General features: G+C 29.6%; 111 protein-coding genes and 7 tRNA genes (2 of these 118 running past the window's edge). 52 read left to right on the plus strand and 66 right to left on the minus strand.

Going from position 1 to position 115343, the window contains the following annotated elements; translation table 11 throughout:
• A protein-coding gene (locus OTK55_RS03865; protein ID WP_274870708.1) for an HAD family hydrolase crosses the window boundary here: on the plus strand, nucleotides 1-40 show its final stretch. The gene continues 746 nt to the left of window position 1, outside the view; the window shows 40 of its 786 coding nt (coding positions 747-786); its start codon lies off the left edge, out of view; the stop codon is at nucleotides 38-40.
• A 6-nt stretch (nucleotides 41-46) separates the two neighbouring features.
• Here the strand turns inward: OTK55_RS03865 and OTK55_RS03870 are convergent, their stop codons facing one another.
• Both OTK55_RS03870 and OTK55_RS03875 read right to left on the minus strand, forming a co-directional pair.
• A complete protein-coding gene (locus OTK55_RS03870; protein ID WP_274870709.1) occupies nucleotides 47-889 on the minus strand; it encodes an AAA family ATPase in 843 nt (280 codons plus the stop codon).
• A 10-nt stretch (nucleotides 890-899) separates the two neighbouring features.
• Nucleotides 900-1991, minus strand: a complete 1092-nt coding sequence (locus OTK55_RS03875; protein WP_274870710.1) for a DUF362 domain-containing protein — start codon at nucleotides 1989-1991, stop codon at nucleotides 900-902.
• A gap of 272 nt (nucleotides 1992-2263) precedes the next feature.
• On the opposite strand from OTK55_RS03875, the gene OTK55_RS03880 reads away from it, so the two are divergent.
• From OTK55_RS03880 to OTK55_RS03905, 6 genes are all read left to right on the plus strand, one after another.
• A complete protein-coding gene (locus OTK55_RS03880) occupies nucleotides 2264-2695 on the plus strand; it encodes a PadR family transcriptional regulator (RefSeq protein WP_274870711.1) in 432 nt (143 codons plus the stop codon).
• A complete protein-coding gene (locus tag OTK55_RS03885) occupies nucleotides 2696-3769 on the plus strand; it encodes an ATP-binding cassette domain-containing protein (RefSeq protein WP_274870713.1) in 1074 nt (357 codons plus the stop codon).
• Nucleotides 3759-4883, plus strand: coding sequence for an ABC transporter permease (locus tag OTK55_RS03890; RefSeq protein ID WP_274870714.1), 1125 nt, complete (start codon nucleotides 3759-3761; stop codon nucleotides 4881-4883). Before OTK55_RS03885 ends, OTK55_RS03890 begins: the two co-directional genes overlap by 11 nt.
• 14 nt (nucleotides 4884-4897) lie before the next feature.
• A complete protein-coding gene (locus OTK55_RS03895) occupies nucleotides 4898-6136 on the plus strand; it encodes a beta-alanine-activating enzyme beta-propeller domain-containing protein (RefSeq protein WP_274870715.1) in 1239 nt (412 codons plus the stop codon).
• 170 nt (nucleotides 6137-6306) lie between these two features.
• The gene (locus OTK55_RS03900; protein WP_274870716.1) at nucleotides 6307-6795 is read left to right on the plus strand and encodes a helix-turn-helix domain-containing protein; all 489 of its coding nucleotides are present in this window, start codon (nucleotides 6307-6309) and stop codon (nucleotides 6793-6795) included.
• A 176-nt stretch (nucleotides 6796-6971) separates the two neighbouring features.
• Nucleotides 6972-7622: a transposase gene (locus tag OTK55_RS03905; protein WP_274870718.1), complete on the plus strand. Its 651-nt coding sequence runs from the start codon at nucleotides 6972-6974 to the stop codon at nucleotides 7620-7622.
• A 136-nt stretch (nucleotides 7623-7758) separates the two neighbouring features.
• On the opposite strand, the gene albA is transcribed toward OTK55_RS03905, so the two are convergent.
• Together albA and OTK55_RS03915 are read right to left on the minus strand one after the other, a co-directional pair.
• Nucleotides 7759-8031 (minus strand): DNA-binding protein Alba, encoded by a 273-nt coding sequence (albA, locus tag OTK55_RS03910; RefSeq protein WP_274870719.1) that lies wholly within the window; start codon nucleotides 8029-8031, stop codon nucleotides 7759-7761.
• A 143-nt stretch (nucleotides 8032-8174) separates the two neighbouring features.
• Nucleotides 8175-9674 carry a 2-isopropylmalate synthase gene (locus tag OTK55_RS03915; RefSeq protein WP_274870720.1) on the minus strand — a complete coding sequence of 500 codons (1500 nt, stop codon included), beginning with the start codon at nucleotides 9672-9674 and terminating at the stop codon, nucleotides 8175-8177.
• 292 nt (nucleotides 9675-9966) lie between these two features.
• On the opposite strand from OTK55_RS03915, the gene polC reads away from it, so the two are divergent.
• Both polC and nrdD read left to right on the plus strand, forming a co-directional pair.
• Complete coding sequence (polC, locus tag OTK55_RS03920; protein WP_274870721.1) at nucleotides 9967-13320, plus strand: DNA polymerase II large subunit; 3354 nt, start codon at nucleotides 9967-9969, stop codon at nucleotides 13318-13320.
• 230 nt (nucleotides 13321-13550) lie between these two features.
• On the plus strand, nucleotides 13551-15863 hold the full coding sequence (nrdD, locus tag OTK55_RS03925) for an anaerobic ribonucleoside-triphosphate reductase (RefSeq protein ID WP_407652434.1): 2313 nt from the start codon (nucleotides 13551-13553) through the stop codon (nucleotides 15861-15863).
• 27 nt (nucleotides 15864-15890) lie between these two features.
• Here the strand turns inward: nrdD and OTK55_RS03930 are convergent, their stop codons facing one another.
• On the minus strand, nucleotides 15891-16709 hold the full coding sequence (locus OTK55_RS03930) for a heavy metal-binding domain-containing protein (RefSeq protein ID WP_274870723.1): 819 nt from the start codon (nucleotides 16707-16709) through the stop codon (nucleotides 15891-15893).
• Nucleotides 16710-16975: 266 nt separating this feature from the next.
• Between OTK55_RS03930 and OTK55_RS03935 the strand changes: the two genes are divergently transcribed.
• The 3 genes from OTK55_RS03935 (at nucleotide 16976) to OTK55_RS03945 (ending at nucleotide 21110) form a co-directional block, all read left to right on the plus strand.
• On the plus strand, nucleotides 16976-17905 hold the full coding sequence (locus tag OTK55_RS03935; protein ID WP_274870724.1) for a carbohydrate kinase family protein: 930 nt from the start codon (nucleotides 16976-16978) through the stop codon (nucleotides 17903-17905).
• A 505-nt stretch (nucleotides 17906-18410) separates the two neighbouring features.
• Nucleotides 18411-19715: a phosphomethylpyrimidine synthase gene (gene thiC / locus OTK55_RS03940; protein WP_274870725.1), complete on the plus strand. Its 1305-nt coding sequence runs from the start codon at nucleotides 18411-18413 to the stop codon at nucleotides 19713-19715.
• Nucleotides 19716-20132: 417 nt separating this feature from the next.
• Nucleotides 20133-21110: a transposase gene (locus OTK55_RS03945; protein ID WP_274870513.1), complete on the plus strand. Its 978-nt coding sequence runs from the start codon at nucleotides 20133-20135 to the stop codon at nucleotides 21108-21110.
• A 43-nt stretch (nucleotides 21111-21153) separates the two neighbouring features.
• On the opposite strand, the gene OTK55_RS03950 is transcribed toward OTK55_RS03945, so the two are convergent.
• On the minus strand, nucleotides 21154-21807 hold the full coding sequence (locus tag OTK55_RS03950; RefSeq protein WP_274870726.1) for a potassium channel family protein: 654 nt from the start codon (nucleotides 21805-21807) through the stop codon (nucleotides 21154-21156).
• Between the two features lie 381 nt (nucleotides 21808-22188).
• Between OTK55_RS03950 and lysS the strand changes: the two genes are divergently transcribed.
• Nucleotides 22189-23778 (plus strand): lysine--tRNA ligase, encoded by a 1590-nt coding sequence (gene lysS, locus OTK55_RS03955; RefSeq protein ID WP_274870727.1) that lies wholly within the window; start codon nucleotides 22189-22191, stop codon nucleotides 23776-23778.
• 38 nt (nucleotides 23779-23816) lie between these two features.
• On the opposite strand, the gene OTK55_RS03960 is transcribed toward lysS, so the two are convergent.
• Nucleotides 23817-24692, minus strand: coding sequence for a helix-turn-helix domain-containing protein (locus OTK55_RS03960; protein ID WP_274870729.1), 876 nt, complete (start codon nucleotides 24690-24692; stop codon nucleotides 23817-23819).
• Nucleotides 24693-24884: 192 nt separating this feature from the next.
• On the opposite strand from OTK55_RS03960, the gene hxlB reads away from it, so the two are divergent.
• Nucleotides 24885-25469: a 6-phospho-3-hexuloisomerase gene (gene hxlB, locus OTK55_RS03965; RefSeq protein WP_274870731.1), complete on the plus strand. Its 585-nt coding sequence runs from the start codon at nucleotides 24885-24887 to the stop codon at nucleotides 25467-25469.
• An 81-nt stretch (nucleotides 25470-25550) separates the two neighbouring features.
• Here the strand turns inward: hxlB and OTK55_RS03970 are convergent, their stop codons facing one another.
• From OTK55_RS03970 to OTK55_RS03995, 6 genes are read right to left on the minus strand one after another with little or no spacing between them, the layout of a single operon-like run.
• Nucleotides 25551-25832: a DUF2097 domain-containing protein gene (locus OTK55_RS03970; RefSeq protein WP_274870733.1), complete on the minus strand. Its 282-nt coding sequence runs from the start codon at nucleotides 25830-25832 to the stop codon at nucleotides 25551-25553.
• Nucleotides 25833-25842: 10 nt separating this feature from the next.
• Nucleotides 25843-26637, minus strand: a complete 795-nt coding sequence (locus OTK55_RS03975; protein WP_274870735.1) for a formylmethanofuran dehydrogenase subunit C — start codon at nucleotides 26635-26637, stop codon at nucleotides 25843-25845.
• A 6-nt stretch (nucleotides 26638-26643) separates the two neighbouring features.
• Nucleotides 26644-28368 carry a formylmethanofuran dehydrogenase subunit A gene (locus tag OTK55_RS03980; RefSeq protein WP_274870737.1) on the minus strand — a complete coding sequence of 575 codons (1725 nt, stop codon included), beginning with the start codon at nucleotides 28366-28368 and terminating at the stop codon, nucleotides 26644-26646.
• Entirely contained in the window at nucleotides 28369-29709 is a 1341-nt protein-coding gene (locus tag OTK55_RS03985; RefSeq protein WP_274870738.1) for a formylmethanofuran dehydrogenase subunit B, read from the minus strand.
• A 2-nt stretch (nucleotides 29710-29711) separates the two neighbouring features.
• Nucleotides 29712-30182: a molybdopterin dinucleotide binding domain-containing protein gene (locus tag OTK55_RS03990; protein ID WP_274870740.1), complete on the minus strand. Its 471-nt coding sequence runs from the start codon at nucleotides 30180-30182 to the stop codon at nucleotides 29712-29714.
• Nucleotides 30175-30408, minus strand: coding sequence for a 4Fe-4S dicluster domain-containing protein (locus OTK55_RS03995; RefSeq protein ID WP_274870741.1), 234 nt, complete (start codon nucleotides 30406-30408; stop codon nucleotides 30175-30177). The genes OTK55_RS03990 and OTK55_RS03995 overlap by 8 nt, the downstream gene beginning before the upstream one ends.
• Before the next feature lie 335 nt (nucleotides 30409-30743).
• Between OTK55_RS03995 and OTK55_RS04000 the strand changes: the two genes are divergently transcribed.
• Nucleotides 30744-31835, plus strand: coding sequence for a formate--phosphoribosylaminoimidazolecarboxamide ligase (locus OTK55_RS04000; RefSeq protein WP_274870742.1), 1092 nt, complete (start codon nucleotides 30744-30746; stop codon nucleotides 31833-31835).
• Between the two features lie 191 nt (nucleotides 31836-32026).
• Here OTK55_RS04000 and OTK55_RS04005 read toward each other — a convergent pair whose 3' ends face one another.
• From OTK55_RS04005 to OTK55_RS04030, 6 genes are all read right to left on the minus strand, one after another.
• On the minus strand, nucleotides 32027-32224 hold the full coding sequence (locus tag OTK55_RS04005; RefSeq protein WP_274870743.1) for a 4Fe-4S binding protein: 198 nt from the start codon (nucleotides 32222-32224) through the stop codon (nucleotides 32027-32029).
• Between the two features lie 30 nt (nucleotides 32225-32254).
• Complete coding sequence (locus OTK55_RS04010) at nucleotides 32255-32446, minus strand: 4Fe-4S binding protein (protein WP_274870744.1); 192 nt, start codon at nucleotides 32444-32446, stop codon at nucleotides 32255-32257.
• A 305-nt stretch (nucleotides 32447-32751) separates the two neighbouring features.
• Complete coding sequence (locus OTK55_RS04015) at nucleotides 32752-34416, minus strand: DUF128 domain-containing protein (RefSeq protein WP_274870745.1); 1665 nt, start codon at nucleotides 34414-34416, stop codon at nucleotides 32752-32754.
• A gap of 218 nt (nucleotides 34417-34634) precedes the next feature.
• Nucleotides 34635-35972, minus strand: coding sequence for a type I glutamate--ammonia ligase (gene glnA / locus OTK55_RS04020; protein ID WP_274870746.1), 1338 nt, complete (start codon nucleotides 35970-35972; stop codon nucleotides 34635-34637).
• Between the two features lie 612 nt (nucleotides 35973-36584).
• Nucleotides 36585-37319 (minus strand): HesA/MoeB/ThiF family protein, encoded by a 735-nt coding sequence (locus OTK55_RS04025; RefSeq protein WP_274870747.1) that lies wholly within the window; start codon nucleotides 37317-37319, stop codon nucleotides 36585-36587.
• A gap of 221 nt (nucleotides 37320-37540) precedes the next feature.
• Nucleotides 37541-37649, minus strand: a tRNA-Met gene (locus OTK55_RS04030).
• 177 nt (nucleotides 37650-37826) lie between these two features.
• On the opposite strand from OTK55_RS04030, the gene thiC (OTK55_RS04035) reads away from it, so the two are divergent.
• The 6 genes from thiC (OTK55_RS04035) (at nucleotide 37827) to OTK55_RS04060 (ending at nucleotide 44265) form a co-directional block, all read left to right on the plus strand.
• A complete protein-coding gene (gene thiC, locus OTK55_RS04035; protein WP_274870748.1) occupies nucleotides 37827-39113 on the plus strand; it encodes a phosphomethylpyrimidine synthase in 1287 nt (428 codons plus the stop codon).
• A gap of 117 nt (nucleotides 39114-39230) precedes the next feature.
• A complete protein-coding gene (locus OTK55_RS04040) occupies nucleotides 39231-39401 on the plus strand; it encodes a preprotein translocase subunit Sec61beta (protein ID WP_274870749.1) in 171 nt (56 codons plus the stop codon).
• A gap of 206 nt (nucleotides 39402-39607) precedes the next feature.
• Nucleotides 39608-41158, plus strand: coding sequence for a hypothetical protein (locus OTK55_RS04045; RefSeq protein ID WP_274870750.1), 1551 nt, complete (start codon nucleotides 39608-39610; stop codon nucleotides 41156-41158).
• Nucleotides 41159-41259: 101 nt separating this feature from the next.
• Nucleotides 41260-41664 (plus strand): DUF126 domain-containing protein, encoded by a 405-nt coding sequence (locus OTK55_RS04050; RefSeq protein WP_274870751.1) that lies wholly within the window; start codon nucleotides 41260-41262, stop codon nucleotides 41662-41664.
• A gap of 157 nt (nucleotides 41665-41821) precedes the next feature.
• Nucleotides 41822-42049, plus strand: a complete 228-nt coding sequence (locus OTK55_RS04055; RefSeq protein WP_274870752.1) for a heavy-metal-associated domain-containing protein — start codon at nucleotides 41822-41824, stop codon at nucleotides 42047-42049.
• A gap of 11 nt (nucleotides 42050-42060) precedes the next feature.
• The gene (locus OTK55_RS04060) at nucleotides 42061-44265 is read left to right on the plus strand and encodes a heavy metal translocating P-type ATPase (protein WP_274870753.1); all 2205 of its coding nucleotides are present in this window, start codon (nucleotides 42061-42063) and stop codon (nucleotides 44263-44265) included.
• 33 nt (nucleotides 44266-44298) lie between these two features.
• On the opposite strand, the gene truD is transcribed toward OTK55_RS04060, so the two are convergent.
• Nucleotides 44299-45549, minus strand: a complete 1251-nt coding sequence (gene truD, locus OTK55_RS04065) for a tRNA pseudouridine(13) synthase TruD (RefSeq protein WP_274870754.1) — start codon at nucleotides 45547-45549, stop codon at nucleotides 44299-44301.
• A gap of 87 nt (nucleotides 45550-45636) precedes the next feature.
• A complete protein-coding gene (locus tag OTK55_RS04070; RefSeq protein ID WP_274870755.1) occupies nucleotides 45637-46089 on the minus strand; it encodes a hypothetical protein in 453 nt (150 codons plus the stop codon).
• A 129-nt stretch (nucleotides 46090-46218) separates the two neighbouring features.
• Here OTK55_RS04070 and OTK55_RS04075 point away from each other — a divergent pair, with 129 nt between their 5' ends.
• A complete protein-coding gene (locus tag OTK55_RS04075; protein ID WP_274870756.1) occupies nucleotides 46219-47499 on the plus strand; it encodes a DUF1616 domain-containing protein in 1281 nt (426 codons plus the stop codon).
• 52 nt (nucleotides 47500-47551) lie between these two features.
• Here the strand turns inward: OTK55_RS04075 and OTK55_RS04080 are convergent, their stop codons facing one another.
• The 8 genes from OTK55_RS04080 to OTK55_RS04115 form a co-directional block, all read right to left on the minus strand.
• A complete protein-coding gene (locus OTK55_RS04080) occupies nucleotides 47552-48871 on the minus strand; it encodes a UDP-glucose dehydrogenase family protein (protein ID WP_274870757.1) in 1320 nt (439 codons plus the stop codon).
• A 31-nt stretch (nucleotides 48872-48902) separates the two neighbouring features.
• On the minus strand, nucleotides 48903-50492 hold the full coding sequence (locus tag OTK55_RS04085) for a hypothetical protein (protein WP_274870758.1): 1590 nt from the start codon (nucleotides 50490-50492) through the stop codon (nucleotides 48903-48905).
• Between the two features lie 44 nt (nucleotides 50493-50536).
• A complete protein-coding gene (locus OTK55_RS04090; RefSeq protein ID WP_274870759.1) occupies nucleotides 50537-51925 on the minus strand; it encodes an undecaprenyl-phosphate glucose phosphotransferase in 1389 nt (462 codons plus the stop codon).
• 87 nt (nucleotides 51926-52012) lie between these two features.
• Entirely contained in the window at nucleotides 52013-52870 is an 858-nt protein-coding gene (locus tag OTK55_RS04095) for a glycosyltransferase family 2 protein (protein WP_274870761.1), read from the minus strand.
• 12 nt (nucleotides 52871-52882) lie between these two features.
• Nucleotides 52883-53839 carry a glycosyltransferase family 2 protein gene (locus tag OTK55_RS04100; RefSeq protein ID WP_274870762.1) on the minus strand — a complete coding sequence of 319 codons (957 nt, stop codon included), beginning with the start codon at nucleotides 53837-53839 and terminating at the stop codon, nucleotides 52883-52885.
• Nucleotides 53840-53914: 75 nt separating this feature from the next.
• Nucleotides 53915-54658 (minus strand): ABC transporter ATP-binding protein, encoded by a 744-nt coding sequence (locus tag OTK55_RS04105; protein WP_274870764.1) that lies wholly within the window; start codon nucleotides 54656-54658, stop codon nucleotides 53915-53917.
• A gap of 30 nt (nucleotides 54659-54688) precedes the next feature.
• Entirely contained in the window at nucleotides 54689-55477 is a 789-nt protein-coding gene (locus OTK55_RS04110; RefSeq protein WP_274870766.1) for an ABC transporter permease, read from the minus strand.
• A 146-nt stretch (nucleotides 55478-55623) separates the two neighbouring features.
• Entirely contained in the window at nucleotides 55624-56742 is a 1119-nt protein-coding gene (locus OTK55_RS04115; RefSeq protein ID WP_274870768.1) for a glycosyltransferase family protein, read from the minus strand.
• Between the two features lie 155 nt (nucleotides 56743-56897).
• Here OTK55_RS04115 and OTK55_RS04120 point away from each other — a divergent pair, with 155 nt between their 5' ends.
• A complete protein-coding gene (locus OTK55_RS04120; protein ID WP_274870769.1) occupies nucleotides 56898-57611 on the plus strand; it encodes a DUF4012 domain-containing protein in 714 nt (237 codons plus the stop codon).
• Between the two features lie 61 nt (nucleotides 57612-57672).
• On the opposite strand, the gene OTK55_RS04125 is transcribed toward OTK55_RS04120, so the two are convergent.
• The 3 genes from OTK55_RS04125 to OTK55_RS04135 form a co-directional block, all read right to left on the minus strand.
• Nucleotides 57673-58950, minus strand: coding sequence for an amidohydrolase family protein (locus OTK55_RS04125; protein ID WP_274870770.1), 1278 nt, complete (start codon nucleotides 58948-58950; stop codon nucleotides 57673-57675).
• A 187-nt stretch (nucleotides 58951-59137) separates the two neighbouring features.
• Nucleotides 59138-59314, minus strand: a complete 177-nt coding sequence (locus OTK55_RS04130; RefSeq protein WP_274870771.1) for a hypothetical protein — start codon at nucleotides 59312-59314, stop codon at nucleotides 59138-59140.
• 351 nt (nucleotides 59315-59665) lie between these two features.
• The gene (locus tag OTK55_RS04135) at nucleotides 59666-59974 is read right to left on the minus strand and encodes a hypothetical protein (protein WP_274870772.1); all 309 of its coding nucleotides are present in this window, start codon (nucleotides 59972-59974) and stop codon (nucleotides 59666-59668) included.
• A gap of 365 nt (nucleotides 59975-60339) precedes the next feature.
• On the opposite strand from OTK55_RS04135, the gene OTK55_RS04140 reads away from it, so the two are divergent.
• From OTK55_RS04140 to OTK55_RS04155, 4 genes are all read left to right on the plus strand, one after another.
• Nucleotides 60340-61551, plus strand: a complete 1212-nt coding sequence (locus OTK55_RS04140; protein WP_274870773.1) for a hypothetical protein — start codon at nucleotides 60340-60342, stop codon at nucleotides 61549-61551.
• An 8-nt stretch (nucleotides 61552-61559) separates the two neighbouring features.
• Entirely contained in the window at nucleotides 61560-63236 is a 1677-nt protein-coding gene (locus OTK55_RS04145) for an ATP-dependent DNA ligase (protein WP_274870774.1), read from the plus strand.
• 33 nt (nucleotides 63237-63269) lie between these two features.
• Nucleotides 63270-63635, plus strand: a complete 366-nt coding sequence (locus OTK55_RS04150) for an exodeoxyribonuclease VII large subunit (RefSeq protein ID WP_274870776.1) — start codon at nucleotides 63270-63272, stop codon at nucleotides 63633-63635.
• 244 nt (nucleotides 63636-63879) lie between these two features.
• Entirely contained in the window at nucleotides 63880-64077 is a 198-nt protein-coding gene (locus tag OTK55_RS04155) for a histone family protein (protein WP_274870778.1), read from the plus strand.
• Between the two features lie 51 nt (nucleotides 64078-64128).
• Here OTK55_RS04155 and OTK55_RS04160 read toward each other — a convergent pair whose 3' ends face one another.
• Complete coding sequence (locus OTK55_RS04160) at nucleotides 64129-64899, minus strand: GumC domain-containing protein (RefSeq protein ID WP_274870779.1); 771 nt, start codon at nucleotides 64897-64899, stop codon at nucleotides 64129-64131.
• 918 nt (nucleotides 64900-65817) lie between these two features.
• On the opposite strand from OTK55_RS04160, the gene OTK55_RS04165 reads away from it, so the two are divergent.
• The 3 genes from OTK55_RS04165 to glmM all read left to right on the plus strand — a co-directional run bounded on the left by OTK55_RS04165 (nucleotide 65818) and on the right by glmM (nucleotide 70291).
• Nucleotides 65818-67350, plus strand: a complete 1533-nt coding sequence (locus OTK55_RS04165) for an ArnT family glycosyltransferase (protein ID WP_274870780.1) — start codon at nucleotides 65818-65820, stop codon at nucleotides 67348-67350.
• Nucleotides 67351-67362: 12 nt separating this feature from the next.
• Nucleotides 67363-68838: a hypothetical protein gene (locus OTK55_RS04170; protein WP_274870781.1), complete on the plus strand. Its 1476-nt coding sequence runs from the start codon at nucleotides 67363-67365 to the stop codon at nucleotides 68836-68838.
• Nucleotides 68839-68947: 109 nt separating this feature from the next.
• Nucleotides 68948-70291 carry a phosphoglucosamine mutase gene (glmM, locus tag OTK55_RS04175; protein ID WP_274870782.1) on the plus strand — a complete coding sequence of 448 codons (1344 nt, stop codon included), beginning with the start codon at nucleotides 68948-68950 and terminating at the stop codon, nucleotides 70289-70291.
• 47 nt (nucleotides 70292-70338) lie between these two features.
• Here the strand turns inward: glmM and OTK55_RS04180 are convergent, their stop codons facing one another.
• From OTK55_RS04180 to OTK55_RS04235, 12 genes are all read right to left on the minus strand, one after another.
• Nucleotides 70339-71046, minus strand: coding sequence for a 4Fe-4S double cluster binding domain-containing protein (locus tag OTK55_RS04180; RefSeq protein ID WP_274870783.1), 708 nt, complete (start codon nucleotides 71044-71046; stop codon nucleotides 70339-70341).
• Between the two features lie 52 nt (nucleotides 71047-71098).
• On the minus strand, nucleotides 71099-71350 hold the full coding sequence (locus OTK55_RS04185; RefSeq protein WP_274870784.1) for a hypothetical protein: 252 nt from the start codon (nucleotides 71348-71350) through the stop codon (nucleotides 71099-71101).
• A gap of 25 nt (nucleotides 71351-71375) precedes the next feature.
• Nucleotides 71376-71615, minus strand: coding sequence for a hypothetical protein (locus OTK55_RS04190; protein WP_274870785.1), 240 nt, complete (start codon nucleotides 71613-71615; stop codon nucleotides 71376-71378).
• Nucleotides 71616-72299: 684 nt separating this feature from the next.
• Nucleotides 72300-72941: a hypothetical protein gene (locus OTK55_RS04195; RefSeq protein ID WP_274870786.1), complete on the minus strand. Its 642-nt coding sequence runs from the start codon at nucleotides 72939-72941 to the stop codon at nucleotides 72300-72302.
• A 10-nt stretch (nucleotides 72942-72951) separates the two neighbouring features.
• Complete coding sequence (locus OTK55_RS04200; protein WP_274870788.1) at nucleotides 72952-73650, minus strand: hypothetical protein; 699 nt, start codon at nucleotides 73648-73650, stop codon at nucleotides 72952-72954.
• Between the two features lie 240 nt (nucleotides 73651-73890).
• Nucleotides 73891-74286: a hypothetical protein gene (locus OTK55_RS04205; protein ID WP_274870790.1), complete on the minus strand. Its 396-nt coding sequence runs from the start codon at nucleotides 74284-74286 to the stop codon at nucleotides 73891-73893.
• Between the two features lie 313 nt (nucleotides 74287-74599).
• Nucleotides 74600-74806 carry a hypothetical protein gene (locus tag OTK55_RS04210; RefSeq protein ID WP_274870791.1) on the minus strand — a complete coding sequence of 69 codons (207 nt, stop codon included), beginning with the start codon at nucleotides 74804-74806 and terminating at the stop codon, nucleotides 74600-74602.
• Between the two features lie 1306 nt (nucleotides 74807-76112).
• Nucleotides 76113-76328, minus strand: coding sequence for a hypothetical protein (locus tag OTK55_RS04215; protein WP_274870792.1), 216 nt, complete (start codon nucleotides 76326-76328; stop codon nucleotides 76113-76115).
• Nucleotides 76329-76744: 416 nt separating this feature from the next.
• Nucleotides 76745-77416 carry a DUF4013 domain-containing protein gene (locus OTK55_RS04220; protein ID WP_274870793.1) on the minus strand — a complete coding sequence of 224 codons (672 nt, stop codon included), beginning with the start codon at nucleotides 77414-77416 and terminating at the stop codon, nucleotides 76745-76747.
• Nucleotides 77406-77630 carry a helix-turn-helix transcriptional regulator gene (locus OTK55_RS04225; protein ID WP_274870794.1) on the minus strand — a complete coding sequence of 75 codons (225 nt, stop codon included), beginning with the start codon at nucleotides 77628-77630 and terminating at the stop codon, nucleotides 77406-77408. The genes OTK55_RS04220 and OTK55_RS04225 overlap by 11 nt, the downstream gene beginning before the upstream one ends.
• A 92-nt stretch (nucleotides 77631-77722) precedes the next feature.
• The gene (locus tag OTK55_RS04230) at nucleotides 77723-78454 is read right to left on the minus strand and encodes an ABC transporter permease (RefSeq protein ID WP_274870796.1); all 732 of its coding nucleotides are present in this window, start codon (nucleotides 78452-78454) and stop codon (nucleotides 77723-77725) included.
• A 20-nt stretch (nucleotides 78455-78474) separates the two neighbouring features.
• A complete protein-coding gene (locus OTK55_RS04235; protein ID WP_274870798.1) occupies nucleotides 78475-79395 on the minus strand; it encodes an ABC transporter ATP-binding protein in 921 nt (306 codons plus the stop codon).
• Nucleotides 79396-80229: 834 nt separating this feature from the next.
• On the opposite strand from OTK55_RS04235, the gene OTK55_RS04240 reads away from it, so the two are divergent.
• A complete protein-coding gene (locus OTK55_RS04240; protein ID WP_274870799.1) occupies nucleotides 80230-80796 on the plus strand; it encodes a helix-turn-helix domain-containing protein in 567 nt (188 codons plus the stop codon).
• Nucleotides 80797-80801: 5 nt separating this feature from the next.
• Nucleotides 80802-82475, plus strand: coding sequence for an AMP-binding protein (locus OTK55_RS04245; RefSeq protein WP_274870800.1), 1674 nt, complete (start codon nucleotides 80802-80804; stop codon nucleotides 82473-82475).
• An 11-nt stretch (nucleotides 82476-82486) separates the two neighbouring features.
• Here OTK55_RS04245 and OTK55_RS04250 read toward each other — a convergent pair whose 3' ends face one another.
• From OTK55_RS04250 to OTK55_RS04280, 7 genes are all read right to left on the minus strand, one after another.
• The gene (locus OTK55_RS04250; RefSeq protein ID WP_274870802.1) at nucleotides 82487-82828 is read right to left on the minus strand and encodes an ArsR/SmtB family transcription factor; all 342 of its coding nucleotides are present in this window, start codon (nucleotides 82826-82828) and stop codon (nucleotides 82487-82489) included.
• A 291-nt stretch (nucleotides 82829-83119) separates the two neighbouring features.
• Entirely contained in the window at nucleotides 83120-83410 is a 291-nt protein-coding gene (hisE, locus tag OTK55_RS04255; RefSeq protein WP_274871766.1) for a phosphoribosyl-ATP diphosphatase, read from the minus strand.
• Nucleotide 83411: 1 nt separating this feature from the next.
• Nucleotides 83412-84218, minus strand: coding sequence for a CBS domain-containing ParB/RepB/Spo0J family partition protein (locus OTK55_RS04260; protein ID WP_274871767.1), 807 nt, complete (start codon nucleotides 84216-84218; stop codon nucleotides 83412-83414).
• Nucleotides 84219-84265: 47 nt separating this feature from the next.
• Nucleotides 84266-85624: an Asp-tRNA(Asn)/Glu-tRNA(Gln) amidotransferase subunit GatB gene (gene gatB, locus OTK55_RS04265; RefSeq protein ID WP_274870803.1), complete on the minus strand. Its 1359-nt coding sequence runs from the start codon at nucleotides 85622-85624 to the stop codon at nucleotides 84266-84268.
• Between the two features lie 471 nt (nucleotides 85625-86095).
• Nucleotides 86096-86269, minus strand: coding sequence for a hypothetical protein (locus OTK55_RS04270; RefSeq protein WP_274870805.1), 174 nt, complete (start codon nucleotides 86267-86269; stop codon nucleotides 86096-86098).
• 122 nt (nucleotides 86270-86391) lie between these two features.
• Nucleotides 86392-86601, minus strand: coding sequence for a hypothetical protein (locus OTK55_RS04275; protein ID WP_274870806.1), 210 nt, complete (start codon nucleotides 86599-86601; stop codon nucleotides 86392-86394).
• A 376-nt stretch (nucleotides 86602-86977) separates the two neighbouring features.
• Nucleotides 86978-87988, minus strand: a complete 1011-nt coding sequence (locus tag OTK55_RS04280; RefSeq protein ID WP_274870809.1) for a radical SAM protein — start codon at nucleotides 87986-87988, stop codon at nucleotides 86978-86980.
• Between the two features lie 247 nt (nucleotides 87989-88235).
• On the opposite strand from OTK55_RS04280, the gene OTK55_RS04285 reads away from it, so the two are divergent.
• From OTK55_RS04285 to OTK55_RS04310, 6 genes are all read left to right on the plus strand, one after another.
• Nucleotides 88236-88308 (plus strand) — tRNA-Asn (locus OTK55_RS04285).
• Nucleotides 88309-88316: 8 nt separating this feature from the next.
• Nucleotides 88317-88390: transfer RNA gene (locus OTK55_RS04290), tRNA-Ile, on the plus strand.
• 26 nt (nucleotides 88391-88416) lie between these two features.
• Nucleotides 88417-88491: transfer RNA gene (locus OTK55_RS04295), tRNA-Glu, on the plus strand.
• Between the two features lie 106 nt (nucleotides 88492-88597).
• Nucleotides 88598-88681: transfer RNA gene (locus OTK55_RS04300), tRNA-Leu, on the plus strand.
• A gap of 30 nt (nucleotides 88682-88711) precedes the next feature.
• Nucleotides 88712-88786: transfer RNA gene (locus OTK55_RS04305), tRNA-His, on the plus strand.
• 42 nt (nucleotides 88787-88828) lie between these two features.
• Nucleotides 88829-88903, plus strand: a tRNA-Glu gene (locus OTK55_RS04310).
• A gap of 140 nt (nucleotides 88904-89043) precedes the next feature.
• On the opposite strand, the gene comE is transcribed toward OTK55_RS04310, so the two are convergent.
• From comE to OTK55_RS04355, 9 genes are all read right to left on the minus strand, one after another.
• Nucleotides 89044-89628 (minus strand): sulfopyruvate decarboxylase subunit beta, encoded by a 585-nt coding sequence (gene comE / locus OTK55_RS04315; RefSeq protein ID WP_274870810.1) that lies wholly within the window; start codon nucleotides 89626-89628, stop codon nucleotides 89044-89046.
• Complete coding sequence (comD, locus tag OTK55_RS04320; protein WP_274870811.1) at nucleotides 89628-90134, minus strand: sulfopyruvate decarboxylase subunit alpha; 507 nt, start codon at nucleotides 90132-90134, stop codon at nucleotides 89628-89630. The genes comE and comD overlap by 1 nt, the downstream gene beginning before the upstream one ends.
• A gap of 144 nt (nucleotides 90135-90278) precedes the next feature.
• Nucleotides 90279-91310, minus strand: coding sequence for an L-sulfolactate dehydrogenase (gene comC / locus OTK55_RS04325; RefSeq protein ID WP_274870813.1), 1032 nt, complete (start codon nucleotides 91308-91310; stop codon nucleotides 90279-90281).
• Nucleotides 91311-91355: 45 nt separating this feature from the next.
• Nucleotides 91356-92384 carry a phosphoribosylformylglycinamidine cyclo-ligase gene (gene purM, locus OTK55_RS04330; RefSeq protein WP_274870814.1) on the minus strand — a complete coding sequence of 343 codons (1029 nt, stop codon included), beginning with the start codon at nucleotides 92382-92384 and terminating at the stop codon, nucleotides 91356-91358.
• Between the two features lie 257 nt (nucleotides 92385-92641).
• A complete protein-coding gene (locus OTK55_RS04335; RefSeq protein ID WP_407652435.1) occupies nucleotides 92642-94540 on the minus strand; it encodes a beta-CASP ribonuclease aCPSF1 in 1899 nt (632 codons plus the stop codon).
• Between the two features lie 478 nt (nucleotides 94541-95018).
• Nucleotides 95019-95639, minus strand: coding sequence for an archaeal proteasome endopeptidase complex subunit beta (gene psmB / locus OTK55_RS04340; RefSeq protein WP_274870818.1), 621 nt, complete (start codon nucleotides 95637-95639; stop codon nucleotides 95019-95021).
• 330 nt (nucleotides 95640-95969) lie between these two features.
• Nucleotides 95970-96827, minus strand: a complete 858-nt coding sequence (locus OTK55_RS04345; RefSeq protein ID WP_274870820.1) for an Mrp/NBP35 family ATP-binding protein — start codon at nucleotides 96825-96827, stop codon at nucleotides 95970-95972.
• A gap of 252 nt (nucleotides 96828-97079) precedes the next feature.
• Complete coding sequence (locus OTK55_RS04350; protein ID WP_274870823.1) at nucleotides 97080-97988, minus strand: methanogenesis marker 7 protein; 909 nt, start codon at nucleotides 97986-97988, stop codon at nucleotides 97080-97082.
• Nucleotides 97973-98494 carry a hypothetical protein gene (locus OTK55_RS04355; protein ID WP_274870824.1) on the minus strand — a complete coding sequence of 174 codons (522 nt, stop codon included), beginning with the start codon at nucleotides 98492-98494 and terminating at the stop codon, nucleotides 97973-97975. The genes OTK55_RS04350 and OTK55_RS04355 overlap by 16 nt, the downstream gene beginning before the upstream one ends.
• 194 nt (nucleotides 98495-98688) lie before the next feature.
• Between OTK55_RS04355 and comB the strand changes: the two genes are divergently transcribed.
• The 3 genes from comB to OTK55_RS04370 are packed head-to-tail and all read left to right on the plus strand — an operon-like array spanning nucleotide 98689 to nucleotide 100957.
• A complete protein-coding gene (gene comB / locus OTK55_RS04360; RefSeq protein WP_274870825.1) occupies nucleotides 98689-99396 on the plus strand; it encodes a 2-phosphosulfolactate phosphatase in 708 nt (235 codons plus the stop codon).
• Nucleotides 99397-99421: 25 nt separating this feature from the next.
• Nucleotides 99422-100711 carry a TraB/GumN family protein gene (locus OTK55_RS04365; RefSeq protein ID WP_274870826.1) on the plus strand — a complete coding sequence of 430 codons (1290 nt, stop codon included), beginning with the start codon at nucleotides 99422-99424 and terminating at the stop codon, nucleotides 100709-100711.
• Nucleotides 100712-100741: 30 nt separating this feature from the next.
• Nucleotides 100742-100957, plus strand: coding sequence for a DUF1922 domain-containing protein (locus OTK55_RS04370; protein ID WP_274870828.1), 216 nt, complete (start codon nucleotides 100742-100744; stop codon nucleotides 100955-100957).
• On the opposite strand, the gene OTK55_RS04375 is transcribed toward OTK55_RS04370, so the two are convergent.
• Together OTK55_RS04375 and OTK55_RS04380 are read right to left on the minus strand one after the other, a co-directional pair.
• Nucleotides 100952-101815, minus strand: a complete 864-nt coding sequence (locus OTK55_RS04375) for a TIGR00269 family protein (RefSeq protein WP_274870829.1) — start codon at nucleotides 101813-101815, stop codon at nucleotides 100952-100954. The genes OTK55_RS04370 and OTK55_RS04375 overlap by 6 nt on opposite strands.
• Before the next feature lie 58 nt (nucleotides 101816-101873).
• Complete coding sequence (locus OTK55_RS04380; RefSeq protein WP_274870830.1) at nucleotides 101874-102968, minus strand: DegT/DnrJ/EryC1/StrS family aminotransferase; 1095 nt, start codon at nucleotides 102966-102968, stop codon at nucleotides 101874-101876.
• Nucleotides 102969-103293: 325 nt separating this feature from the next.
• Between OTK55_RS04380 and OTK55_RS04385 the strand changes: the two genes are divergently transcribed.
• A complete protein-coding gene (locus OTK55_RS04385) occupies nucleotides 103294-104466 on the plus strand; it encodes a tRNA (guanine(10)-N(2))-dimethyltransferase (RefSeq protein WP_274870831.1) in 1173 nt (390 codons plus the stop codon).
• Nucleotides 104467-104603: 137 nt separating this feature from the next.
• Here the strand turns inward: OTK55_RS04385 and OTK55_RS04390 are convergent, their stop codons facing one another.
• Nucleotides 104604-105296 (minus strand): hypothetical protein, encoded by a 693-nt coding sequence (locus OTK55_RS04390; RefSeq protein ID WP_274870832.1) that lies wholly within the window; start codon nucleotides 105294-105296, stop codon nucleotides 104604-104606.
• Between the two features lie 547 nt (nucleotides 105297-105843).
• Between OTK55_RS04390 and OTK55_RS04395 the strand changes: the two genes are divergently transcribed.
• From OTK55_RS04395 to cofG, 4 genes are all read left to right on the plus strand, one after another.
• Nucleotides 105844-106353 (plus strand): Lrp/AsnC family transcriptional regulator, encoded by a 510-nt coding sequence (locus tag OTK55_RS04395; RefSeq protein ID WP_274870833.1) that lies wholly within the window; start codon nucleotides 105844-105846, stop codon nucleotides 106351-106353.
• 228 nt (nucleotides 106354-106581) lie between these two features.
• Complete coding sequence (gene mptA, locus OTK55_RS04400) at nucleotides 106582-107529, plus strand: GTP cyclohydrolase MptA (RefSeq protein WP_274870834.1); 948 nt, start codon at nucleotides 106582-106584, stop codon at nucleotides 107527-107529.
• Nucleotides 107530-107535: 6 nt separating this feature from the next.
• Nucleotides 107536-107985 (plus strand): DUF2120 family protein, encoded by a 450-nt coding sequence (locus tag OTK55_RS04405; RefSeq protein ID WP_274870836.1) that lies wholly within the window; start codon nucleotides 107536-107538, stop codon nucleotides 107983-107985.
• 63 nt (nucleotides 107986-108048) lie between these two features.
• The gene (gene cofG / locus OTK55_RS04410) at nucleotides 108049-109140 is read left to right on the plus strand and encodes a 7,8-didemethyl-8-hydroxy-5-deazariboflavin synthase CofG (RefSeq protein ID WP_407652436.1); all 1092 of its coding nucleotides are present in this window, start codon (nucleotides 108049-108051) and stop codon (nucleotides 109138-109140) included.
• Here cofG and OTK55_RS04415 read toward each other — a convergent pair.
• Nucleotides 109133-109864: a class I SAM-dependent methyltransferase gene (locus OTK55_RS04415; protein WP_274870840.1), complete on the minus strand. Its 732-nt coding sequence runs from the start codon at nucleotides 109862-109864 to the stop codon at nucleotides 109133-109135. The two genes, cofG and OTK55_RS04415, sit on opposite strands and share 8 nt — an antisense overlap.
• A 14-nt stretch (nucleotides 109865-109878) precedes the next feature.
• Nucleotides 109879-111120 (minus strand): methyl coenzyme M reductase-arginine methyltransferase Mmp10, encoded by a 1242-nt coding sequence (mmp10, locus tag OTK55_RS04420; protein WP_274870842.1) that lies wholly within the window; start codon nucleotides 111118-111120, stop codon nucleotides 109879-109881.
• Between the two features lie 338 nt (nucleotides 111121-111458).
• Between mmp10 and mcrC the strand changes: the two genes are divergently transcribed.
• The 6 genes in view from mcrC to mtrA are tightly spaced (at most 17 nt apart) and all read left to right on the plus strand, a layout consistent with a single transcriptional unit that may run on beyond the window.
• A complete protein-coding gene (gene mcrC, locus OTK55_RS04425) occupies nucleotides 111459-112061 on the plus strand; it encodes a methyl-coenzyme M reductase I operon protein C (protein WP_274870843.1) in 603 nt (200 codons plus the stop codon).
• A 16-nt stretch (nucleotides 112062-112077) separates the two neighbouring features.
• Nucleotides 112078-112950: a tetrahydromethanopterin S-methyltransferase subunit E gene (gene mtrE / locus OTK55_RS04430; protein WP_274870844.1), complete on the plus strand. Its 873-nt coding sequence runs from the start codon at nucleotides 112078-112080 to the stop codon at nucleotides 112948-112950.
• A gap of 17 nt (nucleotides 112951-112967) precedes the next feature.
• Nucleotides 112968-113666: a tetrahydromethanopterin S-methyltransferase subunit D gene (gene mtrD / locus OTK55_RS04435; RefSeq protein ID WP_407652420.1), complete on the plus strand. Its 699-nt coding sequence runs from the start codon at nucleotides 112968-112970 to the stop codon at nucleotides 113664-113666.
• Nucleotides 113667-114455: a tetrahydromethanopterin S-methyltransferase subunit MtrC gene (gene mtrC / locus OTK55_RS04440; protein ID WP_274870845.1), complete on the plus strand. Its 789-nt coding sequence runs from the start codon at nucleotides 113667-113669 to the stop codon at nucleotides 114453-114455.
• Nucleotides 114455-114754, plus strand: coding sequence for a tetrahydromethanopterin S-methyltransferase subunit MtrB (gene mtrB / locus OTK55_RS04445; RefSeq protein WP_274870846.1), 300 nt, complete (start codon nucleotides 114455-114457; stop codon nucleotides 114752-114754). Before mtrC ends, mtrB begins: the two co-directional genes overlap by 1 nt.
• Before the next feature lie 17 nt (nucleotides 114755-114771).
• On the plus strand, nucleotides 114772-115343 hold the 5' portion of the coding sequence (mtrA, locus tag OTK55_RS04450; protein WP_407652421.1) for a tetrahydromethanopterin S-methyltransferase subunit A. 190 nt of this gene lie beyond the right edge of the window; only the first 572 of its 762 coding nucleotides appear in the window; its start codon is at nucleotides 114772-114774; the stop codon falls past the right edge of the window.

Raw genomic sequence — 115343 nt, forward strand, 5'->3', positions numbered from 1 at the left:
TTCTATCATTGAAGTAATTCATATATTAAAAGAAGATTAAGAGGAATTAAAGTTTATTAAGAACTTCATTGATAATTTTTTCTTTATCATCCTCATTTTTTGCAATAACATTCAACGTATTTTCAAGAGCCTCACGTGTCGGTGGGATTTCGTTTAATGCAATTAATGATCTAACCCAATCAACTGTTGCTCTTATGGATGGCTTTTTTGACAAATCTAACTTCCTTATTTTTTGTGTTTTTTCCACAACATCATTGATGAGGTTAGGTTCTGCTAACGGAACTCGTTTATTAATAATATTTACCTCACGATCATAATCTGGATAATCAATATATAAGTAAAGACATCTGTCCTTAGTTTCATCAAGTAATGTACGCTGTGCATTTGAAGTAAGTACAACTATTAAATCATTCTGTAAATCAAAGGTATCTAAATCATTTACAGTAATTTGTTGTTCTCCTAGAGCCTGTAATAGGAAGCTTTCTAGTTCTTCATCAGCTTTATCAATTTCATCTATTAACAGTACTGATGGTTTATCATTACTAAATGCGGTTAGTAATGGTCTTTGTATGAAGAATTCATCAGAAAATATTGTCATGTCTTCTTTATTCTCTCTAGCTAGTTCTAGATATAATAATTGTTTCTGATAATTCCACTCTCCTACAACTTGCTCAAAGGTAATTCCTTCATAGCATTGAATTCTAAAGAAATCTCTATCAAAACTATCTGCTATTGTTTTTGCTAGTTCTGTTTTACCGGTTCCTGGTGGTCCTTCTATGAGTATTGGTTTTTTTAGTTTAAATGCTAAAAATAATGTTGTATTAATTTGATCATTAGAGATATAATTATGTTCCTCTAATTTTTTGTTGATTTCGTCTATTTCTTTCATAGTATCCTCTTTATATTTTGATTAAGTTATATTTTTTACTTCCTAATCCTATTTCATCACCATAATCAAATTGGAAATAGGAGTCAATATTACGCCATAATCCCTTAAATTTATCTTTTTCAGGGTCATGATTATTTTTAAGCATTGAGTTTTCATTTCCTTCTTGTTTGTTTATCAAATCATAACTTGCCTGATCTATTGCTACAGGATTATAACTTGCCAGAATTCCTATGTCATCAACGATTGGATTCTGGTCATAGGAGTTACAATCACTGTCTGGATTAATGTTAAGTAAAATGTTTATGTATAATGTTTTGTCTTTTTTATTTTCTATTGCTCCATATGCGTATTCGGTCACTGCTTTCATGTATTCCTCTGATTTTATTTTGTTTAGTTTAATTGCATCTGTCGGACAGTCACTTATACAATTATTACATCCTATGCATTTATCATAGTCAATATGTGCAATTGAGTCGACTGTTATGGCTTCTTCCGGGCATAAGTCAATACATACATTACATGCTAGGCATGCTATTCTTGATATGAAGGGTGCTGCTAGTTTATGTTGTTCTATTTTACCATTTCTTGTTGCACACCCTGAACCTGTATTTTTTATTGCTCCACTATATCCGGTTAATGTATGCCCTGTTATGTGGGATATTACAATCATTGCATCACTGTCATATATTTCTTTTGCTACTTTGACTTTATCAAATACTGCTTTACTGATTTTTACTTCTATTTCATCGGCTGGTGTATTGTTAGCTATAATTAATGGAATGTTTAAATCAAAAAAACCCTTTTCGTTTGCTGCTTCTAAATGTTTATCGGTATTACTTCGTTTTCCATTGAATAGTGTGTTAGTATCAGTTAAAAAGGGTGATGCTTCCTTTTCTTTTATTGATTCTATAATAGGTTCTATATATTCTGGTTTGATGTATGTTGTATCACGTGATTCAATGAATTGTGTTTTTATTGCTATATTGTCATTTTTTTGGATTCTATCGTTGAACTGTGTTGTTTCGTATAATGTCTGTATTTTTTGTGGTATATTGTCCTCGGATTTGTTTGTTACATCAATTAAGTATACTTCATTTGTCATATTGTTATTATCCTTTCATTTCTAGATATTTTTTTATTTTTTTATTTATAAGTATTTTAATATATTTTATGTTTTAACACTTTATTCGGGAGTTATCGTGGTTTTTAAGTATTTATTTTTTTTATAGGTATTCTTTTTTTTATATAATATTTTTGTTATTTCAGAAAAATTATATATAATATTTATTATATATAAGATATTGTACTTAAATTGAAAATTATTATTTTAATTAACGAAAGTTAAATTTTTTTCAGTAATATGGAGGTGACTTAGTGGATACAGAAAACAAGGAACATGAATCAGCGCAGACTGATATCATTAACACTAAATTTCTTAATTCACTATTAAGAGGTGCACGTAATATTTTTTTACTATGGTTAATCAGTCAGAAAAAAATACATGGATACGGTATAATGAACGTTATCAATGAAGCTGCTGTAACAGTACCTGGTGAGAAAGTTATACATAGTAGTACCATATACCCATTATTACATTCATTAGAAAATGATGGTCTAATAAAAAGTTCTGAGGAACTTAATGGAAATCATAAAGTTAAAATGTATGAAATTACTGATGAAGGTGTTCTAACATTGAATTCAATTAAACAATTCATTAAAGAAAGACCTGAAAACGCAAAGATAATCTCATTTATTGATGATATGATATTTAATGATAAAATATTTACTAAAACAGGAGGTGAATAGATGAAATATGCTATTGAAACTCATGACTTGGTAAAAGTCTATGATAACAATTTTAAAGCAGTAGATAATCTTAATCTATTCATTGAAAATAAAACTATTGGTGGAATACTTGGACCAAATGGTGCAGGTAAAACAACCTCAATAAAAATGTTAACATGTCTTATTCCTAAAACCAGCGGTGAAGCAAAAGTAGCTGGCTTTGATATTACAACTCAACCTGATAAAGTTCGAGAAAAAATAGGAATGGTACCTCAAAAGGTAAGCTTATACGATGATTTAACAGTACGGGAAAATGTTGAATTATGTGCAGATTTCTATAATGTTGATCAAAAAACTAAAGAACAGAAGATTGATGATTTACTTGAATTAGTTGATATTAAATATGCTCAGGATAAATACATAAAACATTTATCTGGTGGAATGCAACAAAAAACATCAGTTGCTGCAAGTTTAATACATAATCCAGATTTACTCTTTTTAGATGAACCTACAGTAGGTTTAGACCCAACCACTAAAAGAGTATTATGGGACTTAATGATAGACTTAAATGATCAAGGACACACAATTATCTTATGTTCACACGACATGTATGAAGTAGATAAAATATGTGATAACATTAACATCATAGACTCTGGTAAAGTAGTTGCAAGCAATACTCCTCAAGGACTTAAAGATGATTTATTAAGAAACAGGGAAGAAAATAATCAAAGAATTAGAAACATCATCCTAGATTTAGAGGAAGAAGATGAAGATGCAAATGCTGAAGAAATCAAGGAATTAAGAGCATCATTAACTGATGAAGACGAGGAAATCACAGTATTAGTATCTAACATCACAGAGGAAATGATTAATGCTGTTCGAGAGTTAGACGTAGTAAAATACGCAGAATATATAGGTAATGGAAGATTAAATATTTCATTAAAACGTTCTGAAACTTCTGTTAACCACGTAATAACAGCTATATTAAGTAATGGTGGAAATATAGCATCAATAAAAACAAACGACCCTACATTAGAAGATGTATTTGTATCCATTACAGCTAAAAAACGAAGGGAGATTAAAGATGGAGATTAATAAAATAAAATGGATGATTAAAAAAGACTTCCTCACATTATGGAGACATAAAGTGCAGTTAGCCTCTTTATTTATATTTCCTATATTGATGATTGCTTTATGTGGTTGGGGTATGGGAGGAACAGTTGATAATACTCCAGTAATCATAGTAAAACAATCAGACGGACCAATAACAGATGAAACAATCAACGCACTAAAATCAGATGACACGTATGATATTAAGGATATTGTAACGGATCCTGATGATGCAAAAGATGATGTTGATGATGGTAAATATAAGGCAGCCATTATACTTTCAAGTGATTTCGAAGACAGTAATTCACGTAGCGCGGTGCTGTATGTAGATTCATCAGACCAACAAACGACAGCGTCATTAGTTCCAACAACTGAGAAAATATTCTCATCATTATCTGAAAAAATACAAACAGAACAAGTAAATGCTAATACATCTACTAATGCAATAGCTTATTCAACACAGGCTATAAAACTTCAAGTAAATAAGATATATGGTGATTTAGACTATATTGACTACTTACTGCCAGGAGTACTTGCAATGACAATGTTCATGTCTTCAATGATGACAATGGGTAATTCAATTGCAGGTGAACGTGAACGTGGAGAATTAGCTCGTTTATTCATGACACCAACAAGTGTATCTACAGTTCTTGCAGGAAAAATATCTTCCCAAGTATTACGTCAAATGATACAGGCAATAATATTATTAATAGCTGGATCATTATTATTCAGTATAATGATTAAAGGAAATATATTACTATTATTACTAATAATGTTGATATGTGTATTATGCTTTGTAGGATTCGGAATAATGTTCTCAGCTACAGCAAAGACCCAAGAAGATTATATTCAAATAGTAATGCCTATAGCAATGCCTATGATGTTCATATCTGGTGTTTTCTTCCCAACAGAAACCATGCCATGGGTATTACAGAAAATTGCTTACATACTACCTTTAACATATGCTAATGATGCAATAAGAGCAGTAATGTTAAAAGGAGCTGGATTAGGATCAGTTTCTGTAGATATAATAGTATTATTAGCATTTGCATTACTATTCTTCATAGTAGGAGTATTAAGATTTAACAGAGATATTTAATCGGAGGTTGAAAAATGAAAAATCACATGAAAAAATTAGCAATATGCCTAGTAGTATTTTGTGTATTAATGGGAAGTATAACTTCTCTATCGGCAGCTGATTGGTCAATGTTCCAGGGTAATCAAAAACATACTGGATATGTTCCACAAGATGCCTCCTTCGCTACACAAACATGGACAGTACCTGTAAATGGCAGTGTAAATACAACACCTGTATTATATGGAGATAAAGTATATCTAGGAACAGAAGAAGGAACATTATACGCATTAGATGCACAAGATGGAAATGAATCATGGACATATACAACTGATGGTGCAATAGAATCAAGTCCTGCAGTAGACGGTGGTACAGTATATGTAGGTTCAGATGATGGATATTTATATTCAAATAATGCAGATAACGGTGACAACAACTGGAAATTCAAAGCTGGAGATAGTATTAAATCTTCACCAGCAGTAGATTCATCAAAAGTATACTTTGGATCTGACGATGGTAACATATATGCACTTAACAGAGCTGACGGTTCTGTAGCATGGCAATACAAAACAGGTGATTCTGTAGAATCATCACCAGTAATTGACGGAGATACATTATATGTAGGTTCAGACGATGATAAAGTATATGCAATTGATACAAACACTGGTTTAGTAAAATGGACTTACAACACAGGTGACGATGTAAAATCATCACCATCAGTATCAGATGGAACAGTTTATGTAGGTTCAGATGATAATCAGGTATATGCAATTAATGCAGAAGATGGATCAGATGTATGGTCATACAATGCACAATCACCAGTATCATCATCACCATCAATTGATGCAAGACAATCCACATTATATGTAGGAACAGAAGATGGTAGTGTATATGCATTGGATACAAGAGACGGACTTAAAAAATGGGATGTTGACACAGGAAGTTCAATCAATGGAACACCATCCATATTCGGAAACAATATTGCTATAGGAACAGATTCTGGTAGTATGAATATATACAATAAATTTACTGGAGATTCAGTATGGAGTTACAACCCAGGATACTTACCAAACATATCTGGAGGTATAACTAGCTCACCTGTAACTAGTGGTGGATCATTATTCTTTGCAACAGAAGATGGTCATGTATACTCACTTAACACTGATCAACAAATAGGTCCAACAAGTGTATATACATATTACTGGATTATAGTAGCAGCAATAATAGTAATAGCTGCATACGGTATTAATAAGGTATACAAAAGGAAGAACAATTAAGTAAATTCTTCTAAAATAATCCTCTCCCTATTAATTTTTTTTATTAACATTTTTTTCTTAAAAAAAGAACTTTTTCTACTGAAAATTAAATTTCAATACATTACAAAAAAAATTACTAATTATAGTTTTTTACTAAAAGTTTATACCTAATGGATTATAAATGTATATTCATGGAAAAATTTAATAATAAAATTGAAAAACATTTAGAACTTTCAGAAATTTCAGACATGCTGAAAGAGTACAAGGAATATTACACTGTTTATAGGCGTCTTTTGTTAATTAACATGGTTGCAAATGGTGAAAGTATTGCTAAAGCCTCAAAAAACATTAATATTTCAAGAAAAACAGGCGAACGTTGGGTCAAACAATATAATGAAAATGGCGTTGATGGTTTATTTTCAAATTATTCCAATTGTGGAAGAAAATCATATTTAACTGATCAACAATTAAAAGAATTGAATGAAATCATAACTGGAAATGAAGAGAAATATAATTTAAAAGATGTACGAAACTTAATTAAAGAAAAATATGGTATAACATATAGTGAGAAGCAAGTATGGGTTATTACAAGACAAAAATTAAATTTAAACTATGGAAAACCATTCATTAAATACAACACACGTCCTAAGAATCCTGAAGAAGATCTTAAAAAAAACTAAAGACAACAGACATACAAACAGAATATTTTGCTTTTTTAGATGAAACATCTTGTCAAAATGTTCCAAATGTTACAAGAATATTATATGCTCCTGGAGAAAAAAATATACAAACAAAACATCCAGTAAAATTTGGAATAAATGTAACTGGATTTCAAGGAATCAATTGCAACTCATATATGGAGGTAAATACAAAAAACAATGCATTTCACTTTGTAATTACCTTATGCCATTACCGTATTGAAAACATGACTAATAGATTAGGTAAACAATTAATCAAAGATGCAATAAACAATGAAAACTTATCTGATGAAAAAATAAAAAAATATCTATCCTCTAAATCACTAAATGAAATGGATTTGATAAATAAAATCAATGATGAACTATATAATGACAATTCCAAACAAATTTCCATAGAAAAAATTCAAAAGATTTGCAGGAAAGAAGACAACAACAATTCAAGAAAAATAGGGTATGAAAAAAGATTAAGATTACTGAATAACCTATCAAATCCAAAAATAATGGAAATAAACTCAAAAGAAAAAAGAATAAATATTATTTTAGATAACGCAAGAATACATCATGCTAAAATTGTTGAAAAAGCCTGTGAAATATTGAACATAAATTTAATCTTTTTAAAACCATATTGCCCTGATTTAAATCCAATTGAAGATGTATGGCGTAAAATTAAATCTAAAATATATAAATCAATGTATGAAAATTTAAACAAATTAATAGAAATATTTGAACGTGAATTCTATAAAATAGTTGATTTAACATCATTTTACACAAATTGGGTTAATGAATATTTAGGTATAAACATTTGGTAAAATACTATAAAATGAGTATTGATAGAAAGAAGATATATTCATCCAAAAAGGAATACATTAAATTAAATAATAGATATTTTAAAAAAAGAATAAAAACAAAAAATATATTTTGTTTAAATAATTATAGTTATTTTATTTATTTGCTTAATCTGATTTCTATTGCTGAAACATTGGAGGAAGTTCCTTCGTTTCCAACAATTTCTTCGGTGCTTATGTTGATACTTTTAACATCAACATCAGATATAAATCTGTTTCTTACTATTTCAGCAACATCAACAGCTCTGCTTATAGCTCGGCCTCTTGCTTTTAATATTACTTCTGTTACTCCGCTGTTCATTTGTGTTACTACAGCTAATACGTAGTTCATTACTGGTTTATTTCCGATGTATACTATATTTTCTTCTGGCATATTGTTTTCCTCCGTTATAGTAAACTATAATTTTATAGCTTAATATTGTCTTTATTTCTCACTATATTTAATATTATCTATTTCTGCTATAAATCAAAGAATTCTATTTAATAAAAAAATAAGATGGAGAATAAGGGGTGTGTTTAGTTTCTTAGCATTAATAATTTATTAGCAGAACTAAGCACAGCATCAATACTAGATTTTACGATATCTTCATCACTAGCTCTTCCAGTGGCTTTATTACCTAATTCATCAGCAGTAATTACGAATACTTCTCCAAATGCAGTAGTTCCACCGGTGACAGCTTCAATATGGTACTCTACTAATTCAAGATTTACAACTTGTTTTACAAGTTCCTGAATAGCATTTACAGCTGCATCAATTGGACCTACACCAGTTTTTGCACAGTAACTTACTTCACCATCAATGTCTAACTTGACAGTTGCGGTAGGAACGGTGTTATCACCAGTCATTACATTAATTCCTATTAATTTAATTCTTTCTTCGGTAGGTTTTCCTTGTATTGCCTCTGCTATTGATCTAAAGTCCATATCTGTAATAGTTTTACCTTTATCTCCAAGTGCTTTAATCTGAGAATATAATTGATCAAATTGTTCATCATTTAACTTAATGTTATATTCATCAAGTTTTGATTTCACAGCATTAGCACCAGTAAGTTTACCAAGAACAATTCTTCTTTTATGACCAACTTCTTCAGGTTTCATTGGTTCATAGGTTTCACTGTTAGCAAGAACTCCCTGTACATGTATACCTGCCTCGTGAGCAAATGCATTTTCTCCGACAATTGCCTTATTAGGTGGCATTTTTACTCCAGTAATTCTTGAAACTGTTTCAGAAGTATTTACTAGTAATTTAGTATTAATATTTGTATTAATCTTATAGAACTTATGTAAACCCATTACAATTTCTTCTAATGAAGCATTTCCTGCTCTTTCACCAAGACCATTGATTGTACATTGTGCTTGTTGTGCACCAGCTTCTACTGATGCTAAAGTGTTAGCAACTGCTAATCCAAAGTCATTATGACAATGTACACTTATAGGTACATTAATCTTCTCACGTAGATTAGAAATTAATTCATTCATTTTTACAGGAATACTTACTCCGACAGTATCTGGTACATTAATCTTATCTACACCAGCTTCCTGAACTGCTTCATAAACTTCTAGTAAGTAATCAAGTTCTGTTCTTGTAGCATCTTCACATGAGAATTCAGCTACAATTCCATGGTCTTTAATATACTCGACGGCTGTTACAGCTTTGTCTAATATTTCTTGTTTAGACATTTTAAGTTTATAATCTCTATGGAGTGGTGATGTTCCTATGAATGTATGTATATAGTCAGCGTCAGAGTCAATTGCTTTATCAATATCTTTTGTTAATGCTCTTGCTAATCCGCTGAGTTGTGCGCTTAAACCTAATTTACTTGCTTCTCTGAATGTTTCTTGTTCTCCCTTAGATGCTGCTGGGAAACCCAATTCGATAACATCAACGCCGAGTTTATCTAATTTTTCTGCTATTGTTATTTTTTCATCAGTTGTTATCGTAACACCAGGTGTTTGCTCACCATCTCTGAGAGTGGTGTCATAAATCATAACATCTGATGGTGGGTTGTATGTCATTATTTTTTCACTCCTAAATTTTATTAATATATATTATTTTTATTATTTTATTTAATCTTATCTAGCATTACTATCTTAATAAATAAAAATTAATACTATATTCTTTACTCTTAGGATAATTTTACACCTATTTTTGGATATAAACAATTAACAGGAATTTTAGTATTTCATCTTTAGATGTGTTTAATAATATTATATAACGAAAAAAAGATTAGTTAAAAATTTCATATACTATAATCAACTATTATGACAAAAATTATTACAATAAATAAATATTATGGGAGGTTACTTGATGGATTATTTTGAAATGCTTGAAAAAAAAACTGAAGAACTCTATGATATAGCTAGAGAAGCACGTAAACAAGGCAAAGATCTTGAACTAGTTCCAGAAATTCCACTTGCAAAAGACTTAGCAGAACGTGTAGAAGGACTTGTAGGTCCTGAAGGTGTTGCTAAGAGAATTAAAGAATTAGAAAAAGACATGTCAAGAGAAGAAGTTGCATTTCAAATAGCTAAGGAAATTGCAACTCAAGATGATGTAGAAGGACAAGATAATGATTATGAAGTACAGGAACAAAATGCAGATAATGCAATTCGTACAGCTCTTGCTATATTAACAGAGGGTGTAGTTGCTGCACCACTTGAAGGTATTGCTAAAGTAAAAATTAAAGATAATCCTGATGGTACAAAATGTTTCGGAGTATACTTTGCCGGACCGATTCGTAGTGCAGGAGGTACTGCAGCAGCATTAGCCGTACTTCTAGGAGATTACATACGAATGTCTTTAGGACTTGACAGATATAAACCTACAGATGATGAAATTGAACGTTATGTTGAAGAAGTAGAATTATATGAATCAGAGGTAACGAATCTTCAGTATTCACCAACATCAGATGAGGTAAGACGGGCAGTCAGAGGTATTCCTGTTGAAGTAACTGGTGAACAAACAGACCCTATAGAAGTGCAAAATAGAGATCTTCCTCGTGTAGAAACAAACAATATTAGAGGAGGAGCACTACTTGCTATTGCAGAGGGAATAATTCAGAAATCCAGAAAAATCGTGAAATATGCAAAAACATTAAAAATAGATGGATGGGGATGGTTAGCAGATTTCACAGCACCTAAAGCAGATAAAAAAGAAGAAAAGAAAGATGAAGATGCTGAGGAAGAAAAACCTAAGAAGAAAGCTAAATACATGGAAGATATTATTGGTGGAAGACCTGTAATGTCATATCCTAGTGCTAAAGGTGGTTTTAGACTACGTTATGGTAGAACTAGAGATAGTGGATTAGCATCAATGGCTATTCATCCAGCTACAATGGAAATAGTTGAATTTCTAGCTGTAGGTACTCAGATGAAAATTGAAAAACCTGGTAAAGGTAACTGTGTAGTGCCTTGTGATTCAATTGAAGGTCCTATTGTAAAATTGAAAAATGGTGATGTTGTCAGTGTAAATAATGTTTCACAGGCTATTTCAATAAGACATGATGTTGAGGAAATCATATTCTTAGGTGACATGCTAGTAGCATTTGGTGAATATCTACGTGGTAATATACCATTAGATGCTGCTTCATGGTGTCAGGAATGGTGGGCTCAGGAAGTTGAAAATTCAGAATACTATAAACAGACACATGATGATTTTGGCATAGGTTTTAAAGAAGAACTGGAATTAGGTGATTTATTAAAACTAGATATTGATGCTAAAAAGGCATTTGAAATTGCTGAAAAAACAGACACTCCCCTACATCCTAAATACACCTATTATTATCATGACGTAACAAAGGAAGAACTAAATGACTTACGAGATTACTTGTACAGTATAGTTGATAGTCCAGAAAAAGTATATAATGTAGATATGAACCGTATCCCTATTGACTACCATAAAAGAATACTTGAAGTTCTAGGAATACCACACCATGTTAATAATAAATCATTAGTAATGTCAAATGATGATTTATATACATTAATGAAAGTTTTACAGAAACACTTATCACCTGATGAGGATATGAAAACTATTGATGCTATTAATCTTATAAGTCCATGTAAGATTAAAGCAAAAGCACCAACATATATAGGAGGACGTGTAGGACGTCCAGAAAAAACTAAGGAAAGATTGATGAGACCTGCACCACACTCATTATTCCCTATCGGTAATTATGCTGGTAATATACGTAATATAGTAGAAGCTGCTAAGAAGGGTACTATTAAGGTTACTCTTGCAAAATGTAAATGCACTAATCCAGATTGTAAGGTAACATCATTTAAATCAATATGTCCTGTTTGTGGCTCACGCACTGAACTTGAAAGTTCAAGTCCTAAGAATATTAAATTAGGAAAATTATTAGCTGATGCATTTGATAATGTGAACGTACGTAGAATGGATGAGGTTAAAGGTGTAAAAGGTTTAATCTCTGAGGATAAATATCCTGAACCATTAGAGAAGGGTATTCTACGTGCACGTAATGATGTATATACATATCGTGATGGTACAATTAGACATGATTCAACAGATCTTCCATTAACACATTTTATTCCAAGAGAAATAGGAGTTCCACATGAAAAAATAGTAGAATTAGGCTATACTGAGGATATTTATGGTGAACCTATAACTGATGATAATCAGATTGTTGAGATAAAAATCCAGGATATCGTGGTTAGTGAAAGTTGTGGTGATTACTTATTAAAGGTATCTAAATTTGTAGATGATTTACTTGTACGATATTATGATATGGAGCCATTTTACAATGCTGAAACAAGACTTGATCTTGTAGGTCATCTTGTCGCTGGTCTAGCTCCCCATACATCAGCAGGAGTATTAGGTCGTATTGTTGGTTTTACTAAGGCTTCTTGTTGTTATGCTCATCCATACTTCCATTCAGCTAAGAGAAGAAACTGTGATAGTGATGAAGATGCTGTAATGTTATTATTGGATGCATTATTAAACTTTGGTAAAACTTATCTGCCAAGTACCCGTGGAGGTAGTATGGATGCACCACTAGTTCTAAGTATTCGTATTGACCCTGAGGAAATTGATGATGAGTCACATAATATTGATTGTATGAAAAGAATACCTCTTGAAATTTATCATAAAACTGAGGAGGGTGGAGTGAAACCTTCAGATGTTAATGATTTAGTTGATAATGTTGAATCAAGATTAGGTACTGATAATCAGTATCATGGTTTGATTTATTCACACCCAACTAGTTCGATACATGCCGGACCAAAAATTTGTCTTTACAAGTCATTACAGAGTATGACTGACAAAGTAGAACATCAAATTGCACTTGCAGAACTACTACGTTCAGTAGACCAAAAAGGAGTAGTTGAAGGTGTTTTAAACTCACACTTCCTTCCAGATATGGCTGGTAATATCAGAGCATTTTCAAGACAGAAAGTACGCTGTACTAAGTGTGGAGCAAAATATAGACGTATACCTCTATCAGGAGAGTGTACTTGTGGAAATAACTTAATATTAAGCATTTCTAAAGGTTCAGTATTAAAGTACCTAGACATATCTAAGGATTTATCACATAGATATCCAATAAATCCCTACGTAGTAGAGCGTATAGAGATATTAGAGACTTCAATAAACTCCTTATTCGAAAGTGACAAATCTAAACAGAGTTCTTTAGATGTTTTCTTCTAACTTTGAACTCTTTTTTTATTTTCTAATTTTTTATTATAATCACCCAATATAGTTCGAATATATAAGTACTAAAATTTTCAAAAAAAGCCAATTTTTATATAGTTACTAGACTATAATTTATATTAGATACTAAAATAATCAATTTATTTTTTTATCATTTTCACAAAAAAATAGCCAAAAATAAACTCCCAAAAAACGTATATTCAAAAAAGAGGTGAGGGTCTACTATGATGAAAGATTATGAAACAATCCAAGATGCATATAACCTAAATGATATTTACGTAATAAAAAACGATGGAATTAAAGAAAAATTCAGTTATGAAAAACTGATAAGATCCTGTATAATGATAAATATTCCATTAGGATTAGCTGAAAAAATAGCATACAAAGTATCCAAAGAAGCACACGATGATATAACAACAAAAGAAATAAAAAACATCGTATACAAACTACTTAAAAAAGAAAACACAAAGCTCGCAGATAAATACTATAATAATAACACACTACGAGTAAGAACAGGTAGGGATACAATTGAACCATTTGACAAATCAAAAATAGCTAATACTCTAGTTCAAGAAACACAAACAACACCTAAACTTGCAGATAAAATAGCTACAGAAGTCTACAAAGAACTTAAAAAATTAGAACTAGACTATTTAACAGCCCCAATAATAAGAGAAATGGTAAACACCAAATTAACAGAAAACGGGTTAGAATCACTACGAAGAAAATATACACGTCTAGGAATGCCAGTGTACAACATAACAAATCTAATTGAAAATGGAAACAAAGATAATGCAAACATGATGCATAACCCAGAAACAATACACAAATACGTGGCAGATGAATCATTAAAACAGTACACACTACTAAACATACTACCACACCACCTAGCAGATGCACATATGAATGGTACAGTTCACATACATGATTTAGAATTCTTTGCAGGAAGACCAATCAACTGTCTTCAACATGACTTAAGACAATTCATCAGATATGGATTAAAAGTTGATGGTACCGGAGACCATACAAGTGTAGCAGCTCCACCAAATCACATAGAAACATTAATGAACCACTCGGGTGAAATCATGCTAGCAGCTCAACAAAACATGAGTGGTGGACAGGCAATGTCCCTATGGAATGTATTTGTAGCACCATTTGCAGTAGGATTACCATACGAAAAAATAAGACAAGCAGTAGAAATGCTAATCTTCAACCTAAACATGGCATATGCAGCACGTGGGGGACAAGTACCATTCACAAGCATAGGACTTGAATTCACCGTACCAGACTTCCTTAAAAACGAGCCCGCATATGGACCTGGAGGAAAAGTAGTAGGAGTATATGGGGACTATGAAAAAGAGGTAAGACTCTTACAAAGGGCATTCACAGAAGCATTACTTAAAGGAGATGCAGAAGGTAAACCACATCTATTCCCAAATACAATATACTATTTAAGAAAAGAATGTTTAACACCAGAATTCACTGAGGATATTGAAAGAGTACACTATCTATCAGCTAAATTTGGAACAGCATACTTCATTAACATGTTACCAAAATACATGGGAAACATGGCAAACTATATGGGCTGTCGTACAAGATTATCCGATAACTGGACAGGGGACTGGGAAAAAGATTGTCTAAGAACCGGAAACTTAGCATATGTAACTATGAACCTACCAAGAATAGGATACAATGCAAGGGATGAAAATGAAATCTTCGATTACCTCGATGATTACATGAGCATAGTAGAAGATGTACTTCTATTAAGACGTGAAAGAGCTCTTAAATGTTTAAATGATTATAAAATCCTACCATTCTTGACACAAAAAATGGGAGAAGAACCATATTATCAAATAGATAACAGTACCTTATCTTTTGGATTTGTAGGATTAAATGAAATGTTACTTGCACAAACAGGTGCAGGACTAGAAGACCCTGATTCAAATAAATTAGGATTAAAAGTAATTCAATATATTAATGATAGAGCAGACCAACTTAAAAAGGATACAGGACTAAGATGGAGTGTAATACAAACACCTGCAGAAAGTACAGCATACAGGTTTGCAACTCTTGACAGAGAAAAATTCCCTGACCAAGTAATATGTAATGGAGATAGTGAAGCTTCATATTATACTAACAGTAGCCATGTACCTGTAGATACATCATTAAGTTTACCAGAAAAGATAAGAATAGAATCAGATTACCATCCATTAACACAGGGAGGACATATTTTCCATGCATTCATGGGAGAATCATACAGTGACCCTGAAAGTTTAATGAGTTTAACTGATAAAATAACTCATAAAACAAATATTGGGTTCTGGGCTTACAGCAGTGCTTTAAGTTTCTGTTTCAAATGTAAAACATTAATGAAAGGTTTACAATCAACCTGTACTCATTGTGGTGAAACAAAAGAAGTAGAATGGTATGATCGTATCACTGGTTACGTACAACAAGTAGGTCATGCTGAAAGTGCTTCTGGTGGATGGAACGCAGGTAAAAAACAAGAATTATTAGATAGAAAAAGATGGGAACAATAATCCCATAATATCTCACCCCTTTTTTTATTATAAATATTTATCATCTATAATTACAGCTGTACCATATGCAGATATTAGCATATCTGGAGGTATACGTGTATTATAATTAGTATATTCTATTTCTATATCAATTATTGCATTAGCATTGTTTTTTTGAGCTTCTTTTTGTAATTCTCGTATTATTTGTTCTTTAGCCTTTAAGTAATATTCATGTTTCATGTTTTTCTTGTCTTCTAAGGGTGTTCTAAAGTATTCTACAATATGTCTTGGTTTTCTTCTGAAAGGTATGACAAGTTCAACTATAATTAACCCCTTATATTCTTCGATAGGTATGTCTGGTGCACTATTAAGTACTAATATATTTAAGTAGGATATGTCTGTCGTGTTAGGTAGTTCTATAATTTCGTTATATGTTGGATTAAAATGGTCTGCTATATATCCACCTATTAAACCTAGTATATATGATAGGACTAGCAGTATTCCTAGAATGATGTAGTTCATAGTTAATGGAATAGCTGCCTGTATCATTAATAATAATCCGCCTATTGTGAAGATATTCCATGTTATTGGTTGAGCTGGGAATAGCCATCCTATTACATTTGTTATGATAAATAACACTACCGCACTTATAGCTCCAGAGGATTCATCAGTTAATCTTTTAGAGACATATGTTTCAACGAATCCTGCAATGACTGGTGAGATAAATACATGAATATTAACTCCGAATATTGTTATATTAAATAATAAGCAGAGGTATAATGATATTAATCCTGCAAGTGTTCCCATAATAATAGAAAAAAGAGTGTACTTATCTTTTCTGGTTAGATTTATATTAAATTTAGGCAATTATCATCACACCACGTTTTATACTATTATTTTTCATTGAATTTAATAAAAATATTTTTGTATAATTATCATATACTAATGGTTAATTGTATAAACATAATTAAACATAATAATTAATACATAACAATAAATATTTTCAGGATTATTCTATTTCTGAAAATGGTTAAACTCATAGATTTAACAGAAACACTCATTTATTACTTTGTCTTTTTTTCAAATAATAAATAGAACAGTGAGATAATATTTTTTGTATATGGAGGCTAACAATGAAAAACGTAGATTTACTAGTATTAGGACACACAGCTTTTGATTATATTATGCAAGTTAAAGAATTTTCAAGAATAAACACATCTGCAATAGTTGAAAAGATGGAGACATTTAATGGTGGAGCAGCAGGTAACGTTGCAGTAGTAGCAAGTAAACTTGGATTAGATGTAGGACTTATATCATGTATAGGTAAAGACTTCAAAGACAGTGACTATGAACAAGTATTATTAAATCAGGGAATTGACATATCAGATATGATTGTATCAGAGGATGCAAATACTCCTACAGCATTTGTATTAACAAACCCTGATGATGAACAAATGTTTTACTTTTATTGGGGAGCAGCTGAAAAATATCAGACAAGTGAAGTACCAAAAGAAGCTATTGATAAGGCACGTGCAGTACATCTTGCAACAGGAGATCCACAATATAATATAAAAGCAGGTAAATATGCATACAGTCAAAATAAATTAGTTTCATTTGACCCTGGTCAAGATTTACACTTATATACTACCAGTGATTTAGAAGAATTAACAAATAATTGTAACATACTCTTTGGTAATGAACATGAAATAGAATATATATGTGATTTATTAGAATGTACAATCGATGATTTACTAAGTAATGGTCCTAATATGGTTGTACAAACTCTCGGTGATAAAGGTAGTTTAATTTACGTTAAAGAAGAAGATCCAATAAAAATTGATGCTGTAAAAACAAAAGCATATGATCCTACAGGTGCTGGAGATTCATATAAAGCAGCATTTTTAAGTTTATATTTACATGATAATAACTTAGAAACCTGTGGAAGATATGCAAGTGCAGTATCTTCTTATATTGTGGAAACACAGGGAACTCAGACAAACATACCAACCTCTGATCAAGCACTAGAAAGAATGACTGATCAATGGTCAGAAATGGACTTATAAATCAAGATTTATTAATATTTTCTTGATTACTCTTTCTTTTTTTCTATATAATATTAATAACAATTTTTTTCCTAAGTTTCTCGTGTTTACATGAGTATATTATGTTATTAAAAATTACTTGAAAAAAGTGATTTTTTATTCTTTTTTTTGTATTTTTGATAATTTATTTTCATGAAAATTATCTTAAAAACATAAAAAGTAATAATATTATAATAATTAGTAATATAATATTTTAAATTTTACTTGAAAAACAATGTTTATAATTCCTTTTTTTTTATTAAATATTGATTTTTTACAAAAAATGACAAAATAAAAATAAATTTTTCAAAAAAATTTCATACTTTTTCTAAACGTTTATATACTCTATAAAACTAAGTTCTAACTAAGTCTAAAATGAGTGGGATAATTAATTTAAACAAAAGTTATACATGTGTAAAAAAGTTTTCCACATGAAAAATTATTATTCAACAATTAGAACAACAAAAATTTATGGAGTATTAAAAAAATGACACAAATGCTTGAAGCTATGAGAGGAAACATAACTGAAGCTATGAAACAAGTAGCTGCAGATGAAAACTTAGATCCTGAATATATTAGAAAAATGGTTGCAAAAGGATATATAGCAATACCTGACAACAACCAAAGAGAAACAGTAGCAGTAGGTATAGGTGAAAACTTAAGAACCAAAGTAAATGCTACAATAGGAACCTCAACAGATATAAACGATTTAGATATGGAATTAGAAAAAGCAGCTATTGCAGAAGAAGCAGGAGCAGATACACTTATGGAACTAAGTATCGGAGGAGACTTAGATAACATAAGAAGAACAGTATTAAAAAACACTAACAAACCTGTAGGAAGCGTACCTATCTACCAAACAGCTGTAGAATCCATTGAAAACGAAGGTTCCCCTATATACATGGATCCAGACGACATGCTAAAAAACATTGAAAAACAAGCAAAAGATGGTATAGACTTTATGGCTATCCACTGTTCTGTAAACAGAGAAACCTTAAAAAGACTCAAAAGACAAGGAAGAAAAGGTGGATTAGTAAGCCGTGGAGGTTCATTCATATCCTCATGGATGGTACACAACGATGCTGAAAACCCATTATATGAAAACTATGATCAAATATTAGATATAGTTGAAGAATATGATGTATGTCTAAGTATGGCAAATGCAATGAGAGCTGGAGCTCTTACTGACTCTACTGACAGAGCTCAAATACAAGAATTAATTGTATTAGGAGAATTAGTTGACAGAGCAAGAGAAAGAGGAGTACAAACAATTGTAGAAGGACCAGGACACATACCTATCAACGAAATTGAAACAAACATTAACATTCAGAAAAAAATGTGCAGAAACGCACCATTCTACATGTTAGGTCCTATAGTAACAGATATTGCACCAGCATATGACCACATAGTATCTGCAATAGGAGCAGCACAATGTGCAAGATACGGAGCAAACTTTATATGTTATGTAACACCAGCAGAACACTTAGCATTACCAGGACCTGAAGATGTAAGAGAAGGAGTAATAGCTACAAGAATTGGAGCTCACGCAGGAGACATAGCAGTAGATATGGAAAGATTCGGTCAAGAAGATATCAAAATGGCTGATGCAAGAAAAGCACTTAATTGGACAGAACAATATGAACACGCAATGTGGCCAGCTGATGCTAAAGCTATCAGAGATAAAAGACCACCTGAAGCAGATGATACCTGTACAATGTGTGGTAACTACTGTGCAATAAAAATCGTAAACCAATGGTTAGATAAAGCAGATACAGATGCTTTTGATGACTAAATTTGTGACATTAAGTATTATACCTAAGAGGATACTCTAAAGTATATCTCTTCCACAATAATTTTTTTCAAATATCTAGAATAGGGGAATATAACTCCTTTTTATTCACCTATTATACCAAGAAAAAATACTATTTTTTACAAGAACTAACTCTTATTTTAACAACTTTCAATTTACTAAAACAACATAATTTTTTAAAAAAAATAAGGCTTTGTAGAAAACCTATAATTTTATAATAAAAATCTTTATGAAAACATTACCAGATCTTTTAAAATTAAATTATAATAAAAAATAGACAATTAAATAAAAAAATTACACTTGAAATTAATCTAAATTATAAAATCAAAGAATAATAATAAGTTTAAAAGTAATACAATAAGAATAAGTATTTATTTAAAGAGTAGAATAGATATAAATATGCTAAACGAAAATATCTATTCTACAAATAAGTATTTGAATTCTAAACAACTTAAACTTTTCGATTTTGGAATTCAAAGACAAAATAATAATTATTTATCAGAAATATCCAAAAATGAAAAAATAAATTTAACACACAATATGATGTTAGATTTCGTATTAACAGCATATAATTATGCTAAATTAACTTTTAACAAATATTCATCACACTATTCAAAGAAAAAATACACACAACCACAATTATTTGCAATAATAGCTTATAAAATATACAATAAATACGATTACAGAACAACAATTGATAATCTAAACGTATCAACTAAATTACAGAAAGCTTTAAGACTAAAAACGATACCACATCACACAACAATTCAGAAATTCTTCAAAAGAATAGAAACAAAACAAATAAACAATATTAACAGACTATTATTACAATATTTCCCTGTGAAAGAGTGTTATTTCAGTTTAGATGGAACAGGATACACTAATTCCTATTCAGACATCTATTACAACAATAGAACAAATAAAACAAGACGACAATACATAAAAAACCATATCACAATCGATTCAAAATATATGTTAATAAGACATTACAATGCTTTAAAAGGACCAAAATTCGATACAGTATTTGCAATAAGTGCAATTAGAGCAATAAAGAAGTACAAACCACGGTATATATTAGCAGATAGAGCATATGACTCAGAAATAATTAAAAAAACAATAGTAGAAGAAACAACAGCATTACCACAAATACCTGTGAAAACTAGACAAAAATCAGGAAAATATAGGAGTAAATGTAGAACTATCTTCTTAAAACCAGTATATAACTTCAGAAATCAAGTAGAATGTGTGAATAGTATTCAAAAAAGAAGATTTAATGGAATAAACAATAGTAGATCTACGAAATTACAAATAAAAGAAACAAAATTAAAAAATGTGTTTTATAATATTTATAGATCTATTCAAATTTTGCAAAAATAGGATTTCTACAAAGCCAAAAATAATAATAAAAATAGATAGAAGGTTAAGGTGCGAAAAACTGAGTAACTTCTTGTACATAATCCGATTTAGTTAACACAGAAATCTTCTGATCTTCATGAAATAATGTATCTTCCTGTGGGATAACTAACTCATTATCCTCATAAATAGCACATACAATATAATTTTCTGTAGGACTATAATCTAAAATTCTTTTACCAAACAAATCTTTATTTTCAATCTTCAGATCTAATAACTCGGTGGAACCACGTCCAAGAACAATTAAATCAGCTACTTTAGGACGAGTAATGATTCTTTCCAGGTATGATGCTACAGTAGATTCAGGACTAACTGTTACATCAACTCCTACCTGTTTAAACGCATCAACATGTTCTAAGTCATTAACACGGGCAATAATCTTCTTGATATTATCATACTTCTGACATAGAACAGATGTTAATAAGTTTACAGAATCATGGCCTGTTGCTGCTACAAAGACATCTGCATCAATAATACCTGCATTTTCTAATACATTAACTGATGTAGCATCTCCCTGAATAACCATTGCATTGATTGTTTCTGCAACTTCTTCGGATTTAGTAGGATTATGTTCTATAATTGTTACATTTAATCCTTCCCTGACTAGTGATTGAGCTAAATTTAATCCTACTCTTCCAGCACCTACTATAATCACGTACATATTCACTCACCTTAAAAAATAAAAAAATCTTTTTCCACTTAATAAATTCAATTAGTATATTTCTTTTTAGCATTTTTAAATATTTACCTTTTTCTTTAGTAATAAAAAATATAAAGTATTAGAAATAAAATATATAATATTAATGATTTTATCGTTTATAGTAACTACTGTTACTTATAATTATAATTAATAAATTATTTTACAGAACCATGTTAGAAGAATAACTTTAAATCTAATTTTAGGGATTTTATTATAATTAGATGTTTATCATCCCAATCTTTTCGTTAATTCAAGGTTAAAAAGGGGAATGATGTCAATTAGTTATTTTTTATTATTATTACTAACAATCAATTTAAATGATAAAGATTTATCGTGATATATATGAGTAAACATTGGACCGAAAGAATAGCTGAGGAATTAAGTCAGCAAGGAAGAGAAGAATATATAATTGGTAGTGGAACATCTATCTCTGGATCAGTACACATAGGTAATAGTTGTGATATATTTATAGCAAATGCAGTAAGTAAAGAATTAAGAAAGTTAGGTGAAAATGCTAAAACTTTATGGATAGCAGATGATTATGACCCACTAAGAAAAGTACCATATCCATTACCTGAGGATTACAGTCAATATCTAGGACAACCATACTATGAAATACCTTGTCCTGAAGGATGTTGCTCTAACTTTGTAGAACATTTCCAGAAACCATTTGTTAAAGCATTAGATGAGTTTGATATTGAGAATTTAGAGATTAAAAGTGGAGCTCAAATGTATAAAAATGGTGTTTATACAGAAGCTACAAAGAAAGCATTAGAAAATGCTGATAGGATAAGAGAAATATTCAATGAATACAGGGAACATCCATTAAAAGATGATTGGCTACCATATAATCCAATATGTTCTGAATGTGGACGTGTAAATACTACTGAAGCATATGATTTTGATGGTACAACTATTAAGTACAGATGTCAGTGTGGACATGAAGGAGAAGTAGATTATACTACTGGTAAAGGAAAACTAACCTGGAGAGTAGAATGGGCTGCAAGATGGAAAATTTTAAACATCACCTGTGAACCATTTGGTAAAGACCATGCAGCAAGTGGAGGTTCATATGATGTAAGTAAAGTAATATCAGATGAAATATTTAATTATCCAGCACCATATCCAGTACCATATGAATGGATTACACTTGAAGGAGAAGCAATGAGTAAATCCAAAGGAGTATTCTTCACACCAGAAGCATGGCTAAAAATAGGAAAACCAGAAACACTAAACTACTTCATATTCAGAAACAAACCATTAAAACCTAAAGATTTTAGTCCTAAAATGGGATTCTTAGACTTAATGGATCAATATGATAGAGTAGAAAGAATAGCATATGGTGAAGAGGAACCAAGTAATGACAAAGAAAAAGAAAAACTCACTAAAATCTATGAAGTTTCACAAATAAATGGTATGTCTGAAGTAATGCCATTCCAACCATCATACAGATTCCTTACAGTAGCATATCAAATAGCTGCTGGAAAACCAGATAAAATATATGAAATATTAGCTAAAAATCATCAATTACCAGATAGACTCATAGATGTAGCATATGAAGATCTATCAGAATTTGATAAAAACACATATCTTAAAAGATTAGAATATGTTAGCAATTGGCTTGAAACTTATGGACCTAAATTTGTAAAATTCCAGGTAATGAAGAAAATGCCACGTATAGAACTTACAGATGAACAAAAGGAATTCTTAAACCAGTTAGCTGATATATTAGAAACAGAAACATTTACTAATGACGCTGAATTCCATGATAGGATGTATGATGTACTGGAAGGTATTGGAATGAAACCACAAAAAGCTTTCCAGGCAATATATAAAACCATCATAGGTAAAAAACAAGGGCCACGTGCAGCATCTTTTGTATTATCATTAGATAAAGACTTTGTTCTAAAAAGATTCAGATTAGAGGAGTAGTTTAATAATAACTACTTTTTACTATTTTTTTATAATTATTATAATGGTTCGAAGCCATAAGACACTGTTACTTTTTGTGCTCTGTGAGATGCAAAATTCAGAAAACTTTCAACATAACTATCATTTTTAACATTCAATGCACTAATTATATGATATGTCTCATCCTTTAACACATCACTAGTATGTAATGATGTATATGCCATGCTCTTATTTATGAATGTGTAAAGATTTTTATTCTGTTCAACTAGACGAATAGCTTCATGAAATGAATCAACTACTCTAACTATGTCAAAATCTAAATCATAATTAGCCAAAGTATTCCATGCAAGCCTCTGAGCAGATCCTTCAACTTCAACAAAATTTAATCCATCCAAGTCAGATAAGGTATTAAATGATTGTTTTTCATGGGATAATAATAATAAATAATCTCTACCAAGAGCAATAGGTTCAAGATTATATAAGTATGCCTTAACAGGGTCATCAAAACATAAAATATCCACTAATTCAACGTCAGCTAGATGCATTGCAGTCTCATTATCAGTTTCAAGAATCTTTAAATTTTCAACTTGATATGCACTTGCTAATTGTCTGATAAATTCACATGAAACAGGACCACCAGCCACAATAATAGACTCGTTATTGTCATTAAGTCTATTTTCATATGTTATATATTCATCTAATATTTTCAGACCATAATCTGTTAAACTAGAACCTTTATTAGATACTGTGACTAATTTATGAGATAATAAGTTTTCGGCTTTCAATATTCTTTTATTAAGAACAGTATGTGAAATATTTAATTGTTTAGCCGCTTTTCTCTGAGATTTTGTTTCGTTAATGGCTTTGAGCGTGTCAAATAATTTATAGTTGTATAGTACTCCATCAATTTCAAAATCTAGTTTCTTATTTACCATATTCACATGCCTGTTTATAATAAAATTTTTCTTGTTAAAAATAGTTTAGTAAAATGTAAATATAAATTTTAATATAATAAATATTAACAATGGAATATGTGATATTTTTATATGGTACAATAAAAAAATATCAATTAAATTTTAATAAATAGAATAATGTGATTTTTTTTAATCGAATATAAGGGAATTAATATGATTTATAATGATGCATTACAAGATATACTAGAAAAAGTAACTCAAACAACTTCTGCAGTTAAAGAAGAAGATATTGTTAAGTTTACATCAATGCTTGAAGAAGTAGATAGTATTTTTCTTATGGGATTAGGTCGTTCAGGTTTAGTGGCAAAAGCTTTTGCAATGCGATTAATGCACTTAGGATTAAGTGTATATGTTGTGGGGGAAACAACAACTCCAGCAATAACAGATAAGGATTGTTTAATAGCAATATCTGGTTCTGGAGAAACAAGTTATATTATAAGTACTACAGGTATTGCTAAGCAGGTTGGCTCTAAAATAATAGCAATAACATCCTATCCAGATAGTACTTTAGCTAAAAGATCAGATCTTATTCTTCAATTACAGGGAAGAACAAAAATAGATGAGGAGCCAAACTATGCTCGTCGTCAGATAAGTGGTTTACATAACTCATTATCTCCTATGGGAACTATCTTTGAGATAAGTGCACTCATCTTCCTTGATTCTGTAATAGCACAGATGATGGATGATTTAGGTCAAACAGAAAAGGACCTTAAAGCTAGACATACAGTACTAGAATAAATATAAAAAATAGAGAGGGAGAGTATTGAATTTTCCATAATGGAATAATTCTTATTCTTTTTCATCACTAATTCTTTTTTTTTAATCAACAATACTTATTATTATTTCATCCTCTTCGTAGGTATATCTTAATTCAACTATTTCTTCTATAATATCATTGACATTAATATCAACTGTCTGATGTAATAACTGTCCCATTAATTGCAGGGTAATTATTAGTTCATCTGAATTATCAATGTATAATATTTTTCCAGGTATAAATACTCTGTTATATGATATTTCAAGTAATGCATTTTCTTTAAAATTATCATTTATGTAATCAACAAGTTCATACTCATGGAGTGTTATTTGTCTAGTTTTCATTATATTTTACCTAATTTTCTTTAATCCATAATTGACCTTTACCCTTTTTCACACCAATATCTCCGATATATAATGTGTATTTGCCAATATGATATTTTCCATTTATTAGAGGATTTTGTATGATTTCTTCTTTTTTAAATCCTTGAAGTATTTCACCTACATGGCCATTAATAACAATAATTCCTTTTTTCATCTGTCCTCCGGGCCATTGTGTAACATCGCCATCTATCTGAATATATCCTCCAGCCATATGTATTCCTGCTAGTATGTCACAGTTTCCTTCAACGTAGATTTCACCATTTAGCATGCATTCTGCTAGTTGTTTTCCTACATTTCCACGGATAATAATTTTTCCTCCAGACATACCTCTCCATTCACCCATATATGATGCTCCACAGAATTCCTTGACATTACCATTTATTTCTAGTAAACCACCAGTCATTTCACGGCCTGCATAACTTTCAGCATTACCATTTACAATTATATGTCCACCAGACATTTGAGCTCCTACATGAAGGTCAACATCACTATTTATTATTATTGTACCTGCAGTCATGCAGTTTCCTATGTATTTGGTTCTATGTAAATCGCCATCTATTATTATTTTACAATCTGAGGGATTGTCACATTCTCCTTCAACTTCTATTTTAAAGTAATCTGATAATTGTTCTTGTCTGTTTCCATGATAAATTATTGTTTCTGTTATTTCTTTTTCTGTTTTATCGTATAATAGCTCTGGAAGTACGTTGTCAAATTCTAAGGGTATTCTGCTATATTTTTTCATTAATAGTTTTATTGTTTTCATGTTATCTTATACTCCCTCATATTGTATATCTATTCTATTATCCGGTTCAGTATAATGGTCTGGAACACCATAATTTTCATATTTAATAGTATAATACTTATTAAATTCAGGTTTAATTCTTTTAATTAATCCTTCCTCTTTATTTTCAAGACCTTTTACATTACTCCATATATGTTTACTATTGATTAATTTAACAATTTCACCATTCTTTACAAGAATATTACCATCTTTAATTGTATATAGACTATTCAATAGTTTCTTCTCAAGAATCTCAGAATTACTTAGACGTGTAGGATCAAAGTCATCTACATCAATATCATAAACGGACACATCAGCCTTTGCACCAATACCTAAATGACCTCTATCTGTTAATCCAAGGATTTTAGCTGGACTAGCACGTGTAATTGTAGCAATATCATCCCAGGAGTATTCTCTATCATAAGATCCAAGGGAAGTTCTTCTAGTAGCCCAACTATGAACTTCATTGTCAAGCATGTCATTAAGTTTCTCATTACTCATAATCCATGAAATAATTTTAGGATATCTGATGAACGGTCCACCATTAGGTGAATCTGTTGTTAATGCCATTTTCCATGGGTCTTTTATTCCAAAGAAGAATTCAAGACCAACAGCCCATTGAAGTGCACTTACTGGAGCTCGTTTAGAATAAATGGATGGAATTAAACCAGATGCAGTTTCTACTTCAATATCTTTATTAGCCCATTTAAGACCGGTTAGTTTGAATAAATCATATTCCATAGGAGCATCAGCAGTCATTGTTGTTGTTTCATCAAATGTTAATTGTCCAATATCACAGGTCATATGTTTACTTTTATTAATGTAATCAATGAGTTCTGGAGCACCAGATGTTACATCTCTCCAGTTTGTACCTTTATATGCATGGAACTGAAGATGTGTACAATGAATAACTTGGTTTCTATCAACATTCTTATTCTTTTTAATATCTTTTACACAGTCAAATGTCTCAAGTGTTGTTTCATAATTACCTGGATGACCTAAATCATTTGTATGCACATGTACTGAATGCGGAAGACCTAATTTTTCATTAACCTTGGTAAGAGTTCGGATAACTTCTCGTCCTGTAACATTCCAGTGAGGTTCCGGATCATCAAGACCATCAACATTTTTACCCCAACCCCATGCTTCACTACCACAAGGATTTACAATTTTAATACCATAACCTTTAGCTAATTTAAGCCACTTAGAAATGAATAATGTTAAATCATCCATGTTATTTTCCTTAACATATTTAAGCATAAACCAATTGTTTCCAAATAGAGTTAGTGTAGGTATATCTAAATTAGGAATACTATTAATTTCCTCATGGGCATGTTTTGCTTCAAGAGGTGGAACAGCTGCTTCTGTAACAGTAGTGTATCCCATACGTGTATATCTATAACCTGTAGTTGGACAGGTAGGTAAAGAAAATCCTGCTTCAAATCCTTCAACACCATTATTAGGTGCAGGTTTTATGCCACGTCTAATATCCTCTGGTCGGTATAATCTACCTACAGATAACTTAGGTCCTGCTATATGTGAGTGTAAATCTACTCCACCAGGCATGACTAGTTTACCTGTTACATCTATGACTTTTGAATCAGAGGAGACTTTTTCAACTATGTTACCATCTTTTATTAGAATATCTTTTTGTTCACCATTAACATTATTTGCCGGGTCAAAGACGATTCCATTTTTAAGAATATATTCCATTTAATCATCTCCCTCCTGATTTAATTTTTCAATTCTCTTATATAATTCATGAAGAATCCATTCATCAGAGTGACAGTTTTCAGGCTTTTCTATAACTTTTTTCATGTATATTGGTATTGAATCCATACGATAAGCAGTACCTTCTGTTTCTACACCTACTCTTGTACTTGGAAGCACAATATCTGATAATTCAGTATATGGACCCCAATGTGTATCTATTTGTACTACAGGTATACTTGCAAGATGTTGTATGGAATATCCTGGGAATTGTACTCCCGGATCTGCAGCTACTGCCATGAAAAAGTCGGGTTCTCTTCTATTTAATAAATCAATAGTGGTTGTTTCTCCCACCATATATCGAGGATATCCTCTTGCAAAGTCAATACCATATGGATATCCTGTTTCTGTTGTCATGGCAATGTTGAATCCATTCACATTAAAGAATCCTCTCATAGGTAACATTGACCATTTAGAATACCTGTTAAGGTCTTCTATTAATTGTATTATTATGTCTACATTTCTCTGTTTAGATAATGTTTGAGTTAATCCTAATCCAAAGAATAAAGCACCATATTCAGCATTTTTCATTGTTTCTGCTAGTTCATATATCTTATCTACAGGTACTCCTGCAATTTCCTTACTTGTCAGGGTATTTCCTTTTAATACCATTCGTAGAGCGTTGAAGAATGTATAATCTTCATCCATGTCATATTGAATCCATTCATCAGATACTTTTGCTGTATTAGTGTATTTCGGGTCAATTGTGATTAATTTTCTATCTTTTCTTCCGTTTGGTCTGAAGAATCCCTCAGGGAATGTTGTGTATCTTGATAGATGTCTTGGATGGTCATCCATTGGGTTTGTACCTACATATATAATTACATCTGCCCTGTTTTTTACTTCACCTAATGTCATTACTGGATGTCCAACATTTTGGAATGCTTGGATTGTTGCTCCATGACATATTGTAGATTGGTTATCTATTACTGAACCAGTTGTTTCAGCTATTTTTATTCCTTGTTTGATTGCTTCAATTGATGTTTCTCCCCAGCCATATAGTACTGGTCTAAGGCTATTGTGTAATAATTCTGCGGTTTTATCTAATGCTTGGTTCCATGTTGTTTCTTCAAGTATTCCTGATTCATTTCTTATCATAGGATTTAGAAGTCTTTGGTCTTCATCATTTATTATCTTACTAGCGCCTAATCTGCATGCATGTCTTACTCCAACAATTTTCTTATCTTTTAAGAGATATGTTATGTCGTCACAGTTATTTCCACAGTATGAACAGGAGCAATTTTTTACTTCTTCATCATAATCAGTGATTGGTTTTTCAGTCATGGTTATAGCTCCCTTTTCTTATATACTGGTTTTTCACCTAGACTTTCTAGGTTATCAGTATTATCTGTGTATTTATGATATGTTTTTCTCATAAGGTCTGCTACTAGCAGTACTTCATCATCTGTTTTTCTTATTGTTGCTGGAACGCCCTTAAATGTAGGAATGTTACAACAATATGTTTCCGGACTTATTACAATATTTGCCCAGGGACCTTTTGGTATGAATATCATTCCTTCATGTGGTGCATCATGTGATTTATCTACATAAATTGTTACTTCACCCCATTCTGATTTAACATTTATTTTATCACGTGGTTTTAATGATAATTTTTCCATATCTCTTGGATCCATAAATGCTACTGCTGTTGCTTGTCTGTATTCATCTTTTAGTGTAGAACCTTTTTTCTCATAGTATGCTTGAATGATACTAGTACCTGTATTGATAATAATATTCATCTCATCCAATCTAATCATCTCCAATATATATTGCTTTTGTTGGACAGGTGTTATTACATTCCATACATTCTGTACATTTTTCTGGATGAAATAGTTTTATTATTCCATTTTCAACTAACATTATAACTTCTGTAGTATCTGGACCATTACCCCCTATAACTTCAGGACATATTTCCTGATTCACAGGACATACTATTATACAGGCTCCGCAGCCTAGACAATGGTCTTGATTAACTTTCAACATTCAACATTATACTCCTTATTACCATTTTTCAATATTATTTTCCTAAAAAAAGTAAATTATTAGCTTAATTTTAATTATTAAATATACATTTACTTTTCTCTAAATTCAAGAATATTATTATAAAAATAAATAGTGTTATTAGTGTATTGTGTATACTACACTTTTTTATATAATAATACACAATTCTTGTTTTTAACTATCTCTTTTTTGATTAATAAATTTAGTTTATATATTAAATTAATATAACTTCCTTTATTATGACTAATTATATTATAAAAAAATGACAGAAATATAATTATTAATAAATAATCATTATAAATAGGATGGTAAAATTTATGGGAAAAATAAAAAAAGAAGATATAGATGCAATAGTTGATAAGTATGATAAAGAAAATATCACTATTGCAACATTAGGTAGTCATACGGCATTACATATTCTTCGTGGCGCAAAACAAGAAGGATTTAGAACAGCAGTCGTTTGTGAAAAAGGTAAGGAAGTACCATATGAACGATTTGGAGTGGCTGATGAATTTATATTTGTAGATGAATATAAAGATATTGTAAATGAAGAAGTTCAAGAAAAATTAAGATCAATGAATGCTATAGTAGTACCACATGGTTCATTCGTTGCATATGCTGGTCTAAGTAATGTTGAAGATAAATTCAATGTACCAATGTTTGGAAATCGTGATATTCTAAGATGGGAAGCAGAAAGAGATAAAGAAAGAAAAATGATTACAGAATCTGGAATAAGAATGCCAAAAAAATTCGAAAGCCCAGAAGACATTGATAAAGAAGTTATGGTAAAATTCCCAGGAGCAAGAGGAGGTCAAGGATACTTCATATGCTCAAGTTATGAGGAATTCCAAGAAAAAATAGCTGAAATGAAGGAAAGAAACTGGATTACAGATGAAGATGTTAAATATGCACACATAGAAGAATATGTTTGTGGTACAAACTTCTGTATACATTATTTCTACTCCGCACTAAAAGATGAAGTAGAAGTTTTAGGAATGGACAGTAGATATGAAACTAACATAGATGGTATAGTAAGAATTCCAGCACAAGACCAACTAGCAGCAAATCTTAGTCCTTCATATGTTGTAAGTGGAAATCATCCAGTAGTAATAAGAGAATCATTATTACCAAAAGTATTTGAAAATGGTGATAAACTAGTAAAAACAGCTAAAAAATTAGTAAAACCTGGAATGAATGGTCCATTCTGTCTACAATGCTTAGTAAATGATGACAGAGAAATAGTTATCTTTGAAATGAGTGCAAGAATAGATGGAGGTACAAATACATTCATGAATGGATCTCCTTACTCCTACATACAATTTGGAGAACCAATGAGTATGGGACGCAGAATCTCTAGAGAAATTAAAAACGCTATAAAAGAAGATAAACTTGATGTTATAATAACATAACCGTTTTTAGTGAAAGTTAACTTAACCTCCAAATATTATTCTTTTTATAATAAAACAATTATAATTTAAGCTTTTAATAGATTGCATTAAATTACGTATATAATAAGAAAAAAAGATTTTTTTGTTAAATTTAATTTTAAAAAAATAAGTTAGAGTAAGAAAAATCACTTAATAACTAAATAGAATTTTTTTTAAATATTGGTTATGGACAATGCATTATTAGGGCAGTTTGTCACACAAAGTCCACAATTTTTACATGCTTCCTCATTTATATGTGGATATCCATTAACATTCTCAATTGCATCTAAAGCACATACTTCTATACATACATTGTGTCCCGGACAATGATCAATTCCGTTACATCTATCCCGATAAATTGTTACTACCATTGTATTGTCACCTTTAATTGTTTTTCATAATCATGGTTTAGAAATTGCTTCATTAGGACAATTCATTACACAAAGTCCACATTCTGGGCAAAGGTATTCATCGATTACAGGCATACCATTAACATTATTAATGGAATCTAATGCACAGATTTCTATACATAATCCATTTGCAGGACAATTATCTACATCACTACACTTATTACTATCAATTATTACAGCCATATACTCATCTTCTAGTTATTAGTTTTCAAACAATTTTTCTAGTTATTTCTTATTTTTTTGTAGTTATAACCATATTAAATCATCTTTATTATATTTGCATGTTTACATCCCTAAAAAATCAATACAAAATATAATACATTAATAAGTCTCTCTTTTTCTATATATAAAATAATCGATTTTTAAGGAATTATATACATTAATAAAGGGGTGATAATACATTGAATTTAAAAAATACGCAATTTAATACGGAATTGAAAATTATTATTATCTAAAAAAGAATAAAATGAGAAATAATCTATCATGAATTATAATTCTTCAAAAGAATTAAAGTCAACAATAGTTTCAATAGATTTTATATCAACAGGAATATCTTTCTCTTTAATTGCAGCAATAGGATTAAGACCCCCAGATAATACAAATCCAAAATTATATTTCTCTATTCTAGCATTATACATGTACTCATTAGGTTTACCTAGTTTTAAAACTTCGAAACCAGATTCTTTTAATGATTCTAGTACACTAATAGTCTTATCTCTTGCAATATATGGAATTGAATGGACACTAGCTAATATTTTACCAGAATTATTCAGTGAACCAAGAATATCCTCCATATTTTTCTTAAGGAATATTTCATGAGGATCGATAGAGGAACCCATGTATGATATTAATTCAATGAAACGTCTATTATTTCCATAGACATCTAAAACACCACTATACCCTGGTGTAACAGTGATACCTTTATTTATTAATATACCATCTACTGTTAAACTACAGATTGTTCCAAGTCCTACTTTATTATCAGGATAATCTATAATGGAATATCTATTACCAATACAATATTCTGGTTTAGATTTATATACCTTGTTTAATATTTCAAGACTTTCATCCAGATATTCTCTGTTGATATATGATATATTGGTAATAACTTCACCTTCACATGTTTCTTCATCAAAATTAACTTGCGATATTAAATTAGATATTTTATTTAATATAAATGAAATTTGATGATTATTTTTAGCAGTCGCTGGTTTTAGAGGTGTTTTCATCTCATGACTTGAACTAACCATTTTACTATATTCACTATAACTATCAGCTAATTTAACACTTAAATCATAACCTGCTTCTTGTGCTGCACATAATGGTGTAACACCACCAATAATAGCAATACCAGTCATACCCTCAGGCACAGGTATTCCAAGCACAGGCTTTCCAGGTTCACCAATAGTTATAACACCATTAATATTAATCTTATTAAGTTTTTGTAGTAATTTAATAGTTTGTTCTTTCTTCACTGCTGGAATGATTCTGAAATTAGCTGGAATAACACCAGTACCACTAGTAACAACATCTAATATGGATGTATTATCTGAACTTGTGAAAGCTTCTAAAGGTGTAATTGATGTTTTAGAATAAGCTATTTGTTCTGTGAAGTTAATAGGCACGTAATCCTCTACTTTTAAAAGTCCACCATACATAAGTTTTGAGATAATACCATTGTGCTGTAAAACACCGTCAATAGTAGTACCACATACTGTCTCGATATATGTCTTATTCTCATGTTCATAGATATGATATCTATTACTAACACTCAATCCCTTTTCGAACATTTTGTTAATTAGGGCTGTTGAGTCAAGTTCATTAATTGATGAAATATTTACTATAACGGACCCTTTTCCAGTTTCAGGATCTAGGTCTACATTATACATTTTCTCTTGAAAGTGAGAATATGTGAAATCCACCTGGTCATATATTAATCCTTTTTTAAGTTCTTCAATTCCTTCATCTGTTATTTTTCTTCCCTTGTAACCAACTTTTTCTGTAAGACCACGTTCATCTAAGATATGCATATGATACCTTACAGCTCGTTCACCTAGAGAATAACCTCTTTTTTTCAGTTCCTCTGAAATGACTTTAGCTCCTAGAATTTCATTTTTACTATATAAAATTCGTAGAATCTCCATCATTTTCATGTCTGTTTCTTGTTTTACAGAAATAATATCATACCTCTCATCTAGGACTTATTTTTATCATGGTTAGAATCCTTTATAAATCTAATTACATCTAATTAACAGTGAAGATTATTATTTATTTATATTTATTTTACGGCGGTTAATATTGTTTTTAAAAAGTTATAGAATAAGTCCTATGCTAAAAAGAAGATTATGGAAAAATAGATATTGTAAAATATCTATATGTTTAAGTATTTTTCACGTTCGTAATTGAATACTTGTATTCTGTAATCGTCCCATTCTGCTCTTTTTATGTTGTAGAATTGGTTGTATACGTAGTCACCTAAAGCATTTTGTACTACTTCATCTTGTTCTAATGCGTGGTATGCTTCCCAGAGACTTGTTGGTAATGTTTCAATTCCACGTTCTGCTATTTCATCAGGAGTTAATGCGAATAAACTGTATTCTGTTGGTTCTCCTGGGTCAAGTTTGTTGTCTAATCCATCTAATCCTGCTTCAAGTAATACTGCAAATGCTAAGTATGGGTTACATGATGGGTCTGCAGATCTACATTCAATTCTTGTACCTAATCCTCTGGATGCAGGTATTCTTAGTAATGTGGATCTGTTTTTAAGTCCGTATGCAATGTAACATGGTGCTTCATATCCTGGTACTAAACGTTTGTATGAGTTTACTGTTGGTGATAATATTGAGGATAATGCTTTTGCGTGTTTTAATAATCCTCCTATGAAGTATAATGCTTCTTGTGATAATTGTGTTTCTGTGTCTGGGTCGTAGAATATGTTTTTACCATCTTTGAATAAACTTTGGTTACAGTGCATTCCGCTACCGTTAATTCCAAAGAATGGTTTTGGCATGAATGTAACTTTGTATCCGAGGTTGTCTACTAATGCTTTGATAGCTTGTTTGAATGTTACTACTGCATCAGCTGTTCTTAGTGCGTCGTCGAATTTGAAGTCAATTTCATGTTGTCCTGGTGCTACTTCGTGGTGGCTTACTTCAATATTGAAGTTTAGTTTTTCTAGTCCTAATACAATTGCTTTTCTTATATCTGTACCTTGGTCTAGAGGTTCTACATCGAAATATTCTGCATCGTCTGCTGGTACGTAGTTTCCTTCTTCATCTTTGTCTATTACAAAGAATTCAGGTTCTGGACCCATGTTAAATTGGTATCCTCTATCACTAGCTTTCTTTAATGAACTTTTTAATACTCCTCTTGGATCTCCTTCAAATGGTGTTCCATCAGTATTGTATACATCACAGATAAATCTGCATGCACCTTTTTCGTCAGGTCTCCATGGTAGAGGTGTGAATGTTGTTATATCTGGTTTTAATGCTAAATCACTTTGGTTGATGTCTACAAATCCATCAATGGATGATCCATCGAATAATACTCCATCTTCAATAATGTCTTCTACATCACTTGGTTTTTTAAGTGATACAGCTACATTTTTTGGAATTCCATGTATGTCTGAAAATTGACATCTTAAAAATTTACAGTCATTTTCTTCAATTTGTTTAACAATATTATCTATTTTGTCATCTCGTTCTGACATTAATTATTCACCTATGATTAAAATTTTTTAGTACTGGTATGGTATTGAGTATTATATAATTTAATATATTGATTATGATATAGTCCTTCATGGACTTTTAATCCCTTTTTTTTGAAATATCATTTCTGTTTGGAAATGTATTTCCCTTACCATCGGAAGTGTATTTCCTACTATAGACTATTGACATTATCCTATATAAACCTTTTCAAAAAAATCAAAATAAAAAACATTTTTTAAAGGATATAATTCAATAAAACAAGAATATTAATCTTTTGATATAAAAATAATCATCAATAAAAATTTAATTAAAATTTTAAAATGTAATAAAATTCTATTAATAAATTTAAAACGTTTTTATTTAATAAGATATGTAATAAATAATAAATTAATTAATAATAATGAAGAGAAGGAATTATTCCTATTTTAAGAGTTTGATTATAAAATTCCTTCACGTCGGAAAAATAAGGATTTATTCCATCTTTTACTATTAATTTAATACTTTTTTTTAGAAATTGTTAAAATTAGGTATATATCTTTCTATATAAAAAAAGAAGAATATGTTGAATAATTTTTTTGTAGGTAATTAATACTAACCATTAGTATTAGTTAAATTTAAAATTCTATTATTCTAAAGGAGTTTATATCAAATATGTCCCACATTAATACATTAGGAGATAATACAGTATTTTCTCTGCCTAATATGTACTTGATTGTTTCACTAACTTCTAATGATCCAAATATTGCTGGAGTTACACCTAGTACTTGTGGTTTTTTAGAACTAATATTTAATAAATAATCTTTTGAATCTTCAAGGGGTTTGTTTAATGAGTCTAATTTAAATAATTCTTCATAGGATGGAGTATTTTTATCAATTATTGTTAATTGACCTGAAGTTTCATCTACTGCACTATGTATAAAGGTTATGTCTTGTTTTTTAGCTTCTCTTGAAATTAATACTCTTGTATATACATTATCTACTGCATCTATTAGTACTTCGTTTCCTTGTAATATCTCTGAAATATTATCTTCGGTTACATGAACTTCGTATGTTTTAATGTTTATATCAGGGTTTATTTTTTTTGCTTCTTGTGCTGTTACTTCTACTTTTGATTTATTTATTGTATCTAGGTTACTTCTTATTTGGCGGTTTAGATTTGTTTTATCGAAAACATCTTCATCTATTATTGTTATATTTTCAAATCCTGACCTAACCAGTTGTTCTATTATTGTTCCACCTAGACCTCCACATCCCATAACTACAACGGGCGTATTTCTTATTTTTTCTTGTTCTTCTTTTGAGAATATTTCTATCTGTCTTGATATCATTTGGTTGTATAGTTCACTCATTTATGATGCCTCTTGTTGTTATTTTTTATTTATTATATATTATTATATAAGACAAATATATTAACAATTGTTATATTTTTGTAATAATAAATATAATATCAAAATGAAATAATCGTTGAAATCATTATAATATTTAATAAAAATAGAATCAAAAATATATGAATGAAGTATTCATCACATACATTAAAATAACTTATACTATTTCATGTTTTTAGTATAAGTGCCGGGGGCGGGATTCGAACCCGCGACCTCACGGTATCCCAGGAAAAAGTCAGAGCTCTGCTTAATACCCTATGAGCCGTGCGCTCTAACCAGCTGAGCCACCCCGGCGTGGCTACGCTTATTTATACTTTATGTCATAGTTAATATATATACTTTATGGTTATGATATCAAAATTAATTAAAATTTTTCAAACTAAAAACAATTATAAGATATTATACAAAAATACTATTATATAATATAATTATGAATGATATAAAATAAAGAAAAATAGGGGAGTATTTATAGTGACACAATTAGAACAGGCAAGAAAAGGAAATATAACACCAGAAATGGAATATGTAGCTAAAAAAGAAAAAATTGACATTGAAAAACTACGTAGATACATAGCTTCTGGAAAAGTAGTTATACCAAAAAACAATACTACAAATACTCTTCCAACAGGTATAGGTAAAGATTTACACACAAAAATAAATGCTAATATTGGTTCATCTACTGAAATGGAAGATATAAATGTTGAATTAGAAAAACTAGATATATTAGTAAAATATGGTGCTGATGCAGTAATGGATTTAAGTACAGGCCCTAAATTACATGAAATCAGAAAAGCAATAAGAGAAAGAACTAACATACCTCTTGGAACAGTGCCAATATATGAAGCAGGAGTAGAAACAACAGGTAAAGGTAAAGCAATAGTTGACATGGATGATGACACTATATTTAATACCATAATAAATCAGGCAAAAGAAGGTGTAGACTTTATAACTGTACACTGTGGAATAAATCAAGATTCAATAAAAGCTGTGGATGATGCTGAACGTATAATGGGTATAGTTAGTAGAGGTGGAGCATTAACTGCTGCTTGGATAATGCATAATGAAAAAGAAAATCCATTATACAAAGAATTTGATTATCTGCTCGAGATATGTAGAGAATATGATGTAACACTATCTTTAGGGGATGGTTTAAGACCAGGATGTACAAATGATGCAACAGATTTAGCACAAATAAGAGAACTGACAACACTAGGAAGATTAGTAAAAAGATCACGAGCAGCAGGAGTACAAGTAATGGTAGAAGGTCCAGGACACGTACCAATAACACAAGTAAAAGCAAACATGCAGATACAAAAAACAATCTGTGATGGAGCACCTTTCTATGTACTAGGACCATTAGTAACAGATGTAGCACCAGGATATGATCATATAACTGCTGCAATAGGAGCAAGTATAGCAGGAGCATCAGGAGCCGACTTCCTATGCTATGTAACACCAGCAGAACATCTATGTATTCCAAATAAAGAACATGTAAAACAAGGAGTAATAGCATCAAAAATAGCTGCAGAAGTATCAGACATAGCCAAAGAAATACCAAGCACATTACAAAGAGAAAAAGAAATGGCAATAGCAAGAGATAACTTTGACTGGGAAAAACAATTTGAACTAGCAATAGATGGTGAAACTGCAAGAGAATATTATGAAAGTGAAAAAACTTCCGATGATGACATGTGCAGTATGTGTGGAGACTTCTGCGCAATAAAAATGATAAAAGACCATGAAAACGATAACGAATAAAATCATACAAAAAACAATATTTTTTAATATAATTAAAAATATATATTAAAACAATAAGTATTTAAACAAATTAATGTATTCATAAAGGGAAACAAAAAAATAAAGGGAGGAACTTCAATGGCAAAAAAACGAGGAAAATCATTACCAGCTAGTGGAGCAGGTATTGTAAGATATTTTGATGATGATACTTCAGGAATCAAATTAACACCAAATCAAGTAGTAATTGGAACAATAATAATTGCTTTAATTTGTATAGCATTAAGATTCACAACTAGTGTTGGATACTAACCTTCTTCTATTTTTTTTATTTTTAAATAATTATTTTACTTATTCTTTAATTCTAAACTTATATTATTAATCAAAAACATAATTATTAATATACATAAAATATTTTTTAGTTTTATATATTTAATCAAATATTGTCAAATTAATATGAATTATTCATATTGATAGGGTTGGGAAAGTATAAAATAAAATAATAAGGAATGGAAAATATGACTAATAATAATGATAACTTTGTTGATAACACTCCAGAAGTTAATAAACCTCATAACATCGCTGGAAATAATCCAAGATCAGCACAAGTATTACATAAGGCTCAAATAAAACCAAGATCACAAGATAAAGATATAAAAATAACAAAAATAACAGAAGAAGAAACAGATTATCAAAATAAAGCTTCTTATATAATTCAAAAAGAATCAATTAAACTAAAAAGAAGAGTTGCTCCGGGATTATCTAAAATAATTATCAGAAAGAATGAAGAAAAACGTCAAAAAGAAGCAGCTAAAAAAGCTGAAGAGGCTAAGAAAGCTGAAGAAGCAAAAGTTAAATCTGAAACAGAAGAAGAAAAACCAAAAGAAACTATAAAAGATAAAACATCCGAAAAAGTTAAAGAAGCAACAACAAAAGCAAAAGATGCTACAAAAACTGCAGCAAAAAATACATCTAAAAAAGTTTCTGACTCAGCTAAAAACACATCTAAAAAAGTAGCAGATGCAACTAAGACTGCTGCAAAAAATACATCTAAAAAAGTTTCTGACTCAGCTAAAAATGCATCTAAAAAAGCAGCAGATGCAACTAAGACTGCTGCAAAAAATACATCTAAAAAAGCATCAGATAAAGTTAAAGAAGGAGCTAAAAAAGTATCATCATCAGCATCATCATCAGCAAAAAGTTTCACTCAGACTTTAAGAGAACAAGGTTTAATTGTAGCTGATAAAGCTAAAAAAGCTTCTGAGGAATTTTCTGATAAAGTTAAAAAAACATCTGAAGAATTCAGTGATAAAGTTAAAGATGAAGTTAAAAAAGCTTCTGATGAAAGAAAAGCTAAAAAAGAGGCTTCCAAAACAAATAATTTATCCGATGATAAATTAGTAAAAGCTTCTAAGGAAATTTCTGAAAAAGTTAAAGATAAAGTTAAAAAATCTTTAAACCAGGAAAAAGCTACAGAAGAAACTCCTAAAGAAGCTCCTAAAAAAGAGGCTCCTAAGAAAGATGTTTCATCGGAATCATCATCTGATGGTAAAAGTTTCACTCAGACTTTAAGAGAGCAAGGTTTAATTGCAACTGGTGAAGACACACCTAATGAAGTTGCTAAGGAAGAAACCCCTAAAGAAGCTCCTAAGAAAGAGACTCCTAAGAAAGATGTTTCATCGGAATCATCATCTGATGGTAAAAGTTTCACTCAGACTTTAAGAGAGCAAGGTTTAATTGCAACTGGTGAAGACACATCTGATGAAGTTGCTAAGGAAGAAACTCCTAAAGAAGCTCCTAAGAAAGATATTTCCTCCGAGTCCTCATCTGATGGTAAAAGTTTCACTCAGACTTTAAGAGAGCAAGGTTTAATTGTAACTGGTGAAGACGCATCTGATGAAGTTGTTAATGAAGAAACTCCTAAAGAAGCTCCTAAAAAAGAGGTTCCTAAAAAAGAGGCTCCTAAGAAAGATGTTTCATCGGAATCATCATCTGATGGTAAAAGTTTCACTCAGACTTTAAGAGAACAGGGTTTAATTATTTCTGAGGATTCCTCTAGAAAAAAGTAGATATCAAAAAATATCATAAAAAACGAACCTTGAAGAGACGAAAACATAGAAAAAAATACAATATATAATTTTCTTTTTAAAATATGGAGGTATTTGACTGTATGTCTACTAATATTAAATGTAGAAAAATATCAAAGGGAAAAAACACGGGTAATGCTATTGTAACAAAGGATCCTATTAGTTTTTTAGGTGGAGTTGATCCTAATAATGGTGTTGTTATAGATAAAAAACATGAATTGTATAATCAATGTATTACTGATAAAATATTGGTTATTCCTTCAGGTAAGGGATCTACTGTAGGTTCTTATGTAATTTATCAAATGGCAAAGAATAACACAGCTCCTAAGGCAATTATTTGTCAGAAAGCTGAGCCTATTATTGCAATTGGTGCTATTATTTCTAAAATTCCTATGGTTGATAATCCTAGTGTAGATATTATATCTACTATTAATGATAATGATACTGTCACTGTAGATGCAGATGAAGCAGTCATTACCTTAAATTAATCTTTTTTTTTAAATTATTTTTTTAGTTTTATTTTTTAAAAACATTTAAATATAATGATTGTTATATTAATACATATTAATGTATTGAAATATAAAACAAAAATTAATAATAATCTAATTAATATTAATTATATAAAACTTAAAAGGAGTGAAAGAAATGTCCAGCAAAGAAGATGTATTTGATGTACAGGATATGCACTGTAATGCTTGTGTAAATACAATTACAAAGACACTTACAAACAATTCCAACATAGACAATGTAGACTGTGATTTAGATACTAAAGAAGTTAAAGTCACATACGACGATGAACAAGTAGACGTAGAAGAAATCTTAAGTGCATTAGACACAATAGGTTTCCCAGCAACTATCAAAAAAAAACCATAAATGTTGGAGGCATGACCTGTGTCATGTGTTCCAGAGCAGTAACCTCCGCAGTATCAAAAATGCCCGGAGTATACTCAGCCCATGTTAATCTTGTCTCTGAAACAGCAGATGTAATCTACAATCCAAAAGTAGTAACACTTGAGGATATTGGAGATAGGATTAATTCTATTGGGTATATTTACATGGGTATTCATGATAATAATTCTATAAATAATGAAAAAGTTGAAGAACAAAGACAAAAAAGTCTAAAACAGAAACTATACAGAATTATTGTAGGATTCTTTTTCTCAGCAATATTAATGATTATAATGTTTGGAGACTTTGGCCTAGGCTCAAACAAACCATACGTTTCACTAGCAATATCAGTAATACCATTTGTTTACGTATCATATCCTATTTTTAAATCAGGATTCAATGCAGTAAAAAATCTTAATTTAAACATGGATGTAATGTATTCACTAGGTATGGGTGTGTCATTTATAGCTAGTTTATTAAGTACATTTAATCTTTTAGGCTCTTCAGAATTCATGTTATATGATACTAGTATAATGTTAGGTGCATTCCTAATGCTAGGTAAGTACCTTGAAGACAGAGCAAAATCTAAAACATCCGACTCAATTAACAACTTAGTTGAACTAAAAGCAACAGAAGCAACAATAGAAAGAAACATTGACGGTAAAATCGTTCAAGAAAAAGTAGATATAAACGATGTATTAAAAGGAAACATAGTAATAGTTAAACCGGGTGAAAAAGTACCAATAGATGGAAAAGTCATTGAAGGAAAAAGCTATGTTGATGAATCATTAGTAACTGGTGAGTCAGTACCAGTACAAAAAACAGTAGGTGACGAGGTTATAGGAGGATCAATTAATAAAGACGGATCCTTTAAATTAAGAGTTACTAACACTGGAGATAAAACAGTATTATCACAAATAATATCAATGGTACAGGATGCTCAAAATTCAGCACCTCCAATACAAAAACTAGCAGACAAAGTAATAACATACTTCATACCAGCAATCCTAGTAATTGCTTTAATATCTTTTATTGTATGGTATATCGGATTTGGAAGTCCCTTCTTATACAGTTTAAGTATATTTATATCAATTATTGTAGTAGCATGTCCATGTGCACTAGGATTAGCAATACCTACAGCACTAACAGTAGGAGTAGGATTAGCAGCTAAATATGGAATACTAATAAAAGATGGTGAAACATTAGAAGTATCAGAACAAATAACCCATGTATTACTTGATAAAACAGGAACAATTACAGTAGGACAACCAGTATTATCTAATGTAATTAATTACACTGCTGATAAATATGATGATGAAATATTAAAAATATCAAGATCTATAGAACAGTTTTCACAACATCCTATATCATCAGCATTATTTAATAACAAAGATAAAAATGAATTTGAATTATTCACTGTAGATGATTTTGAAAATATTTCAGGTAAAGGAGTTAAAGCAAAAATTGATGATACACAATACTTTATTGGTAATAAAAAAATATTATCCGATGCTAATATAACAATACCTGATAATGTTCTAAACGATTTAGAACAAGAAGAACTTAATATGAAAACAAGTATAATTCTTGCAGATTCTAGTAATGTTCTTGCTATAATATCAGTAGAAGATATGATAAAAGAAAACAGTAGGAAAGCAATCAAAGAATTCCATGACTTAGGTATTAAGACAACAATGGTTAGTGGTGATAATAAAAACAGTGCAGAAAAAATAGCACAAGAAGTAGGTATTGATGGTGTTATTGCTGAGGTATTACCACAGGGAAAACTAGATTATGTAAAAGAACTTCAAAGTAAAGGCGAAATTGTTGGATTTATTGGTGATGGTATCAATGATGCTCCTTCTTTAACAAAGGCAGATGTTGGTATAGCAATAGGTACAGGAACTGATGTTGCAATTGAGTCTGGAGATATTATTTTAATCAATGGTGATTTATTAAATGCAGTTGCTGGAATTCAAATAAGTAAAAAAACAATGTCAAGAGTAAGACTTAATTTATTCTGGGCATTCGCATATAACGTAATATTAATTCCATTAGCAGCAGGTATACTAATACCCTGGAATATATTCTTTAGACCTGAATATAGTGCATTTGCAATGGCTTTAAGCTCAGTTACAGTTATAACATTATCCTTACTCTTAAGAGGATATGTACCAGAAGTATTTAAGGATGAAATATAAATTCATTCTAATACTTTTTTTTATTCTAATTTTTTATACATTTTTTTTCATAATTTCACGAAGTACACTTGTTGCATAACATCCTCGTGGAATAAAAAATTCAACACGTATACCATTATCTATTTCTTCAACATGAGTATCCTCAATTTTAAATCTGATTGATCTTCTTATACCATGACTACCTAATTTTGGTGTTTTTGGACATTCAAAATCTTTTTTAGTTATATTTTCCTCATCCATTACTCTTTGTTCTATCTCCCCCTCTTTTCCTTCAGCTATAGGTACTTTAGAACCTAGAAGAGGAGCAGTCGGATTAACTGTGAAATTATCTATATCATCTTGAATAGTATTTTCGTCAATTTCATGAACCCAATGCTCTTCAGAATCTATAATAATATCTCCAGGGTAATATTTGTTAATACCTATCTTTGATCTTTCATTAATTATCTTATTAAATAAATATGATTCATAAGCATTCACAAACATTCTTTTCAATGGTTTAGGTAATGATTCAATTGCATGAATATAATCTTTTTCTCTTATTTCACCATGCTTATCTTTTGCTTGTATTAATACCTTAAGCATAGATTTCTCATATCTCATACTCTTTGGCATAAGACTATATGATTCTTCAAGTTTTCCTTCATCATATAATTTTCTTGCTTCATAAGGTTGATTATGTTCTTTATCATTTGGATTTCCTATATAAGTATCAACAGCTTTTTTTATATTATCTTCTACAAGACATTTACCAACAAGATGTGTAGTTGAACGTATCTCTCCAAAACGTTGATAACCATAAAAATTAGGAACTCCTGTGATTTTCAATGATTCTAAAACTTCTTCAGCAATCTCTTTATCCTCACTTGGATTATTAGTGTTTTTTATATTAATCTTGAATTTATTTCCTTTTAATTGACCCATTCGGAGTTTCTTCTGGTTTTTTTGTATATCTAATACTTTTACATTATGTAATGTTTCATTGAAGTCAGGTAATTCTTCAGGAGTTATATTACTTATACATAGCCATTGTCTAGTAATGGCAGACCTGTCTTTCATTCCTGCAAAACCGGTTCTTTTACGACTAATATGTAATGACTTAGCCATATCAAGAACAACATCAAGAGTAGTTCTACCATTTTTTTCTATTTGTATCCACGTATTTGGTCCTTCTCCAGAAGGTAGAGTTAGTGGAACTTCCTCAACATAAAAATCCTCATTAGATTCACGTATTATACCATCAGTTCCTTTGTTTTTTGTTATAAAATTTTCCGCATTTAACATAATCTAACCTATAAATTAATTTAAATTATATACAAAACTGTTAATTTTTATTATATAAAAAAGAATAAAAAAAGGAGGTTAAGTAAATTAGTAGTTATCTAAAATATAATATTCAGAATTACTATTGTCACTAGAACTACTAGAGCTACCACCAGATGAAGAACTACTACCAGATGAAGAACTGCCTTTACTACTTCTACCAGTGTAACTTCTAATGCTACTACTAGATTGTCTATTATTAGAAGTTGAATATGATGAAGATGAACTACTAGAACTACCTGAGCTACTAGAACTTACTGAACTACTAGATGAACTTCCCGTGTTATCAGAGCTACTTGAACTATCAGTTGTGTCATCTGTATTGGTAGTGGTATTGTTTGTCGTATTATTTGTAGTGGTATTATTTGTCATAAGAGAAATTGAACTTTCATTTAATCCTGTTTCGTTGAATAAAGTTGGTAACATACCATAAACAGCAACTATTGATAATATAAGTATTAGGGGTACCAATACAAATAGTACTAGTTTTTTATCTTCCATTCAAATCACGTTATTATTATTTTTTATTTTTCTATTTAATAAAAATATCTTTTATCTTGTCTTCTTTTTATAATAAACTTTAAAAATTAATAAAAAAATAATATAATATACATATTACTTATCTAACCAATGGAGGGGAATAAGATAGTTAATAAACCATCAAGATATATGAGTATTCTATTTATTATAGCATTAATATCAATCATAATCTCTTACTTATCTATAGTATATAATCAGTATTTTAACATAGGATTATTTGCAATTGGTTTTTTTATTGCAGGTATTAGTGCTACATCAGTATTACACCCATCATTGAGTTTCAGAGAATTAACTAGGAAATTTGTACTTATACTAGCTTTTGGTTTAGTTTTTTCATTACTTAGTTCCATAATTGTAACTTATTTCATGGATATTTCATTAAATAATATAAATATAGTATTATCTATATTTTCCATAATTTTAATGATAATCTTTTTATTTAGAGATAATAATGGTAATAAAAAGAATTCGGGATTAACTACTGAAAGTAAAATAAATGAAAACATTGCTGAAACAGTTGATGACATTGAAAATCTCACAGATGATGGGGGATCATATTTAAAAATATCTTCACTAGCAATATTAATATTAGCAGTATTTACATTAATAAGCATGACAATACCACCATTTAACGTGCTTCATGTTTGGTACTTTGCAATTATACCTTTTATAGCATTTGTTCCAGGATATTATATTATCAATACATTGGTTACTAGAAAAGATGACTTATTAGTTGTTGAAAGAATGTCCATTGCAGTATTTTCAAGTTTAGTTATCATGTCTATAATTGGATTAATAATAGTTCAAATTAATGGTAAATTAAATATGAGATATGTTTCAATTATCTTAGTTATACTTTCAGTCATACTTATATTAGTTTATCTAATTAAAATTAGAAAAGTTCCAAACAACGAGAGATTTTATCATAGAAGGACTAACATAGTTCTTTTAATATTTGCTATAATAGCTATATTAGCAGTTGTAGGTTCAGGAATATACGCAACTACTGAGAATCTTGGCCAAGGTAACACAACTTTTGTTGTTAACGGAATTAATAAAACGGCAGATTCAAATGGTTATGTGAACTTCACTGATGGTGAGAATGTATCTGTTCAACTTAACGTTACTAATCAGGAACATAAAAACATGAATTATACAGTTAGAGTTGAAGTTCATAATGATACTACAAATAAAACATTAACCGAACAACCTGTTTCATTAAATAATGGTCAATCATGGGTTTTACCATATAATTTAACCATGAGTCCGGGACAAAAAGACATTCAATTTGTATTGTACAAAAACAATAAACCGTACGTTATACGCCATTTATATTGTAATGTAACTTCGGATTACAGTGAATCAGCATAAAAAAAGTTAATTAAAAAAAGTATCAAAAATAATAAAAATAGTGTTGTAGGAATTATTTTCCTACAGCATAATATTTAAAATCTAATTTTTTCATTAATTTATTATTGTATTGATTTCTACCATCAAATATTAATGGCTGTTTTAGAAGAGTTTTTATTTTATCAAAGTTTGGACTTCTGAATTCTTTCCATTCTGTGACCAATACAATAGCATCAGCATCATGTAATACTGAGTATTTATCTTCATAATAATTTATATCTGAGTCTTTAAGATAGAAATTTTTAGCTGTATCCATAGCTTTAGGATCGTATGCATTAATAGTAGCTCCAGCTTCTAATAAATCTTTAATAATAACAATTGATGAAGCTTCACGCATATCATCTGTTTCAGGTTTAAATGCAAGACCCCATATAGCAAATGTATAATCAGATAAATCATCACCTAATACTGATTTAATTTTCTTGCTAATGTAATGTTTTTGATTATTATTCACTGTTTCCACACTTTTCAATAATGTTGCATCATAATCATTATCTTTTGCTGTTTTGATTAATGCTGTAACATCTTTAGGGAAACAACTACCACCATATCCACATCCAGGATATAAGAAGCTATGTCCTATACGTGAATCGCTACCCATTCCTTTTCTTACTTCATCTATATTTGCACCAATTTTATCGCAGATGTTTGCCATTTCATTCATGAATGATATTCTATTTGCAAGCATGGAATTTGATGCATATTTAGTCATTTCAGCACTTCTAATATCCATGATTATCATTCTATCATGATTTTTTGTGAATGGTTCATATAATTCTTTCATATATTCTGCAGCATCATCATTATCTGTTCCAACAATAATTCTTTCGGGTCTCATGAAATCTTGTACTGCATTACCTTCTTTTAAGAATTCTGGGTTGGATACTACTGTAACTTTATACTCTTGTCCACGTTTATTTAATTCACTGTTAATTATATTTTTTACTTCATCAGCTGTTCCTACAGGAACTGTTGATTTATCTACAACAATCATATCATGAGTTATTGTTTGTCCTATTTCTTTTGCAACTTCTCTTACGTACTGTAAATCTGCACTTCCATCTTCTCCCATTGGGGTACCTACTGCTATAAAACATATTTCAGAGTTAGTTAATCCTTCTTCTAGGTTTGTTGTGAAGTGTAAGTTGCCTATTTTATAGTTTGTGTCTATTAATTCTTTTAAACCTGGTTCGTATATAGGTACTATTCCTTTTTTTAATGATTCAATTTTTTCTTCGATAACATCTACGCAGTATACTTCATTTCCCATTTCTGAGAAACAAGTTCCAGTTACTAGTCCCACATATCCAGTTCCAATTATTGTAATGTTCATTTTATTTCCCTTTCCTCTATTATTTCATGTTTTATTCTTCGTTTGAATCTACTCTGCATATTATAAATCTATTATTTTCAAATACTTTTGTTGTGCTTGGTAATTGTATTTCTTCAAATGTGTCATTTGTGATTTCTTTTGTGAAGTAGTATGTTGGATAATAACTACCATTTACTTTCTGTACACTTAACTCTGAGTATTCAGATGAATTATTAAGTACTAAGCTTTTATCATATACTATGTATCCTATCTTTTCTTTTTCAAGTCCTGATAATGAGGATTTACCTGATGATTGATTTGTAAATTGATCAAAGTTATAATGCATAGGCATTTCATCAGTACTTGAAATAATCATTCCAAAGAATTGGTTATTTGTAAGTATGGATTCATTTTTGTCACCATTACTTTCAAACCAATTTATCACTTCTACTTCATCTGATGTAGGTGGAGCTATAGGATAAGTTGATATTTCTGTTGAACTATATGTATTTTTAAAACTATCATCATTTATTGCACTATAACATGAACCAATGGATAAAATTATGAGTAGTATAATTAAAATTATCGGAATTGCTTTCTGTTTAGTATCTAAATATTCAACTAATTTTGCAACACCATAACCTCCGATAATAACACCGGGCATAATCACATATAATAACATTCTAAAAGTATACACTGGAATACCAAACCAATGTAAATTACTAAATATGAATGCAATTAAAGTCCATGCTGAAACAAATAATAATTCTCTATTTTTAAATGAGTATATTAATCCAATAATACCGAATATTAAAGGTAAATACCCTATACATTTAATATATCTTTCAAGTCCCATAGCTTTTTGTCCCATAAATAATGACATAGGGTCAGAAAGTATAGAATTAAATCCACTAAATATTTGAGATATATGTGATGGACTAATCATAACTATTGCAGCTATACCAAGTATTGCTACAAGACCAATGACTATTATTGCAAGAATATAACTTTTCAATCCATCCAAATTCTTTTCATTAAAAATCTCAACAACCATCATTACTGAGAGCAATATCATATAATAAATAAAAGATGAGAAATGAACAGATAATATTAATAAAGCCATTAATCCAGATAGTAATCCATACCAGATATTCTTATTAACAATAGATAGGTAATACAAATAAATACCTGTGACAAAAAACAATATAGCCACTGATTCAGGAATAGGATAAAACATTCTAGAAAACATGAAACTAGAAATTAATAATAATCCTGTTGCAAGTCCAGCTACCTCATTATACATTTTATATGAAATATAAGATAGAAGGAAAACACAAAATATAGGAAGTATTACCTGAAATACTTTTGCTGCAGATAAAAGACTAGAATTAGTAATAAAAGCAACAAATATCAATAAGAAATGGAACAGTGGAGCATAACCAATTGTCTTTCCACTAGGAGCATTTAGATATGGATCCACAGTATTAATACCATAATTCATATAGGTCATAGCATAATTAATATGAGTATAAACATCCCAACTTAATGGCCATTCGTTAGTTAATGTAATAACTAAAGCTACAATACTCACAATTAACACTGGAAGTATCCAATAGTTTCTCTTATTTAATCTAATAACCATAATCATTCACTTTTTCTAACTTATTTATAATTTGATATAAAATATTAATATGCATTTTTATCAGTGAAAATCAAGGTCAATGTTCTCCAAAAGATACGGGCATCTAAGAGGATTGACCAATTTTCCACATAATAAATATCAAATTCTATTCTTTTAACAATGGAAGTGTTTCCACGATATCCATTAACCTGTGCCCATCCCGTCATTCCAGGTCTAACATGATGTTTAATCATGTATTTTGGTACAGATTCTTTAAACTTATTAACAAAATATGGTCTCTCAGGCCTTGGACCTATTAAACTCATATCACCCTTAATAATATTATATAACTGAGGTAACTCATCAATACTAGTTTTTCTAATAATTTTACCTACAGATGTTACTCTAGGATCATCCTTCTGAGTCCAACGTTTATCATCAATATATTCTTCCTCTGAACGCATACTTCTAAACTTATACATCATAAAAGGATGTCCACCTTCTCCAATACGTTCCTGCTTATAAATAACAGGACCTGGAGATGTAACCTTAACTGCAACTGCTACAATTAATAAAAGAGGTGACAAAATAATTAAAGATATTATTGAAAAAAGCACATCAAAAATTCTTTTAACATATTTGTTATATGAAATATCTAATGGTAAATATCTAACACTAATCAATGGAATATTATCAATTAATTCTATACTTGGATGTGATGTAATATACCTATAGTAATCAGGTATAATATCAGCACGAACACCATTTTTTTCACAACTATCAATAATTTTCCGTAATGTCTTATAATGACGTGGAGCAATACTTACTACAACTCTGTCAATAAGATTATGTGATAGTACTTCATCAATATCATCAATTTTACCAATTACTCTGATATCTTTAACAATACCTTCAACATTATCATCTAAAAATCCAATAATTTTATATCCAAGATATGTGTTAAGATTAACAGTATCTACAAAATTACGACCAATTTCACCAGCACCAACAACTAATACATATTTTATATTAAAACCTTTAGCACGAAGTATACGTAATAATCCTCTTATTATAGATTTTTCAATGATTGCAAATATGCTATTAATTACTAGGAAAAATATCAAGAAGTCAGCAGGTACATAAAGAATATTTAATACGCACATTGTTGAGAGAAATAAATATTCAAAGAAATTTACCTGAATAATTTTTGATGATTCCGAAAACGCACTACGATTTGTACGCTGTGGCGTGTATAATTTAAACATGTAATATAATAGCAAATATGATGGAATTAATAATGTAAATAATAATAAAATAGTATCGAAGTTAAATTCGTACGCTGGACCATATCTTGCAAAAAAAGGTGAGTTTATAAAAAGAGTGGAAATCATTAAAACAATTACGTCTAATATAACATTAAACACGTTAAATAATTGTTGATTTTCTCTAATCATAATACTCCCTTCACAGTATTAATATATATGTATTTAATGAATATTAAAAATTATTAATTCTGATAATAATAAAATAAGAAATTAGTTTTATATATAAGTAATAATTAACTTTAAATAATATAAAATCCAGATGCTGAGATAAGTTATCCCGTTAATAAGAATGTTATCCTCTTTTTTATAGTGTTTATCATAGAATATATTCATTGATTTATGAAACTCATATAATAATTTTCTGTTCTTACCACTAGCACCTTTATAGTGAATAATTTCCTCTTTTCCATAATATACAATATCATATCCTAATTCTTTAATTTTATAGCAGAGATCAATATCTTCACCATACATAAAATAGGTTTCATCAAGACCTCCTACTTTTTCATAGATTGTTCTATTTATTAACATGAATGCTCCGACAATACAATCAATAAAATACACTCCATCATCATCAAGGTATGATAGATTATATTGATTAAATCGTTTGCTATTAGGAAATAGTTTTGATAAACCTGTCATTCTATAGAAGGATACTTTAAAAGTAGGAAAAGATCTTCGACAGGCTTTATCTAAGCTACCATCAGGTAAGGATACTTTACAGCCTAAAGCACCAATGTTATTATTACTTTGGATGTATGTAAGACAATTATTTATAGTATTTTCTTTTACTATAACATCACTATTTAATAGTAATATATATTCTCCAGAGGAATGTTTGAATCCAAGATTATTTGCAACTGCAAAACCATCATTATTTTTATTTTTTATAATTTTTACAAGATTATCTTCTTTAAAATCCTCTTCTAATTGCACTATACTGTTATCTGGTGATGCATTATCAACAACAATTATTTCATAAGAAATATCATGCACAGTTTTTAGTACAGAATTAATTGTTTGTTTAGTTAAATCATAAGTACAATAATTTACTATAATAATTGATAAATCCATGTGATTCTTCTCCTAAAAAGGATATTTAAATAAATTTTTTATTAAACTTAATTCAATATGAATATAATTTTTTAATGGAATGTTTTTAGTTTTTTCTAATTGTTTTCTTGTTTTTAAACCTTCTACTATGCCATCAAGGTAGTCTTGACCAAATCCTTTTCTGTAGAAATATAAATATTTAATCAAATCTCCTAGGAATATAAATATAAAGTTAATAACTTTCATCCATGTGGACATATTTTTATATATTAAGTAGAGGTTATTCCTAGCAGATAACCTTACCTTAAACGGGTTATGTTTAGAACCTGATGTTGCACTTCCATAATGATATACAAGAGCTTTACTGGAATAATATGATTTATAACCATGTAATCTGGATCTAAAACTTAAATCCATATCTTCAACATAACTTTCAAAGTTTTCATCAAAGTAGCCAATTTCTTCAAAATATTTCCTTCTATATAATGCAGCTCCTGCACAAGCACTAAATACTTCACAATCCTCATCATATTCTCTAATATTATGATTATTACCTATCTTTTTACTCCAACCTAATATATTATACGCATCACCAGCATCATCAATTAAATCCTTATTATGATACTGAATCATTTTAGAAGAAACTGAAAATATTGAATTATCTTTTTCTATTGTTTTTATAAGATTTGAAAGACAGTTTTTATCAATTACTGTATCATTGTTTAATAAGAATACATATTCTGTTTCGGATAATTTGATTCCCTGATTAACAGCATATGCAAAACCCATATTAACCTCATTTTCTATTAATTTTATTTGAGGATATGATTTCTTTATAAAATCAGCACTATCATCTTTAGAAGCGTTATCAATGATAATAAGATCATAAGGTGTAGAAACAGCTTTTAATGAATTAAGTAAATCTTCTAATAAATTTCTGTTATTATAATTTGGAATTATAATAGTTACTTTTGTATGTGTAGTGTTCATTATTAATCTTCCAATATTAAAAAAAAAATAAGTATGAAACATAATGTTATCATTTAATTTAAATAATTTATTATGTTATTTTTTTGTAAAGTCCATGTATGCATCACAGACTTCATCAACATCCCCATCCATCATTAAGTTTCCATGGTCTAACCATATGGCTCTATCACACATTTCTCTTACCTGTCCAATAGAGTGTGATACGAATAACAAGGATACATCACCCTGCATTAATTCATTCATTCTTTCTTTTGATTTTTTCTGAAATGATGCATCTCCTACGGATAATACTTCATCTAATATAAGTATATCTGGATTTACAGAAGTTGCTATGGAGAATGCAAGACGTGCTTTCATACCTGATGAGTAATTTTTCACAGGAACATCTATAAAATCACCTATTTCAGAGAATTCAACAATTTCATCATATCTTTTTTTCATGTATGACTTTGAATGACCTAATAATGCACCATTTAAGAATATGTTTTCGCTGCCTGTGTAATTATAATCAAATCCTGCACCTAATGCAAGTAATGGTGCCATATTTCCATGTACTTCCACTGAGCCTTTCGTAGGTTTCATTACCTGTGCAATGATTTTTAGTAGTGTACTTTTACCAGCACCGTTAAGACCAACAAAACCTACCTTTTCGCCTTTATGGATTTGTAGTGATATGTGTTTTAAAGCCCAAAATGATTGAAAACGTAGTTCTTTTTTTATCGCTTTTATAACATATTCTTTTAAGTTGTCTGTTTTTTCCTGATTTAAGTTAAATTCCATACTCACGTCTTTTACATCTACCACTACTTTATTACTCATATAATCCCCCTATTAGTATTTTCTTTATAATTAAACGTATAGTATAAATTTATCCTGATATTTGTATAATAGAAGTAATCCTATTCCTAGTAAAATAAACGCAAATATCATTCCAAAGAGTAATGTTGATACTGGATATAATTGTCCATATAAGAAACAATCTCTTAAACATACTATTAATTGATATAATGGATTATAAGCTTGTATGAATCTGTATTGGTGTGGTACAATGTATGCTGGATAAAATATAGGCATACCATACATTAAAATCATCATAAATACATTATACAGGTATTCCATATCTCTGAAAAATACATTCAAAGTACCCATTATAAGTCCTGCACCAATAGTCATTATAATTAATGCAAGGATAGGTAAACTAGCAAAGAGTATGAATATCGTAAATTTAACATTTAGTACAATCATTATTGCAAATAATACAACTAATGATAGTAAATATGTTACAAAATTGGATAGAACTGATGATACTGCGTATAGATATTTAGGAACATATATAGTTTTCCATATTCCTGATGAACTTACCAATGACCTCATAGCTGCCTTAGATCCACTAGAAAATAGTTGATAAGCTAAAAATCCGCATAGATAATAAACTGGGTAATTATGTATACGGTGGAATAATGCGGAAAATACTATTGTTAGGACAATCATAGAAAATAAAGGATCTAGGAAACTCCAAAAAATTCCTAGAACTGATCTACGATACTTAATTTTTATATCTCGTATAACCAATTCACTTAATAGTGATTGGTATTTTCGAAAATTCTCTAACCATTCACGTACTGAAAAATTTACCATTTATTATTCCTCGATACCATAATTTTTTAAAAAAACTTATTATAATGATTTTTTAAAAAATATTTTCCTAATTTTATTAATATATTAAGTATATTTTTAAAGATTTTTAAATATTTCCTTTAATTAAATTATTTTTTTAATCTTATTCATTTTGCATGATTTTTATAATAATCATCAATTATATGTTTTAACGTTTTTGCTCTTTTTTCATAGGTATGTTTATCTTTGATAATTCTTTGAAGTCTTTTTATTTTTGCTTCTCGTTTCTCAGAATTTTCTAGATAAAATTTAAGTTGATTACTTAATTCTTGTTCTGAGTGATATTCAGGTATTTCATTATTAAATAGATCTGTGTTACCTATTGATCCATTGGTAATCACTAATTTTCCTGATGCTATACTGTCAAAGATTCTGCTATTTACAGAGCCATATTTTCGTGTAACATGATTTGCATCGTCTATTACTATTTTTGTTGATGAATATACTGAGGGCATATCTTCATAGTTCACGAATCCTTTAAAATAATCCTTTAGTTTGGGAACTTTTTCCCAATTAGTTCCATATAAATTAAAAGTATAGTCTAATGAGGAAGGATTTAAACAATCAATAATTTCACGTTTACTTCCCCAATAACTACCAGTAAAACAGTAATCGCACATGTATTCTTCTTTTGGAGGAATGTTTTCATTAAACATTAATGGGTCTGTAGCTAGGGGATAAAGTATAGCATCCTTTCCTGTTTTTTCTTTTATGAATTCGCATGATTTATTACTACTTGAAAGTATAATATCATATTGATTAAAGTAAGGTAGTTCAACCCATAATTCAAACCAGTTTCGTATCCATGCTATTTTTAGCAAAGACTTGTTATTTGACCTAATTTTATTTAAATTATATCTATCAAGAAGCGATATAATTACATCAACATCATCATCTATATAATACCAGTTTTTCTGGTCTATTGTAGGATACTGTGCGAGATATTTAATATTCCATCCAAACTCTTTTAATTTCCTGGCTAAGGTTAATGCTGTAAAATAATCCCCTGCTGTTGTATTTTCATTATTTTGAGTTACAACAAATGCTACCGTTAATGTATCCTTTTTATCCTGAGATATACGGGTATTATTTGTGTTTTCTTCTTTTTCAGCAGTGTATCTTTTTATATTATATTTCCATAAATCTATAGAATCTGTAAATTCATGTTTCAATATGCGTAGTTTATTTATGAAATGTTCTTTTGTACTTATATCATTTTTTGTCAAATATATACACTTCCTGGTTGATGTAATCACTGTTTGTATTCATGTTTTTTAGGATTAATTTTTACTTCAATAATTCCATATTAATATTAATTAGTTTGTTTAATATATTATTATTAATTATCAGGTATCGATATTAAAATTAATTAAGTGATAATATGGTTTCTAAAAAGAAAATAGTATTATTGGTAATTGTTGCCATAATAGTAGTAGTTGGGGTCTACTTCTTGGTAAATTATCAACAAGCACAACAAAACTTTAAAGGAGAACATAATATTCTAGTATTATGTACAGATCCTTCAGAAAATCGTCCAGGAATAGGTGCTGTCGACATGGCATTTGTTGTCGATGTTACAGATGGTAAAGTGGGAAATATAACCCCAGTATATCCAGGAGGAATGACCGACCCTAACTTAACCCCAACTTCTGACATGCAAGCAGAGGGACTTAATCAATGGTACTTACACGATTCATTATGGAGCGATAATTTAGAGAATGGTACTAAGATTGCTCAAGATATTGTAAAATATAATACAAATATTAGTACAGATATGGTGGTAGTAGTAACTCCAACAGCTATAGATGCTATGATTGATGCAGTAGGTCCTGTTTATTCAAATGGACAACTAGTTGAAAATGTTAGTTCAATTGATTTCTTAAGAGAAGACCAATCTCAAAATGGTGCAACTAGAGGCGACGCTATTGAAAATTTAGCTCAGGGAATAAAAGATGCTGCTCAAAAAAACAATAATAAACCAGCATTAATAAAAGCTGCCTTAGAACAATATTCACAGGGTAATATTAAAGCAGTTCCGGCTGATAAATTCTCTCAATTTGTATCTTATGCAGGATTTAACTCATTATTAGGATAAAAATAAATAATAGATTATTTTTTAATCTATTAGTCTTTTTTTTAAAAAAAATAGTTGAAAATTATAATTCAGCTGCAGCATTTATTGCATCTGATATAACTTCTTTTTCATTGATAGTTTTTAATTCTTTATTTTCCATTAATATTTTACCATCACATATAACTGTATCAACATCAGTACCTAGTGCTGAGTATATAATATTACTTAATGGATTTCTTACAGGAGTCATATGTGGAACATTTGTATTAACTATGATGATATCAGCTAGTTTACCTTCTTTTATTTCACCACTATTAACACCTAATGCTTTAGCACCATTCTTAGTTGCCATATCAAATGTTTCCTTTGCAGGTAATACTTTAGGATCAAGAGTATTTACTTTCTGAAGAAGTGCTGTTAATTTCATTTCACTGAACATGTCTAAATTATTGTTTGAGGATACTCCATCAGTTCCTATTCCAACATTAATACCATTTTTAATATAATCATTTATAGGAGCAATACCTGATGCTAGTTTCATGTTACTTGATGGATTATGTGATATAGATACATTTTTCTCTTTTAATATTTTCATTTCTTCAGGTGTTGTCCAGACACCATGAGCAGCGATTGTATTTTCATCAAGAAGACCTATATTATTTAGATATTCAAATGGAGTTTCATTTCTTTCTTTTTGTAAATCAGTTACTTCCTGCTTAGTTTCAGATACGTGTATGTGTAATTTTAGATTATGTGTATCAGCTAACTTTTTAGATTCTTTTAAAATTTCCTCTGAACAGGTGTATGGAGCATGAGGAGCTACTGCTACTTGTACTCTTCCGTCAGCTGTGTTATGACATTCATCGATAAATTTTTTAGTTTCGTTAAGTTCTGATTTTCTTTTTTCTTCATCAAATAAATCTATCATTCCATATCCTAGTAATGCTCTCATTCCTGATTCTTCTACAGCTTTAGCAGTTTCTTCCATGTAAAAGTACATATCATTGAACATGATTGTTCCAGTTTTTATCATTTCAGCCATTGCTAATTTAGATCCAGCATATACTAGTTCTTCATTTAATTTAGCTTCTCTAGGCCATATATATTCATTTAGCCATGTTTGTAAATCCTGGTCATCTCCAACACCTCTTAATAATGTCATTGCAACATGTGAATGTGTATTTATTAATCCAGGCATGGTAATTTTATTTTGTCCATTTATAACTATATCAGCATCTTTATCTACTAAATTGGTGCTAATTTCTTCAATTTTATTATCTACTACAAGTACTGATCCTTTTATAATGGAATCTGAAAGTATGGTTGTGTCTTTTATTAAAATACTGTTTGTTTCTGTCATGATTATTTTCCCTAAAAATTTATTATTTATTATGTTTATTTTTTATCTAATAATAGGATTAAGTAATTTAAAAAAAATAGTGTTGGAGGGTAACTTTTTTGTTATAATCTTTTCCATATCATTGTTTTTCATTATTATAAAAATCGAGGGTTCTATAACTATTTACTCTTATTGTCATGTTACGCAATTAGTATAATTTTACTCTGTTTAAGAACAATGGTACTCTATGGTTGTTGTTAATTGCATCAGTACATATTTGTGTATCATATAATACGTATGCCCACCACATTAATCCTATTAAGAACATTATGAACATTCCATAAGGAATCATTTTTAATAAGTCTGCTAGTATAAATGATAACATGATTGCTATTCCGAATTCTACTAGGCCTCTTTTATATAGGCCATTATATATATTTCCAAGTCCTACTACGAGGAAGGATAATACTATGGCAACAATTTTATTTTTTTTATTCTTTTTTTCAGTTGTTATAAGAACACGTCCTCTTTATTTAAGTTATTTATTATTTATGATAATCACATGTATATATATTATTATATAATCGTTAGCATTGTTTGTTAATTATCTTTTAACTTTTTTGAGGTTTTATTAAAAGTTGTTAATATTATTTAAAATAATATTATTTAATTATTGAGTTGAAGATGTTAAGATAGTGTATTTTTTAAAAAAAAGAGATAGAGAAGAGGATAGTCATTAGTGCATCAATAACAGTAATAATATGATTATGATGATGATTAATACTATTGCTATTAATAATGCGGAGTTATTGCTGTTACTTGCTTTTGTTTCAGTTTTTTGAATTTCCTTTGTAGGTTCTTCTTTTGTTTCTTCTACTTTTTTAGTTATATCCTCATCTATTTTAGTTTCAACCTTTTTTTCACTGGTTGTCACTGTTTCTGATTTTTCATTTGATGATCCTTTTATTAGACCTTCTTTTCTTAATGATTGGGTGAATGATAATTTTTCGTTATCATTGTTTGTTTTATTATTTTCATCAGTCATTAGATAGCCCCCCTTAATTATTCATGAGATACTAAATAATATATTTCTTTTAATTTTTAAACGTATGTATTATAATAACGGACGTTATATGTCTTTTTATTGTATTTAACATTGGATTAAAACTTATTTTATAATAATTTCTATTAATTTTAATATTTATCTATTTTATTTAGTAAATAATCCGTAATATTAAATATAACTATTTATCTGGTCTTTTTAAAAAACATATTTCTAATTATTAATCATGATGAATTATCTAGTTAAAAACATCTAACACATAAAACAAATATTAATAATAAAGACTAAAAGTACTCAAAAATAAAAAAAATAATTTATTATCACAAGGACATATAGGAAATGAAAACATGTTTGATGAAACAATTAATAAAAAATGGAAAACAGACTTTTTTAAAATATTTGCTACAAATCAAAATAACCCCCAAGAATTAGAAAACGCTGATAAACTCAAAATAGAACACTTTCCACCAGTAATAGCACAATACTATCCAGAAAATACAAAAAAAGAAGAATTAGATAAATTATGCAAAGGAAAACTAACACTAACCAAATCAAAATTATTAGACAATTACAATGACAAAATAATCCAAACAAACTATGAAAAAATAATTAAATCACAGCTAAACAATCTAATGCAACAACAAATAGCAAAACTAGAACAAGAAGATCCAAACTTCCTAAAAGATGAGGAAAAAGAATTAATAAACAAATCAAACTTCCCATTCATAAAACTAATGACACTAGTATATACTAAAGACACAGACGACATGACACCCGAAGACCAGAAACAATGGAAAGAATACATGAATCAATTCATTACACAGCAAATAGTATTCAGCATAGTAAATGCATATTTTACAATGAAACTATACCAAGATAATATATATAGCACAACATTCCAAACACCATATAACAATCAACAAACATGGGAGAAATATACAGACAATCAAACAGGATTTAACGTAGTATACGACTTCAAAGAGATAACAGAAAATACAGTAAGACAATTAAAAAAATTATTCCCAGTACTATACGTAAATCAACAACCAAAAAGGGAAGACTTTGATTACACAATATATAACTCACATTGTGCATCACTACTAAAAATTAACAGCAATTACACTCAATATGATAACGAATGGAACTATATAACAAACCATAAATACACAGAAACTGAATATAGAATGCTAGACAATTTACTAGAACCAGTATACAACACAACAATGAACTCTTCAAAAATACAAGAAATACTAAAAAATAATTATCTAGAAACAGATAATGATGAACTAAACTATAACTACAAACATCTAATACAAGATGTATCATCAATACTAGACTCAGAAGAATTACATAATATAATAGAAGATAAACTTCAGGAAGTATATAATATAACAGAAAATAATTTAGAATTAACATTTATGAAACCAGAAGCTATATACTTAGGAATAAATTTCCCTCAAGATAAAGTAGAAACATATAAACAAATAGCACAAGAAAATGATGTTGCTATCTTCCAAATAAAAGAAAAAGAGGGCACATACTTCAAAGCATTAATTTAGTGATGATAATGACTAACACATCCTATACAAAACTAGTAGAAACTTATGAAAAAATAGCTGATACTTCAAGTAGATTGGATAAAACAGCAATTATAGCAGATTTTCTAAGAGATATTTCACAAACAGATCCTGAAATTACATATGATGTAACATTATTATTGCAAGGAAAAATATTCCCACCTTGGAGTGACAAGGAAATGGGAATATCAACACAATTAATAATCAAAGCATTATCTAAACTACTCGGTGAAAACACCACAACAATTGAAGATAAATTAGCATCAGTAGGAGATATGGGCGAAATAACACAGGAACTAGTAAGTAACAATAAACAAGTAACATTCTTCAAAGTACCATTAACAGTAAAAAAAGTCATTAATAATTTAAGAAAAACAGAGTCAATCACAGGAAGTAAATCACAAAATAAAAAACTAAATTATATACTAGAATTATATACATCTGCAACACCTCTAGAAGCTAAATATATTACACGAACAATAACCGAAAAACTAAGAATAGGTGTAGGTGAAGGAACACTAGTAGATGCAATAGCACAGGCATATAATATAGATAAAGAAGTAATAGACCGAGCATATATGTTATCTAATGATCTAGGCGAAGTAGCAAAAAAAGCACAAACATCAGAAGAATCAGTAAAATCAATAACAATCACACCAGGAAAACCAATCAAACCAATGTTAGCACAATTAAGTCCCGGAATAAAACAAAGTATAGAAGAAATGCAACATGTAATATGTGAAACAAAATATGATGGTATAAGAGTACAAATTCACCACACCCAAGGTCATACAAAAATATTCACCAGAAGACTTGAAAATGTAACCAATGCATTACCTGAAGTTGTGGAATACATTGAAAAAGCATTACCTGACAAAGACTTCATAGTAGAAGGAGAAGTAATTGCAACAAAAGATAATAAACCAATATCATTCCAATACATTCTACAACGTGTAAAACGTAAATATAACATTGATAAAATGATGGAAAAAATACCTTTAAAAGTATTTTTATTTGACGTATTATATTATGAAACACCAGTAGCAGAACAGCCTATTGGTGAAAGAAGAAAACTATTGGAAAAAATAGTTAAAACTTCTGAAAAAGTAGAATTAAGTACTATGAAAATAGTAACTCCTGAAAATTATGAGGATGCTGAACAATTATTCAAATGGTCTATTGAAACAGGACATGAAGGAATAATGTTTAAAGATATTAATAGTCCGTACTCTCCTGGTAAAAGAGGAAAAAACATGCTTAAATATAAACCAGTTAGAGAAACATTAGACTGTGTAATAACTGGTGGAACCTATGGTAAAGGTAAAAGAGCTAAATTCTTTGGATCATACCTATTATCTTTACTAGATGAATCAACAGGAGAATATAAAACACTAGTGCATGCAGCAACAGGATTAACTGATGAATTACTAGCATCATTAACAAAACGTATGGAAAAACTAATAATTTCTCAATCAGAGCAAACAGTAACATTCAAGCCTCAAGTGATATTAGAAGTAGCATACAGTGAAATTGTAGAAAGTAATGAATATGAAACTGGATACTCTCTTAGATTTCCGGCTATAATTTCAGTAAGAGATGATATTGGATTAGACCAGGTGGATACAGTAGAAAAATTGCATCAAATGATTGAATTACAAAATAATTAATATAACATTCAAATAATTGTTTATTATATAATTATGCGAGATGAAGAAATATTTAAATTATCAGTAATCACTACAATTATTGGATTAATAGGTCTAATAATTACATTTACATTTGTAACACCCGAACAACTAACAATAAATAAAATAGACAATAGTAAAATAGATAATTATGTAGAAATTTCCGGAACCATAAGTTCATATACAATAACAAAATCAAATACTAAAATTATAAAAATAACAGATAACACTGGTTCTATTAATGTGGTAATATTTCCCTCTACAGAAATAAATATGGAATTAAATGAAGGTGAATCAATACAATTAACAGGTAAAGTAACCTCTTATAATGGTCAACTTGAATTAATATTGGATGATCCTACTAAGATTCATAGAAATTAGTTTTCTATTTATTACCTTTCTATTTTTTATTAATTATTTTTTTAAATAAAAGTAAATTTCTATTTTTTCTATATTAAGATAAGGTATTATTCTTAATTCTTATATAGAATCTACTATTTTTTAATATTAATTTTCAGTCAAATTAATTAACCTAAATTACTTTTTAAGTCAATATATTAGAATAAAGTTTATATATTTAGACTTTAATATATAAAAGTAATTAAACTTATAGAAGAAATTTATCATGACAGAATTACCAATAGCACCTGTTGCAAGAATTTTAAAAAATGCAGGTGCAGCAAGAGTTAGTGAAGATGCTAAAGTTGCATTAGCTGAAATTTTAGAAGCATACGGAGAAGAAATTAGTCAAGATGCTGTAGCATTAGCAAAACATGCTGGCAGAAAGACTGTTAAAGCTGAAGATATAGAATTAGCTTTATAAATTCTTTTCTAATATTTTTTTTAAATTATTTACTTATTTTTTTTTAACTAATTAATTTCCAGAATTTAATTCTTTAATGTTCTCAGGATATTTTCCAAGTATTCTTTCAGTTAAAGACATTTTCTTAATTTCTGCAAATAATACTGTATATTTTTTGTTTTCATTTTGAAGATTATTGTACTCTTCCTGTAATTTATTTAATGTTTCTACAATATGTTTATAATCACTTCTGGCAGTTCTAGTATCTTTTTGTTGCTGTTTTAATTCATCATTTATTGTATCAAACATTTTATTAATATTTTTATTATCCTCTTTTAGTTGATTATATGTCTCTTCTAGTTGATCATAGTTTTTCTGTAATAATTTATTTTCTCGTTCAGGATATTCTAATTTACTAGTTAACTCTATGTTTTCTTTCTGAAGTTTAAATGTTTCTTCTTGTAATTCTTTATTTTTTTCTTCTAAATCATTATTCATTAATCGGATCTTTTCATAATTATTCTGTAATTCTAAGTATTCCTTTTTTTCTTCTTCTATTTGATTTTCAAGTTCTTTATTAGTTTTTTCTATTTCCTCAGAATTGTTATTGGTTATATCGTTTTCTAGCTTGTTTATCTTTTTTAATGATTTTTCATTTTTCTTTTCTAATTCGACTAATTTTTCTACAGTAATATCAGGATATTTTATGTATATATCTATGAGTGTTTCTACTGTTGTTCCTATATGTCCTCTGGTAGTTCCATTGTTTTTTTCAATTTCTTCTAAGAAGTTTTCCCATTTTTCTCCGTTTTTGAATCGTATAGTAGCTGTTTTTGAACTCATAAATATTCCTTATCTCTATTATTATTTGGTTAAATAGTAATGTTTACATAATGTATACATCTAATTTTTCATGTTTTATGTATGTGTACATTTAAGAGTCTCTTAATTATACATCATCATAAAGATCTGTAGCTTTTTTTATAATTTATTTCCCTCTTTTAATATCTGTGTACTTTAAGTGTACATCTGTATTGTCAAATAAATTATGTATATTTCATGTGTACATTAATTAGTTTTATAATATCTATTATAATCTTTTGTTTACATTCTATTTTAATGTTTTGTATTATAAGTCAAATAATTCCTCTTTGTTTACTTAATGTATACATGATTAAATTTTCTTAAATCAGATTATTGGTGTATATATTCAACAATAATTATTTTAAAAATAAATATTTTCTCAAATGTTTACATAAAGTTTACATATAAAATCTATTTATTGTGTTGATAAAATGAGTATAATTTTCATGTGTACTTCATGTATACTTTTCATGTTTTTAGATATTTCTGTATTCACTATTTTTTTTTAGATATGATTATTGATGTATACTTCTTGTATACTTTTATTTTTTTCCAAGTAATGCATGTTTAATGTAATATTTTAACTACAATCTTAGTTATCAACTAGTGTACACTAACTATTTTTTACTATCTTCAAAATCATTAAAAAATTGCTATTTTAGTTTGATGTATACATTTTGTTTACATTGAATTACTGCTTAGAATGGTTATTTATGGGGGAATTAACGCTTTTTTTCATTAGTATTTATATTATGTATACATTATGTATACATGTTTTTTTTAACTTATTTTTTCATGGAATGATCTTTCTTCGAGATATTGATGTAAATATTCCTTTGTTTTCTAGATAAATCTAATATTTCTAGAGAATATAATATTAATAAAGGATGAATTTTAATGCAATACAGAAATCATGAAAAAATTACTCTAACTATTCCAGCTGGGCTTTCTTTTATCATAGCTTTAATATTATTATACAAGTATACGTTTCCTATATCATGGGATGTTTACTATCATATTCACATGGCTGATTTATATATGAGAAATGGATTAGTATTTTGGGATTTTGAAACGGTTGCACCTTATGGTAGAGTAATAATGTATCCACCATTATTTCATTTAGTATTAGCAGGTTTATCTAAAGTAACAGGAATAGGATTAGTTAGCCTTGTGAGATTATTACAGCCAGTTTTTTCATTCTTTCTGATATTTTCAATAACATGGTCTAGTTATAAATTATTTGATTTTAAAACAGGTATGTGTACAGGTGTTCTGGGAATGTTATCTTTTATAACATTTAATAGAAGTGTAATATGTACACCTGCAACAATTGCTATTGGATTATCATTATTATGTTGTGTATACTTTTTCAATGGCTTTAAGGATAATAATATACGAAGTATAATTTTCTCAGCAATTCTACTGGGTATTATATTTAATTTGCATATGGCAACATCTATTATCACAGTATTTGTATTGGGTTTATATGGATTAGTTCAATTATTACGAAGAAATCTTAATATTAATTATCTTGTAATCTTCATATTATTTGTTGCAAGTGTTGGTTTACCTTGGTGGATTTATGTGTACCTGAAGTATACCTTAGTATTCAATTCAAAAGCAGGTAATCTTTTATCATTACCTAATTTCTTTTTTAAATATTATGGTATAATTCCTTCTGTTTTAACAATCATGGGCTATGTATACTTAATTAAAAACAGATCAGATAAATCATTATTCTTAATATTATGGACAGTATCTTTGATGCTTATTAGTCAAACTACTTATTTAGGAGTACAAACAGTTTCTATCAGAATATTAGAAGTTGCATCATATCCTATGATTCTGGTTGCAGGACTGGGCTTCACATATCTTTGTGATAACATTAAATCTACTACTAATAGGAGAGTACTTTTCATTTTATTGATATTGGTTTCTTGTTTATCATCAATGGTATATGTTGATAGTTATACTCCAGAGGTAATGTGTGATGATGATTATGATGGTCTTTTAATACCTGAAACAATTCACACAATAATTGACCCAGTAGGCACTATTTTGAAACCATCCGTTATATCTCTTAGGTTTGGAAACTCACAATTAGCTCATGATAGATATGATGTGATGGAGTGGTTCATGGCTCATTCTAATAAATCACTTGTTGTCTCTGAAGATTCAATTATGGACAGTATCATTGTATCTACTAGTAGATCACCTGTTGTCTATGGTGGTTTCACAGAATCTATTCCATTATATGTTGTTGATCCTGTTCATATTGTACAAAATCATTCTACTTCATCAGAATTATCTGATTTGAATGTGGGTTATATTTTACTAAGACAAAATACGCCGATTCCGATTTATGCACAATTGGAATATAATAATACAAATTACAAAATTTGTTCAATAAAAAGTACATATAAAAATTAATAAGTGAATTCAATGAAAAAAATATTTAAATTAGGTATTATATTATGTATTCTAATCATATTTGGATTAATAATTATTACTATTCCAAATTCTGATTCTATAGATGCAGATAATAATACTTTAATAATATCTGTTTGTACAGGTAATATGAGAGGTTTAGAAATTGGAGTATCTGTTCATGCTGGATATAATCAAGTTCCTTTAGTTTTATCTGATAAAACATTACCTGAACAATTGAACTCATGGTTACCCGGATATGTTAAAGAAAATAATATTAAGAAAATCATTGTTGTAGGTCCAATGACTACTCAGCAGTTAATTGAATTATATAGTATGGGTGTAAAAGTTGACCATATTAATGATAATTCAATAGCTAGTATATTAACTGATATTGCTAATAATACTCCTGATAAAAATAATGATACAATAATTTTCACAGCATCTAATCCAATTGCTGGAGAATTAGGCGCATATATGAAAGTTCCAGTTTTTGTTACAGCAACTAATAGTTCATATAATTCCTCTGAAACTTTAGATAAGCAGTATGATAATTATATTAGAACACATAATATTCAGCATATTATTATTGTAGGTGCACTACCTGAAAGTTTGAAAAATGAATTATATCAGTATAATATTCCTGTGGAAGAAATTTCAGGAGTAACTGATGTTGAAGTTAGTATGCATGTTAATGATAAATTAAGGTCAATGGGATATCTAAATAATACTACAACAGCATATTATGGATTTTATGGTGAGTTACCTACAATCATACCAACAATCATAAAAAATAATGCCATGTTAATAGAAGATTCTTCAAATAATGGTAATTTAGCAAATTATCTTACTGATAATAATATTAGTAATGTTGTTTTTACTAGAAATACAGAATCAGATTATTTACAGATGGAGGAAACAGATTATATATCAAGTAGTGTAGTACAAGAATTTGAAGAGAATAATATGTCTATTAATTACATGACTAATAATCGTACTCTTGATGAGGCAACGGGATTATATGATATGAAAATGATTACTGCTGAGGATATGGAACATCCTACTAGTAAGATAAATGATAGTTTCACTGGTGATATTACTGAAAATGTTCCACCATTATTATCAATATTAAATTATTCTAATTGGCATGATTCAAATAATTTATCTGTTGAAGTAAATAATACGGATAGTAATTATACTGTTAAGTGGAGTACTATTCATCCATATTCCTGGATTAAGTATAATAATTCATCCTATTATGCAACTTCAAATACTGGGTATACATATAACTGGACATATAATCAGGATAGATGGGTTGTATTGTATCAATATAATAATAAAACATATTATAACGTGTCTTGGATTAAAAATGATGATAATTCTTGGACAGAACTACAAGCTTATGAGAATTATACATGGAGGTATAATGGTACTAAATGGGCTTGTTATGATAATAATTCAAATATGATATACTATATTGAGAAATCCTAAAATAAAAAAATGTATTATTCATAAATTTAATAATTATATATAATAGATAATTTATTTTATAAAAAAACTCTTAATTTATATAACACAAATCTAAGGAGAATATAATCATATGAAACAATTATTTGGTACATTTGGAGTAAGAAGAGTGGCTAACACAGTATTAACACCAGAATTTGCATCAAAAATAGCAGCAGCTTATGGTACAAAAGTTAAAGGAACAATTGCAATAGGTTCTGATCCAAGAACCTCTTCCGAAATGATTAAACATGCAGTTACTGCAGGTTTATTATCTACTGGTTGTAATGTTGTAGACCTTGGAACACTACCAACACCTACAGTACAATATGCTGTAAGAAAATATTATGATGGTGGAATAATGGTAACTGCTTCACATAATCCGCCAAAGTATAATGGATTAAAATTATTAGACTCAGATGGTATTGGTACTCCTGATGATTTAGAAGAAGAAATTGAAGACATCTACTTTAATGATAAACAAGAACGTGTAACATGGGATAAAATAGGAAAAGCTTACAAAAGAAACATTGTGGATGAATACATTGATGAAGTATTAAAAAGAGTAGATGTTGAAGCAATAAAGGACGCACATCTAAAAGTAGTTCTAGATTGCGGTTCCGGTGCAGCTTGTAGAACAACTCCTTATATTATAAGAAAATTAGGATGTGAAATAACAACATTAAACTGTCAACCTGATGGTGCATTCCCGGGACGTAACCCTGAACCAACAGAAGATAATCTACAGGATTTAATAAAAGTGGTTAAAGCGACCGGTGCAGATATTGGAATAGCTCATGATGGTGACGCAGACAGAACAATATGTATTGATGAAAAAGGACAATTTGTATTTGGTGACAAATCATTTGCACTAGTTGAAAAATCCATGTTAGAAAAAAACAACGGTGGAAAAATCGTTACAACTGTAGCTACAAGTAATGCAATAGCTGACATAGCATTACAAAATAATGGAGAAATTATCTTAACAAGAGTAGGAGATTTAGTAGTAGCACGTAAACTCCAAGAAGTAGATGGATTATTCGGTGGAGAAGAAAATGGTGGTTTAATTTTCCCAGATTTCGTATATGGAAGAGATTCAGGATTAGCTACAGCAATGCTATTAGAAATACTGGCTAAAACAAAAAAACCATTATCAGAGTTAATTAGTGAATTACCAACATATTTCTCAGAAAAAAGAAAAGTACAATGTCCAGATGATAAAAAATCTATTGTAGCTGAAGGTATTCTAAAAGATACAACTGACTATGAAGTAGACACAACGGATGGAGTTAAAGTAATTACAGATGAAGGATGGGTAATTATCAGACCATCAGGTACTGAACCAATATACAGATGTTTCTCTGAAGCTAAAACACCTGAAAAAGCAGCTGAATTAGCAGACTGGGGAATGTCCCTAATTGAAAAATACTTAGATTAATACTATTTTTCCTAAGATATATTCTCCCCCATATCCTTTTATATTTTTTAACCCCATGGACAAATTTTAACACAAACTCCACATAATCTAGGACGATTTTTATGTTCTAATTCATCCATATGATTATTACATTTATAAGCATCATATCTAAGTTCACGAGGCTCATTTTTAATAAATTTTCTGTTTTTAAATGCACTCACAGGACAATTTTCAACACATAAACTACAATTACCACATCTTGACTTTAACATATTTTTACAATATGGTACTGGTAGATTGGTTAAGATACTAGCCCAGCGTAATCGTGGACCATATTCTGGTGTTATTAACAGACAACTCTTACCTATCCATCCTAATCCTGCCAAGTTTGCAATTAACTTATGAGATAATTCACCCGCTAATTTATCTTTAGAACTAATATCTGATGCAGGTATACTTTTTGCATCATAGCCTTCTTTAATAATTAACGACACTATTTCTTGTGCAATATCATCCAGTTTATTATTTACTTCAAGATACTCCTTTAAATATGCTTCTTCAGCTCCAGGTATGTTAATAGTATTTGTAATATCATCATTAATACGCATACCTATACTTATAGCATAAGGGTAGTGTGCAATATCTATAGGATAAGTATTTTCTATGAATTCTTCAGCATATTCTAAATTACTATAACCATGTAATGATACGTTATTCTCACATATCTTATTAATTTTATCAATCAAATTTATTTTTAATTGTGTTGTTTTATTCATTATTTTTCAACTCAGTTTATTGTTTTAAAATTCTCGGTAGTTCTTTTTTCGTTCAATTATCATTATTATTTTCGATTATGGGCTTTGTAGTATGAATATAATATATTATCCTATGTGTTCCTGATTTCATACGTTTACATCTGGGACATTTAGAACTTTTTATATTAATATTTGCTGATGTGTAATGGTTTTGTCTTAGTTTTTCTAAATCTTCTTTTAGTTTATTGTACTCTTGTAAGTTTTTCTTTTTTGTTTTTTTCAAGTCTTTTAAGGAGTGTTTAGTGTATTGTAGTATGTAATTCATAGTACACCTTGTTTTTCTATTTCATCTATTTTTTATCTAAATTATCAGTATCTATATTGTATGTATCAGTATTATCTCCTTTTTCGAATTGGTCTATCATTTTATTACAATATTCAGCTTCTTCGTCAGTGAGGTATTCTTTTTCTGTGTATTGTTGGATTAATGCATTATATATTATGTCATTGTATGATTTATTTTTAGGACAAATTTTAGTTAATAATTTATGTGTTTTTTCACTTACTTTTATTGATTTACTTAAAACCATTAGTTAAAACCTCCTTATAATTATAATATATTATTTTAGAAGAATATAATATCCTTCTACTCAGTAGAAAGAGTGTATATAATAAAAATTAATAGTTAAAAAAAATATTGCTTTTTTTGTCTGTGTATGTTCCGTGTGAGGTGTACAGTGTTCTTTTCTTTGTTTATTTTCTTTCTTATATATATTAACTCAGAATAAAAAAAAAATTCTCATTTTTTGTTCCATGTATGTTCCGTTTGAGTTATTTTTACTTCAATCATTTCAATGGATTTCATTTTTATTTTTATTATTTAAAATAAAATTTTATATTTATAATAATATGTATTATTCTTTAGTAATTTTTATACTGTTTTGTCTATATGTACCAGCATAAATATTAGTATTTTCATCAAGTTTTAATTATTTTCATATGATTCAATATCTGATTATATGGTTTCAGTTCATTGACTTCTTCAGATATATAATATAATAAATAAGTAAGAATAAGTATAATAAAAATAAAAAATAATCAATTAAAATAAGAATTGATAATTTATACAAATCGTATATGTTGTATATCATTGAAGTATATTTAATCTGATTTAATATAGTTTAACATATTTTATAAAAAAAGGAAAGACCATATAATATACAGTTGTTTCTATACTATCATATACCAGTATGATTTTCAAAAAAAAAGAAAAGTTATATGAAATAAATAATTAAAAATGTTAACGTCAAGGGAATAATATTTAGTCCTACTACTATTAATTTTATTTTTCGATAATTTTTATATTTATCTATGTTTTTATCTTTTTCAATGTTATAATGTGTAAACTTTGAAAGTTGTTTAATTAATAGTTTTGGATTAAAACATAATGTAATTATTATAAAATTATATATTAATAGATATAAATTTACTATATTTCTAATGAATATGTCACTATAATCTATTAATAGATTATAACTTCCTTCTATTTGAACAAAGGTAACGAATATAAATATAGTTGTTAATTGAATATAATATGTATTTTCATCAAGTTTATTGTTTATAGGGTTTTGTATTTTTTTATTTAAATCATTTGATTTTATAAAAAATCCTATTATTGTATAAATTAAAAGAATTATCATTTGTCGTAAAAAAAAGGGATTAAAAATATATAATACGATTAACAATAAGATTAACAATAATATCATTAAAAGACCAATAAATTCTGATTTCAGACTCCTATTTTCTAAATAAATTTTAAATCCAAGTTTCTCATATATGAAATTACTTTTTTCAACATGGTTAATACATGGAAACATGAAAAGAAAAATAAAAATGAATATTAAATCATCTAACATATTAACAACTCTATAAATTTTCTTCTGGGAAATATAAATATGTTTCTTGAACAGTCATGTTTCTTGCTCCAGTTTCATAATCAATATATACTGCATGGTATCTATCATAACCAAATTTAGTATATGGTATTTCAACAATATCTACTTTATTATGGCTTGATGTATTATATATTTCCACATAATCGTAATCATCTAAATAATTTTTGTGGGTAAAATATTTATTCCAATCAGAAGAATTCCCTTGACTATCTCTAAAATAAATAGCTACCTGATGTGTTTCAAGAATAATAAAGAAAATTCCAATTACAGACCCTGATGTTGGTGAAAACTTGTAACTTATACTTGTTAAAGGTATTTCAATTAAATCTTTATAGGATTTAGCTATTTCTACATAATCATTTATTTGTGATGTTATTTTTAACCAGTTTTTATTGTATTTGTCTGATACTATGTATATTTTGTCAACGTCATCTTTCATAAAGCGAATGTCACTTTCGTCACGATGTATTACTCCACCATTTGCACTGGTATTTGTCTTAATAAACTCATCATAATCACTTGAATTTATGGTAATTGTATTACTAAGTATAGGTAACATTATATTATGAATTATTGAATCTACTCCTCCTATTTCATTGATTATTATTGTATAGTTTGTATTATTTTCCGTATTTAATGTAAGTGTATTATTTCTAACTTTCACGTGCATGTTTTTATTTTCGGATAGATCTTTGATGAAGTCATATGTAGCTGAACTTGCATTAAGACCTGTGAATTCTAAACAATATTTTTCTAAATATGATGCTGTAAAACCACTCCATATATTATAAGAATAAATTTTTGTTTATATGCTATATGAATTATGTATTTTATTAAAAATATAACTTTTAGGGGGGGGGGTTCTATTTCCAAAAAAAAAGAAGAAAATAACTTATGATTATTATACTAATTAAAATAATCCCCATGAATTCAAAAACATAAGTAATAATGCTACAAAGTCAGGAATAAATGGTAAAAAGTAAGCACATAACATGTAATCACTATATCCTGGTTGATATCTTATATCATAAGACCAATGTTCATTAATTTTATCCATAAATGTGAATAACAACAAAATAACCACAAGAGAACCAACAATTATAATCCGAGGTAAAACAGAAAATCCATAAGCATTATATACACCGTAGTAAAATGGAAATACTGAACCAAAGATAAAGGAAGGTATACTTCTGTTAACTAATTCTGTATAGCTTAGGGGTATACTTTCATTCAACAGACAGTCTTTTGCATATTCATCACATGGAATATCACACCTTGAATCTTCACCAAAAACATGAGGTCTCAATAAAATAACACAACCCCAATACAAAACAACAAAAGATATAGGCCAGACAGCGAAGAAAAATACACGTATTAATATAGTATCCCACAAAGAATGTTTATAAATGAGAAGTGCTGGAATACTAAAACTAAAAAATAATATTCCGGCAATTATATTTCTTACACCTTGAGCTTTTCCTGTTAATGTATCATTTTTAACACCATTATAAATAACATTCTTTTGTAAACCAAAAAAATTAAAGATTTTAGTTTCAAAGATCCAATATGTAAAATACACTATTAAAACTAAAATAACATAATACCAATACCAATGCATTCTAATTACAACCTAAAAAAACGGGGTTATACAAAGTATAACCTGAATTATAACTATCAGTAGAATCTGTAGCAACATACGTTGCATCAATATGAAGCGTATTTAAACCAGCAGCTATTCGTTTATAAAAATTATAAGCATATTCCTGTGCAGTTATAGCCTCTTTTAACATTTTATCAACAAAATGTTTAACCAATTGATTACTCATTTTTTATTCAACATTTAATTTCATCTCTTTCTAAAAATACTTCATAAAAAAAAATAATAGTTATAATAATATTTTTCTAAAAATTAGTATATAAAATCAATGATTAAATATAATTAGATGATGTCAACTATTGTGACAATGATTTTTTTCTATAGTAGAGACAGACAAAAATAGAATTTTCAAATTAAATCATACAATATAAAAAAAAAATATTATTTTTTATATGTACAATTAAGTCACCAAATCTGTTCTAAACTATGTCCTAATTCAGTCATGAAATAATTGGTTATAACATAACAAATATATGATTCCATAAAACACATGCTACTGATAAAAGTACATACAGTATAATGTATTTACAAAAAGTATTTGCAATAGATAAGATCCAGGATGTATTTACAGTATCATACCAACTACTATAACAGGTAGTATATAAAATAATTGTTGAATATTAGTGAGTGTTCTTTTAGTAATGTACTATAATTAACACTAAAAAAATACAATAAAACTTTTTCACGAGATTTTTCCAAAAAATCGTATAACTTGTTTTAAACATCCTTTCTTGAAGTATTAGAAAATATTTATTATATCATTTATTGTCATATATTGTAAATTTCCAATGCTTTTAACTATAGTAATACTTAGTGAGTCTATCAAAATTAGTTTTTATTTTATTAATATTCATAATTGAATTATATTGAAGGATATCTTTTATTAGTTTTACACTTCCCCTATTTGAAAATAGAAAACCCAATATAAAAAATACAGCCTTAATATCATTCTTCTTTTTTTTACAATAATTTTAAATGTGACAATAAATATTACAAAGTTTTATAGGTACTAAAAAAATATAAAAAAATCAGAAAAATTAAAAACTAAAAAAATGCTACATGCTACATTTTATATTTTTAAAAAAGATATATCCCTTTCACTGATTCTTATGGTATGTTTCATGCTCTTTTTCTAGTAGCTCAATTTTAGTATTTTTGTATAATATAGATACACTAATGTTATATTTATCTGCAATACGTTGACTTTGTTCTTTTGTTATAGTAGGCAGACCAAATTAGAGTTTAACATATTATCGTTTCTCCTATTTATTAATTTAATTATCGTTTTACCTATTTATAGTATGTAGTTATTTGATAGGGATTAAATAATTAAAAAAAAGAGAGGGGAAAGTGATTTTACAGGGGGAATTGTTGACTAAAAAAATTTTCTATTTTTTGTCATACAGCGATTATCTGAGTGTATATGATGTTGGATAATATTTTCAAGAGATTAATTTTGGATTAGCTCGTATTTTTTAGTTGTCTATAGAACTATGATATGGGTACTCTGTAACAGTAGTACTTAGAAATAAACTTTCATTATAAGTTAATTCTCCAGCATTATGATATCCTTCGGGAGGTGTTATCTGAAAGATTTCACATTCACCATTATCATATCCAAACCATCCAGCATTAACGGTAGTTAAAGATAATAAAATTATTGCTCCTATAAGTACATATCTTATATTCATTCATGATCACGAAGTTATTATTTAAATTAGTAATTAGAAGATTATCTTGTATATGATAATCTCTTCTGTTGAGTAAAGTAAGTCTAAAATCTCTTCTAAAACTAATTTTTCCCTAAATTATTTAGTGATTGTTAGTTGAGATGATTGTTATGTACAAATCAATCTCCACAGTAGTAATATTATTCTTAGATATTATTAAGATGGTAAATATTCTTAAATTATTTAAGATAGTGTAGAGTCTTACTAGAGTTCTTACTCATGAGAATTCTAACAGTTACAATTCTCTATATTTCCTCATAAAATTATTAGAAATTGCTTGATTAAGTATGCATAAACTTCTAATTACTAATGTTTACTTTTATTTAAAGATACATATAAATTTAATATATTATATCTAGTAATGATTTATCTATCTCTTATTTTAGATTATATATGGAGACTATTGCTCTGTTTTTAAATAACACGTAGGATGGTATCATCACAACAAGGAATACAAAGAAGAGTATTATCATTAGAATTATGAATATGTTTATTAGTATGCTTGCAAAGTTTCCTAGGAACATTATAGTCATTATTACTATTAATGTTACTCCTATAATTCCAAGAATGATTATAAATGTTGCTATTATGAATTCAATGTATGTTATTCCAACTGATTTAATAATTTCAAAGATCTTTGAAAAGTTAAATCCTTCTTTGAACTGTTTATTGTCTATCATAAGAACGGTAGCAATTTGGGAGAGGTAGTAGCTTAATAATGATAGTACGATTAATATTGTAAATAGGGTGTAATAATCTACTCTTTCTAGATTAAATGCTATTAATATTATAATGATTTCAGGCAGGAAATAGAGTGTTTTTAATATTAGTAGTTTTAATCCGTTGATGATTTTTTCTGTATTTAAAGTAATGTCTGGTAGTTTGTCCTTATTGTTTATCATCCCATCCATGCAGTTTTCAATAATATGATATGAATAACTTTCTATTAGTATTAGGGGAAATAAGAGTATTCCTATGTAATATAGTATTATCTGGTTTTTGTTTGTTCCAACATATTCTAGTCCATCTTTTAATATATCAAATATCATTTTTTTCATCCTTTTTTTCATCTTCTAATATGAACACTTCTTCTATGTGTTCTTTGTTTAATAATTTTGTTATTTTATATGCCACCAATAGTGATGGATTGTATTTTCCATTTTCAAGCGCGTTTATTGTTTGTCTTGAAACTCCAACTTTTTCTGCAAAGTCTTTCTGAGTAATTCCGATCTCCTGTCTTAAATATTTAATTCTTGTTTTCATAACTCTTAACCCTATACTTTCTTAAACATATTTTTGTTTTTATATGTATTTAATAGAATTTAATTTATGAGATTGAACTTTTTTTTTTTAAATTATAATGGTACGTCCTTTTTTATAAAGTATATGTATGATACAGCCAATCCTATTACAAATGTTGCTAGTATTATAAGATATGATGGGATATAGTTTGTAGTGTATTCTATTATTTCACCGCTTGTTATTAGATATGGACAGCTCCATGGGAAGTACATTCCATATTTGCTTCCTGTGATTATCATATTTGTAAATGTCAACATAGCCCCTCCTATTATTGCAGGTACAAGATTAGTTATTTTCATAGTTATAAATACTAATGGTGTGAATGTAAGGTATAATAACATGTTACATAACAACAACTGCTTAAAATTCTCAAGCACAACATTCATTGTTATTTCTGTTGTTCCTGCTAAGTATCCAAATGCCAACGCTGAAAGTATTGTTACTACTGTAATAATAAGAACCCATACAAGAAACATGATATATTTACCTAATATGAATAATTCTCTTGATGTAGGGGCAGTCAGTACAGTTTTTAAGGTATGTTCATTATATTCTCTACCAAATAAGTATGAAATTATGATTGTAAATAGCATGATTACAAATATCACACTCGTATACATATAAACTTGATGTAGAAATGTTTCTAAAGATATAGTTTGTGAAAATTCTCCAAATTTTGCTGATAAAAACAAAATAAATGATGGAAATATTGCTCCAAGTATTGTTAATAGAAATATCTTTGATCGTTTAAGCTTTAAAAATTCTATTTCAATAAAATTGTACATTATATAATCACCTCTTTTTTTCATGCTATTAATTCTATCGGGTTTATTATTCTTGTGAAATATTCTTCTAGGTTTTCTTCATTTAAATTCATTTTCTTAACTCGTATATCATTTTTAACAAATATTTCATTTATTTTATCTCTAAGGTTAATATTTGTGTATAAAAAGATTGTATTTGATTCAACAATATTATAGTCTGTAATTTTATGTAATCCCATATCTTCAAGTATTGTTGTTGCTTTATCTATGTCTGAAACTTCAAATTCCACGTTTTTGTTTAACTGTTCATGTAATTCTTCTTTTGTTAGTTCAGTTATTAGTTTTCCATTATCCATTACGCCAATTACATCTGCAATGTTTTCTATTTCACTTAGTATGTGACTTGAAATTAATATTGTTGTATTATTTTCCTTTGACATTTTCTTTAACAATCTTCTAATTTCCTTTATACCTATGGGATCAAGTCCATTTATGGGTTCATCAAGTATTAACAGCTCGGGCTCATGCATTATTGCTGCTGCTATACCCAATCTTTGCTTCATACCCAATGAAAAATTTTTGTATTCTTTTCTACTATTATCTAATGATACTGTATGTAATATTTCTTTTATCTTTTCTTTTTGGTAGTGTCCTCTTATTTTAGCTATAATTTCCAGATTTTCTTCTGCCGTAAGGTTCTCATAGAATCCGGGTGTTTCAATTATAGCTCCTATTTTCTTGTATGTTTCATTGTTTGGTTTACTTCCGAAGAGCATTATTTCACCACTAGTTTCTGTTGCAAGGTTTAACAGCATTCGCATCGTGGTTGTTTTTCCAGCCCCATTTTTTCCCAGTAAAGCATATATTTTTCCCTTTTCTACATTCATGTAGATGTTGTTAACTACTTTTTTGTCTTTATATTTTTTTGTCAAGTTTTTTGTTTCAATAACATATTCTGTCATGGATTATACATCTCCTAATTTTGATTCAAATCCTGTTTTTATATTATTGTGCACAAAAATATTTTGATATCAAAAATGTAAAATATTTTTTACATATGTAAAGATTATTTGACATCATATATAAAGGTATGTAAAAAATATACGACATCGAGAAAAAAATAAAAAATTAGGAGGTTACTTTCAAACTCATATGCTTAGCATTATATAGATAATTATCTGTCTCTTGTGCTGTTATTAGTATGTCATATGTTCCCTTGTTTTGTGTTGTTAGTTGTTTTTCATTTATTGTAATATATTATTATAATAAACTAAATTATTTTAGTTTTAAAGTAAAAATAGTATCTTTATATAATGGTAAATAAAGTTAAATCTATATACAGTTTTAATCAGATTATTCTATCAGTACTTTGCGGTGTGATATGAGTATATGATTGTAAGAATAATTAAATGAAGTCATTCAATAGATTATTCTAGACTATTCCAAGTAATTTCAGAATAGTTACTACCTTGATAATGATATCCAAGATTAGCAGTAATTTCTGTAAGTCAGTGTGATACATATAATCACCTCCACCAACTATGCACCAAACAGTACTAATCAAGGGTTTAATTAGGTTTGGGAGCGGTTAGATTTACTAAAGTTGATAGAATGATTAAAATGTACTAGAAATAAATATTTTTCTTTTTTAGAATTTTTTATATATCATGTTAAATAAATTAAAATATAATATAAAAGATATTTTTAAAAGATTACATTCTTTAATATTAAAATAACTAATACATTTAAACATCCTCTATAAAAAGGACTTTACTAATTAATAGGAGATAAAAATAATGACTAATATTCAAACTGAAATTGCTAGTCGTGTAAAAGACATGCGAGAAGTATGTGAGATAAGTATACAAGACATGGCAAAACAATTAGACGTAGATGTAGATACATATGAAAAATATGAATCAGGAGAAATAGATATTCCTGCAAGTATATTGTATGAAGCAGCAGATATTTTTAACGTAGATACAAGTTTACTATTAACTGGTGAAGATACAATAATGAGCGTATTCACAGTAACACGTAAAGATAAAGGAGTAAAAGTAGATCGTAGAGAAGCATACGATTATGAAAATTTAGCATCAAACTTCTCCCATAAAGCAATAGAACCATTTATAGTAACAGTTCAACCACGAGATGATGGATATATACCTGAACCAAACTACCATAAAGGATACGAATTTGTTTATGTACTAGAAGGAAATCTAAGAGTATATATTAAAGATAATATAATTGATTTAAATCCAGGTGACTCAATGTACTTTGACTCACTACATAAACATTCAATGGTAGCTATAGGTGATAAACCAGTTAAATTTTTAGATGTATTAAACAACAAGGATGAGTAGATTAAATGACATCATTATTAAAAAGATATGTACCAAGAACAGAATTTGAATCATACGAGGATTTCTATGAAAACTTAAAAATAACAGTACCTGAAGACTTCAACTTCGCATATGATATTGTTGATGTGTATGCAGAAGAACAGCCAGATAAAGTAGCATTATCCTGGTGTAATGATGATGAAGATAAAATATTCACATTCAAAGATCTTAAATTTTTCAGTGATAAAGCTGCAAACTTTTTCCATTCACTGGGCGTAAAAAAGGGTGATAGGGTATTATTAACATTAAAAAGTAGATATGACTTCTGGTATTGTATGCTAGCATTACATAAACTAAAAGCAATAGCAGTTCCTGCAACACACATGTTAAAACCAGAAGACATAGAATACCGTATAAAAGCTGCAGGTATAAAGACAGTTGTAACCATTCGTGAAGATGGCGTACCTGAAAGCTATGCTGAAGTAGAAAAAACATTAGGAATTTCTTTAAACAAGGTATTTGCTGGAGATGTAGACTTAAAAGGATGGTATAATCTAAGAGAAGAAGTAGAAAAAGCATCATCTAAATTTGAAAGACCAGTACATGAAGATGATTCAGTAGAAGATACATCAGTAATATTCTTCTCTTCAGGATCAACTGGACAACCAAAAATGATTAAACATAGCTTTGGATATCCTTTAGCACATATTGTAACATCAAAATACTGGCATCAAGTAGTAGATAATGGATTACATTATACTATTGCAGATACAGGATGGGGAAAAGCATTATGGGGTGAAATTTATGGTCCATGGATAGCAGGTTCTGGAATTTACATCTATGATTATGATAGATTCCATCCATACCAGGTATTATCCAAGGCATTAGACCATAAAATCACAACACTATGTTGTCCACCAACAATGTACAGATTCTTCATCAAAGAAGACATAGATAACCTTGACTTCTCATCATTAAAAGTAGCTACTACAGCAGGAGAACCATTAAACGATGAAGTATTCTATAAATTTAAGGATTTAACTGGTTTAGAAATACGTGAAGCATTTGGTCAAACAGAATCTGTAGCAGCAATTGCTAATTTCCCATGGTTAGATATAAAACTAGGGTCAATGGGAAAACCAGCACCACTATTCAATATTAAATTATTAAATGATGAAGGAAAAGAATGTGATGTTGGAGAAACAGGTGAAATAGTATTTGATATTTCAGAGGGATATCCACTAGGATTATTCAAAGGATACTATAATAATCAAGAAAAAACTGATGAAACAATCTATGAAGGATATTATCATACTGGTGATTCTGCATGGAAGGATGAAGATGGATATTATTGGTATAAAGGAAGAATTGATGATGTCATAAAAAGTTCTGGATATAAAATAGGTCCATATGAAGTTGAAAGTGCATTATTATCACATGATGCTGTACTTGACTGTGCAGTTACAGGTATACCTCATCCAATAAGAGGTCAAATAGTTAAGGCTACTATAGTATTAGCTGATAATTATGAACCATCTGATGAATTAACAAAAGATATTCAAAATCATGTAAAACATGTGACAGCTCCTTATAAATATCCAAGAGCTATTGAATATGTGGATGAACTTCCTAAAACTATCAGTGGTAAAATAATGCGTAAAAAAATAAGATCTGAGGATGAATTAAAATATAAAGAATAATATTTTTCATATTATCTTTTATTTTTTTGAATATTTTTTAATGTTTCAATAAATTTCGGATTTCTTAGTTTGTAATAAATCCAAACACCTTTTTTTGTAGATTTAATTAATTTTGCTTTTTTTAGTATTTTTAAGTGGTGTGATATTGTTGGCTGGGATTTATCTAGTTCCGTTTGTATTCTCTGAGTACACAATTCGTGTCCTTCAAGAAGATAGAGTATACTTAGTCTAGTAGGATCAGCAATAGCTTTAAAAAGGTCTACTTGTTCTTCTAATGTGTCATCATCTGGTAGATGAAATTTCTCATCAGAGGAACCACATATTTTATTTGAATTGTTTCTATCTTCAGTCATAACATTATATTTATTTTTTTTAATATATTATACTCTCTTTTTACTTATAATTTTGTTAAATATTTAAATATGTCTATATTAATTATTTTTTTAATAAATCACTAAAAACACAATCACCATAATACTTACAATATCCTACAATAATATTAATAATATTACTAAAGTATTTCATTTAAACTAAGCTATCTTAAATAATATTTAAGAGAAGTAAATAAACAACAAATTTACTAAAAAGAATATAGACCATCCAATATTTATTTTCAAAAAAAAGATTATTTATAAGGAGGTGAATTAATTATGTCTACTAATAAGTTCATCAAACACATCATCAATAGGAATTCCTTTATAAGCAAGAATTACTAAAGTGAAAAATATTAAATCAGCTGACTCATGAACAAGATCCTCATTATTCTTAGCAGCTAAAATAACTTCAGTAGCCTCCTCACCTAGCTTTTCAAGAATCTTATCCTCTGCTTTTTTATCAGAATCTTTCATTAACTTAGATGTATATGAATCTATAGGATTTTCTTTTCTATCAATTAATGTATTATATACTTCTCTAATAATTTCATCTTTCATAATTTCACTTCTTAATAGTTGTATTTTTATCTCTTAAACTACCAGTAATAGCAATCAAAGGATGCTGAGCATCAGAAATAATTTCAATATCCTCTAATGAGTAAATACCTGCTTTTTCAGCAGTTTTTTCAATACCCAATTTTATCTGTTTATTCATTTTAATGACATATGCCATAATTTCTGAACAACCCATCTGATTAGAAGCAACTAACCTATGATGACCATCAACCACGAGGTATTTATGTTCACCTGTCTGAACAACGATGATAGGTTCAGCTAAACCTCTTTCAATTTCATAGGTTCTGCCCTGTAATTCATCAGCATAAACCTTATCCTGTGTAGGTTTCAACTCACTAATTTTAACTTTTTCTTTAGTAAGATACGTCTTAATACCATACAATTGTTCAAGAGTGCCCCTGTACTGGTTAACCTTTTCAGGTGTTGATCTTTCAATATGAGAACGAAGAATATCTGTATTAGTAATAATACCTAGAACCTTTTTATTCTCATTAGTTACAGGTAATCTTGATATTCCCATACGAAACATTACACGTGATGCATCACTAATAGATAAATCCTCATTAGCAATAACGATATCTCTAGACATCATATCTCTAACAGTTGGCTTAGCATCACGAATAAGAAGATCTGAAGCAGTGATTATTCCTACAATTTGATCATTTTCTTCAACTGGAAATCCATCGTGTCCAGTTTCTTTGATGATATTTTTTATCTCTGATATAGGCATGTCTGGATTTACTGTTATAACATTACGTGTCATGTAATCTTTTACTTTCTTGTAATCACTCATCATTATCCCTCCTTATTATTTTTTTTATAAATTAAAGATTAATAAAATCATAATTGATTTAATTTATCTCTAATCATCTTATTGGTTTCCCCTGCGTTAGCTTTACCCCTTGTTAATCTCATTACTTGTCCAACAAGGAAGTTAACAGCATTTTCTTTACCATTCTTGTAGTCTTCTACAGCATTAGGATTTTCATTTATAGCTTGATCAATAGCTTGTGCTATTGCATCATCTTCTACAACACCTATTATATCCATTTCTTTACCAATTTCGGTAGGTGTTTTATCATTATTAGGCATTTGTTCAATGAGTTTATGTGCAGCTTCAGGAGTTACCTGTTTGGATTCAATTAAGTTGATTAATTCAACAATATCTGAAGGTGTTATTTTACTTTCAGCATATCTTATTTTATTATAGTGTAATACACGTTTTAACTCATCTCTCATTAATCTAGCAGCAGTATTAGGGTCTACTTCTTTACATACTTCTTCAAATGCATCTGCTAACTCTAATTCTGATGTTAATACCTTTGCATCTGCTTCGTCTATTCCGTATTCTTCTACAAATCTTGCTGTTTTGAGATGTGCTGGTTCAGGCATGTTTTCTCTTATTTCTTCTACATGTGCTGGGTCTATTTTGAGTGGTGGAAGATCTGGATCTGGTATGTATCTGTAATCATCTGCATCCTCTTTTAATCTCATAGGAACGGTAATCATCTGAGATTCTAGATATGCACGAGTTTCCTGTTGAACTTCTCCTCCTCTACGGAGTATGTTTTTCTGTCGTATTAATTCGAATTTAAGAACTTTGTATGCTCCTTTAATAGAGTTAACGTTTTTAACTTCTGCTCTTTTTCCACCTTCAATAGAAATGTTAACGTCAGCTCTCATAGTACCTTCACCACGTGCACTACCACTGTATTCTAGTACACGTATTAATTCATTTAGGAAGCTTCTTGCTTCTTCTGGTGATTTCATATCCGGCTCTGTAACAATTTCTATAAGCGGTATACCTGACCTATTAAAGTCCACAGTACCTCTATCAGGTTTGTACTGTCCTGGATCTTCTTCAACGTGTATTTCATGGATTCTTACACCATTAAGTTCTCCTTTAATTCCAACAGGTACAGATGTTCTTTGGTATCCACTTGATAAATCAGGGTAATCATAGTGTTTTCTCATAAAGTATATAATTTCATCTGAAATTTCACAGCCTAACATTAATGCCACTTTAATAGCATTATCTAATGCTGCTTGGTTAGGTGGATATGGTTTTGCACCTGGCTGGTTTAAACATACTGGACATATGTTTGTATTGTTTGCTGCTGACTGGTAATTTGTAGGACAACTACAAAATAGTTTTGAATTAGTGTTTAATTGTACGTGGATTTCAAGACCACACATCATATCTGTAATAATGATTCCTCCAGTTATAAATAATCTTTTTAATATAATTAAAAATTTTCCTATTATTTCTTTAAATAATTAAGTATATGTTTATCTTTGAAGTTCTATTAATTTAAATTTTTAGTTTTCATAAATTATTTTTTCATTTCAACAGTAGTATAAAAAATATCTTTTCTTTTATCATGAAAAAAAATAGTAAATATGTCTAACTGTTATGAATCCGGGAAAATTGGGATGATTTATTAATAGGTATTACCTTTTATTAAAATAATAGTCTTCCATTAGAACTTAAAAAAAGTAGGGGGGATGGAATTAATGAAAATTAATATACATTCCTATGGTGCAATTGAGTATAAAACCCAAGAAGAATAGAAATGATCCCATTCCATGTCTTAAAATCAATAGGAAACAACCTATCCCATACATCAGGAAAAAGCATAATCACTGATATAAAAATACCACATAATAATATTAAGGAGAGATAAATCCTCCAGCATAACTTCTCATAGAACCTACAATAACTGATAAAACTCCTGTTAACACGGCAAGAAGGATATATTTATCTGTGGAATAACGATTTGAATCAAATTCAAATAAAATACTTAAATATGATTTAGGTTTAGGTAATCCTCTAACACTAAACACCTCCTTCCTAATATACGTTATGAAAATAAGAAAGATTGCGTAAGCATTACCAAATATAACAGCGTAAAACATTGTATCGTTTAAACCTAATAAAATCGCTGTAATATTTATCACGAACATGGTTAAAAAATATACCATGTAAATAAATATCCTATTCTTGTCATATTATAATTAATTTCCTGTGGGTCGTGTGGTATATCCATATCTATATCATATACAGTTATTCCACACATTTCACCTAGAATACTAAAGAATTTAGGATATTTTTGACTAATATAAGCTAATGTTACTAAAGGAATCACGAGAATAGCAACGGATAACAACCCCATCATATCACCATACTTATTTTCTTAGCTTCTGGGTCTCCAGGTACGTTCATATATCTTTTATCAATATTGCTAGAATTTTCTATATTATCTGCTGATACAGCAGAAATTGTGCATAAAAGTAGTAATAGTATTATGGTTATTTGAAATATTTTTTTTCATTATATTATATAACTCCATAATTGAATTAATAAACTAAATTTAACTAAAAATTAAAATCAATTAAATATTTGTTTATAATGATATAAAAATTCTTGTGTACCTGTTATTTAGGAAAATTATTGGTTTTCTACATTGTATTATCATTATAAAAATTAAACACTATTAAAAAAAGAAGGTAGGGGGTTATAAGTTTTATATTTAACAGATTCACATCTTTTAATTATATTTTTTTAATGTCTAGATTTTCATGACACATGTCAATGTATCTCTGAATAAATGGGTCTAGTTCTGGTCTTAAATTATTTTCCTTTTCTAATAAACTTAAATCAGAAAAACTACCTTTAAGGTTTTTATCAGCCCATTTAACTTCTTCTTCTACTCTTCTACCATACCTGTTACCATACATTTTGAATAGGGGGAATTTTGTTAAACCATTACTTCCTGCTTTTAGTAGTACTCCAATGTTGGCTAAGTTATCTGTCCAGGTACCTGTTATTATTTCTATATTAGGGAATCTTATTCTTACGGCAGCAACTATACTAGCATAGTATAGTGAAGCTGGTTGCGGGGTTAAATGATATTCTGTTGCAGGATGTGGATTTAGTGAATAAAATATTATTCTATCAATATCTAATTCTTCTATTAAATCAAATAAATCATTTAAATGTTCTATTTCTTCACCAAGACCTATTATGATTGTTATTGCTTTCTTGTAGCCAAGTTCTCCAGCCTGATTTAACATTTTTTTAATGTCATCAATAGATTTACTAGGACATACGTAGTTATGGAATTCAGGATTAGCGGTTTCTATTGCACCAGTTACTCCTACAATTTCATCATCATACTGATCTAATTCATCTGTTATACCAATGTTTAACCATACTGGATTAGCTGTAATATCATAAATTGTCTCACAAATTTCCTTTAATTCACTTGTTGAATATACTCCATATCCACCTGATAGAAATTCTATATTCCAACCCATACGTTTAGTAAGTTCTGCTTCTGCATATATTCCTTTAACATGGCGTTTTGCTTTTTCTGGATTTTTTATTCTGTCTTTTTGTGAAGACATATAACAGAATTTACAATCTCCTTTTTCGCACCACCATGATAAGAATATAGCTCTTTCAAGACTAATATCTTTTCCATGAATTCTTTCAGTTATTTTGTTGGCTTCTATAAGTAAATCAAATATTTCTTTATTCTTAACTTTTTCAATTATATCCATGTGAATAAATTCTCCTAATATAACATATCCTTATTTTATTATTTGTTGTTTATTAAGTATAATTAATATTCTATTTTTTTCATTATTTTCTTTGAAATTTTTGTATTTGAGTATACCACAAGGTTTATATACTAAGAGAACAAATATTATATTGTACTGTCAAAGCAGTTATACTAATTCTAGAGTTTTGACAGATAGGTTTATATATTAAGAGATATAAATAAACTATTGTAAGCTAAAGATAGATGCCGTCGTGGCTCAGTAGGTAGAGCGTTCGGCTGTTAACCGATTGGTCACAGGTTCAAGTCCTGTCGACGGCGCTATAATTGGGCCCATAGCTTAGCCAGGTAGAGCGCCCGGCTCATAACCGGGCGGCCATGGGTTCGAACCCCATTGGGCCCATTTAAACTTATAATTTAAGATTTTTTGCTCCGATAGTGTAGTCCGGCCAATCATTTCGGCCTTTCGAGCCGAAGACTCGGGTTCGAATCCCGGTCGGAGCATTTTCTAGAATCATATTATTTAACAATTTATCATTAACATTGAGTTCTAGATTGTATTAGCAAATACAACATTCCTATATATAAAGTATGCGGAAATATTTTATATGCGGGGGTGCCCGAGCTGGCCAAAGGGGACAGGCTTAGGACCTGTTGGCGTAGGCCTCCCAGGGTTCGAATCCCTGCTCCCGCACTTCAATAAGAATGTTCATAAGTTTTAAATGCCGGGGTAGGATAGTGGTTATTCTTCGGGACTGTGGATCCCGTGACTCGGGTTCGATTCTCGGCCCCGGCCCCATTTAAAAAAAATCTTATTTTTATATTAGCTAAATTTATATTTGCTCCGATAGTGTAGTCCGGCCAATCATTTCGGCCTTTCGAGCCGAAGACTCGGGTTCGAATCCCGGTCGGAGCATTTATCATAACTTTTTCTACTAAAAATTATTATTTAATCATAACTGTTTCTTATAGTTTTTTAGATTTTAACTAGTTAGTTATATGATTATTAGAACAAGTTTTTTTTATAAATTTAAAAGGGTAATAAAAAAAGAGTAATTAGTAGATTTTTTTATTTTCTACTTCTTTCATAAATCTATTTTTGATTTCAGATGCACTAATATCAATAATTGGTGCTTTTGTATTTCCAGGTTTAACTTTTATATGTACAAATACCGGACCTTCTTTACTTAATATGTCTTCCATATCTATGTTATCAGTACTTTCTCTAGCATCAATATAGTATACTTCTTTATATCCAATTGTCTTTGCAATATCTGAGAAGTTTATCTTAGAAGCATATGTTTCCTGGGAACCTGTTGAACCATAAGCCTCATTATCTATTAATGTAATAATTAGATTTCTTGGATTTTGTGCATATACTGTTATAAGTTCACCAAAATTCATTAATAGGGATCCATCACCATCAATAACTATTACTTTACGGTTATCATTTTTTTCTTCTAATGCTAGTGATAGACCTAAAGCTATTGGTGTTGCCATTCCCATTGATCCAGACATGTAGAAATTTTTTGTTCTATCAAATAATCCATATAATTCTCTTGATGGGAATCCAATATTTGAGATAACTAGTTCTTCATCTAAATCTTCCACAATCTTTTTTATAGCATCATATCTCTGCATTATTCCACACTCCTACTCCAGTAGCTGATTTCAAATAGTAATGCTATTGGTTCTCCTGATATTTCTGATAAGTCCCATGCTTTTTTCACTATTTCTCTTGTCTCATTAGGGTCTTTTACTTGTTCATATTTCAGGTCTAGACTGTCAAGTATTTTTGTTGTTGCTTTACTCATTGGGAATTGTCCGTATACTTTTTCTCCTAATGATCCTCTGTGGCTAATAATCATTAGTATGGGGAAGTTGTATAGTTTCATTAGTGATGCTATTACGTTTACACTGTTTCCTAGTCCTGAGTTTTGCATGAGAATTGCTGGTTTTAATCCTCCCATATATGCTCCTGCACAGATTCCGAATCCTTCTTCTTCTCTTGTGACTGGAACGTGTTTTATTTCTTCATCTTCTTCTATGAGTTTTAGTAATTTTTTTAAGTTAGCACAAGGTACGCTGACTATGAAGTTTATGCCAGCATCTTTTATTCCCTTGTAGATTACATCTGTTGTATCCAAAAATAATCACGCCTTATATTATTTGTATTTGTTGAGTTAGTATTTTTTTCCTTATTTATTAGTTTAGTTTTTTGTAATATAAGATTGGTGTGTTTTTTATAAAAAAGAGTTTTAGGGTGGTGGTGATGAGTTTGATTTTTTAGTTTATTCTTCGAAGTATGATTCGATGTCTAGGTCTTTTGCTTCTGCGATTTCTATTAGTTGTTTGTATAGTACTGGGTCTACTGGGGTTCCGTTTTCATGGTTTTTGTTTATGTTTTCTATTTCACGGTCTCCTGGTATTACTCCGTTTTCTTCTCTTATTTCACTTACGAATCTGTCTACGTAGAATTTGAATTGCATGGATCCTGCAAAGTGTTCTGGGTCTATTGCTATTAGTAGGTCTCCTTTTGTACACATTTCATCAGGTGTTGCGGTTCCTTTTACTTTTTCTCCATATTCTGCTCCTACTAGTGGTCCTGCTAGTAATTCAAACATGAATGCTAGTGCATATCCTTTGAATCCTCCGAATGGTAGGATTGATCCTTCTAGTCCTGCTGCAGGGTCTGTTGTTGGGTTTCCATCCTTGTCAAGTGCGAGGCCTTCTGGTATTTTTTCTCCTTTTCTTTTGGATTCTAGTAGTTTTCCTCTAGCTGTTACACTTGTTGCCATATCTACACATATGTAGTTGTGTATGTCATCTGATGGTATGCTTATTGTTATAGGGTTTGTTCCGAGTAATGCTTTTTTACCGCCAAATGGTGCCATTGCTGGTTCTGTATTTGATATTACTATTCCTATCATATCTTGTAGTGATGCTAAATCTGAGTAGTATCCTGCTATTCCATAGTGGTTACTGTCGTGTATTCCTACTATTCCTACTCCTGTTTCACTTGCTTTTTTCACTGCTAAATCCATTGCTTTTACTGTTACGTAGTGTCCGAATTTATGATTTCCGTTTATCAGTGCTGTTGATGGTGATTCTTTTTCTATTTCATAATCACCTTCTGTTTTTATTGTTCCAGCGTTTATACTTTTTATGTATTGTGGAAATCTTCCTAGTCCGTGTGTTGAGAATCCTTTTAGGTCTCCGTCTGTTATTACATCAGCTACTATGGATGCTTCATTTTTTTGTACTCCATATGCTAGTAATATTTCTTCGATTAGTTTTGATTCATTTTCTATACTTATCTTCATTGTTTCGCCTCTTATTTATTGATTGTTTTTCGTTAATTTATGAAATTATAATTCTATATTTTCGTTATTATATGTGTTTATGAGTACTCTGTTTTTCTCATCTTCCTGTATTTTTCCGATTACATATGTGTCATGGTATTTGTTTAGTATTTCTAGTGCTTGGTCTTTGTATTTTTCATCGAGTATTACTGCAAATCCTATGCCCATATTGAATACGTGGTACATTTCTTTGTCTTCTATGCCTGTTGCCTGTATTGCTTTGAATATTGGTAGTGGTTCTGGTAGGTTATCTATTATGTATGTCATGTTGTGGTTTAGTCTTTTTAGATTACTGAATCCTCCACCTGTTATATGTCCTAGTCCATGTACTTCAACATCTGAGTTTAGTAGTTCTATTATTGGGTCTACGTAGATTATTGTTGGTTCTAGCAGTGCTTCACCTACTGTTACTGAGTTGTCTGTTGGTAGTTTGTCTGTTACTTTGTAGTTAGCTATGTCCAGCAGTGCTTTTCTTGCTAGGCTTAATCCGTTACTGTGTACTCCACTACTGGTTATTCCTAGTATTATATCTCCATCTTTTATTTCTGTTCCTGTTATTATTTTGTTTTTGTCTACTGTTCCTATACCTGTTCCTGCTAGGTCAAAATCTTTTATTATTTTTGGTAAGGATGCTGTTTCTCCACCTATCATTGCTATTTTGGCTTGTTGACATCCTGCTTTTAGTCCTTTTCCTATTTCTTTTGCTATTTCTGGGTTTGGATGTTCTACGGCTAGATAGTCTACCATTGCTATTGGTTCTGCTCCCACACATAGTATGTCGTTTACAACCATAGCTATACAGTCTATTCCTACAGTATCATATTTTTCCATTTGTTTTGCGATTAGTATTTTACTTCCTACGCCGTCGGTACTCATTGCTATTGCTTTTTTTCCAAAGTCTACTAGTGCTGCGAAGTGTCCCTTGTTTTTTATTATATTTCTGTATTCTATTGTTTCTGCTAGTTCTCCTGTTAGTGCTTGTACTGTTTGTTCTTCTAGACTAATATCTACACCTGCTTCAGAGTATGTTACCATTTTCTCACCTGAATATTTTTTTTATAAAATTATTTCTTTTCGTGTTGGGGGGGGGGGTTTAGTTTTAACGAAAATATTTTTTCATGAATTAATTGTTCATTAATTAATTAGTTATTAATTATTTATCTCTTTCATAATTTTTATATATTCAGATAATTTTTTTATTTTTGTTGGGTGCATGTTATGTAAAAATAAATGAGTATTGTTTAGGTTGGTGGTTAGGTGAGGGAGGTTAGGTATGAGAGAGTTTACTTTTATTATTGTAGTCTTGTTGTTTCAAGATTCATTGGTGTTTTTGTTTCTATCTTATATGACCTGTATATACTACTTGCCAGGTCTAATGCTTTGTATGCATCTCCGTGGCATACTAGTATTTTATCTGGTTTTGGTGATAGTCTTCTTACATATTCCATTAATTGTTTTCTGTCACTGTGTCCACTGAATCCATCGATTGTTATTACTTCTAGGTTTATGTGGAATAGTTGTGTTACTCCATCTTTTTCTAGTGGCACTTCTTCGAATCCTTTCTGTATTCTTCTTCCTAGTGATCCCTCTGACTGGTATCCTACAAATATGATACTGTTCTTTTCGTCTTCACATAATTCTTTGAAGTATTCTACGGAGTTTCCTCCTGTTAACATTCCTGATGTTGATAGAATTATGCATGGTTCTGGGTTATCTATGAGTTTTCTTCTTTGTTCATTGTTTGTTACTTTTTCGAATACATCTGATATGAATGGATTTTTACCTATGTGGAATATTTGGTCTCTTAGGTCGTTGCTTAAGTATTCTGGGTGTGCTGTGTGTATTGCTGTTGCTTCCCAAATCATTCCGTCTATGTATACTGGTACTTCTTTTAGTATTCCATGGTTTATGTATTCTTCTAGTACTATCATTATTTCTTGTGCTCTTCCTACTGCAAATACAGGTATAAGCACTTTTCCGCCTCTGTTGAGTGTGTTGTATATTGTTTTTATTAGTTCTTTTTCTGCTGTGTTTCTTGTTGGTGTTACGTCTTCATGTCCTCCGTATGTACTTTCCATTACTAGTGATTCTATTCTTGGGAATCTTGTTACGGATGGTTCTAGCAGTCTGCTTTTCTCGTTTTTGAAGTCACCAGTGTATACAAAGTTGTGTTTTCCGTCTCCTATGTGGAGGTGTGCCATTGCTGATCCTACAATGTGTCCTGCATTATGTAGTGTTAGTCTCATATCTGGTGATATGTCTGTTACTTCTCCATAATCTAGTGTTATTGTTTTGTTTATTGTTTCTTTCACATCTTTTATGTTGAATGGTAGTGGATCGTCTTCTCTGTGTGATATATCTATGTGGTCTTGTTGTAGTAGTGTCATCATGTCTCTTGTTGGTGTTGTACAGTATGTTGGTCCCTGGTATCCGTAATGGTATAGGTATGGTACGAATCCGGAGTGGTCTAGGTGTGCGTGTGTTATGATTACAGCGTCTAGGTCGTTAAGGTTGAATTCTGGCACGTTTAGGTATGGGTATGATGTTTTATCATCGACTCCTGCCACGTTTACTCCACAGTCTAGTATTACTTTACTGTTTGGTGTCTGTAAAAATAGGCAGGATCGTCCTACTTCTCTGAATCCTCCTAGGGATGTTAGTCTTACCCAGTCGTTATCGAATTCTGCTTCTCTGTGTATTCTTTTTCCCAGTCTTTGTAGGAATTCTTTTCTTTCTTTACTGTTTCTTCTTAGTGTTAATCTTATTCTCTGTATTGTTTCTGAGGTTATTGGTGGTGTTCTTAGTATTTTTGGTGCCCATCCTGTCTGTTTTACTATTTCACGTGATGTTGCCCCATATTTTCCTATTACCAGTCCTGGTTTTTTGGATTCTATTATTACTTCACATGTTACTTCGTCAAAGGATATGTCTGTTATATCTGCATCTTTTGGTACTATTTCCTCTATTTTTTCTATTGTTTCTGTTGGGTCTAATAGTACTGATTTGTCTGATCTGATGATGATTCTTTTTCTGATATCTTTTGCCAGGTCTCTTATGATGTTTCCGTTGTCTTTGATTATTTCAGGATTTTTGGTGTATATGACTATCTCTGGACCTTCGAATTCTACTTTTGCTAATTTTACTCTTTCGGGTAAACGTTCAGTAATTTTTTCTGTGATCTCTTCGATCATACTCATGGTTTCACTCTCTCTTTATCTATTGATAATTTTTACATGTAAATTATCTTCATGATTTGTTGTAATTTTGTTGTAATATTATTTTTTTTAGTTAAAAAATTCTTTTAGAAAAATAATGTATGCGATTTTTTAACTAATTATTTTTTGAAATAAATAGTCTTATTTTTTGTTTTATAAGTTGAGTTTGAATAATAGTTTATTCTCATGTATTCTACGTAGTGTTTTTTTTTATTGTTTAAGTTGATTTTTGGATAATCTCTATAATTAGTATTTGTGAGTTTATCATAACTTAAAAAAAATTGTTATTATGTTGGCTATTTTTTGTAGAATTACATGTTAAAAATAATTAATAATAACTTTGTTTGTTGTTATATATAATTGTTTTATCTTAATTAGTATAATTTTTATTAGATGTTGGTATTTTTTTTCTTTAGAAAAAAGGTAGTGGTGGGGGTTATATTTTTTTTCGTGTTTACATGTTTTCTTTTATTTGTGCTATTTCTTCTCGGGTGTATATTTTCATTCCGTCTTCTGTTATTGTTGCTAGTCTGTAGTGGTTTCCGGAGTATACGTCTCTTTCCATTGCTGAGGTTATTGCTTTTATTGCTACTTCTTTTCCTTCTTCTACGGTTATGTCTTCATTGTATCTGTCTTCTAGTACTCCTAGTGCGTATGGTGATCCTGATCCTGTGGATATGCATTTGTCTTCTATGTAGCTTCCACTTGGGTCCATGGAGTATAGTTTTGGTCCTTTTTTGTCTACTCCACCTACAATTGTTTGTACGTAGAATGGTTGTGATTTTAGGATGTTACTTGTTAGTACTGCTAATGAGTCTATTGACATTTCTTTTTCGTTTCTTAGTTTGTATAGTGATATTTCTGCTTTGAGTATGTCCATTAGTGATTGTGCGTGTGATACTGTTCCTGCGATTGTTGCTCCTATTTTATCATCTAGTTGGAAGAGTTTGTCTGCATTTTTATTTGCTACTAGGCTTCCCATGGTTGCTCTGGTTTCGGTTGCTAGTACAACTCCGTCTTTGCAAACAAATCCTACTGTTGTTGTTCCTTTCATATTTTTGTCTGTGTCGTTCATGGATTTACACCTCATTTCTTTCATATTTTTGTGATTTGTTTATTATTTTTATTTTTTTTTTAATGTATTGTTTTATGAAATAATTTTTTTGATAATAATAACATTTTTTCTTATGATTTTTTGTTTTTTTATTTCATTTATTATACATTAAATTTTTTTTATTATTTTTTTATTATTTGTTTTTACGATAATAGTTTATTAATTTTATTTTATATACTTTTGGTTATTAAAATGTTTCTTGAAATAAATTTATGAAACAATTATTTCTTAATTAGTATGATTTTTATAGAAAAAGTATAAAGTGGGGGGGGGGAAGTGTTAATACATGTATTAGTCTTTAGTCATGTATTTTTCTTTAATTGTTTCTGCAATTTTCATGAATTCTTTTGCTGCTGCAGATTCAGGTTCTGATTTAACAATAGGTTGGTCGAATTTATCTGCTGATTCAGATACACTTGTTCTGAATGGTAAATCTCCCAGATAATCTACATCCATTGCTTCTGCGAAGTCTTTTCCTTTTGTATCTCCGAAGAGGTTAATCTTCTCGTTACAGTGTGGACATTCGAAGTAGGACATATTTTCGATTAAACCTATTTTATCTATGTGTAGCATTTTTGTCATGGTTACACATTTTGTTACATCTTCTTCTGATACTGAGCTTGGTGTGGTTACCATTACTGCTGCGTCAAGGTCTGGTATCATCTGAAGTACTGTTAGTGGTTCGTCTCCTGTGCCCGGTGGGTTGTCAAATATCATAACATCAAGATTGCTCCATGCTACATCTGATATTAATTGTTTGATTGCACCTGTTTTTTGTGGTCCTCTCCATATGATTGGTGAACCTGTGTTTTCTATTAGAAATGCCATGGATGCAACAAGTATACCGTCATCTGTTTCTACTGGTATTAACTTGTTTCCTTTTACATTTAGTTTTTTATCTTCTATTCCTAACATTTTAGGTACGTTAGGTCCATGAATGTCTACATCATATAATGCTGTTTTTAATCCCATTGCATTAAATGCTTGAGCTAAATTAACAGCAACAGTGGATTTTCCTACTCCACCTTTACCACTCATAACTGCTATTTTATATTTGATGTGTGATAAGTTACGAGTTATATTAATATTTTGTTCCATTATAGCTTTCTTATCTTCTTCGGATAATCCAGCTCCATGTTCATGTGCCATTTTTTTATAACTCCTTATATTGAAAAATGATAATAGAATATAAGTTTTTTTTAGCTAAGTATTTTAATTTATCGTTGTCTTATTTTTTTATATATTCTATAATAATTTTTATGCTTTTGCTGTTTTATAAAATTAATCATTATCAATCATAAAAATTAGTTTTGAATAAAACGAATAATACCTGTTATTGCATAAAAAAACACAAACAGACAAACAAAAAAATAAAAAAAAGAAAAAGAAAAACCCGAAAAACTATAAAATAGAACTCTCAGGAAGTATTTTTACTAATGTATGATCATACATCTTAGATTTTTTAATCTCAGCAATATCACCTAAACGATAATCCTCAACCATAACATCACTAATCTCATCATGATACTCATCATAAGGTAACTTTACACGAACACCGTCAAGCTGACTAACAATACTCATAGGAGAATTAATATGAGCAACATCAGGAACCTTCCTCTCCAAAGCAATCTTAGTAATAACAGGTGAAACAATTAACGGGTCATCATTAAGATCCTCTTTCTGTTTAGAAATAATATCCTCAGCAGTAGAAACAAGTTTTCTAAGAGCACGGATATTCTCCCCACGTTTCAACCTTCTAGGTATACGGCCAAAACCAGCAACATAAGCATTAGCATTAATCTCTTCTGCAGGAATCTCAGGACTACCAGTTACAATAACAGGAATATCAATATCCTCAAATAAGAATTTCTTCTTACGAATACAGTCTTCAAAACTACCTAATGAAAAGATTGCAAGGTCATGCTCCTCAATTAAATCCTTCTCACGCTTGCTAATCTGTGAAATACCCTTACCAGCACCACGGGCAAGACCAATCATATTAGTCTTAGTACCATACCGTCTAAGATACTCAGCAATATCACAGGCAGCATGAGGTAAATGCTGACGTGCAAGAGTAGGAGATACAACAGCAATCTCAGTACTAGCTAAAGGAGAAAGCTCCACATCACCAAGTAAATCCTTAGCCTTATCTTTAATTTTACCAGTGTCCTCTGCAGGAACAGCTATAGTTAATGTAATATCAAGTTGTGATGCATTCTTTTGTAAAATAAATCCACCAAGATCCTCAATCAACTCTTCCATCTCATAATGTTTGTGGACTCCACCAGTATAAGTCATTGTTTCATACATAATTCATTCTCCAGAAATTCATATCTTTTATTAACACGTTTAATAATACTTCTTGATACATTCTTATGTGAAGGAACAATAATAACATTATCGCCCTCCACATTTATATCCATATAATCAGGCATAACAACATAATCATAATCCTCATCAACAAGAGTAAAACCCATGTCTAACAAGGTATCCTTAAGAAAATCACTATACACTTTAACCAGAATATCCTTCCTGTATCTCTTTCTATTCAAATTATTCTTATTTAAATTCTTAAGTCGGATAATAGCATTCTCATCAACATCAGTACCAAATTTATCGCTTAGCATGAAGATATTATCAAATATCTGAGGATAAGTATTTAATTTAACAGGAATCACCGGAATATCACACTTTGTCTCAGATAAAAGAATTGCCACATCAGCATCCCTAATCTCTGAAGGTTTAACTACAGTATAATCAGTTATTCCAGACATTTTCAGAATATCTTCACACATTGGTGTTGTTATAATTTTCATACTAAATACTTCTTTTAATTTAAATTCTTAATTAAATATTATAATTCTTATCACTATTACTTTTTCTTACAATAAAATCTAATAATCCTATTATACGTTTATATATTAATAAAAAATACATATAATAATCCTAAAAAAATAAAATGAAGAAAAAAGATAATAATATAATAATATCAATTTAAAAGGTGGTACGTATGAAAGTAAACGTAAGCTTATATAATTCTGAAACCAGTGATTTAGCAATAATGGTTGACTTACTACGAGCAAGTACAACAATAACAATAGCACTAAACAACTTCAATAGAGTAATACCAGTAAATACTATTGAATCAGCTTTTGAATTGAAAGAAAAATACCATGCCATACTAGCAGGTGAAAAAAAGATAATAAAAATAGATGGATTTGACGTATCTAATTCACCATATGAAATACAAGACTACACAGATGACACACTAATACTAAAATCAACAAATGGAACAAAAGTTCTGGAAAACTTGGGAAAAAATGAGAAAACTAAGATACTCATAGGATCTGCAATAAATGCAAAAGCAGTAGCACAAACAGCACTAAACATGGCTGATGAAGAAATAGACATAATAATGGCTGGAAGACATGGAAAATTCACAATAGAAGACTGTTTGGGAGCAGGAATAATCATTAATGAAATGATTAAATTAGCAATAGAAGAAGATATAGATTTAGAACTAACAGAATTTGCTCAGGTAGCTAAAATGATATCAAGTGATTATCTTATAGCAAAAGACCTTATAAATTCATCAAACAGTGCAGATATACTAAGAGACTTAGACTACATAGAAGATATAAAAATATGCACATTAGTAAATGAATTGGACACAGTACCAATATACAGGAACAATGAAATAACCAAACTAGAAAATTAGAACGCTCAATAATTATGTGATAATAATGAATGAAGAAGAAAATATTAACCCTTTAAATCAAAGAATATTCCGACAACCACCAATAATACGCTTCAATCAAAACACACCAGCAACACAGGAAACAGAAGAAGAAACTATAGAACCAATACATGAACCATCACTAGAAATAGTAGGAACAGCACACATATCCGATAAAAGTATAGACAAAGTACGAGAAACAATACATGAGAAAAAACCAGAAATTGTAGCAATAGAATTAGACCTGGGAAGATATCAAGGATTACTGGATGAAGAAAGAGGAATAAAAAGAGAACAAAAATTTGATTTAAAACAGTTACTCAAATCATCAAATCTAACAGTGACAATAGTAAGCTTGATTCTATCACACGCCCAGAAACAAATGGGGGAAGAAGTGGGAGTAAAGCCAGGATCAGAAATGCTTGAAGCAGCACATATAGCACAGGAAGTAAATGCAGATTTAGCACTAATCGATAGGAATATTCAGATAACACTAAAACGTACAATTAATGGAATGAGCTTCAGAGAAAAACTATCATTCGTATGGGAACTAATAACATCCTATTTCCTGGGTGATGATGAAGATGAGGAAGCATTCAAAGAAGAAGTAGAACAGCTAAAACAAGATGATACAATAAAAGAGGTAATGAACTACTTCAAAGAAGCATCTCCTGGAGGATACAATGCTCTAGTACATGAAAGAGATGCATATATGGCATATAACCTAAAAAGTTTAGAAGATAAGAACGTAGTAGCCGTAGTAGGAGCAGGACATAAAAATGGTATACTAACCTACCTAGACCAGCCAGGCACGATACCCCCCATTGAGTCAATTGATCAGGTAAAGGAGTCAAGATTCTCTATAATCCAGATAATACTATACTCAATACCAGTGCTATTTATTGTAGTATTTGGATTAGCATTTATAAATGGAATAAATATACAGGGTGGAATAATAAATTACCTAATATTTGCTGGAGGAGGAGCACTAATAGGCTCATTACTATCAGGATCAAAAATACAATCAGCAATAGTGGCAATGCTGGTAGCACCAGTAACAGTAATACATCCGCTACTGGCAGCAGGATGGTTTTCAGGAATAGTTGAAGGAAAACTAAGACATGTGGGATTCAAAGACTTAGAAGAACTATCAAACTTTGAATCATTCAGTGATTTATGGCATAATAAACTATTCAGAGTAATACTAGTTGTGCTAGGAACAAACATAGGATGTACAATAGGATTTCTAATAACATTAAACAATGTATTCCTGCCATATCTTCAAGCAATATTCTAAAAATAATTAAAATAAAGGGATGGTGATATAATGGCATATCTAATATACAGGTGTGACTGTGGAAGAGTACTATACTCAAAAGAAGATACAAAAACAAAAAAATGTCCATGTGGAAAAACACTGAACGTTAAAAAAAGAAGAATATTAAAAACTGCAGAGACAGCAAGACAAGCAACAATGGCTGTACAAGATATGCAAGAAGAAATATATGGTGGGTCTATATTTAGAACTGCAGACCAATTATAAATCACTCATTTTTTCTATTATTTCTCTAGTCATCTTACAAGCCTTACATGGACTTTGAGCTGTAGGCTGACCACAAATTTCACACTTATCTAAGTGTACTTGTTTTGTTGGAAGACGAAATGTCTTCTTAAATGAATTAAATATATTACGCTTAATACCCTTCTGGTTTTCCTCTAATTTATTAAGATATAATTTAACATCACTTCTAAGAGAAGTGACTGAGTAGGGACATTCCTCATCATGAATAGGAATATTATTTATAACACACCAAAGTCCAACGTCCTTCTCAGGTAACTGCCATAATGGCTTTATCCGTGGTACCATATTCTCGTGGATACGGTCAAGTACTGGTGAAAACTTCGGAAATTTATTTCTATCATTTCTTGCAAAGGTCATGAGAAAAGATTGAATTTCATCATCCATGTTATGACCTGTAGCAATTTTATCACAATTATGTGAATCTGAAATTTTATTTAACAAGTATCTTCTATAAACTCCGCAGGGCATACATGTACTTTTATAGATGTCATGAATATCATCTAAATTATAACCCCACTCATCTTTAAATGAATAAATGGTTAATGGCACATTTAATCTTTCACAGTTTTCTTTTGCTGAGCGTATACCATGCTCTCTGTATCCACAGATACCTTCATCAATACAAACTGCTTCAATACTAAAATTAATATCTGATTCTAACCTGTACTGGCATAACATATGTAATGTCAGTATACTGTCTTTTCCACCAGAAACACCTATCATGATTTTCTCATCATCTTTTATGAGTTTATAATCATTCAGGGTTTTAAATACATTATCTTTCACATATTTATTAAATTGTTCTTGTTCTATTTTCATAGTTAAAACATTATCCTATTAATTGAATAAAAGAAAAAAAGTAGGGAGGGTGATGAGTTTATTGTAATAATTCTTCAGAACCTTTTTTAACAGTTTCAATAATTGTGTCAAGTTCCTCAGTTGTTAATGATGGATGTACAGGTAAGGAAATTACTTGACTTGCTGCTAGTTCTGCTTCTGGACAGTTTCCAGTAAATCCTTGTGCTTGGTAGTATGGTTGTTTATATAATACTATTGGATAATGAACTCCTGTTCCTATTTCATTTTTAGTTAGGAAGTCTCTGAATGCATCTCTGTCTTTTGATACACGAATAGTGTACTGGTGGAATACGTGTGTACCATAATCTGCTATTTCAGGAGTAGTTATGCCTTCAACATCTTTTAATCCTTCAGATAAATATGCTGCATTTTCATTTCTGATTTTGTTGAATTCATCTACTCTTTTTAGTTGAACTAATCCTATACTTGCAGCTATGTCTGTCATCCTATAATTATATCCTAATAAGGATTGTTCGTATCTTTTGCTTTCACCGTGAGCTCTTACCATACCAGCTTTTTCTGCAAGGTCAGCATCATTAGTTGTGACCATTCCACCTTCACCAGTGGTCATGTTTTTTGTTGGATAGAAACTGAAACATCCAAAGTCTCCAAGACTTCCAACTTTTTTACCTTTGTAAGTGGTTCCATGTGCTTGTGCTGCATCTTCAATAACGGTTAAGTCATGTTCTTCTGCTAGTTCAAGTATAGGGTCCATGTCAGCACTTTGTCCATATAAGTGTACAGGTAGTATTGCTTTTGTTTTATCTGTAATTGCTTCTTCTACTTTAGCAGGATCTAATGTGAATGTTTTTGGGTCTATATCTGCAAATACTGGTGTTGCTCCAGTATATAATACTGAATTTGATGTTGCTGCAAATGTGAATGGTGTTGTTATTACTTCATCACCTGCTTTTATTCCACTTGCAACTAGTGCTGTGTGTAGTGCTGTTGTACCGGAGCTTGTTGCAACTCCATATCCAGCTTCTACGAATTTTGCAAACTCTTTCTGGAACTGGTCTACTTTTGGGCCTTGTGCTAACATTCCAGATTTCAATACTTCAGTCACAGCTTCTATTTCTTCATCATGTATTATTGGTTTTGCTATATTAATCATATTATCGTCTCTTTTAGTATATAATTGATAAGTACTTAATTAATTATGAAAATAATTCTTTATATCCTATTTTTTAGATTATTATTATGTTGAAATAAAAATCTATTAATGAAAATTAATTATTGTATTATTATTTTTAATTTAATCTATAATAATTTTTTTATTTCCCTATATAATCTACTCTAAATTTTTAAAATATAATCAAAATATAGATAAAAATCTTTTACTTAATTTTTATTATCCTTGTTAAATAAATATAACAATATTAGAATTTTATTGAAAATACATGATATTACTTTAAAATATTTTATAGGATGTAAGATTAATGGATACACATATAATTGAAGAAGGATTAGTTAAAATAGAAGTGCCTGATTTTGAAAAAGTATCAGCAAAGGCTCCTGTTTTCTATAATCCTGTAATGGAAATGAATAGAGACATATCTGTTGTTGTAATAAATCAGTATAGAAAACTGGTAGACCATGATATTAGTATATGCGACGCCTTTGGTGGTACTGGTATTAGAGGTGCAAGATATTCCAAGGAGATACCAGGCGTTAACCATGTTGTTGTAGGGGATGTAAATCCTCTTGCAGTTGAAATAGCAAGAAGTAACATGGAATTAAATGATATTTCTAATGTTGAAGTTGAAAAAAATGATGCTAACATATTACTACAATCTAATAAGGGATTGTTTGATGTTGTTGATATTGATCCATTTGGTACACCAGCCATGTTTCTACAATCTACAGCAGCTAATATAAGACCCGGTGGATTAATATGTATTAGTGCTACTGATACATCCGCATTATGTGGAACATATCATGATCCTTGTCTTAGAAAATATGGTGCTGAACCTCAGAAAACTGAATATTGTCATGAAAATGGTATTAGAATTCTAGCAGCAGCAATGGCCAGAAATCTTGCAGTTAATCAGAAATATTTACACATCCTGTTTTCACATAGTACAGAGCATTATATGAGAATATATGCTATAGTTAAACGTGGGGGTAAGAAGACTAATCAGTCATTGGATAATATTGGATTTATTGCTCATTGTCCAGAGTGTCTTCACAGAGAAACAATACATGGATATGCACCAAGTATTCCTGAAAATTGTCCTATATGTGGAGCTAAATATAATGTTGCTGGTCCATTATGGCTTGGTGATATATGGGATAAGGAATTTTTAGAAGGAATGATAAACATGGCAGAGTCCTTAAAATTAAATAAAAAAGATGACTTGCTAAAATTATTCCATAAATGTTATGATGAAGCAGATGGTCCTGTTACATTCTATGATATTCATAAGATTTGTAAGAATTTAAAAATTAGTTCTCCTAAGATAAATGATGTAATTGATGAAATAGATAAGAGAGGTTATTTCATATCAAGAACACACTTTAAATTAACTGGTATGAGAACAGATATGCCTTTAGAGGAATTAAAACAATTAATATTAGATGTTAAAGAAGAAAAACTAGGTAATGATGTATAAGTTTTATTAATTCTAATATTAAATACTCTTTTTTTATTAAAATAGCATAAGTTAATTTTCTTTCAAAAAAAGTAAGAAGGAAGGTTAATATGTTTATTTTTTTTCGTTAGTAGAAATTATTTTTTCATTAATATTATTTATTCATAATTTAACATGTTATGAGTGTAATAATATTGTAATTCTGATGCATGCTGTATCTCATATGATCTATATGGATTATTGAAGTATGGGAATAGGAATCCTGTCAGTGCATGAACTGCTCCACTAAAGTGTCCGAATTGTTTACAACAGATTTGGTAATATAATGGGAATCCACATCCAGGGTTTATAAATATACTTCCCTGACGTACAGTTCCGTGCCATACCATTGGTATTGGACCTTCCTGTCCATGGTCTTTTGCCATAGTCATTACTTGTGCCCATGCATCATCATAATTATCGAATATTTGACCATCTACTTTATAGTTCCATTTATCATCAGGAACTCCATTAATACCATAATCTAGTACTTGTCCCCAGTCAATATTTACTTGAGCTCCAGCAGTATCCATGAATGCCATTTCGATAATATACACATTACCATTCATGAAATTTCTATAATTTGAACTTCCCGCGTAATGTATAACAATTGCACATTTAGAGCCACGTTCCTCTGCATATTGTGCTAATAAATTTGCATGAACGTGACCTGGATACATATCAGGATTTGCAATTTTTACGAATGCAAGTCGACCTAGAGGTTGAACATCATCAGACGTTTGTTCTGATGCGACAAATACGATACCTACTAATAGAACAATGATAATTATAAATCCTGCATACCATTTCATTAAAGTTCACCATTTTCTTAATTAGATTAAATATCAATAATCTTTTAGTTAATATATATTTTTTTAAACCTTTTAATATTATGGTAATTTAAAATATTTTTTTTATTAGATTGGAATTAGTTATTGTTCAAATGTTATTTTAAGTATAACTAGCTATGGATTTATCAAAGATTAAATTATAATTTATTCATAATTTAGGACGATTATATGTATTTTTTTTAGTTAATACTCTGAATTTCTTTGATTTATTCGTTTTATTAAATCCAGGATTATTATTAAAAATTGTAATTTATCATAGTTTTTTATAAAATCTGTTCTATATCATTAGAAATATTTTGAAAATAATTTACATAATTTATAAAATTGTTCATTTTTTTAAAAAAGTATATAAATAGTGATAGTTATAATAAGAGTAACGATAATTGTAAAAATTTAAATTAGTATTCTAATTTTATTTTTAAATAATTTTAAAATACTTGTTGGAATAAAAAACAACATATACAATTATTTATTAAAGATTAAGATAAAATAAGAGCTGTGGTAAATCATGAAGGAAGAATATAATGTTTTTGAGGAAGAACCTGAAAATTTAGCTCTATCTATGGATAATTTGGATAAAAAAATATTGGAATTATTAAGCGATGATGGCCGTAAATCTTATAGGAAAATATCAAGAGAATTAGGTGTTTCAGTAGGTACCGTCCATAACAGGGTAGATAAACTAACAAAAACAGGTATAATTAATAAATTTGTTCCAGTAATTAATCATGAAAAACTAGGTTATACTCTTACAGCTATAATAGGATTAGAAATCAAAGGAGGTTCAGTATCCTTTTTAACTGATAAAGAGGAATTTAAAGATAATTTATTAGCAGTTTATGATGTTACCGGACAATTTGACGGTATAGTTATAGCTAAGTTTAGAAACACATTTGAACTTAACAAGTTTATTAAATTATTATTAAAAGAAGATACTGTAATTAGATCTTACACTCAAACTGTATTAAATATAGTTAAAGAGGAATTAAATACCTCTATGATTAATTTTGAGGATTAATCGTTTTTTTTTACTTATCTTTTTTTTTAATTAATAGCTAATTTTTGTAATTAATTTAATTTATAGTAGTTAATATTTTACAATTTTTTTAGGGAATGCCATTTCTTTTTTTTTAAAATCTATTTTTTTTTGGGAATGGGTTATATTTGAATATGATAAATATCAAATAATAGATTATAGTAGAAAATTATTATTTTTTAAGAACTTAAGAGGAGAGGAGTTTAGATAATGTCAGTTCCTGAATTTCCAGATACACAGGATAAACAACCATCTGCACCTATTTCATTAACAAGAGTTGGTGTTACAGGTGTTAAGAAGTTATTGAAGATAGAACGCAGTGGTAATAAGCGTCCAATAATATTATTACCAACATTTGATGCATTTGTAGATTTACCAAGTACTCAAAAAGGAGTACACATGTCAAGAAATCCTGAGGCAATATCAGAAATAGTAGATGAAGCAACAAATGAACCAGAAATACATATTGAAACAATATGTGCAAATCTAGTAAAAAAATTACTTGAAAAACATGAATATGCAGTTAATGCAGAAACAGAAGCAAAAAGTGAATATATAATAAACAAACTATCACCAGTAACAAAAAAGAAAACACAGGAAACAACACAAATCATTTCAAGAGCAGTAGCACATAAAAACGAGGATGGAACAATAAACGTTAAAAAAATGATAGGAGCTGAAGTAGTAGGAATGACAGTATGTCCATGTGCACAGGAATCAGTAGAAAAAGATTCAAAAGAAAAATTACTAGAATTCCTAGATAAAGAAACAACTGAAAAAGTATTAAAAACAGTTACATTTGCTTCACATAATCAGAGGGGAATTGGTACAATATTACTGGAAGTATCTGAGAATCAAGAAGTTAACGTTGATGATTTAATAAGTATCATACAGGAATCTATGAGTTCACCAGTATGTGAAATATTAAAAAGACCAGATGAAAATAGAATAGTAACTAATGCACATCAAAACCCTGTATTTGTGGAAGATTGTGTACGTAACATGGTAATTGGTTTATTAAACAAATATCCTAATTTACCAGATAATTCAATGGTTACAATAAGACAAGTAAACCAGGAAAGTATTCACCAACACAACGCATTTGCAGAAAAAGTAGCATCATTTGGTGAATTAAGACAGGAAAACATGCAGGAGTAAAATAAAATGGAAGTAATGGAATTATCACGAAAAATTATGGACTACCTAGGCGCATTCAAGGGATCAAGACCAGTAGTTCATAACCCTGAGGCAATGATAATCAGAGGAAAAGCAGAACATAAACTAAAACCTGAAGAGATATTACCAAAACTAAATAATTTATTCAAAGACTTAGGTATAAAAAAGGTACAGGTTAACTCAGAAAAAGCAAGAGTATTAACTGATCAAGTTGATGCAACGTTTAGAAAAACAACTGACGTCTTTGATGAATCTCATGGAATTGCAGGAATTGAAAAATTAAAACATACATTTGAGATAACAGGCTTTGAAGCAGATTATCTTGTAGGAGAAATAGAGGATATAGCAACTTATGTTGTAATGTGGATGGATAAATCTGGAGTTGGACCAATGTTTGTAGAAGCAATGGTTGTCAAAGTACATCCACTAGAAAAATAAATTCTTCCCTCTTTTTTTATCATTATATTATATTTACATATAAACGTGATTTTTATGAATTCTATCATATCAAAAAATGAAGCTAAAAAAATACTAGAATTAGATGTTATAGATATACTTGACATAATAAAAAAAATCAATCAAGATAGGCCTAATAAAAATATTACATATTCACGTAATGTATTTCTACCAATAACACACATCTGTAATAATAATTGTGGGTACTGCACATTTAAACAAACACCAGAAGAATCCGATTATCTGTTAATGAATGAAAAAGAAGTAAAAACAATCATAGAAGAAGGCGTGAAATATGATTGTACAGAAGCACTATTCACCTTTGGAGAATCAGCAGATAAAACAGAACCAGTACAAGAAAAACTAAAAGAATACAACTGTGAAACAATGGTAGACTATGTATACAAACTATCAAAAAATACACTAGACAACTATGACATATTACCCCACACTAACATGGGCATAATATCACGTGAGGATTTAGCACGATTATCACAGGTAAATGCATCAATGGGATTAATGTTAGAAACAACAAATAAACACTTACTAAAAACAGTAGCACATAAAGACAGTCCAGGAAAAAATCCTAAAAAAAGAATCAAATATATAACAGATGCAGGAAAAGAAAACATACCATTCACAACAGGACTATTAATAGGAATCGGAGAAACTATGGATGACCACATAGAATCATTATTCAAGATAAGAGAAATACAGGATAAATACCAGCACATCCAAGAAATAATAATACAAAATTTCAAACCAAAAACAGGAATTGCAATGGAAAACTATCCAGAGCCACCAGTAACAGAATTAATAAAACTAACAATACTAGCACACATAATGTTTCCCGATGTAAGTATACAAATACCACCAAATCTTAATCAAAAATTAATGTCCATATTTACAATAGTCGGAGCTGATGATATAGGTGGAATTTCACCAATAACTAAAGACTACGTTAATCCTGACGAAACATGGCCTAAAATCACAGAACTGGAAAGAGAACTAAACAGTATAAACTTTAAATTAGAAGAAAGATTACCAGTATACAAGAAATACATCAATGAAAAATATTTAAATGAAAATATATTAAAAAAAGCATTAAAACTTCAAAAAAGAATTGAAATTAATTAATTTGTATATCTACAACTGTATGATATACACCTGGTGAATATTTTTTAATTTTACGCTTATTCAATACTTTTATACTTCTGCCCTGTTTTTCAGCAGCTTTTCTAACTCTTTCCACAGGTCTTGTGAATAAAATTGGCTCTGGAGTTGATTCATGATAATGTAATACTCCACCTTTTTTTAAATAGTGTATACCACTATCAAGGTAATCCTCTGTATTACCAATATATCCCATTAATACTCTGTCAGCAACATGATCAAAATCCTGTAAATCACAATCCCCGAGTATTGGTTCGACTATGTCTTCTACTTTATTTAGTTTAATGTTCTCACAGAGAAATTCATAAGAATTTGGATTTATCTCAATAGCATAAATCTTTTTTGGCTTAGAATGTACAGCCATTGGAATTGTGAAATATCCAATACCTGCAAACATGTCTATGATAGTTTCATCGCTTTCAGGTAACTTACTCATTCTTAATCTTTCACCAGTATTTCCCTTAGACCACATTACTTTGGCAACATCTATTTTAAATTTACAATAGTTTTCTTTATGGATAGTTTCTGTACCTTCACCATAAATCATTTCAATATCTGGTTCTCTTTTCTGACCATGTATTTGTCCTAATTTTACTACTCTATTGATATAAGGTAATTTTAGTATTTCATCTAAATTATCAGGTACTTTTTTTACTACCAATATATCGCCTATTACTTTACCTTTCATATGATTACCTTTATTTATCTATGTACGCCCATGTAATTTATTAATTCAATTAAATCTTCAAATGCTATTAATTCCTGTTTAAGAACATCATTCTTTGTTAATGTTCCACTCATTTCTCCATCAGCAGTTAACATGTCTGGTCCTCTATGAATAAGACGGAAATTTCCATCACGTCTGAAAATTTCCTCTGCACGCAAATCATGTACAAAGCATCTTCCAGGAATTATCACAGTATCTTTAACTTCATTTAAGTCAATTGCTCTCAAGTCTTCTTCTGTAATTAGACATGCAATTTCTTGTTCTGTTCCTATAACATTGACATAGTCTGTTGCTTCCAGATTTGTCAGTATTTTTTCTATGTATGGTGCTGATATTTTACTAGTAATTATTGTGGCCTCGGCTCTTATTTTTGTAAGAATATCCAGGTATTCTTTATTTTTATCTTTTGATATTGCATAAGGAGCATCTGTTTCTGGGTCACATACAGGAGTTCCTGTAACTCTTAAATTATATTCACGTGCTGTGTCTCTTACTAATTGTTCAAATTCTTGTATTGGCTGGGGTTTAACACCAGGAACTATAGGGTCACTATTCAGGATTAGTCCTTGATTTCTTGTATTTGCAAATCTCATTAATATTAATGCTTTAGCACCCCATGATTCTAGTTGTTCACATGTTCTTGCTAGTTCTTCACCATCATTAACTCCAGGTATTATTATTGAAGCAGCATGAACATCACAGGTTTCACAGAATCTTTTCAGTGCTTCGATTGATGCTTCAGGTGTCGGGTCATGCATCCACTTCTTTCTTAATACAGGATCTGTGGAGAAAACAGTGTATGTAGTTTCGATAACTCCATTATTGGTTAATTTATCCACAAGATCAGGGTCATCTATACCTTTACCACTAGTATATCCCAGGTGTATTGGAAATCCCATGTCATGTATTCCTTTTGATAATTCTAATAAATGAGGATAACAACTAACATCACCATCACCAGTAATGTTTACCATAGTGTCTCTTGAGAGTTCTGTTTGAAAAATATTGTTTTGTAATGATGCCAGTACATTAAATGGCTGTAGATAGTCTCGTTTCATGTTTGTATCAGTGGTACAATGAGGACAACCTATTTGTCCTGGCGGACAGTTTTTACAGCCTAGTATCTTCTTATCTCTAACATTTTTAAAATAACAATATTCACAAAAACCTCTACAGTTTTTACCAGGTATTCCTCCAATATCGGCCATTATTTGCATAAGTAATTATTTATTAGTAATGTATTTTAATAATATTGTTAAGTTTGATAAAAATAATTTAATTTAAAACAAGAATTATTTATTTTCGTATCAGGAATATAATCTGAAAATAGGGACAAATAGTTGTTTATTATAGTATTTACTTCATAATGTATGGATAAGTCTTTTTTTCATTGAGTTTAAGCATTATTATTTGAAACTTAAAAATTGTTGATAAAAATATCATTTTTATTTCATGAATTCTAGAGTTAAATTAAAAAAATATAATCTATGCTACGTATATAATTATATATATTATAATAATGTATCACATTAAAAATTAATTTAAGGTAATTAAAATGATTGGAAAAAGTACTCATATTGTTGATTGTAGGGAAACAAGAGGAATAGGTGAAGGTGGTGGAATAGCACAGCGTGGAACATATGCTCAATGTGGAGATGATTTGTTAGCTGTGGCTATGTCACCAGGTCGTAGACATATTACAAAACCAGTTTGTGAAATTACTTTTGCATTAAGAGAGGCTAATATTCAAACCAGTACTTTAGTTCTTAATGCTGGTTCAGGGGTTCCTAGAGACACACCTACTGGTGGAGGTAACGGTCTATTTGGAGTTACACCTAAAGAAATTTCACAGATGGGTAGGCATAAAGTAGTGTTAATACACTTTGGCGGAGTAAAAAATCATATTATTTATAAGGCAAAACACGTACTGAAAAATATTAACAAACCTGTTATAATTATTTCACAGTATCCTGTTGACTTTGAAGATTTTGCAAAAATTGGAGTTAAAACTGCTGCTGTAATGCCTGAAAAACCAGAAACACAGGGAACAATTGTTGAATTAATAACTGATGTAATTCGTGGAGAATCCTGTACTCAACAAAAATTAGATGAAATAATCGATAAAGTTGAAAATACAATTGAAAAGTATGGGTATTAATGAAGAGGTAACGAATATGGATATAGTATATAATCTATGTTTAGTTACTCTGATGGGATTTTTAGCAATCTTAGCTGGTATGTTTGAGGATTTGGAATCTGATGTAGCATCAACAAGTAATCCAAATTCTCAGGTTCAACTAGCACCACAGGTAGGTAATTTACATAAATTATTTAACAGAGCAGTATCTGGAGAACCATTGCTTGTTGGTACAATGGCAACTATAGCTGGATCTATTACTTATGTATTATTACAAATAAATCAACCAGTACTATTGTCAATATTATTAGCAACTATTATAACAACAATAATACAAGCTATTTTTTCAGTTACTTCATACATGGGACGTATAACAAGTCAAGCATTATATAATCAACCATTGTTTATGGATGTCATATATAAACATGTTCCTGTAGCTGCAGCACATGCTTTCATAAACTTATTTTCAATTACAACACTAGCTTATCTAATGATTTACGTCTTACAACCAGCAATTCCATTAACATTACCTATTGCAACATTGTTATTAGGTGTTTCATTAGGTTCTATCGGGTCTGCTGTTGGAGATATTCACTATGGTGCTGAAAAACTATATCAACATCATAAGTATGGTTCAGGAATACCTGTATCTGTTAATGGTGATATAACAACAAGAGATTCATTAGGTTCTAGAAATTCATTGGATGTAGTTAAATTCTGTTCTAAATTTGCTGGACCAATAACAGGGCTTTGTTTTGGAATAATTATATTCCTTAATTTTTGGATATTCCTAGTTTTCGGAGTACAAATAGGATTAGTTGTAGGATTTATAATAGTTCTACTAATATTAGGATTAAATTACTTATTAGAACGTAGGTCTCGTTCTATATATGGAGAATATGAAAAATAAATTGGAGATAAAATGAGATGATGATTGAATTATTAATAAGTATAATAATAGGATCAACAATTATTGGTATAGGTGTTCATTTCATACCTGTAGGTGGTGCACCAGCTGCACTATCAACAACTGCTGGTATACCTACAGGAGCTCCAATGATAACAATTGGAATGGGAATCACAGGAATATTAGCTGCTACAAGTGTTATTGGACAACCAGAATATATTATTATCATGTCTGGTGCAATAGGTTCCATGATAATGATGGCAGTAACTATGCTATTTTCTAACATGATACATGTTTATGGTGTGGGAGTTCCACCAGCATCAGCCAACTTTGAAAAAGATCCAATCACAGGTTTCCAGCAAGAGCCGTATGTTAGTCCAGGTACAACAGGTCATGGAATACCAACAATATCATTCGTAAGTGGTTTGATTGGTTCATTTCTAGGTGGTGTCGGTGGTTCACTTGCATTTTGGGCAATATATAATGAATTAAATTTAAAACAAGTATATTCAACAATGGCATGTGGATCAGTATCAGCTATTTTAGCAATAATGTTATTCTTTGTTATTGCTGTTGTAGCATCATATAATATTGGTGGTACTATTCAGGGATTTTATGATAAGAAATTCAAATCAAAAATAATATCAGGTACTATTTCATGTTTTATCATGTCTATTATATTAGCAGTAGTATATGCATTGATTTTAGGGGGTCTGTAGATGGCTGATGATTTAATTCCACATCAGATTATAACACTAGTATCACTTGCCGGTGGTTTAATATGTATCTATGCAAGCAATATCTCATCAATTGGGGGTATTTTCTCAATCATAGCTACAATATTGGGTGTTGTTTATGGAACAAATACACTCAGACATGTGGGTAAGTATAGTTTAGGTACTGGAGTACCTTCTATTGTTTACATGTTAACTGCATGTGGTCTAATAAGTTCTATTGTAGGTATTTCATTATCCCTGTTTGTAGATCAGTCAATGCTATTTCCAATAATTAGCGTAGTAATTGCTGGATTAATTGGTTTATCAATCTCATTAATATGTAAATACGTATTTAATATACAGGTTGAAATATTATCAAAATCTTTCATGTCTATTGCTATTGCTACTACAATCACTATAATGGCAATGTCAACACTAGTATTATCTTCTTCAGACGCTAATATGATATACCACTATGTTATAGAAAATGGGTTAATAATATTGTTTATGATTATAACAGTAATGGCTATACAAAATCCGTATAATTCATGCATGGGACCAAATGAAGACCAATATAGAACATTATCTCTAGCAATAGCTAATGCATTTTTAATGTTGATGGTTATTTCAATTATAAGTGTGGTTAGTAATGGTTATTGGTATGTTTATCTAGTGATATCACTTATCGGATGGATTATAAGTATTAGAAAATACTTCCAATACACTAAACAACAAGCAGCATCAGTAAGATGGTATGGATTATGGCCTAAAAATGATGAGGAGGAATTTTAATGGTTGATAACTCAAAAGTTATAATTGATGATGACCTTGTTATGGATGTTAATACTGGAGTCATTGGGTCTAAATCAAGTATAAAATCAGAGGGAGTATCATTTCCAATAGATGATGTTATATCTGAAATCGATAGATTAGAAAGTGCAATAGATGATTTGGAATCCTCCTTAGATTCTAGGACAACATCTAATTTATCAGAAAATAATAGGAATGGAGTATATAGAAAAGCAGGATTATTAACAAATGTGGTTATAGGAGTAATAATTGCATTGATAATATTAATATTAATAGTCTAATATAGGAGGAAAGTACTTTGGTAGAAGATATGGAAGTTGTACAAGGTTGGCCTCTAGAAACTGGAGATTATGATGTTGGTGATTCTAGTAGTCCAGTAGCAGTTGTATCATTGGGTTCAAAAATGAATGAAGAACTTGTAAATGCTGGAGCTGCTATTGCAGGACCATTACATACAGAAAATCTAGGAATAGAAAAATTTGTTGCAAATGTTATTTCTAATTCAAATATTCGTTATGTTGTGATATGTGGTTCAGAAGTACAGGGTCATATAACTGGTAAAACTGTTGAGGCTTTATATGAAAATGGTATTGATTCTGATAAGAAATCTATCATAGGTTCACCTGGAGCAATACCTTTTGTGGAAAATTTATCTGTTGAAGCAGTAGAGCGATTTCAAAGACAAGTGTCTCTTATCAGTATGATAGATAATGAGAATTTAGATGAAATATCTGCTAAGATACAGGAATGTATAGATGAAGATCCTGAAGTTTTTCCTGAGGAACCGATGGTTGTTGAGTTAAGTGAATCTGAGGAAGATGAAGAAATAGAAGAGGATGAAGTTGAATATAGTTCTCAGGGAACAGGTAA

It is taken from the genome of Candidatus Methanosphaera massiliense (assembly GCF_028890305.1).
GTDB classification, from domain to species: Archaea; Methanobacteriota; Methanobacteria; order Methanobacteriales; family Methanobacteriaceae; genus Methanosphaera; species Methanosphaera massiliense.

Bases quoted from the DNA above. Each gene is read 5' to 3' on its own strand.
- OTK55_RS03985 (WP_274870738.1), bottom strand. From the start codon at position 29,709: ATGACTGAAAAACCAATCACTGATTATGATGAAGAAGTAAAAAATTGC.
- OTK55_RS04200 (WP_274870788.1), bottom strand. From the start codon at position 73,650: ATGCACGTGAAAGTTAGAAATAATACACTTACATTAAATACGGAAAAT.
- OTK55_RS04165 (WP_274870780.1), top strand. From the start codon at position 65,818: ATGCAATACAGAAATCATGAAAAAATTACTCTAACTATTCCAGCTGGG.
- OTK55_RS03870 (WP_274870709.1), bottom strand. From the start codon at position 889: ATGAAAGAAATAGACGAAATCAACAAAAAATTAGAGGAACATAATTAT.
- OTK55_RS04050 (WP_274870751.1), top strand. From the start codon at position 41,260: ATGTCTACTAATATTAAATGTAGAAAAATATCAAAGGGAAAAAACACG.
- OTK55_RS04075 (WP_274870756.1), top strand. From the start codon at position 46,219: ATGGAGGGGAATAAGATAGTTAATAAACCATCAAGATATATGAGTATT.
- OTK55_RS04145 (WP_274870774.1), top strand. From the start codon at position 61,560: ATGACTAACACATCCTATACAAAACTAGTAGAAACTTATGAAAAAATA.
- mmp10 (WP_274870842.1), bottom strand. From the start codon at position 111,120: ATGCAAATAATGGCCGATATTGGAGGAATACCTGGTAAAAACTGTAGA.
- OTK55_RS04045 (WP_274870750.1), top strand. From the start codon at position 39,608: ATGACTAATAATAATGATAACTTTGTTGATAACACTCCAGAAGTTAAT.
- hxlB (WP_274870731.1), top strand. From the start codon at position 24,885: ATGATTTATAATGATGCATTACAAGATATACTAGAAAAAGTAACTCAA.
- OTK55_RS04110 (WP_274870766.1), bottom strand. From the start codon at position 55,477: ATGGTAAATTTTTCAGTACGTGAATGGTTAGAGAATTTTCGAAAATAC.
- OTK55_RS04095 (WP_274870761.1), bottom strand. From the start codon at position 52,870: ATGGATTTATCAATTATTATAGTAAATTATTGTACTTATGATTTAACT.
- OTK55_RS04405 (WP_274870836.1), top strand. From the start codon at position 107,536: ATGGAAGTAATGGAATTATCACGAAAAATTATGGACTACCTAGGCGCA.
- OTK55_RS03875 (WP_274870710.1), bottom strand. From the start codon at position 1,991: ATGACAAATGAAGTATACTTAATTGATGTAACAAACAAATCCGAGGAC.
- OTK55_RS03980 (WP_274870737.1), bottom strand. From the start codon at position 28,368: ATGGAATATATTCTTAAAAATGGAATCGTCTTTGACCCGGCAAATAAT.
- OTK55_RS03905 (WP_274870718.1), top strand. From the start codon at position 6,972: ATGGAGGTAAATACAAAAAACAATGCATTTCACTTTGTAATTACCTTA.
- OTK55_RS04085 (WP_274870758.1), bottom strand. From the start codon at position 50,492: ATGGTTATTAGATTAAATAAGAGAAACTATTGGATACTTCCAGTGTTA.
- OTK55_RS03890 (WP_274870714.1), top strand. From the start codon at position 3,759: ATGGAGATTAATAAAATAAAATGGATGATTAAAAAAGACTTCCTCACA.
- OTK55_RS04225 (WP_274870794.1), bottom strand. From the start codon at position 77,630: ATGAAAACAAGAATTAAATATTTAAGACAGGAGATCGGAATTACTCAG.
- mtrC (WP_274870845.1), top strand. From the start codon at position 113,667: ATGGCTGATGATTTAATTCCACATCAGATTATAACACTAGTATCACTT.
- thiC (WP_274870725.1), top strand. From the start codon at position 18,411: ATGACACAAATGCTTGAAGCTATGAGAGGAAACATAACTGAAGCTATG.
- OTK55_RS04135 (WP_274870772.1), bottom strand. From the start codon at position 59,974: ATGACTGATGAAAATAATAAAACAAACAATGATAACGAAAAATTATCA.
- OTK55_RS04055 (WP_274870752.1), top strand. From the start codon at position 41,822: ATGTCCAGCAAAGAAGATGTATTTGATGTACAGGATATGCACTGTAAT.
- OTK55_RS03995 (WP_274870741.1), bottom strand. From the start codon at position 30,408: ATGTTGAAAGTTAATCAAGACCATTGTCTAGGCTGCGGAGCCTGTATA.
- OTK55_RS04275 (WP_274870806.1), bottom strand. From the start codon at position 86,601: ATGATGGGGTTGTTATCCGTTGCTATTCTCGTGATTCCTTTAGTAACA.
- psmB (WP_274870818.1), bottom strand. From the start codon at position 95,639: ATGAACGACACAGACAAAAATATGAAAGGAACAACAACAGTAGGATTT.
- OTK55_RS03885 (WP_274870713.1), top strand. From the start codon at position 2,696: ATGAAATATGCTATTGAAACTCATGACTTGGTAAAAGTCTATGATAAC.
- OTK55_RS04375 (WP_274870829.1), bottom strand. From the start codon at position 101,815: ATGAAAATAGAACAAGAACAATTTAATAAATATGTGAAAGATAATGTA.
- OTK55_RS04350 (WP_274870823.1), bottom strand. From the start codon at position 97,988: ATGTATGAAACAATGACTTATACTGGTGGAGTCCACAAACATTATGAG.
- OTK55_RS04100 (WP_274870762.1), bottom strand. From the start codon at position 53,839: ATGAACACTACACATACAAAAGTAACTATTATAATTCCAAATTATAAT.
- OTK55_RS03970 (WP_274870733.1), bottom strand. From the start codon at position 25,832: ATGAAAACTAGACAAATAACACTCCATGAGTATGAACTTGTTGATTAC.
- gatB (WP_274870803.1), bottom strand. From the start codon at position 85,624: ATGATGTGTGGTCTTGAAATCCACGTACAATTAAACACTAATTCAAAA.
- comB (WP_274870825.1), top strand. From the start codon at position 98,689: ATGAAAGTAAACGTAAGCTTATATAATTCTGAAACCAGTGATTTAGCA.
- OTK55_RS04005 (WP_274870743.1), bottom strand. From the start codon at position 32,224: ATGGTAGTAACAATTTATCGGGATAGATGTAACGGAATTGATCATTGT.
- glnA (WP_274870746.1), bottom strand. From the start codon at position 35,972: ATGTCAGAACGAGATGACAAAATAGATAATATTGTTAAACAAATTGAA.
- OTK55_RS04380 (WP_274870830.1), bottom strand. From the start codon at position 102,968: ATGATTAATATAGCAAAACCAATAATACATGATGAAGAAATAGAAGCT.
- OTK55_RS04220 (WP_274870793.1), bottom strand. From the start codon at position 77,416: ATGATATTTGATATATTAAAAGATGGACTAGAATATGTTGGAACAAAC.
- OTK55_RS04015 (WP_274870745.1), bottom strand. From the start codon at position 34,416: ATGAAAATGATGGAGATTCTACGAATTTTATATAGTAAAAATGAAATT.
- comE (WP_274870810.1), bottom strand. From the start codon at position 89,628: ATGCAGAGATATGATGCTATAAAAAAGATTGTGGAAGATTTAGATGAA.
- mcrC (WP_274870843.1), top strand. From the start codon at position 111,459: ATGATTGGAAAAAGTACTCATATTGTTGATTGTAGGGAAACAAGAGGA.
- OTK55_RS03975 (WP_274870735.1), bottom strand. From the start codon at position 26,637: ATGAAAACAATAAAACTATTAATGAAAAAATATAGCAGAATACCCTTA.
- OTK55_RS04070 (WP_274870755.1), bottom strand. From the start codon at position 46,089: ATGGAAGATAAAAAACTAGTACTATTTGTATTGGTACCCCTAATACTT.
- OTK55_RS04370 (WP_274870828.1), top strand. From the start codon at position 100,742: ATGGCATATCTAATATACAGGTGTGACTGTGGAAGAGTACTATACTCA.
- OTK55_RS03990 (WP_274870740.1), bottom strand. From the start codon at position 30,182: ATGATTAGATTGGATGAGATGAATATTATTATCAATACAGGTACTAGT.
- OTK55_RS04040 (WP_274870749.1), top strand. From the start codon at position 39,231: ATGGCAAAAAAACGAGGAAAATCATTACCAGCTAGTGGAGCAGGTATT.
- OTK55_RS03935 (WP_274870724.1), top strand. From the start codon at position 16,976: ATGAAAAACGTAGATTTACTAGTATTAGGACACACAGCTTTTGATTAT.
- mtrB (WP_274870846.1), top strand. From the start codon at position 114,455: ATGGTTGATAACTCAAAAGTTATAATTGATGATGACCTTGTTATGGAT.
- mptA (WP_274870834.1), top strand. From the start codon at position 106,582: ATGTCAGTTCCTGAATTTCCAGATACACAGGATAAACAACCATCTGCA.
- OTK55_RS03945 (WP_274870513.1), top strand. From the start codon at position 20,133: ATGCTAAACGAAAATATCTATTCTACAAATAAGTATTTGAATTCTAAA.
- truD (WP_274870754.1), bottom strand. From the start codon at position 45,549: ATGTTAAATGCGGAAAATTTTATAACAAAAAACAAAGGAACTGATGGT.
- OTK55_RS04125 (WP_274870770.1), bottom strand. From the start codon at position 58,950: ATGACAGAAACAAACAGTATTTTAATAAAAGACACAACCATACTTTCA.
- OTK55_RS04230 (WP_274870796.1), bottom strand. From the start codon at position 78,454: ATGTACAATTTTATTGAAATAGAATTTTTAAAGCTTAAACGATCAAAG.
- nrdD (WP_407652434.1), top strand. From the start codon at position 13,551: ATGAAAGATTATGAAACAATCCAAGATGCATATAACCTAAATGATATT.
- OTK55_RS04195 (WP_274870786.1), bottom strand. From the start codon at position 72,941: ATGTTAGATGATTTAATATTCATTTTTATTTTTCTTTTCATGTTTCCA.
- OTK55_RS04415 (WP_274870840.1), bottom strand. From the start codon at position 109,864: ATGAAAGGTAAAGTAATAGGCGATATATTGGTAGTAAAAAAAGTACCT.
- OTK55_RS03915 (WP_274870720.1), bottom strand. From the start codon at position 9,674: ATGACATACAACCCACCATCAGATGTTATGATTTATGACACCACTCTC.
- OTK55_RS04120 (WP_274870769.1), top strand. From the start codon at position 56,898: ATGGTTTCTAAAAAGAAAATAGTATTATTGGTAATTGTTGCCATAATA.
- OTK55_RS04170 (WP_274870781.1), top strand. From the start codon at position 67,363: ATGAAAAAAATATTTAAATTAGGTATTATATTATGTATTCTAATCATA.
- OTK55_RS04090 (WP_274870759.1), bottom strand. From the start codon at position 51,925: ATGATTAGAGAAAATCAACAATTATTTAACGTGTTTAATGTTATATTA.
- OTK55_RS04180 (WP_274870783.1), bottom strand. From the start codon at position 71,046: ATGAATAAAACAACACAATTAAAAATAAATTTGATTGATAAAATTAAT.
- OTK55_RS04280 (WP_274870809.1), bottom strand. From the start codon at position 87,988: ATGGATATAATTGAAAAAGTTAAGAATAAAGAAATATTTGATTTACTT.
- mtrD (WP_407652420.1), top strand. From the start codon at position 112,968: ATGATGATTGAATTATTAATAAGTATAATAATAGGATCAACAATTATT.
- OTK55_RS04010 (WP_274870744.1), bottom strand. From the start codon at position 32,446: ATGGCTGTAATAATTGATAGTAATAAGTGTAGTGATGTAGATAATTGT.
- OTK55_RS04215 (WP_274870792.1), bottom strand. From the start codon at position 76,328: ATGAATATAAGATATGTACTTATAGGAGCAATAATTTTATTATCTTTA.
- OTK55_RS04155 (WP_274870778.1), top strand. From the start codon at position 63,880: ATGACAGAATTACCAATAGCACCTGTTGCAAGAATTTTAAAAAATGCA.
- OTK55_RS04130 (WP_274870771.1), bottom strand. From the start codon at position 59,314: ATGTTATCATTTATACTAGCAGACTTATTAAAAATGATTCCTTATGGA.
- OTK55_RS04210 (WP_274870791.1), bottom strand. From the start codon at position 74,806: ATGAGTAATCAATTGGTTAAACATTTTGTTGATAAAATGTTAAAAGAG.
- OTK55_RS04260 (WP_274871767.1), bottom strand. From the start codon at position 84,218: ATGAGTGATTACAAGAAAGTAAAAGATTACATGACACGTAATGTTATA.
- OTK55_RS04080 (WP_274870757.1), bottom strand. From the start codon at position 48,871: ATGAACATTACAATAATTGGAACTGGATATGTGGGACTAGTAACTGGA.
- glmM (WP_274870782.1), top strand. From the start codon at position 68,948: ATGAAACAATTATTTGGTACATTTGGAGTAAGAAGAGTGGCTAACACA.
- OTK55_RS04060 (WP_274870753.1), top strand. From the start codon at position 42,061: ATGACCTGTGTCATGTGTTCCAGAGCAGTAACCTCCGCAGTATCAAAA.
- OTK55_RS04365 (WP_274870826.1), top strand. From the start codon at position 99,422: ATGAATGAAGAAGAAAATATTAACCCTTTAAATCAAAGAATATTCCGA.
- OTK55_RS04390 (WP_274870832.1), bottom strand. From the start codon at position 105,296: ATGAAATGGTATGCAGGATTTATAATTATCATTGTTCTATTAGTAGGT.
- OTK55_RS03895 (WP_274870715.1), top strand. From the start codon at position 4,898: ATGAAAAATCACATGAAAAAATTAGCAATATGCCTAGTAGTATTTTGT.
- OTK55_RS04150 (WP_274870776.1), top strand. From the start codon at position 63,270: ATGCGAGATGAAGAAATATTTAAATTATCAGTAATCACTACAATTATT.
- OTK55_RS04345 (WP_274870820.1), bottom strand. From the start codon at position 96,827: ATGGCACATGAACATGGAGCTGGATTATCCGAAGAAGATAAGAAAGCT.
- OTK55_RS04355 (WP_274870824.1), bottom strand. From the start codon at position 98,494: ATGAAAATTATAACAACACCAATGTGTGAAGATATTCTGAAAATGTCT.
- OTK55_RS04250 (WP_274870802.1), bottom strand. From the start codon at position 82,828: ATGACTGAAGATAGAAACAATTCAAATAAAATATGTGGTTCCTCTGAT.
- comC (WP_274870813.1), bottom strand. From the start codon at position 91,310: ATGAAGATAAGTATAGAAAATGAATCAAAACTAATCGAAGAAATATTA.
- OTK55_RS04245 (WP_274870800.1), top strand. From the start codon at position 80,802: ATGACATCATTATTAAAAAGATATGTACCAAGAACAGAATTTGAATCA.
- OTK55_RS04235 (WP_274870798.1), bottom strand. From the start codon at position 79,395: ATGACAGAATATGTTATTGAAACAAAAAACTTGACAAAAAAATATAAA.
- purM (WP_274870814.1), bottom strand. From the start codon at position 92,384: ATGGTAACATACTCTGAAGCAGGTGTAGATATTAGTCTAGAAGAACAA.
- OTK55_RS04025 (WP_274870747.1), bottom strand. From the start codon at position 37,319: ATGAGTGAACTATACAACCAAATGATATCAAGACAGATAGAAATATTC.
- OTK55_RS04105 (WP_274870764.1), bottom strand. From the start codon at position 54,658: ATGAGTAATAAAGTAGTGGTAGATGTAAAAGACGTGAGTATGGAATTT.
- polC (WP_274870721.1), top strand. From the start codon at position 9,967: ATGGATTATTTTGAAATGCTTGAAAAAAAAACTGAAGAACTCTATGAT.
- OTK55_RS04240 (WP_274870799.1), top strand. From the start codon at position 80,230: ATGACTAATATTCAAACTGAAATTGCTAGTCGTGTAAAAGACATGCGA.
- OTK55_RS04395 (WP_274870833.1), top strand. From the start codon at position 105,844: ATGAAGGAAGAATATAATGTTTTTGAGGAAGAACCTGAAAATTTAGCT.
- OTK55_RS04160 (WP_274870779.1), bottom strand. From the start codon at position 64,899: ATGAGTTCAAAAACAGCTACTATACGATTCAAAAACGGAGAAAAATGG.
- OTK55_RS04000 (WP_274870742.1), top strand. From the start codon at position 30,744: ATGGGAAAAATAAAAAAAGAAGATATAGATGCAATAGTTGATAAGTAT.
- albA (WP_274870719.1), bottom strand. From the start codon at position 8,031: ATGCCAGAAGAAAATATAGTATACATCGGAAATAAACCAGTAATGAAC.
- OTK55_RS04185 (WP_274870784.1), bottom strand. From the start codon at position 71,350: ATGAATTACATACTACAATACACTAAACACTCCTTAAAAGACTTGAAA.
- OTK55_RS04140 (WP_274870773.1), top strand. From the start codon at position 60,340: ATGTTTGATGAAACAATTAATAAAAAATGGAAAACAGACTTTTTTAAA.
- OTK55_RS04335 (WP_407652435.1), bottom strand. From the start codon at position 94,540: ATGATCGAAGAGATCACAGAAAAAATTACTGAACGTTTACCCGAAAGA.
- OTK55_RS03900 (WP_274870716.1), top strand. From the start codon at position 6,307: ATGGAAAAATTTAATAATAAAATTGAAAAACATTTAGAACTTTCAGAA.
- lysS (WP_274870727.1), top strand. From the start codon at position 22,189: ATGAGTAAACATTGGACCGAAAGAATAGCTGAGGAATTAAGTCAGCAA.
- OTK55_RS03950 (WP_274870726.1), bottom strand. From the start codon at position 21,807: ATGTACGTGATTATAGTAGGTGCTGGAAGAGTAGGATTAAATTTAGCT.
- OTK55_RS04190 (WP_274870785.1), bottom strand. From the start codon at position 71,615: ATGGTTTTAAGTAAATCAATAAAAGTAAGTGAAAAAACACATAAATTA.
- mtrE (WP_274870844.1), top strand. From the start codon at position 112,078: ATGGATATAGTATATAATCTATGTTTAGTTACTCTGATGGGATTTTTA.
- OTK55_RS04385 (WP_274870831.1), top strand. From the start codon at position 103,294: ATGGATACACATATAATTGAAGAAGGATTAGTTAAAATAGAAGTGCCT.
- OTK55_RS03960 (WP_274870729.1), bottom strand. From the start codon at position 24,692: ATGGTAAATAAGAAACTAGATTTTGAAATTGATGGAGTACTATACAAC.